Origin of the sequence: Shewanella sp. SR43-4, assembly GCF_014163845.1 — a bacterium.
GTDB lineage: Bacteria > Pseudomonadota > Gammaproteobacteria > Enterobacterales > Shewanellaceae > Shewanella > Shewanella vesiculosa.
Genome location: NZ_JACJEB010000009.1, coordinates 107278 through 222620, shown reverse-complemented (window position 1 = coordinate 222620; position 115343 = coordinate 107278). Strand labels below are relative to the sequence as shown.

88 protein-coding genes (1 of these 88 running past the window's edge) are annotated in these 115343 nt (G+C 39.5%); 65 read left to right on the top strand and 23 right to left on the bottom strand.

The genetic code is table 11. The features are described from left to right. Window positions 1-25: 25 nt before the first annotated feature. The 39 genes from H5123_RS12550 (at window position 26) to rfbD (ending at window position 46664) form a co-directional block, all read left to right on the top strand. Window positions 26-1771, top strand: coding sequence for a sugar phosphorylase (locus tag H5123_RS12550; protein WP_182698177.1), 1746 nt, complete (start codon window positions 26-28; stop codon window positions 1769-1771). A gap of 176 nt (window positions 1772-1947) precedes the next feature. Next, the gene (locus tag H5123_RS12545) at window positions 1948-2505 is read left to right on the top strand and encodes a DUF4136 domain-containing protein (protein ID WP_182698176.1); all 558 of its coding nucleotides are present in this window, start codon (window positions 1948-1950) and stop codon (window positions 2503-2505) included. Window positions 2506-3419: 914 nt separating this feature from the next. Next, window positions 3420-3932 carry a transcription/translation regulatory transformer protein RfaH gene (rfaH, locus tag H5123_RS12540; protein WP_182698175.1) on the top strand — a complete coding sequence of 171 codons (513 nt, stop codon included), beginning with the start codon at window positions 3420-3422 and terminating at the stop codon, window positions 3930-3932. Window positions 3933-4435: 503 nt separating this feature from the next. Then, the gene (locus H5123_RS12535; RefSeq protein WP_182698174.1) at window positions 4436-7183 is read left to right on the top strand and encodes an SLBB domain-containing protein; all 2748 of its coding nucleotides are present in this window, start codon (window positions 4436-4438) and stop codon (window positions 7181-7183) included. Window positions 7184-7256: 73 nt separating this feature from the next. Continuing rightward, window positions 7257-8225, top strand: a complete 969-nt coding sequence (locus tag H5123_RS12530) for a Wzz/FepE/Etk N-terminal domain-containing protein (RefSeq protein WP_182698173.1) — start codon at window positions 7257-7259, stop codon at window positions 8223-8225. A gap of 43 nt (window positions 8226-8268) precedes the next feature. Beyond that, complete coding sequence (locus tag H5123_RS12525) at window positions 8269-9207, top strand: exopolysaccharide biosynthesis polyprenyl glycosylphosphotransferase (RefSeq protein WP_182698172.1); 939 nt, start codon at window positions 8269-8271, stop codon at window positions 9205-9207. Window positions 9208-9242: 35 nt separating this feature from the next. Beyond that, on the top strand, window positions 9243-10319 hold the full coding sequence (gene rfbB, locus H5123_RS12520; protein WP_182698171.1) for a dTDP-glucose 4,6-dehydratase: 1077 nt from the start codon (window positions 9243-9245) through the stop codon (window positions 10317-10319). 88 nt (window positions 10320-10407) lie between these two features. Beyond that, complete coding sequence (gene rfbA, locus H5123_RS12515; protein WP_101086424.1) at window positions 10408-11271, top strand: glucose-1-phosphate thymidylyltransferase RfbA; 864 nt, start codon at window positions 10408-10410, stop codon at window positions 11269-11271. Window positions 11272-11290: 19 nt separating this feature from the next. Further along, window positions 11291-11848 (top strand): dTDP-4-dehydrorhamnose 3,5-epimerase, encoded by a 558-nt coding sequence (rfbC, locus tag H5123_RS12510; protein WP_182698170.1) that lies wholly within the window; start codon window positions 11291-11293, stop codon window positions 11846-11848. Then, the gene (locus H5123_RS12505) at window positions 11849-12676 is read left to right on the top strand and encodes an NAD(P)-dependent oxidoreductase (RefSeq protein ID WP_182698169.1); all 828 of its coding nucleotides are present in this window, start codon (window positions 11849-11851) and stop codon (window positions 12674-12676) included. It begins immediately after the preceding gene. Continuing rightward, window positions 12676-14151, top strand: a complete 1476-nt coding sequence (locus H5123_RS12500; RefSeq protein WP_182698168.1) for a lipopolysaccharide biosynthesis protein — start codon at window positions 12676-12678, stop codon at window positions 14149-14151. The genes H5123_RS12505 and H5123_RS12500 overlap by 1 nt, the downstream gene beginning before the upstream one ends. Further along, window positions 14129-14722, top strand: coding sequence for a CatB-related O-acetyltransferase (locus H5123_RS12495; protein ID WP_182698167.1), 594 nt, complete (start codon window positions 14129-14131; stop codon window positions 14720-14722). Before H5123_RS12500 ends, H5123_RS12495 begins: the two co-directional genes overlap by 23 nt. Further along, window positions 14715-15311 carry an acyltransferase gene (locus tag H5123_RS12490; RefSeq protein ID WP_182698166.1) on the top strand — a complete coding sequence of 199 codons (597 nt, stop codon included), beginning with the start codon at window positions 14715-14717 and terminating at the stop codon, window positions 15309-15311. The genes H5123_RS12495 and H5123_RS12490 overlap by 8 nt, the downstream gene beginning before the upstream one ends. Continuing rightward, window positions 15298-16185: a glycosyltransferase family 2 protein gene (locus H5123_RS12485; RefSeq protein WP_182698165.1), complete on the top strand. Its 888-nt coding sequence runs from the start codon at window positions 15298-15300 to the stop codon at window positions 16183-16185. The genes H5123_RS12490 and H5123_RS12485 overlap by 14 nt, the downstream gene beginning before the upstream one ends. Continuing rightward, a complete protein-coding gene (locus tag H5123_RS12480; RefSeq protein WP_182698164.1) occupies window positions 16169-17434 on the top strand; it encodes a hypothetical protein in 1266 nt (421 codons plus the stop codon). Before H5123_RS12485 ends, H5123_RS12480 begins: the two co-directional genes overlap by 17 nt. Next, entirely contained in the window at window positions 17418-18458 is a 1041-nt protein-coding gene (locus H5123_RS12475; protein WP_182698163.1) for a glycosyltransferase family 1 protein, read from the top strand. The genes H5123_RS12480 and H5123_RS12475 overlap by 17 nt, the downstream gene beginning before the upstream one ends. An 11-nt stretch (window positions 18459-18469) precedes the next feature. Further along, window positions 18470-19069: a DapH/DapD/GlmU-related protein gene (locus H5123_RS12470; protein WP_182698162.1), complete on the top strand. Its 600-nt coding sequence runs from the start codon at window positions 18470-18472 to the stop codon at window positions 19067-19069. After that, complete coding sequence (locus H5123_RS12465; RefSeq protein WP_182698161.1) at window positions 19062-20063, top strand: hypothetical protein; 1002 nt, start codon at window positions 19062-19064, stop codon at window positions 20061-20063. Before H5123_RS12470 ends, H5123_RS12465 begins: the two co-directional genes overlap by 8 nt. 13 nt (window positions 20064-20076) lie before the next feature. Further along, window positions 20077-21492, top strand: a complete 1416-nt coding sequence (locus H5123_RS12460) for a mannose-1-phosphate guanylyltransferase/mannose-6-phosphate isomerase (protein WP_182698160.1) — start codon at window positions 20077-20079, stop codon at window positions 21490-21492. Between the two features lie 3 nt (window positions 21493-21495). Then, complete coding sequence (locus tag H5123_RS12455; RefSeq protein ID WP_182698159.1) at window positions 21496-22932, top strand: phosphomannomutase; 1437 nt, start codon at window positions 21496-21498, stop codon at window positions 22930-22932. Between the two features lie 1051 nt (window positions 22933-23983). Then, window positions 23984-25096 carry a polysaccharide export protein gene (locus H5123_RS12450; RefSeq protein ID WP_182698158.1) on the top strand — a complete coding sequence of 371 codons (1113 nt, stop codon included), beginning with the start codon at window positions 23984-23986 and terminating at the stop codon, window positions 25094-25096. Between the two features lie 12 nt (window positions 25097-25108). Beyond that, a complete protein-coding gene (locus H5123_RS12445) occupies window positions 25109-25543 on the top strand; it encodes a low molecular weight protein-tyrosine-phosphatase (RefSeq protein WP_182698157.1) in 435 nt (144 codons plus the stop codon). 14 nt (window positions 25544-25557) lie between these two features. Further along, window positions 25558-27789, top strand: a complete 2232-nt coding sequence (locus H5123_RS12440) for a polysaccharide biosynthesis tyrosine autokinase (protein WP_182698156.1) — start codon at window positions 25558-25560, stop codon at window positions 27787-27789. A 367-nt stretch (window positions 27790-28156) separates the two neighbouring features. Continuing rightward, window positions 28157-29470, top strand: a complete 1314-nt coding sequence (locus H5123_RS12435; protein ID WP_182698155.1) for a hypothetical protein — start codon at window positions 28157-28159, stop codon at window positions 29468-29470. A gap of 3 nt (window positions 29471-29473) precedes the next feature. After that, complete coding sequence (locus H5123_RS12430; RefSeq protein ID WP_182698154.1) at window positions 29474-30601, top strand: polysaccharide pyruvyl transferase family protein; 1128 nt, start codon at window positions 29474-29476, stop codon at window positions 30599-30601. Beyond that, on the top strand, window positions 30598-31725 hold the full coding sequence (locus H5123_RS12425; RefSeq protein WP_182698153.1) for a hypothetical protein: 1128 nt from the start codon (window positions 30598-30600) through the stop codon (window positions 31723-31725). The genes H5123_RS12430 and H5123_RS12425 overlap by 4 nt, the downstream gene beginning before the upstream one ends. 1 nt (window position 31726) lies before the next feature. Beyond that, entirely contained in the window at window positions 31727-32701 is a 975-nt protein-coding gene (locus H5123_RS12420) for a GNAT family N-acetyltransferase (protein WP_182698152.1), read from the top strand. A 51-nt stretch (window positions 32702-32752) separates the two neighbouring features. After that, a complete protein-coding gene (locus H5123_RS12415; RefSeq protein WP_182698151.1) occupies window positions 32753-33541 on the top strand; it encodes a polysaccharide deacetylase family protein in 789 nt (262 codons plus the stop codon). A 564-nt stretch (window positions 33542-34105) separates the two neighbouring features. Beyond that, window positions 34106-35146 carry a glycosyltransferase gene (locus tag H5123_RS12410; protein WP_182698150.1) on the top strand — a complete coding sequence of 347 codons (1041 nt, stop codon included), beginning with the start codon at window positions 34106-34108 and terminating at the stop codon, window positions 35144-35146. Between the two features lie 41 nt (window positions 35147-35187). Continuing rightward, the gene (locus tag H5123_RS12405) at window positions 35188-36225 is read left to right on the top strand and encodes a polysaccharide biosynthesis protein (RefSeq protein ID WP_182698149.1); all 1038 of its coding nucleotides are present in this window, start codon (window positions 35188-35190) and stop codon (window positions 36223-36225) included. Window positions 36226-36227: 2 nt separating this feature from the next. Then, window positions 36228-37100 carry an SDR family oxidoreductase gene (locus tag H5123_RS12400; protein ID WP_182698148.1) on the top strand — a complete coding sequence of 291 codons (873 nt, stop codon included), beginning with the start codon at window positions 36228-36230 and terminating at the stop codon, window positions 37098-37100. Then, window positions 37097-38224 carry a non-hydrolyzing UDP-N-acetylglucosamine 2-epimerase gene (wecB, locus tag H5123_RS12395; protein ID WP_182698147.1) on the top strand — a complete coding sequence of 376 codons (1128 nt, stop codon included), beginning with the start codon at window positions 37097-37099 and terminating at the stop codon, window positions 38222-38224. Before H5123_RS12400 ends, wecB begins: the two co-directional genes overlap by 4 nt. Continuing rightward, window positions 38224-39438: a glycosyltransferase family 4 protein gene (locus H5123_RS12390; RefSeq protein ID WP_182698146.1), complete on the top strand. Its 1215-nt coding sequence runs from the start codon at window positions 38224-38226 to the stop codon at window positions 39436-39438. Before wecB ends, H5123_RS12390 begins: the two co-directional genes overlap by 1 nt. Beyond that, window positions 39435-40370: an SDR family oxidoreductase gene (locus H5123_RS12385; protein ID WP_182698145.1), complete on the top strand. Its 936-nt coding sequence runs from the start codon at window positions 39435-39437 to the stop codon at window positions 40368-40370. Before H5123_RS12390 ends, H5123_RS12385 begins: the two co-directional genes overlap by 4 nt. 15 nt (window positions 40371-40385) lie before the next feature. Further along, window positions 40386-40934, top strand: coding sequence for a sugar transferase (locus H5123_RS12380; RefSeq protein WP_182698144.1), 549 nt, complete (start codon window positions 40386-40388; stop codon window positions 40932-40934). A 111-nt stretch (window positions 40935-41045) separates the two neighbouring features. Then, window positions 41046-42980 (top strand): nucleoside-diphosphate sugar epimerase/dehydratase, encoded by a 1935-nt coding sequence (locus H5123_RS12375; protein ID WP_182698143.1) that lies wholly within the window; start codon window positions 41046-41048, stop codon window positions 42978-42980. Between the two features lie 142 nt (window positions 42981-43122). Beyond that, window positions 43123-44010 (top strand): UTP--glucose-1-phosphate uridylyltransferase GalU, encoded by an 888-nt coding sequence (gene galU / locus H5123_RS12370; protein WP_182698142.1) that lies wholly within the window; start codon window positions 43123-43125, stop codon window positions 44008-44010. Window positions 44011-44229: 219 nt separating this feature from the next. Beyond that, complete coding sequence (glmM, locus tag H5123_RS12365) at window positions 44230-45579, top strand: phosphoglucosamine mutase (RefSeq protein ID WP_182698141.1); 1350 nt, start codon at window positions 44230-44232, stop codon at window positions 45577-45579. A 206-nt stretch (window positions 45580-45785) separates the two neighbouring features. After that, entirely contained in the window at window positions 45786-46664 is an 879-nt protein-coding gene (rfbD, locus tag H5123_RS12360) for a dTDP-4-dehydrorhamnose reductase (protein WP_182698140.1), read from the top strand. 356 nt (window positions 46665-47020) lie between these two features. Here rfbD and H5123_RS12355 read toward each other — a convergent pair whose 3' ends face one another. Then, on the bottom strand, window positions 47021-48520 hold the full coding sequence (locus H5123_RS12355) for an MBL fold metallo-hydrolase RNA specificity domain-containing protein (RefSeq protein ID WP_182698139.1): 1500 nt from the start codon (window positions 48518-48520) through the stop codon (window positions 47021-47023). Window positions 48521-49100: 580 nt separating this feature from the next. Next, complete coding sequence (locus tag H5123_RS12350) at window positions 49101-49322, bottom strand: DUF2375 family protein (RefSeq protein ID WP_182698138.1); 222 nt, start codon at window positions 49320-49322, stop codon at window positions 49101-49103. A gap of 1067 nt (window positions 49323-50389) precedes the next feature. Between H5123_RS12350 and H5123_RS12345 the strand changes: the two genes are divergently transcribed. Then, on the top strand, window positions 50390-52870 hold the full coding sequence (locus tag H5123_RS12345) for a S9 family peptidase (RefSeq protein WP_182698137.1): 2481 nt from the start codon (window positions 50390-50392) through the stop codon (window positions 52868-52870). A 160-nt stretch (window positions 52871-53030) separates the two neighbouring features. Here H5123_RS12345 and H5123_RS12340 read toward each other — a convergent pair whose 3' ends face one another. After that, the gene (locus H5123_RS12340; RefSeq protein ID WP_182698136.1) at window positions 53031-54077 is read right to left on the bottom strand and encodes a diguanylate cyclase; all 1047 of its coding nucleotides are present in this window, start codon (window positions 54075-54077) and stop codon (window positions 53031-53033) included. Window positions 54078-54408: 331 nt separating this feature from the next. Here H5123_RS12340 and H5123_RS12335 point away from each other — a divergent pair, with 331 nt between their 5' ends. Both H5123_RS12335 and H5123_RS12330 read left to right on the top strand, forming a co-directional pair. Then, a complete protein-coding gene (locus tag H5123_RS12335; RefSeq protein ID WP_182698135.1) occupies window positions 54409-55539 on the top strand; it encodes an FIST signal transduction protein in 1131 nt (376 codons plus the stop codon). An 11-nt stretch (window positions 55540-55550) separates the two neighbouring features. Beyond that, window positions 55551-57449, top strand: coding sequence for an EAL domain-containing protein (locus H5123_RS12330; RefSeq protein WP_182698134.1), 1899 nt, complete (start codon window positions 55551-55553; stop codon window positions 57447-57449). Window positions 57450-57569: 120 nt separating this feature from the next. Here H5123_RS12330 and H5123_RS12325 read toward each other — a convergent pair whose 3' ends face one another. Continuing rightward, complete coding sequence (locus tag H5123_RS12325; RefSeq protein WP_182698133.1) at window positions 57570-58151, bottom strand: TetR/AcrR family transcriptional regulator; 582 nt, start codon at window positions 58149-58151, stop codon at window positions 57570-57572. 192 nt (window positions 58152-58343) lie between these two features. Here H5123_RS12325 and H5123_RS12320 point away from each other — a divergent pair, with 192 nt between their 5' ends. The 3 genes from H5123_RS12320 (at window position 58344) to H5123_RS12310 (ending at window position 65577) form a co-directional block, all read left to right on the top strand. Continuing rightward, entirely contained in the window at window positions 58344-59411 is a 1068-nt protein-coding gene (locus H5123_RS12320) for an L-dopachrome tautomerase-related protein (protein WP_182698132.1), read from the top strand. Between the two features lie 286 nt (window positions 59412-59697). Beyond that, window positions 59698-64620, top strand: coding sequence for a PAS domain S-box protein (locus H5123_RS12315; RefSeq protein WP_182698131.1), 4923 nt, complete (start codon window positions 59698-59700; stop codon window positions 64618-64620). Between the two features lie 3 nt (window positions 64621-64623). Further along, entirely contained in the window at window positions 64624-65577 is a 954-nt protein-coding gene (locus H5123_RS12310) for a diguanylate cyclase (RefSeq protein WP_182698130.1), read from the top strand. Between the two features lie 98 nt (window positions 65578-65675). Here the strand turns inward: H5123_RS12310 and H5123_RS12305 are convergent, their stop codons facing one another. Together H5123_RS12305 and H5123_RS12300 are read right to left on the bottom strand one after the other, a co-directional pair. Then, window positions 65676-65987 carry an EscU/YscU/HrcU family type III secretion system export apparatus switch protein gene (locus H5123_RS12305; RefSeq protein ID WP_182698129.1) on the bottom strand — a complete coding sequence of 104 codons (312 nt, stop codon included), beginning with the start codon at window positions 65985-65987 and terminating at the stop codon, window positions 65676-65678. Between the two features lie 11 nt (window positions 65988-65998). Continuing rightward, the gene (locus H5123_RS12300) at window positions 65999-68161 is read right to left on the bottom strand and encodes a hypothetical protein (RefSeq protein ID WP_182698128.1); all 2163 of its coding nucleotides are present in this window, start codon (window positions 68159-68161) and stop codon (window positions 65999-66001) included. A 390-nt stretch (window positions 68162-68551) separates the two neighbouring features. On the opposite strand from H5123_RS12300, the gene H5123_RS12295 reads away from it, so the two are divergent. Together H5123_RS12295 and H5123_RS12290 are read left to right on the top strand one after the other, a co-directional pair. After that, on the top strand, window positions 68552-69280 hold the full coding sequence (locus tag H5123_RS12295; protein WP_404948310.1) for a VacJ family lipoprotein: 729 nt from the start codon (window positions 68552-68554) through the stop codon (window positions 69278-69280). A gap of 47 nt (window positions 69281-69327) precedes the next feature. After that, window positions 69328-70449 carry a response regulator gene (locus H5123_RS12290; RefSeq protein WP_124017935.1) on the top strand — a complete coding sequence of 374 codons (1122 nt, stop codon included), beginning with the start codon at window positions 69328-69330 and terminating at the stop codon, window positions 70447-70449. Window positions 70450-70621: 172 nt separating this feature from the next. On the opposite strand, the gene H5123_RS12285 is transcribed toward H5123_RS12290, so the two are convergent. Beyond that, window positions 70622-72130: a peptide MFS transporter gene (locus H5123_RS12285; protein ID WP_124017936.1), complete on the bottom strand. Its 1509-nt coding sequence runs from the start codon at window positions 72128-72130 to the stop codon at window positions 70622-70624. A gap of 534 nt (window positions 72131-72664) precedes the next feature. Between H5123_RS12285 and H5123_RS12280 the strand changes: the two genes are divergently transcribed. The 5 genes from H5123_RS12280 to H5123_RS12260 all read left to right on the top strand — a co-directional run bounded on the left by H5123_RS12280 (window position 72665) and on the right by H5123_RS12260 (window position 76474). Continuing rightward, complete coding sequence (locus H5123_RS12280; protein WP_182698126.1) at window positions 72665-73309, top strand: OmpA family protein; 645 nt, start codon at window positions 72665-72667, stop codon at window positions 73307-73309. Window positions 73310-73334: 25 nt separating this feature from the next. Beyond that, the gene (locus H5123_RS12275) at window positions 73335-74168 is read left to right on the top strand and encodes a mechanosensitive ion channel family protein (RefSeq protein ID WP_124017938.1); all 834 of its coding nucleotides are present in this window, start codon (window positions 73335-73337) and stop codon (window positions 74166-74168) included. Window positions 74169-74234: 66 nt separating this feature from the next. After that, window positions 74235-74828: a thiol peroxidase gene (gene tpx, locus H5123_RS12270; protein WP_182698125.1), complete on the top strand. Its 594-nt coding sequence runs from the start codon at window positions 74235-74237 to the stop codon at window positions 74826-74828. Between the two features lie 30 nt (window positions 74829-74858). Next, on the top strand, window positions 74859-75869 hold the full coding sequence (gene ltaE / locus H5123_RS12265) for a low-specificity L-threonine aldolase (RefSeq protein ID WP_182698124.1): 1011 nt from the start codon (window positions 74859-74861) through the stop codon (window positions 75867-75869). A gap of 236 nt (window positions 75870-76105) precedes the next feature. Continuing rightward, on the top strand, window positions 76106-76474 hold the full coding sequence (locus H5123_RS12260) for an acyl-CoA thioesterase (protein ID WP_124017941.1): 369 nt from the start codon (window positions 76106-76108) through the stop codon (window positions 76472-76474). Between the two features lie 114 nt (window positions 76475-76588). Here H5123_RS12260 and H5123_RS12255 read toward each other — a convergent pair whose 3' ends face one another. Together H5123_RS12255 and yiaY are read right to left on the bottom strand one after the other, a co-directional pair. Beyond that, window positions 76589-76954, bottom strand: coding sequence for a cytoplasmic protein (locus H5123_RS12255; protein WP_124017942.1), 366 nt, complete (start codon window positions 76952-76954; stop codon window positions 76589-76591). Between the two features lie 291 nt (window positions 76955-77245). Further along, window positions 77246-78394 (bottom strand): L-threonine dehydrogenase, encoded by a 1149-nt coding sequence (gene yiaY, locus H5123_RS12250; protein WP_182698123.1) that lies wholly within the window; start codon window positions 78392-78394, stop codon window positions 77246-77248. Window positions 78395-78695: 301 nt separating this feature from the next. On the opposite strand from yiaY, the gene H5123_RS12245 reads away from it, so the two are divergent. The 3 genes from H5123_RS12245 (at window position 78696) to H5123_RS12235 (ending at window position 84250) form a co-directional block, all read left to right on the top strand. Continuing rightward, on the top strand, window positions 78696-81761 hold the full coding sequence (locus tag H5123_RS12245; RefSeq protein WP_182698181.1) for an EAL domain-containing protein: 3066 nt from the start codon (window positions 78696-78698) through the stop codon (window positions 81759-81761). Window positions 81762-81896: 135 nt separating this feature from the next. Then, the gene (locus H5123_RS12240) at window positions 81897-83168 is read left to right on the top strand and encodes a DEAD/DEAH box helicase (protein ID WP_182698122.1); all 1272 of its coding nucleotides are present in this window, start codon (window positions 81897-81899) and stop codon (window positions 83166-83168) included. Beyond that, window positions 83165-84250, top strand: coding sequence for a GTP-binding protein (locus H5123_RS12235; RefSeq protein WP_182698121.1), 1086 nt, complete (start codon window positions 83165-83167; stop codon window positions 84248-84250). The genes H5123_RS12240 and H5123_RS12235 overlap by 4 nt, the downstream gene beginning before the upstream one ends. 174 nt (window positions 84251-84424) lie before the next feature. Here the strand turns inward: H5123_RS12235 and H5123_RS12230 are convergent, their stop codons facing one another. The 3 genes from H5123_RS12230 to nadK all read right to left on the bottom strand — a co-directional run bounded on the left by H5123_RS12230 (window position 84425) and on the right by nadK (window position 90179). Then, window positions 84425-87229, bottom strand: a complete 2805-nt coding sequence (locus tag H5123_RS12230; protein WP_182698120.1) for an FAD-binding and (Fe-S)-binding domain-containing protein — start codon at window positions 87227-87229, stop codon at window positions 84425-84427. Between the two features lie 88 nt (window positions 87230-87317). After that, window positions 87318-88970 (bottom strand): L-lactate permease, encoded by a 1653-nt coding sequence (locus H5123_RS12225; RefSeq protein WP_124017948.1) that lies wholly within the window; start codon window positions 88968-88970, stop codon window positions 87318-87320. A 330-nt stretch (window positions 88971-89300) separates the two neighbouring features. Next, complete coding sequence (gene nadK, locus H5123_RS12220; protein ID WP_124017949.1) at window positions 89301-90179, bottom strand: NAD(+) kinase; 879 nt, start codon at window positions 90177-90179, stop codon at window positions 89301-89303. Window positions 90180-90341: 162 nt separating this feature from the next. Between nadK and grpE the strand changes: the two genes are divergently transcribed. Further along, entirely contained in the window at window positions 90342-90947 is a 606-nt protein-coding gene (gene grpE / locus H5123_RS12215) for a nucleotide exchange factor GrpE (RefSeq protein WP_124017950.1), read from the top strand. Window positions 90948-91072: 125 nt separating this feature from the next. On the opposite strand, the gene dxs is transcribed toward grpE, so the two are convergent. Genes dxs through xseB form a run of 3 tightly spaced genes read right to left on the bottom strand, consistent with a single transcriptional unit; the run spans window position 91073 to window position 94117 of the window. Then, a complete protein-coding gene (gene dxs / locus H5123_RS12210) occupies window positions 91073-92938 on the bottom strand; it encodes a 1-deoxy-D-xylulose-5-phosphate synthase (RefSeq protein WP_124018012.1) in 1866 nt (621 codons plus the stop codon). Between the two features lie 22 nt (window positions 92939-92960). Then, window positions 92961-93842: a (2E,6E)-farnesyl diphosphate synthase gene (ispA, locus tag H5123_RS12205; RefSeq protein WP_182698119.1), complete on the bottom strand. Its 882-nt coding sequence runs from the start codon at window positions 93840-93842 to the stop codon at window positions 92961-92963. A 38-nt stretch (window positions 93843-93880) separates the two neighbouring features. Beyond that, entirely contained in the window at window positions 93881-94117 is a 237-nt protein-coding gene (gene xseB / locus H5123_RS12200) for an exodeoxyribonuclease VII small subunit (RefSeq protein ID WP_124017952.1), read from the bottom strand. Window positions 94118-94454: 337 nt separating this feature from the next. Here xseB and pomA point away from each other — a divergent pair, with 337 nt between their 5' ends. The 3 genes from pomA (at window position 94455) to thiI (ending at window position 97923) form a co-directional block, all read left to right on the top strand. Further along, window positions 94455-95222, top strand: coding sequence for a flagellar motor protein PomA (gene pomA, locus H5123_RS12195; RefSeq protein WP_124017953.1), 768 nt, complete (start codon window positions 94455-94457; stop codon window positions 95220-95222). 3 nt (window positions 95223-95225) lie between these two features. Further along, the gene (locus H5123_RS12190; RefSeq protein ID WP_124017954.1) at window positions 95226-96152 is read left to right on the top strand and encodes a flagellar motor protein MotB; all 927 of its coding nucleotides are present in this window, start codon (window positions 95226-95228) and stop codon (window positions 96150-96152) included. A gap of 316 nt (window positions 96153-96468) precedes the next feature. Continuing rightward, window positions 96469-97923 (top strand): tRNA uracil 4-sulfurtransferase ThiI, encoded by a 1455-nt coding sequence (gene thiI / locus H5123_RS12185; RefSeq protein WP_124017955.1) that lies wholly within the window; start codon window positions 96469-96471, stop codon window positions 97921-97923. Window positions 97924-98091: 168 nt separating this feature from the next. Here the strand turns inward: thiI and H5123_RS12180 are convergent, their stop codons facing one another. After that, window positions 98092-98316, bottom strand: a complete 225-nt coding sequence (locus H5123_RS12180) for a hypothetical protein (protein ID WP_124017956.1) — start codon at window positions 98314-98316, stop codon at window positions 98092-98094. Between the two features lie 178 nt (window positions 98317-98494). Between H5123_RS12180 and H5123_RS12175 the strand changes: the two genes are divergently transcribed. The 4 genes from H5123_RS12175 to rlmM all read left to right on the top strand — a co-directional run bounded on the left by H5123_RS12175 (window position 98495) and on the right by rlmM (window position 101827). Then, the gene (locus tag H5123_RS12175; RefSeq protein ID WP_124017957.1) at window positions 98495-99406 is read left to right on the top strand and encodes a transcriptional regulator GcvA; all 912 of its coding nucleotides are present in this window, start codon (window positions 98495-98497) and stop codon (window positions 99404-99406) included. Next, window positions 99387-100097 carry an alpha/beta fold hydrolase gene (locus tag H5123_RS12170; protein ID WP_182698118.1) on the top strand — a complete coding sequence of 237 codons (711 nt, stop codon included), beginning with the start codon at window positions 99387-99389 and terminating at the stop codon, window positions 100095-100097. Before H5123_RS12175 ends, H5123_RS12170 begins: the two co-directional genes overlap by 20 nt. 164 nt (window positions 100098-100261) lie before the next feature. Further along, complete coding sequence (locus H5123_RS12165) at window positions 100262-100642, top strand: DUF423 domain-containing protein (protein ID WP_124017959.1); 381 nt, start codon at window positions 100262-100264, stop codon at window positions 100640-100642. A gap of 96 nt (window positions 100643-100738) precedes the next feature. Then, window positions 100739-101827, top strand: a complete 1089-nt coding sequence (gene rlmM, locus H5123_RS12160) for a 23S rRNA (cytidine(2498)-2'-O)-methyltransferase RlmM (protein WP_124017960.1) — start codon at window positions 100739-100741, stop codon at window positions 101825-101827. Between the two features lie 122 nt (window positions 101828-101949). On the opposite strand, the gene H5123_RS12155 is transcribed toward rlmM, so the two are convergent. Beyond that, the gene (locus H5123_RS12155; protein WP_124017961.1) at window positions 101950-102960 is read right to left on the bottom strand and encodes an isocitrate dehydrogenase; all 1011 of its coding nucleotides are present in this window, start codon (window positions 102958-102960) and stop codon (window positions 101950-101952) included. 451 nt (window positions 102961-103411) lie between these two features. On the opposite strand from H5123_RS12155, the gene H5123_RS12150 reads away from it, so the two are divergent. After that, window positions 103412-106246, top strand: coding sequence for a prolyl oligopeptidase family serine peptidase (locus H5123_RS12150; protein WP_182698117.1), 2835 nt, complete (start codon window positions 103412-103414; stop codon window positions 106244-106246). Window positions 106247-106331: 85 nt separating this feature from the next. On the opposite strand, the gene H5123_RS12145 is transcribed toward H5123_RS12150, so the two are convergent. From H5123_RS12145 to H5123_RS12125, 5 genes are all read right to left on the bottom strand, one after another. Further along, window positions 106332-106730, bottom strand: a complete 399-nt coding sequence (locus H5123_RS12145) for a DUF3192 domain-containing protein (RefSeq protein ID WP_124017963.1) — start codon at window positions 106728-106730, stop codon at window positions 106332-106334. Between the two features lie 61 nt (window positions 106731-106791). After that, window positions 106792-107559 (bottom strand): flap endonuclease Xni, encoded by a 768-nt coding sequence (gene xni / locus H5123_RS12140; protein ID WP_124017964.1) that lies wholly within the window; start codon window positions 107557-107559, stop codon window positions 106792-106794. After that, the gene (gene ppnN, locus H5123_RS12135) at window positions 107552-108916 is read right to left on the bottom strand and encodes a nucleotide 5'-monophosphate nucleosidase PpnN (protein WP_124017965.1); all 1365 of its coding nucleotides are present in this window, start codon (window positions 108914-108916) and stop codon (window positions 107552-107554) included. The genes xni and ppnN overlap by 8 nt, the downstream gene beginning before the upstream one ends. A 62-nt stretch (window positions 108917-108978) precedes the next feature. Continuing rightward, window positions 108979-110535 carry a GGDEF domain-containing protein gene (locus H5123_RS12130; RefSeq protein WP_182698116.1) on the bottom strand — a complete coding sequence of 519 codons (1557 nt, stop codon included), beginning with the start codon at window positions 110533-110535 and terminating at the stop codon, window positions 108979-108981. Window positions 110536-110737: 202 nt separating this feature from the next. After that, entirely contained in the window at window positions 110738-112840 is a 2103-nt protein-coding gene (locus H5123_RS12125; protein WP_182698115.1) for a lipopolysaccharide assembly protein LapB, read from the bottom strand. Window positions 112841-113094: 254 nt separating this feature from the next. On the opposite strand from H5123_RS12125, the gene H5123_RS12120 reads away from it, so the two are divergent. Beyond that, window positions 113095-114924: a M61 family metallopeptidase gene (locus H5123_RS12120; protein ID WP_182698114.1), complete on the top strand. Its 1830-nt coding sequence runs from the start codon at window positions 113095-113097 to the stop codon at window positions 114922-114924. A 78-nt stretch (window positions 114925-115002) separates the two neighbouring features. Here the strand turns inward: H5123_RS12120 and H5123_RS12115 are convergent, their stop codons facing one another. Further along, window positions 115003-115343 carry the 3' portion of a glutathione S-transferase family protein gene (locus H5123_RS12115; protein WP_182698113.1) on the bottom strand. 217 nt of this gene lie beyond the right edge of the window, so the window shows 341 of its 558 coding nt (coding positions 218-558); its start codon lies beyond the right edge, outside the window — the gene reads right to left on this strand; its stop codon occupies window positions 115003-115005.

The window sequence follows — 115343 nt, the reverse complement described above, 5'->3', positions numbered from 1 at the left end:
CGTAAACGATTAACGAGGACACTTTATGTCAGTAATGGATGGATTACAGCAAAAGCTGCAGCAACAACTGGGCTGCATTTATAATGATATTGACATTAATATCAGCTTGTCAGCATTGGCAACTCAGCTTATCGATATCATGCGTATCACAGAGTATTGCCAAGTACCTGAGCCTTTTGCAAATCATTGGTCTGAAAAAGACATCATAATGATCACTTATGGTGACAGTGTGATCCAACAAGGCGAGCGACCGCTCACCACACTGGCGCAATTTATCGACAGCTATCTAAGTTGCATCAACGCAGTGCATATTTTACCCTTTTTCCCTTACAGTTCAGACGATGGCTTTTCAGTTATTGATTATTCAAGCGTCAACGAAGGGCTAGGCTCGTGGGCAGACATTAGTGCTATTGCCAGTAAACGGAGGTTAATGTCAGATTTAGTGATCAATCATTGCTCTAGTCGGAGCTTATGGTTTGAGAATTTCTGTAAAGGTGAGGGTATAGGTCATGATTACTTTTTTACTGCCAATCCAAATGATGACTTAAGCGCTGTCGTTCGGCCAAGAACCTCAGCATTATTAAGACCAACAGAAACACCTAACGGCACGGAACATGTGTGGTGCACCTTTAGCCATGATCAAGTTGATTTTGATTTTCGCAATCCACAAGTATTAATCGAGTTTGTGCGCATCATTCGTCAATATTTAGATGCCGGTGTGAGTATTTTTCGCCTCGATGCGGTGGCATTTTTATGGAAAATAGTCGGTAACAAATCCATTAATTTATCGCAAACCCATGAGGTTGTGCGTTTATTGCGGACCCTGATCGAGCATGCGCAGCAAGATGCCATAATCATTACCGAAACCAATATCCCCAATACTCAAAACTTAACTTACTTTGGCAATGCTAACGAAGCACATTGCATATATAACTTTTCCTTGCCACCTTTGTTGATCAACAGCCTTATTACTGGCAGCTGTTTGTATTTAAAGCGTTGGCTTATGAGCATGCCGCCTGCTCAAGATGGCACCACATACTTTAATTTTATTGCCTCTCACGATGGTATTGGTTTACGTCCAGCGGAAGGCTTACTTGAAGATGATGAGATTGATACTCTGGTCGAGACAATGAAACTGTTTGGCGGCCAAATTTCATCCAGAACCACAGAAGATGGCCAGCAAAAACCGTATGAAATGAACATCGCCCTGTTTGATGCACTTCAAGGCACCACTAAAGGCAAAGACTCATGGGGGATGCAACGTTTTGTGTGCGCGCATAGCATTATGTTAGCCCTAGAAGGCATTCCAGGTATTTATATTCACAGTTTATTGGGAACTCGCAATGACTATGAAAAGCTAGCTAATACTTCGCATAATCGGGCTATCAATCGTCACCGTTGGGATCTCAATCAACTAACAGATCAACTGAGTGATACTCACAGCGACCACAGCCAAGTGTTAACGACGCTCACTCATCTAATCAATATTCGTACCCAGCAAATTGCATTTCATCCTAATGCGACTCAATTTACCTTGCACCTTGGGTTACAGCTATTTGGTTTCTGGCGTCAAAGTCGTAATCGTAAACAAAGTATCTTCTGCATCAGTAATGTATCGGACCAAATTACCGATCTGCCCATTAATGAACTTAACCTTATTATTGCAGAATACTGGGTCGACCTATTAACCGGGCAGCAAATAGAAGACATCACCCAACCCATGCAACTGCAACCATATCAAACAGTGTGGATTAGTAATGTACGTCTCTAGGTCTGATTATGTCCTACTGCAATTCTTGGGACAGCTTCGTTGTTAAGAAGTTATAGAATCTAGCCGCGAAGCGTTCTAGTGACTAGCGTTAATTTGTTATGAAATCTTGTTAACTTGACAACGCCTTTGCTCTCTATAAGCTAATAACAATTAACGTCTTGTTTTTTGGAGCCTGTATGAAAACCCTATTTATCGCTGCTGCAGTATTGGCATTGAGCGCATGTAGTACCTTAAAATCATCTTCAGACTTCGATCCGTCGGTATCATTTAATCAATATAAAACCTACTCATGGGTAGAGAAGAAGGTTGATGATGCGGGCTATCATCTCGATGGACTCATGGATCAACGTGTTCGTGCCGCAATCGAAACCCAATTGAGCCAAAAAGGTATCAGTAAAACAGACAAGCAAAATGCAGACTTGCTGGTTAACTACATCACCAAAGTAGATAAAAAGATCAATATCGACACCTTTAATAGCCACTTCGGTTATAACCCATATTATGGTCCACGTTGGGGATTAGGTGGCAGCCTGCAAACTGAGACCACAGTTCGTGAATACGATGTTGGTACCTTAATGGTCGACTTAGTCGACAACAAAACAGGTAAGCTTATTTGGCGTGGCACAGTAGCTGATACTGTTCGAGAGCAAAACACCCCTGAAGAGCGGATCCAGATTATCAATCATGCTATTGATACAGTCATGAAGGATTATCCACCTAAGCCAGCACAGTAAACGTTGATGTTAAATAAACAACGCTAGCAAAAAGCCTCGATTACCGAGGCTTTTTTGTTGTGTGAGTCCTTTTACATCAGTGTTTTAGTATTAAATAATATTATAAAGCGCATAAGGTTAACTGTTCACACTACACAATAAGATTATACTGTTAGTGGGAATAGGGTCAGTTGACCTTTGTTAGTTGAATTTTGTTCGATGTAAGGTGTTAATCGAGGTGAGTGGATGCCGCCTAGCAATTTAAGCAACTATCTCTTGGAGAAAATGCACTCAACAAAGAGTAAAACGTTTTAGCGGATCCTTCGAGCAGCGTTAGTTGGCGATTTCAAGGGGGTTATTGGCTTTTATGTGGCATCACGCCACAGCAAGGCCCAGTGTTATCATTTATTTTTTTCATAAACCACTAATGTGCAGCAACAAGCTTGGAAGACCAACAGACTCTAACTTAGTTGCATCCTTACACATCGCAATGATGATGCTGTCGATTCAAGCTATAGGCCGTAATGGTTAATATCCTAGATGACACAGGTAAATCGTTCAGTCTACAGTCTTGATTGACTTATCACTTTGTTAATACATTAGATGCAGTGACAAAAGTGGCTTTTTTGACTCTCAAGCGAATCTTTTGATGTGAATTACTGTTAATTACCACTTTTTAGAACACATAAAACAAAATTAACCGAATGCCATATGTTAAAAAGTTTTTTCAACGTCGAATGATAAATCAATTAGTTACTCAATAACGACTTGTGTTTTTGATGAAAATAAAATCAGCTGATGATTTAAACGCTGTATTTATAGGCATTAAGGCTTAAATACCCATTCAAAAGGATAGGGAAATTTGCTAGTATCCTAAGCCGTGAATGGGATGTCACTTGTTCAGACTGATGAACAAATCTAAAAAGTGAGACATAATGAAATCTTGGTATTTACTGTATTGCAAACCACGCCATGAAGTCCGTGCTCAGCAAAATTTGGCTTTGCAAGAAGTTGAAAGCTACTTACCAATGATCACCCAACAAAAAACAGTGCGTAACAAACCACAAATGGTTACCGCGCCTCTGTTTCCTAGCTATCTGTTCATCTATTTCGATCCTCAAATTACTAGTGTCAGTAAAATCCACAATACTCGTGGTGCAAACCGCATTGTGGGTTGTCGAGAAGACATGACCCCCATTGACGATAGAATTATTTCGGCGCTTAAAAGACGTGTCCAAGGCTATGTACCAGAAGAGAGCAAGTCGTTAGATAAAGGCGATAAGGTCAAATTTGTCGACGGGCCGTTTAAAGATCTTGAAGCCATCTTTGACGAGAACAATCCTGATAAGCGTTGCCATGTGTTATTTAACATTATGGGGCAGCAAAAACGAATTCTGGTTGAATTGACAAGTTTACAAGCGATATCAACAACCGATAAATCGACTTAAACAAACGGCTTGTCAGAGAATAGCGATTTTTGTTGTAGGAAATTGTCCATTTGTAAATTTAGGACTAATGTTTAAAAGGACTTTTTCACCCCTAAACGGTTAAATATTGTCCGTTTAAATAGCGTTTTTACTTTTTTTTAACATAATACAAGTGTTTAGGTATTTTTTACTTGAGCATCCGAGTCTGTTTTTGATTATAATTCCGCGCTTGATTAGTGCTTGTTTCAGTTAAAAGCTAATAAAAATTAAAGATTCGTACAGCGAAGGGCATGTTGGAAGCCGTAATCCATGGGCGGTAGCGTGCAATAAAAGCCCTGATACTAGAACGCTAGGTTCTGTAAGCTTTAGCACTGGTCCGTGGAACTTGACGTACTATTCGCGTATTAACCTAGAATCTTGGTGGTTAAATCTTAACTGTGAAGCTATCGCTCACTATCTTTTTTTAACTGCATTAATGACAAAACTTTATTTGTCTATTCACAAAATAATATTGGAGATACCTGGTGTTACATAAAACCAAAAACTTGTTAATAGCTGGCTTATCAGCCCTTATTATTTTAACAACACAAGCCAATGCTGTGACACCTACACCGCAGATGCTTGAACAGTTTAAACAATTACCTAAAGCAGAACAGGAACGAATCGCCCGTCAATATGGTATCGATCCATCAATGATTTCAGGTAGCTCCAATAAATCTGTTAACGTTACTAATCCTAACGTAGTAGAACCTCGTGAAGATAAAGACAATAAAGAAGATAAAGATCAATACAAAGAAAAAAAGAAAAAGAACGAATTTGATTTTAAAGAAGACAGTGATAAAGACGCACTAAAACGTTTCGGTTACGAAATGTTTGAAGGTGAACCAACAACGTTTGCACCAGTAACAGATGTTCCTGTACCAAGTGATTATATGGTCGGGCCCGGTGATGTTATTAAAGTTCAGTTATACGGCAAAGAAAGCAATGAATACAGTTTAACTATTAATCGTGATGGTACAGTACAAATCCCCGATTTAGGTCCTGTATCTGTGGCTGGATTAAGCTTTTCCGATTTACGTCAAGAACTGTCTAAGCGCATAAAGCAGCAAATGATTGGTATTGAATCAAATATTACTATGGGTGAATTACGTTCAATTCGTATTTTCATCGCTGGTGATGCTTACAAACCAGGCTCTTATACCGTATCAAGTTTATCAACTATCACTCAGGCGTTATTCGTAGCTGGTGGTGTCAATGAAATTGGTAGTCTTCGTAATGTGCAAGTTAAGCGTGGCGGTAAGTTAGTCGGCTCATTAGACTTATATGATTTATTGCTTCGTGGTGATGCTTCTGGGGACATTAATCTCCGTTCTGGTGACGTGGTATTCATCCCATCAATTGGCGGTTTAGTCAGTGTCGCTGGCGAAGTTCAGCGCCCAGCTATTTATGAACTGAAAAAGAATGAAACTATTGCCGACGTCATCAATATGGCTGCTGGTATCAAGCAAGGTGCTTATCCGAAAAATAGCAGTATTGAGCGTTATAATGCCAATGGATTAAAAACCATAGTAAATGTCGATTTAACTTCCGCCAAAGGTAACAACACTTTAGCGAAAGCTGGCGATTACATTCGAGTTAAAAATGCTTCTAATCAATATGAAGATGCCATTACGGTAGTTGGTGCAGTGGTTCGTCCTGGTAAATACCAATGGAAGCAACAGCGTATTAGCGATCTTATGCCATCAATATGGGGGGATTTACTCATATCTGCCGATTTAGATTATGGCTTAATCATTCGTGAAATAAATAAGCACGGCGACATCGAGACGTTACAGTTTGCTCCAGGTGAAGCAATTACTTCTCCTAATTCTGTTCAAAACCTTGCTTTACAGCCTCGTGATAAAGTGATGATATTTAACTTTAACGACGATACTCAAAATCGCTTTGAATTAAACTCGTTAGTAAAGAAACGCGTGAGTAAAGTTGAAGCATTGAAAGGTGATTCATTACTGGATGCAGATCTTTTCAAAGCAGGGTTCGAAACATTAGACAATTCAGTAGCAAAAAAATATACCAATGAGATTGCGGGCGTTGTCCTAAGTGAAAAAGAATCAGAAGAACAGTCGCTAGTCAGTAGCGAAGTTGCCAAAATGCTATCAAATCTTTTTGAAGATCGTGACTTAATCAAGCTTAGTAATGTGATGTCGCGAAAAGAGTTATTATATCCTATCGTAACCAAACTGACGCTTCAGGGTAACGCACAACAAGGTATAAAAATTGTTGCTATAGCAGGTAAAATTCGCCATCCAGGTGTTTATCCTTTAACAAATAACGCTACCGTAACCGATTTGCTTAAAGCTGCTGGTGGGCTGTTAGAAGGTGCCTACACTGAGCGAGCAGAACTAACACGTACACACACAACGTCCATAATATCGGATATTATCCATAAAACCATTAACCTTCATGCCGCGATTAATGGTAGTCAGGAAGACAATCTCGAGCTAAAAGGTCGTGATATGGTGACTATTCTGACGACTCCAGAATGGCAAGAAAGAAAAGTTATTGAAATTAAAGGTGAAGTTAAGTTTCCCGGCACATATAACATTAGACGTGGTGAAAGGCTATCTGACGTGATAGCTAGAGCTGGTGGGTTCACTGAATTCGCATATCCTTCAGCGTCAGTATTTGTGCGCGAATCAGTGCGCATGCAAGAACAACTCGAAATTAAGAAGTTAGCAGACCAATTACGTCGAGATCTTGCCACTCGTGGTGTTTCAAAAGACGGATCGACCATTAATTATTCCGAAGCTCAGCTAATGTTAACTGATTTGGAAAACATAAAAGCGGTAGGTCGTTTGGTTGTTGATTTAAATGCAATTAAATTAGGTATCCCAGAAGCAGATCTTCAACTTGAAGACAGTGACGTATTGTATGTTCCAACGACTAAGCAAACTGTTGCAGTAATGGGTGAGGTTCAGCATCCTTCGACCCATAGATTTAAAGAAGGCTTAACGTTAGAAGATTATTTACAAATGTCTGGTGGCTCGAGAGAGCGCGGAGACGAAGACCGAATTTATGTTATAAAAGCCAATGGTTCAGTGATGATGCCAACTAAGAGCATCTGGTTTAGTTCCGAATCTCAAATTTCGGCTGGCGACACGGTTATCATTCCGTTAGACACTGAGTACAAAGATAACTTAACCCTTTGGACCCAAGTGACACAGATTATTTATAACACCGCCGTCGCATTTGCAGCGATTTCAGGTTTGTAACCTCGTTCAGTCTAGTATTGAAAATAGTTTTATACTGAATCACTTGAATGAATAAAAAGATAAAGATAATAATATGAACAAACTAAACATATATGACGATGTTTATAAGCCAGAACAGCAAGCTTTTCCTGCAACAGAAAATGATGTAATTGACTTTCGCTTGCTAGTAAAATCATTATGGAAAGATAAATGGTTAATTGCAGTCACAACTTTATTATTGTCCGTTGCAGCAGTTATCTTTGCACTATATCAGCCTAACATTTATCGATCTGATGCATTGTTGGCACCAGCAGAAGCAGAGCAAGGCAGCGGTGGTTTAGCTGCTTTGGCTGGACAATTTGGTGGTTTAGCTAGCATGGCTGGTATCAATTTAGGTAATACTGGAAGTAGTGATAAGAGTAAACTGGCAATAGAGGTACTAACCTCACGTTTTTTTATTCAAAACTTTATTGAAAAGCACGATATTTTAGCCGATGTGATGGCAGCTAAATCATGGGACTATAATAGTAAAGAGTTGAACTATGATTTAGATGATTACGACGTTACCAGTAACACATGGACTCGTGATGTCTCTGAACCATTTACAGCTAAACCTTCGTTACAAGAAGCTTACAAAGAGTTTGTTGCGAAGATGATAGTTTCAACATCTAAAGACACCGGAATGACATCATTATCAATCGAACATGTTTCGCCAATAGTGGCACAAAAGTGGGTAACATGGTTAATTGCTGACATAAACGCAGACATGAAAAATCGTGATGTTAATGAAGCTGAGCGCAGTATTGCTTTCCTCAAAAAGCAAATCGAACAAACCAATGTTGCCGATATTCGCTCAATTCTATATAAATTAGTTGAAGAACAAGCAAAAACTATTATGTTTGCTGAAGTTCGTAATGAATATGTTTTTAAAACGATTGATCCAGCGCAAGTAACCCAAGAAAAGGCTAAACCTAAAAGAGGATTAATTGTATTATTAGGTGTTTTTTCTGGTATTTTTCTAGGGTTGTTTATCAGCATTATTCGTTATTTTTTCAAAAAATAAATCTTAGTGATTTAGTCCTTATTTAATTGAAGTATCCAAATTTATGCTAATAACAAATAGATTTAAATCTAGACGTCAGGCTCTAACGCAGAAGGTTATCTATGTTTACTGTCCGATCGAATTAGAGATTATGATAGGTCAAATAATCGATGATTTTTCATTTGATATAATAATCAATGATTTCTCAATTACAGACTTCAGCAAAAAAGTGATCTGTCATTATCAGGCATCCAGCTTAACCAAAGAGCAGCGAAATTTTCTGGTTGTCGCAACAGAGTTAGGTGCATGGGTTGAACCGCTTGTCAGTTACTTAGATGGACGATTAGGCTATACAGAAGTACGCCTGTTGCATAGCAGCTACTTTCTGCACCAAAAAGCTTTTTCAATTTTGTCGACAAAACGCACTCAATTAGCAAAAAGAGTGGTGGACGTTGTCGCGGCATTATTACTCTCCATTGTGGCATTGCCAATCGGACTATTAACGGCCATAGCGATAAAGTTAGAAAGTCCAGGCAATGTGTTTTATAAACAAAAACGCACCGGCCAATACAATATCGAATTTGAAGTGATCAAATTTAGATCAATGCGAAATGATGCAGAAAGCTCAGGTGCAAAATGGGCTTCTAAAAATGACGCTCGAGTGACTAAAGTCGGTCAATTTATTCGTAAAACGCGTATTGATGAACTACCGCAAATCTTAAATATTCTCAAAGGCGAAATGTCGATAGTTGGCCCGCGTCCAGAAAGAGAATTTTTCATCAATACACTCGAGAAAGAAATTCCATACTATCGTTTTCGTCATGCAGTTAAGCCAGGAGTTACTGGCTTAGCACAAGTACGCTACCCATATGGCGACTCTATTGAAGATGCAGTCTGGAAACATAAATACGATATTTTTTATATAAAACACCATAGTACCAGGTTAGATGTCAAAATTTTATTCCGAACCATAAGAGTGGTTCTCTTTGGAATGGGCAGATAGTTTTCGATTTGGTAAATAGATAAAAGAGACATATTGTGAAAATTCTTATTACAGGTGGTGCAGGGTTTATTGGTTCTGCAGTTGTTCGTCACATCATCGCTAACACTCAAGACAGTGTTATCAATGTCGATAAACTCACTTATGCAGGTAACCTCGAATCGCTAGCAACAGTTAACGACAGTTCTCGCTACCATTTTGAACAAGTGGATATTTGCGATCACGCAGAGTTAAAACGTGTTTTTGCTACTTATCAACCAGATGCAGTCATGCATCTAGCAGCAGAAAGCCATGTTGATCGTTCAATTACCGGTCCGTCTGATTTTATCCAAACCAATATTGTCGGTACATATACCTTACTTGAGGCAACCCGCGAATATTGGAATACACTTACGCCAGAAGCTAAGTTGGCTTTTCGTTTTCATCATATTTCTACTGATGAAGTGTATGGCGATCTTCCTCATCCAGATGAAGTTTCAGCAACAACTAATTTGCCTTTGTTTACTGAAACCACTGCTTATGCCCCCAGCAGCCCATACTCAGCTTCAAAAGCATCAAGCGATCATCTTGTTCGAGCTTGGTTACGCACTTATGGATTACCAACAGTGGTCACTAATTGTTCAAACAACTATGGTCCTTACCATTTTCCAGAAAAACTCATCCCATTAGTTATTTTAAATGCACTAGAAGGTAAGTCGTTGCCAATTTATGGCAAAGGCGATCAAATTCGTGATTGGTTATATGTAGAAGATCATGCGCGTGCACTTTATAAAGTGGTAACAGAAGGTAAAGTCGGTGAGACCTATAATATAGGCGGACATAACGAAAAACAAAATCTCGAAGTAGTACAAACGATCTGTACAATTTTAGATGTTTTAGTGCCTAAGAATAGCCCTTATGCAGAACAAATTACTTATGTTACCGACCGACCAGGTCACGACCGTCGTTATGCTATTGATGCCAGCAAAATGAGTAAAGAACTCAACTGGACACCAGTCGAAACATTCGAAACTGGCTTACGCAAAACCATTCAATGGTACTTAGATAATCAGTTATGGTGCCAGCACGTGCAAGATGGCAGTTACCAACGTGAGCGTCTAGGTATTAACGCATAAGTTGCAGCAATATGCAGTTAAGCTAGTGGGTAACATTATTATTTTATGATTCGGTTTAGCATATACCGTAATCCGTATTCGAGGTTTTATGAAAGGCATTATTTTAGCCGGTGGTTCAGGTACAAGACTACATCCCATAACAAAAGGCGTATCAAAGCAATTACTGCCTATTTATGACAAACCAATGATTTACTACCCATTATCGGTATTAATGCTGGCGGGAATTAACCAAATCCTCATCATTACTACTCCAGAAGAACAAGATGGATTCATTCGTTTATTAGGTGATGGCAGTCAGTTTGGTATAAACCTTACTTATGAAGTTCAACCATCACCAGATGGCCTTGCTCAAGCATTTATTATAGGTGAATCATTCATAGGTTCAGACGATGTCTGCTTAGCATTGGGTGACAACATCTTCTTTGGCCAAGCGTTTGGTAAACAATTAAAGCATGCAGTTCAAAACCTATCTGGAGCAACGGTATTTGGTTATCAAGTCATGGACCCAGAACGTTTTGGTGTCGTCGAGTTTGATGAAAACTTTAAAGCGTTATCAATAGAAGAAAAACCGACAACGCCTAAATCAAACTGGGCTGTTACAGGACTTTATTTTTACAATAATTCTGTGGTCAATATTGCTAAAAATGTTAAACCATCTGTACGTGGTGAGCTTGAAATTACCTGTGTTAATCAGGCTTATTTAGAGCAAGGTAACCTAAACGTTGAGCAATTAGGACGTGGTTTTGCATGGTTAGACACAGGTACTCATGACTCACTGTTAGAAGCGTCACAATTTGTTCAGACAGTTGAAAAAAGACAAGGTTTCAAAATTGCCTGTTTAGAAGAAATAGCCTTATTACAGGGCTGGTTAACAAAACAGCAAGTACGCGACATTGCACAAACCTTAGCTAAAACTGGTTATGGTCAATATTTATTGAACATTACAAAATAATTTCAAAAAAGAAACCAATATGAATATTATCAAAACAAAAATTAAAGATTTGTTAATTATTGAACCCAAAGTATTTGGTGACGATAGAGGTTTCTTCTATGAAACATTTCAAGCTGAACGTTACAAAGCTGCTGGAATAGATGCTGACTTTGTCCAAGATAACCGTTCACGTTCAAGCCAAGGTGTTCTAAGAGGTTTGCATTTTCAAAAAACGAAACCTCAAGGGAAGCTAGTCACGGTAACAGACGGTGAAGTCTTTGATGTTGCGGTTGATTTACGCCCAGGCTCTGAAACATTCGGACAACATGAAGCGATAATATTAACCGGACAAAATAAGTTACAGTTTTACGTGCCACCTGGGTTTGCTCATGGTTTTTGTGTTCTCAGCGACACTGCAGACTTCCAATATAAATGCACAGATTACTATGACCCATCAGACGAAAGTGGTTTATTGTGGAACGATCCAAGCCTGCAAATACAATGGCCATTAAGCAAACCACTATTATCTGATAAAGACATGATTCAACCCACATTAGACGCGATTAAAGATAAACTTATTAACGGGTGGGGGCAATAAATGGCGCTTTATACCGTATTTGGTGGCCGAGGTTTTATTGGTTCAGAAATCGTCAATCAACTTCAAGCTCAAGGCCATAGTACCTTTGTACCTGCAAGAGATGACACGAGTTTGTTCGAGCGCGATCTAGGGATTGTTTTATATTGCGCCGGCAACGGCGACTGTAAAAATACCCCATTTTCTGTATTAGAAGCCAATGTCAGTCTACTAGCCCAACTATTGCAGCATGCAAAGTTTGAACGTTTACTCTATGTATCTTCAACTCGAGTATACATGAATCAAGCATTAGCTAATGAACAAGCAAACCTAACTGTTTGTGTTGATGATAACCGTCGTCTATTCAATTTAACTAAGTTAGTCGCAGAAGAGTTATGCCTTAAAAGCGGTCGAAATGTCTGTATTGTTAGGCCAAGTAATGTTTATGGCGTTGCCTTAAATAGTCCGTTATTTTTACCCGCTATTACTCGTAATGCGATAAACCATGGCAAAGTCGATATGTATATCGCTAAAGATTATGCCAAAGATTATGTTTCAGTAAAAGATGTTGCTTCTAGCTGTATCGAAATTGCGTCAACCGATCAATGCCACAATCAGACCATTAATGTAGCAGCAGGTTATAACATCACCGCAAAACAAATTGCTGATGTGTTACAGGAATATACACAATGTGAGATTATCTGGCATGAAATAGATTTCCCTAATGAGTCTTTTCCAATAACAGACATAACTACAATAAGTCAATTGATTACAAACTTTACGCCTAATAATGTGTTAGTTGATTTAAAAGACATGATTACCGAGTTTACAAAAGTGTTAAGAACCAATTAATGAGCGGGTTTAATCGTTTATTAAAAAACTCTTTGGCTAATATAATTAATGGTTTTTCAAATGTTATCTTAGGCATTGTAATATCGCCATTTTTGATAAACATATTAAGTTTGGATGAGTTTTCAGTTTGGTCTATTTGTCTTCAAGCTGGAATTGCGGTTAGTATTTTTGGCGTAGCAGGACAAATAACCATAGGTCGCTTTACATCTCAGTTCAAGTTTAACAATGATGAGCTAGGGTTAAATCGCGTTATTAACAACTACTTCAATATTATTCTCTATATTTTTATATTTTTCTTACTCGTGCTTTCTGTTGTTCTTGTTAATTTTGAATCATTATTCTCGAGTATTCCAAATGAGATAATTTTTGAATCAAAAATAGCATTCTTACTAGTTTTTGGCTCATTTACTCTCGGTATATTTGCGACGGTTTTCATTGGTTATTTCATTGGAATTGAGAAGAACCATGTCACGGCAAATATTAACCTAATATCTAGAGTGTTTATTGGTATTGTCGTGGTATTTTTAGCCGACTATGGCTTAATTGCAATCGCGTCCGGTTACTTTGTGATTAATGTGGTTTCATATTTGTTTATGTATAAACAGTTTTGCGCTTTTGAACAACATCATTTTTCATTTGGTTTACAAGGTAAAATTGACGAGCTTATTAAGTTCTTTGGTGGGCTAACGATTTGGAATGTGGCGCAGTTTCTGATATCAGGAATTGGTATTTTTGTTGTTTCTATTTATGACTTCGATAATCTTGCTTTTTTTGTTCTTGCGATGACGATGGTTAACGCCATTGTCGGTTTGCTTGGTGCGATTGTAAATCCAATCATTCAACCTATAGTCAAGCTGAATGAGAGTGGTAACCAAAAAGGGGTTGATGAACTGGTTATGTCGTTATCGATGATTTTTGCATTGACGATATTCCTAGGCGTTAACCTTTCTAGCTATATCTCCTTACCGATACTTCAGCTTTGGGTTGGCGACAGTAATGGCACATTAGCCAATAACTACTTCAATTACTTATTGGTCGCGTTTGCTATTAGAATGGTTATTGCACCTTACGGTATGAAACTAGTTGCTAATGCTCAGCAACTAAAAATTGCCCACTTTCCTGTTTTCGAAGGCGTGTTGAATTTTTTATTATCAATGCTGCTAGTAAAGAAGTTCGGTGCCATTGGGATTGCATATTCAACAATACTGTCAGCATTAGTTATTATGTTGGTATATGCAATAAAGTACTCAAAAGAAACAGTTTTAGATAAAAGTGCTTTAGTTATATTCATGTCATTTCTGATAATACCTTCAATAGCTGTAATTTCTATTTTTTCCTTTGATTATGTAAGTGATGAGTATCTTATCTATTTGCAATTAGCACAGTTTTTTGTATTTATTGCTGCTGGTTTCTATCTGAGTAAATGTTTTACAAAAGTTAAAGGTATTGTTAATGAAACTAAAGCAATTAGTTAGAGATTACTTAGTCGTAATAAAGTCTAATTATTATAAAAGGTTAAATAAGAGTTCCGTTTTTTCGGAGAAAACAGTACTTTTTAAAAAAATAGACATATCCAATTCAACTATAGGGAAATACACTTATTTTGCCGGCAATGGAGTTGTCAGCAATACAGTAATTGGTAGTTATTGTTCTATTGCCGATGGCGTTAAAATTGGTATCGGATTACACCCGCTTGATTGGGTTTCTACGCATCCATCAACTTTCTCTAACAATACTATTTTTCCCTATAGACATTTTTCAAGATCAAAACCTTTTATTGAATCAGAAACCGTCACTATAGGTAACGATGTATGGATTGGATTAAACGCAATCATTTTGGATGGTGTCGTCGTAGGGAATGGCGCTGTTATTGCTGCGGGTTCTATCGTTACTAAGAATGTTGATGACTACGCTATAGTCGCCGGAGTACCGGCAAAGATAATTAAGTATCGAACTCAGCCAGAAGTGACTAATACTCCGTGGTGGGATCTCGATGATACTAGCTTGAATGAATATTTATCCAAGGTTGACGATTCACATGTATGAGTTTATTTATAAAGTAAATCGTCGTATTTATTTATTATTATGGAACATTCTATTTCAACGCGATTTTAAGTCATTTGGAAAAAAAACGACTATATATAAGCCTAGAAATATCCAAGGTGCAAAGTATATTGATTTAGGTTGTAGAACGTCATTTATGCCTGATGCTTGGTTACTAGCGCTTAAAATTGATGATAATGATCCGCAGTTAGTCATCTCAAATGATTGTTACATTGGTCATTATGTTCATATTGTTTCTGTTAGAAAAGTAGTAATTGAAGATTCAGTATTAGTTGCTGATAAAGTTTATATTTCAGATAATTTACACGACTTCGAATCGATTTCATTACCGATAATCCATCAACCTGTTAAATACCATCGTGATGTCCTTATTAAATCAGGGGCTTGGATCGGTGAGAATGTATGTATTATTGGTGCATGTATCGGTAAAAATTCAGTAGTCGCAGCAAACTCTGTCGTCACAAAAGATGTACCAGATTACTGTGTAGTTGCTGGTGCACCAGCCAGAATAATCAAACGTTATTGTCATGAAAGCCAGTCTTGGAAAAAAGTTAACCATGAATCAACATAAAAAACTGGGTCTAGTTACTGTTTTATTTAACTCACCAGACGTATTAGACGACTTTTTTGTTAGCTTGTCCTGCCAGAATTATAAACACTATCAGGTTTATATTATTGACAATAGTACCATTCCTGAGCCGTTAGCCAAATCGCGAGAGCTAGCTGAACGTTATCAAATTCCTGTTACCTTTATCGATAACAAAGGCGATAACGTTGGAGTCGCAGCCGGTAATAATCAGGGGATAGATGTTGCATTAGATGACAACTGCGATCTGGTATTGTTTATTAACAATGACCTGATTTTTAAAGATGAAAATGTACTGTCCAGTCTAGTCAACAGCATGAACTCAGATGCATTAAATATGTGTAGCCCTGTTATCCTCAATTATCCAGCAAAAAAAATCTGGTACGCTGGCGGATATATCGACTCAATTAAAGCCGTTGCTCCTCATCACAGTATAGATGATGAATATATTCCTAATAGTATACAACGTGCATCGTTTGACTACGCACCTACCTGTTTCTTAATGGTTACGGCGGCATTGCTTCGTAAAGTAGGGCGTATGGATGAAAAGTACTTTGCATACTACGACGACACTGATTTCTTGTTTCGTTGTAACCAAGCTGGATACAAAGTAGAACTACTGCCAAATGTGGTAATCTATCACAAAGTGGGGAGCTCAACTGGTGGTGATTTATCCTACTTTGGAGCCTATCATCTAGCTCGAAATAGAATTTACTTTATCCGTAAAAACATTAGTGGCATAAGAAAGTATATTAGTTTGCTTTACACTGTATCGACTCGTGGTATTAGACTTTTATCAGCCACCCCTGAAATTAGTCAGGCGATAAAAAAAGGGATGGCGGATGGTTTCAAAATGTAATCGTAATACACCGCAAGCATTATTGATGTTTTTTGCTTTTTCAATGATATTATTTTTCCCTTCTTTAACGATGATTTTATTAGGCCAGTCATCTTTTACACTAGGGATTGTAGCAGCCTCTTTGTGTATTTCGTTTTTCTTAGGCATTCATTTTTATTTACACAGAACGGTCAAACTTGACCAAAGCGTTATTTTTGCTTTACTCATTATAGTGTCATGTTGTTTGTTTATTTTTGTGCACCTATTTTTTGTAAACCAACAATTACCAATGCTAGTTGAAGTTGATGCAAAACGATTTATTTTCAGCTTTGCCTGTATATTTATCGTTGTGCTATCAGCTTTTTTAGCCGCTTTATATTTAAAAAATAACTCAAATACATATCATTTTTACAATGTAGTTAATATTTGTGGCATCTTATTGTTATTAAATGGGTTAATTAGTTTAACAAAAATAGATTTTTTTAGTACAGGGCTAGCTAAGCCAACATTTTTGTTTCTTGAACCGTCACATTTTGCACTAGTAGTCACCCCGTTTTTAATCTATTTTTGCCTCACTCTTTCTCGAAATAAAGCGTTATTACTCCTGCTTATTGTTGCAAGCTGGGCTGGCTATATTCAAAATTTAACCCTGTTGATGGGGGTTGTATTAGCGTTTACGATTTCTACCCGACAAAACTTAGTATTTGCAGCACTGTTATTTACGTTATTTGTTGGTGCGCTAATCACCTTGCTGGGTATCGATAGCCTAAGCTATTTTACCGATCGACTGGTTCTCTCTGGTGATAACGACAACTTATCTGTACTGGTATTATTTCAGGGTTGGCAAAATGCGATAGAGACATTAACAACTCAATCGTACCTAGGGGGCGGTTTTCAACAGTTTGGTGTAACCACTGTTTACGGTTCAGTGTCCGACAAGCTCTATGCATTGCTTGGTTTCAGCATTAATCAATTTGATGGCGGCGCAACAGCCCCTAAACTTGTCGGCGAGTTTGGTATATTCGGAATCGCATTCCTATGTGGTTACTTAATCTTTTATCTAAAAGTATTCTTAACACTAAGAAGCAATGCATCTGTTTCTAAAATGGATGTATTTTTTTATGCCATTTTTCTAGCCAGTTTTCTCGAGTTTTTCATTCGTGGTGTAGGCTATTTCAGCCCTCTAATGTATCTATTTCTAGTAAGTGTTTTTTATTTCACTGTACAAAAAGCAAAAATTAAGTTGGAAAAAAATGAAACTGATTGTTGATGGTATTATCGAAAACTTACAAGACAACGGTGGTTGTACCGTTTACTTTGCGCAAATACTTTCTTTTATGCAAAACAACAAAATCGATCTTAACTATATTAGGTTTAAAGACACACAAGGTCATATCCCACTATTTGGCGAAAACACCCAAGTAAACTTTCAAGCTCCCAAGTGGCAAGAAAGATGGCGAGACGTAAACCTCCAACAAGTCACTAACGATACTGTTTTTCACTCAACTCATTACCGTTTAGCCAAACAAAAAGTAAAAACGGTGACTACAGTACATGACTTTACCTATGAGCTGTACCGAAAAGGACCTGCTAAATGGATGCATTCTTGGCAAAAATTTAGAGCGATTCGTAATAGCCATTTAGTTATCTGTGTATCGCAAAACACCGCCGATGATTTAATGAAATTTTGCCCTATCGATCCAAGTAAAATTCGAGTGGTGTACAACGGTGTGTCATCTGATTACTACCCGCTCGATAATACAGAACAAACGAATGAAGTGGTGTTTATCGGCGCCCGAGGATGGTACAAAAACTTTACTTTAGCGGTACAAACATTAAAGCATCAACCAGACTTAACGCTATCAATTGTCGGTGGCGGTAAGCTGTCTGATGAAGAACTCCAGTTGCTTGAAGCGACAATACCTGGTCGATACGAATGGTTGGGACGCTTAACCGATGAACAGCTAAATAAATTATATAATCGCGCTCATTGCTTATTTTATCCTTCTAGCTACGAAGGATTTGGTATACCGGTTATTGAAGCCATGCGTTCAGGTTGTCCGGTAATAGCGGTTAACGTGTCTTCTATTCCAGAAGTGGCGGGCTCAGCAGCCATACTCACTCAACAAGCTGACGTGGCAAGCTTTAACCAAGCATTTTCCACATTAGATAATCAACAGGTACGCAGCGATATCATTCAAAAAGGATTTCAACAAGCGAGTCGCTTTTCATGGGAAAAATGTTACCAAGATACTCTCGCTGTTTATCAAGAACTTGATGCAATATCTTTGTAAAGGAATAGATTTTGGGTAATTTAATCAAACATTATGGCTTCTTTGGTATTTTGTCATTAGCTTATGAGAAAGTATTGACCTATTTTCTGTTCAAACAAGCCAAAATAATACGTCGTCCATTTGATTGCCGCGGCAAAAAAAATATTCAAATCGGTAAGGGGTTCTCGACTGGCCGTTATTGTCGCTTCGAAGCTCATGGTCAACATGGTGAAATTAATATTGCTATTGGTAACAATTGTCAGGTGAATGACTCTGTGCACATCGCGGCCCTGAAAAGTGTCAGTATTGCCGACAATGTGTTAATCGCCAGTCGAGTGTTTATTACCGATCTCAATCATGGTAGCTACGGCGGTGACTTGCATTCAGACCCTCTATCAATATGCAAAGACAGACCATTAACAGGTACGCCCGTCGTAATAGAGCAAAATGTATGGTTAGGTGAAGGAGTGGTTGTTTTACCAGGTGTAACCATTGGCCAAGGTACAATCATTGGCGCTAATGCTGTGGTATCTAAAAATGTGCCCGCATTTTCAATTGCGGTAGGTAACCCTGCCAAAGTAATTAAAACCTATAACTTCGAGCAAAAAAAGTGGCTAGCAATTCATGGGTAAAAACGACCACGCAGTATTAGTTTGTCCCGCATTTTTCGACTACAAAGTACTGATAGAAAATCAACTAACAAAGCGTTTTACTTCTGTACACTCTTTTTCCGACAGACCGCTATGTTCTTCTATTGGCAAAGCATTAATCAAATATAACATAGCTAATTACAATCACTTTATTTCACGGCAGTATAGTCAACAATTACTCGAAAAAATCACCCCGTTAATACACGATATAACTACTGTTATTATCGTCAAAGGCACCTGTATTTCACCGCTTTTAATAAAGGGGATTAAGAAGTTAAATCCTAATGTTCGAGTGCTTGTATATTGTTGGGATTCTATAGCTAACTCAAATGGATTTGTCCAATTAGCTGCAGTGGCAGATAAGGCGATGTCATTCGACTTTGCCGATTGTCAGCAGCACCAATTAGAGTATGTGCCATTATTCTATCCGGATGATAACACTAGCATCGCTGAATCAAACAAATCAGTTAAGTGCTTTCAATACAGTTTCATTGGCAGTTATCACGGCGACAGAGCAAAGCTGTTATATAAGTTGCTCAATAATGAACAAACCATCTCTGCTAAGTCATTTATCAAAATCTATTTTCAAAGCAAAATACAATTCTGTGTATTTTATCTACTCGATCCGTATGTAAGAAAGTGTCCTAAAGAATGGATTACATTCGATATTATTGATCGAGATACCATGAACGATATTTTCTCCGATAGTCGTTTCATTATCGATATACACCATAAAGGACAGTCTGGCTTAACCATGAGAACATGGGAAACTTTGAGCCTAGATTACAACTTGCTGACAACAAATCCTTATGTGTTATTACATCAACCAATTGCAGCCATCGACATTCTCGATCGCACTAATGGAACCGTGTGGGACAAGGATCAAAAACAACAATTTGTTACGCAAGTTGCCATTGGCAATATATCGACAACACCTCTTTCCTTGTCCCATTGGTTGGACACACTTTTAAAATAGCATTGGCGGCATTATGACAATTACACCTATTATTATGGCTGGCGGTTCAGGTACACGTTTATGGCCGCTTTCGCGCGGTAATTACCCCAAGCAATTTTTAACGTTAAGTGGTGAGCAAACAATGCTACAAAACACCATTACACGTTTAAAGGGGCTTGAACATACGCCTGCAATGCTAATCTGTAATGAAGAACATCGTTTTATTGCAGCAGAACAAATTAGGCAGCTAGGGGTTAACCATAGCGGCATCTTTTTAGAGCCAGTAGGCCGAAACACTGCACCAGCCATTGCATTAGCAGCATTCAAAGCCACAGAGCAAGGCCAAGATCCGTTATTGCTAGTTCTGGCTGCAGACCATGTTATTGATGACATAAGTGCGTTTCAACAAAGTGTCGCAAAGGCGGCAGAGTTAGCTGCACAAGACAAGTTAGTGACGTTTGGGATTGTAGGTAACAAACCTGAAACCGGCTATGGCTATATAAAACGCGGTCAGCAATTTCAAAGCGGTTTTGTTGTCGACAGTTTTGTTGAAAAACCCGATTTAGCTACAGCGCAGCAATATATTCAAAGCGGAGATTATTATTGGAACAGCGGCATGTTTTTATTTAAAGCTAGCCGTTACTTAACCGAGCTAAAAGCGTTTCGACCAGATATTTACACCGCCTGCGAAGCAGCCATGCGAGTACAAAATAATGATCTGGACTTTATTCGTGTCGACAAAGCCGCGTTTGAAGCTTGTCCAGATGAATCCATTGACTATGCAGTAATGGAGCAAACTCAAGATGCAGTCGTTGTACCAATGGACGCTGGTTGGAGCGACGTCGGTGGTTTTGCGGCATTATGGGATGTGTCTGAAAAAGACAATAATGGTAATGTGTTTAAAGGCGATGTTAAAGCTGTCGATACTAAAAATACTTTGGTCTTTGGTGAAGATAAACTAGTTGCCACCGTTGGTGTTGAAAATTTAGTCATAGTTAACACTAAAGATGCGGTATTAGTTGCACATAAAGATCATTCACAACACGTTAAAGCAATTGTTAATCAGCTTAAGTCTGAACAACGTTCTGAAGTTACATTCCACCGTGAAGTTTATCGTCCCTGGGGACAATATGACTCAATTGATAACGGTGAGCGTTTCCAAGTGAAACGCATTACCGTCAAATCTGGTGCGAAATTGTCTGTACAAATGCATCATCACCGTGCCGAACATTGGATTGTAGTTTCGGGTACTGCCAAAGTAACCAATGGTGATAAAGAAATTCTCTTAACCGAAAACCAGTCTACTTATATTCCTGTCGGCGTTATTCATGCACTAGAGAACCCTGGCAAAATGCCATTAGAACTTATCGAAGTTCAATCGGGTTCGTATTTAGGCGAAGATGACATCGTCCGTTTTGAAGACCGTTACGGCCGTGTAGAAGGGAAATAACTGATGTTAAACACTAACGTAACTTTAGCTCAAAGCGGCGTGCTTTTTGGTACCAGTGGTGCACGCGGATTGGTTGAACAATTTACCCCAGACGTATGCGCTGCATTTACCCATGCCTTTGTATCAGTTATGCAGCAAGACTTTACCTTTGATACCGTCGCCATTGCCATAGACAATCGTCCCAGTAGTTATGCTATGGCACAAGCTTGTGCGCAAGCATTAGCGCAATTAGGCCTTAAAGCTCAATATTACGGCGTAATACCAACACCTGCATTGGCTTATGTTGCCATGCAACAAAACATGCCTTCAATTATGGTTACCGGAAGTCATATTCCGTTCGACCGTAACGGACTCAAGTTTTATCGGCCAGACGGCGAAATATCTAAGCAAAATGAACAGGCGATTCTCTCGAGCCAAGTTGGATTTAGTGCATTAAGCGAGCTCGACCCATTAACGGTTAATCCAAATGCTGCACAACAATATATTCAACGTTATGTAAATGTATTCAGCAATACATTATTACAAGGTAAGCGAATAGGCATTTACCAACATTCCAGTGCTGGCCGGGATATCTATCCTGAATTGTTTAGTAAACTAGGAGCTGATGTTGTTACCTTAGAGCGTAGTGATGTGTTTGTGCCCATAGACACAGAAGCGGTGAGTGAACAAGACTGCCAGAAAGCGCTAGATTGGGTAACAACACACAAGCTAGATGCACTGTTTTCAACCGACGGTGATGGTGATCGTCCTATGCTAGCCGACGAAAACGGTCATTGGTTAAGAGGTGATATTTTAGGCCTGTTGTGCAGCAAATACCTAAATATTGAAGCGCTGGCTATTCCTGTTAGCTGCAATACAGCAATTGAGCAAACCGAATTATTTAAAACGGTTAAACGAACTAAAATTGGTTCACCTTATGTTATTGAGGCTTTTGCTCAGCTGTTAACTCAGTACGGCACAGTGGCAGGCTTTGAAGCCAATGGCGGTTTTTTACTTGGCAGTGACTTAAGCTTAAATCAGTCTCAATCAAGTTTAACTGCCTTACCAACACGTGATGCAGTGTTACCGGTTTTAGCAGTATTAGCTTTATCACAAACAACTGGTATTGCTGCTCAAGTAGCCCATTTACCGCAACGTTATACTCACAGTGACCGATTAAAAGATTTTCCAACTGACAAAAGCAAAGCCATTATTGCAACGGTGCATGTATCTCCCCAAGAGTTACTAACGACATTGGGGGGAAATGCCGATGAGCTTGTTAATCTAGACACTACTGATGGCCTGCGGCTAACCTTAGTCAGCGGATTAATTATTCATTTGCGCCCATCGGGTAATGCACCTGAGTTTCGTTGTTATGTTGAGGCCGATAATCTTCAAAGTGCAAAACAATGGGTAACAAAAGTATTAACTGTAATGACTCGTACTTTGGCGAACATGTAGCGTTTAATATTAGGGCTCAAGGCTAGTGTTTAAGGCTAGTGTTTAAAATTTGGCGATAACATGTAGCAATCATTTATTGTCACTAACAAATCCTATTAAGATAATGCAACCAAGTTATTGCAAGTTAACAATAGCAGTAGCACACACTAAAGTAGAAAAGGGTGCATCAGTTGGTTTCAGTCAAAATTTGTAATTACACTTACAAAATAAAAAGTTAACTACAGGCAGATGATTTAAAAAACACAATAAATGTGTATTTTTACCTCAAGGAAAGGATATTGCTGCTGCAATATCCTTTTTTTATGATTAAAAATAAATACAGCAAGTCAAATATCTAGTTGTACCCATTTTTGTATTTTTATCATGATGATTTATCGGGATTTAATACAGTATATTAGTTTTTCGGGCTGCAGTGTTTCCGTCATGTAATCGCAATATAATGGCAAAATTAATCACGATATTGTCATTTCTGTCTGTAAATTACAGAAATTTTAAGTATAATCAGCGCTCAAAATGCATATACGACGTGATTTAGCCGTAAATGCTTGAAAATGGAAGTTTCGTTGAGATTTTAGGCATGCTGGGAGCCGTAACCTATGGGCGGTAGCGTGTCTAAAAATCGATATCAAGCTTAGACATGGTATCAGGCAATAGTGAGCGATGACTAAAATCTAGGCCGCTACGCTTTTGCTTCTAGTGTTTAAGCTTTAAATATTTGATAGTAGCGCTCTAGTCGTTAAGCTTTTTCTTTCTAGGCCGCCACGCTGTTAATGCGCTTAACTTCTACATTCCCCGAACAAATAATGGATTATGTTCACTCAATTCTAATAAGAAACATGTAAATGCATTCGTTTCTTAACGAGTCATCTAATCCTCAAATTATAAAAACGATAATAAACGAACTAGACTCTAGACAGCTATGCCAATAGTGCGCTTCTAGGAACAGCTTCGCAGTAAAGATTTTATAGCAGCGTAACAATCTAGCAACTAGGCCTTTGCTTTCTAGCTTTTACCCTTAATGCTAAAAATTTACATAAATTGGAATCATACAATGACGTTTAGTTACAAAACACTCATAACATCATTTTTGCTTGTATCTGCGTCGGGTTGCGCCATTGTACCCGGCAGTCATTTTGAGGGGATTGATTCTGGTGATCAAACAAGAAGCCTCGAACAAGATTTAGACAAGGTCAATATTCAAATTATTGATGCATCATTAATAGCACAACAAAAACAACGTCGAAAAAGTACTAAACCGATGTCAAGTTATGCCGGTATCGATACCAGTAATTATCAATATAAGTTAGGTGTTGGTGACGTATTAACCATAGGTGTATGGGACCATCCAGAATTAACCATTCCTGCTGCGGTTCAACGTACTGCTGAGTTTGATGGTTTTAGGGTACAACAAGATGGCACTATAACGTATGCTTATGCCCCCAATATTCCTGCTGTAGGTAAAACAGTCAGACAACTGCATAAAGAATTGGTTGAACGGTTAAGTAAAGTCATAACCGACCCACAAGTGGATATTAAAGTGGTTGGCTTTAGAAGCCAAAAAACCTATATCACAGGTGAAGTGTCAAGCCCTGGTGTTGTTCCCATCACAGAAATTCCATTAACCCTTATTGATGCATTAAACCAGGCGGGCGGTTTATCAGAATCTGCCGACTGGCGCACAGTCACATTTACCCGTGGCGAAACCACTGAGGTTATTGAATTAGACAAGTTTTATGCTCAAGGTGATATATCACAAAACCGTTTGCTGCAAGACGGCGATATAGTGCATGTGAACCGTAACGATGCGCAAAAAGTGTTTGTATTAGGCGACGTCAAAAAAGCTGGCACTGTAATGCTTAATCGTTATGGCTTAAACCTAGCTGAGGCGTTAAGTGATTCAGGCGGACTAAATGAAAATACCGCCGATGCTAACGGCATATTTGTACTGCGAAAACGCGATTATCAACAAACGGGTATTTTAGCCGATGTATATCAATTACATGCTAAGAACATTGCCTCCTTGGTACTAGCAGAGCAATTTGAGTTACAACCGCACGATATTGTTTATGTCACCTCAGCACCATTAGCGCGTTGGAACCGAGTTATCAGCTTGTTACTGCCATCGGTCTCGACATTAGATAGAATTGATGGCATATCCAATTAAGGGCTTTAGATCATGTTTGATTCAGTATTAATGGTATGTGCTGGCAACATTTGCCGCAGTCCAACAGCTGAGTATGTTTTAAAAAGCAAGCTTACCGATAAAAATATCACAGTATCCTCAGCAGGATTAACCGCATTAGTCGCTAAACCTGCTGACGCCATGGCGCAAAAGATTGCCTTAAGTCATGGCGTGGTAATGGACACCCACCAAGGTCAGCAATTGTCGTCGCAGTTAATTGCAATTAATAGTGTCATTCTTGTTATGGAACAACGCCATTTAAACGATGTTCACAGCCGTTACCCTGAGGCACGTGGCAAAACGTTTTTATTAGGGAAATGGATTAATAATGCAGAAATTCCCGATCCTTATCGCCAAAGTCAAGAAGCCTTTGAGCATGTGTACGCATTAATCGATAGCGCATGTAGCGCTTGGCAAAAATATCTATAAGGAATGGCAACTTAATGAGTGCTCAGCCTACAACAAAAAAAACTGATAACCTTGCTCAACAAGCACAAGAAATCGATTTAATGGCATTGTTTGGCGCCTTGCTAGACCGGAAATATTTTATTATTGGTTTAACTGCGTTATTCATGTTTGTTGGCGTGGTGTATGCGGTGTTATCAACCCCGGTTTACCAAGCCACTGCTATGATCCAAGTCGAAGACAGCGGCTCATCCGTGCCTGGTTTAGATGATATGGCGGGGATGTTCGAAAGTACTTCAACAGCGGTGACCGAAATTGAATTATTAAAATCACGCTCGGTAATTGGTGAAGCCGTCGATACCTTAAAGCTTGATGTAATAGCTGAGCCAAACTTATTCCCATTTATTGGTTCTCGCGCATTTCGTAAATTTGCGCCTATTAATGACGGTGACCTAGCCGAACCCAGTTTTGGTGCCAGCAGTTATGCATGGGGCGGTGAAACTATCGATGTGTTTCGTTTTGATGTACCACAATCTGCCATAGGTGCAGGTTTTACCTTAGTAGCCCTAGACAATAACGGCGTTTCCTTATTAAACGCTGATGGCGAACAAATTCTCAAAGGCGAAGTGGGTCAAGAGCTTACAAATTCAAAATTTAGCCTAACCGTGCGCACCTTACATGCTCGCCCAGGTACTGAGTTTACCATTACACGCCAAGATAGATTAAACACTATTCTAGATTTGCAGGCGGCAATAGGCGCCAGTGAGAAGGGCAAAGACTCAGGCATTATTAATTTAAGCTTGCAAAGCGACAGCCCTAGCTATGCTGAAAAAGTACTCGATAAAGTAGCATCAATTTATGTCCGTCGTAATGTAGAACGTAATTCTGCTGAAGCGCAAAAGTCATTAGAGTTTTTAGAAGTACAATTACCAGAAATTAAAAAGCAACTAGAGTTTGCCGAGCAACGTTTTAACGATTATCAAATTAAGCGTCAGTCTATTAACATCACTCTAGAAACCCAAGGCGTACTTGAGCAAGTTGTTAAGCTAGAAACTAAATTACAAGAGTTACAGCTAAAACGTTTAGAGCTTGGCCGAAAGTTCAAAAAAGATCATCCAACCTACCAGGGCATAATTGAGCAAATTAGCGCCGTAAATGATCAGAAAAAACAGTTAGTCGGTGAGGTAGGGAATTTACCTGAAACTCAACAAGAGTTATTACGTTTAAAGCGCGATGTTGAAGTCAGTAACGAAATTTATACCATGTTACTGAGTAAAACCCAGGAGCTGGATATCGTTCGTGCTGGTACCGTGGGTAATGTGCGTATTATTGACACTGCTGAAGTAAATACCTCTAAACCGGTAAAGCCTAAAAAACCGTTAATTGTGGTTATGGCAACTATGCTGGGTGGCATGTTGGCGATTGCTATTGTGTTAGTTCAAAAAGCCATGCATCGTGGCGTAGAAGACCCTAGCGAGATTGAAGCTATTGGCTTACCAGTATATGCCAGTGTGCCGTATTCAGAAAACCAAAATAAGCTCATGGGTTTTACTAAATCGAGTAAAGCTAAAGCCGAGGCTAAAGCCAAATCGATTTTAGCCATAGATAACCCGGCCGATTTATCTATCGAGGCATTACGAAGCCTGCGCACCAGTTTACATTTTGCGATGATGGAAGCAAAAAATAATATTATTGCTATATCTGGCCCAAGCCCTGGAGTGGGTAAATCATTTATCTCGGTTAACTTAGCAGCAGTACTTGCCCAGAGTGGTAAAAAAGTATTGATTATCGATGCCGACATGCGCAAAGGCTATTTACAAACTCAGTTCGGTTTAAAGTGGGATGATGGTTTAAGTGATTATTTATCTGGTCGCTTAAACCTAGAACAGATCACTAAACCAAGTAAAATTGAAGGTTTAAAAGTCATTACTCGCGGACAAATACCGCCAAATCCTTCTGAATTGCTAATGCACAGTAACTTTAGCAAGCTAGTAGATGAAGTCAGTAAAGCTTATGACTTAGTCATTATTGATACCCCGCCTATTTTGGCAGTAACCGATCCCGCTATTGTCAGTGCTCATACTGGCACTACGTTATTGGTTGCCCGTTTTGGTCAGAACCACCTACGAGAAATTGAACTAACTCGCAATCGCTTCGAACAGAATGGAATTGATGTAAAAGGCGTGGTGTTTAACGGCGTAGTTAAAAAAGCCAGTAATGCATATGGTCAGTATGGTTACTATAACTATGAGTATAAGTCAGATAAGTAATAAATTTGCCTATTGGTCACTTTAAAATAAGTAATACAACTAGATATATGAAATTACTCTCTCAATATAGAAAAAGTTATTCAACACATTGTAATATAGCTGAGGCACGCCATTGATAATTTATGACTTAGTAGTGAACTATTATTCAATTATATAGTAAGCAATGGGATATATTATCGTCAAAAGTGAAATGATAAATCACCATAACAGATTCGGAAATAGGCTGAGGGTTCACTTGTGAATAAATCTGTAACTAAGTTTTACCTTGCATCTTTTTATTATTGAATTTTATTTAGAGCAAGGCTATACAATGTTTTTAAGTTTGGTTTTTTTTTGATATTTTATTTAGTGTTACTAGGAATTTGATTTGGAAATATTTAGTATTATAAGTTTAAAGGTAAGTAAAATATTCAGTCAATATAGACTTGCCAGTATGATGCTTTTAACATCTACAAATATCGCACTAAGTTTAATTAATTTTAGTCTATGCTTCAGTTTATTGTCAGGTGAAAGCTTTGGGGCTTGGATTATTGTTTACAGTATATATCAATGGATAATATCATTTGATGGTGGTGTAGGTAACCAAGCTAGAAATAAATATACTATAGCTGAAAAAAATGGTGATATTTCACTAAAAAAGATTTTGATTAAAGAAGCTTTTAAAAAATCAGGTTTATCTCTTTTAGTTATTTGGATTACTTGGTTAGTAATTTCTTTCTTTATAAATTGGAGTCAAATTCTTTCTGGGTCTATATCTATTTTTTTGTTAGAATTCATGGTCGTTTTTGGCTTGCTAAATGTTTGGTCAAAATTAGTTAATAAGTTTTTATTTGCTATCAATTTAGGTTTTGTAACAATTATAGTTCCTGTTATTAATAACTTAATAGTAACGATAGGTCTAACTTTCTTAAAGTTAAATCTTTTTTCAGACTTATTGACAGGTCATGAAGTATATTATATTGCTTCCTTGTATATAGTTTTCTCTCCCATGCTTAACCTTTTAATTCTTTATAAATTTTTTAATGTTTACTTTTGTAATATACCTAAAGCCTTGAAAGATGAACTAACTTATAAAGATGGAGCGTGGTTTTTCTTCTTTCAAGGCTTTAGTGGTATTATATTACTCGCACTACCTGCAATAGTAGGCTTTCTTGGTAATACAACACTAGCAGGTGAGGCCGGTATACTGTTGAGGTACTATTCGCTCCCTTTACTTATTTTAACTGTATTCTTGCAGTACGAGTGGAGGAATATAACTTTAAATTCAACTAAAAAAATTACATTTGAACTATCTGTTTGGAATAAACGTCTCTCATTTTCATGGGTGTTGATGATGTTTATCTTTCTTAGCATTTTTATGCTTGATGATTTTATTCTAAAATTGTGGTTAGGCGATACAGTTAAACTTCCACTTAATTGGTCATTTTTGTTTGGATTGCTCTTTGCTTTAATTGCTACTAAAAGGTTCGTAACAACTATCCTACAAGCAATAAGTTCTATAAAGCGACCAGCTGTTGTCTCACTGTTATCTTTATTAGTAATATTAGTTCATCTAAATATGGAAGATACAAACACTGAATTACTTTTATACTCGCTGATAATATCAATACTCATTGAAATACTTATTTTAGTACTAACAATGCGATATTCCAGAATTAATCATAATAAAGAAGGAGCATAATATATGGAGGTTTTAAAGTTTTCATGTGTGTCTGGCTTAAATTCAGGTGATGACCTCATTTCTTACGTTATTGAAGAGGAGTTTAAGGTTGAGCATTCAATCAAAAGTCTCGATATAATGGGGTTGAAATTTGATTTAAAAAGTCGAATAAACTCAAAAAATATCCATAAGGTTCCTAGGAATAATAAGTATCGCAATCATCTTGCTGGATTTATTAGGTGGTGTGATTATAGGTTAAATCATAGGAATAAATTTATATCGGCAATAAAAAGTAGTGAGTTGGTTATTATTGGGGGAGGACAAATAATCGATGATTCTGCTACTGGTCATATGCTGTACCGAATAATGGACATTATTAAAATTTGCCATAGTTTACATGTTCCTGTAATTATTAGCTTCGTAGGCGTAAGTCAATTGAGTTCTAAGAACTTCAACAAACTCAAGAAACTGGCACCTTACCTAGAAAAATTCTGTGTCCGAGACTCTAAATCATTGATTAGATTGAAAGAGAATAACATAAATGCCAGAGTAACTAATTTAATAGCAGATCCAGTTTTTAATATTTCAAAATGGGTTGACCTAAAAAACACCGATATTAAGTATATTGGCGTTAATATTATGAATCTTAATGCAGTTATAGGAGTTGAAGATCAAAGCCTTGAGACGTGTTCTAGAAATTTAATCAAAATTGCTTTAGAGTTAGATTTAGGAGTACGACTTATATTGACTAGCTTTGGACAAGATCTAGATATGGCAAGAATTCTAGAAAACCACTTTAAAAACGCTAATTATCCTATTGATATAAAGTTTGTAACAACTCCAGAATCTGTGACTGAAGCATATTCAGGTGTAGAAATCATGCTTTCTCATCGAATGCATTCTAGCATTATTGCTATGTCATATGGCATACCATGCTTGGCATACAATTGGCATACAAAAGTTGAAGGTCTTGAAAAGTTAGTAAATAGCGAAAGCAGTATATTAAAGATCCATCAAGATATTAACTTTGAAAGTCACTTGTTATTAGAAAATGCTAAAGCATTAATATTACAAAAGAATAATAATGAGTTTGACTTAAATAATATAAAATCTGATATAGATAATTACTTTGCTGAAATAATAAAAAGATGAAATTAGCACTGATTTTGGTTTTTCTATCACCAGCTAATATGTTTGGTTATTTCATTCAGTCACTTTTGTTGCTGTTTTTTTTGCTGAGACATTTTTTTATTAAGGGAAGAAAAGTCGATAGCTTTCAAATGAAATCAGCTTATATATGGGCTTTGTTATGTGTTATTTCGATTTTAATTGGGATGAGTATTGGTGGTGGAGTGGCTTTTACTTCATACTTACTTTTTATATTCGTCTTTTTTTCAATTATTTTATTCCCATTTGATATAAAGGTCCCTTCAATCTCGAGTCTGCTCCTGATTATTTCCTATTTAATTCTTTTTTCACAGCTTATAATTGCATTTCGTATTGAACCTTTCAGTGATATTTTACTTAATATTTACTCTAATGATGAGCAGTTGATTAAGGAATATATTCAAGCAACCGGAGTAAGTCAGTTATCCTGGAGTAGATTTGGTGGTGTTTTTATTAATCCAAATCAATGTGCTAAAGCTTATACTTTTGTTTTAGGATTATATCTTGCTGTATCTCCGCGAGGTTACAAATCAATGATACATATATCCCTTATATGTTTTATTGGTCTTCTTTTAACGGGTAGCCGGACAGGTATGGGGATTGCTATTTTAATGATGATGTTTGGTAGTGGTGTAAGCCTTATTCGTCTACTTATGCTTTCTATTCCTTTGATTATTGCATTATCAATTGCTATTATTATGAACTTAAGGTTTATAGATCTAGATTCGCTGATCATCAGCTTTACAGAAAAAAATCATGTGATAATAGAGTACATATTATATATAAATGATATTTCGATAGCTGCTTTACTGTTCGGCATTGGTGATATTAGCCGGATAGAATATGACTTTGGAATGAGGTTAAACAGTTTTGATTCTGAATTTGGCTATCTTTTGCAAGGTTTCGGCCTTATGTCTTTTTTTGTTGTTTTTGCTTTTATCTGGTCAAGTTTTAGATCCATAGATGATAATAGAAGAGTATTTTTGTTAAATCTTCTTTGGCTATTAAGTTCAACTATATTAGTTAATATTCGATTTGGATTTATTTATTTTATTTGTCTTTCAATCATACATAGTATGCAAGAACATAATAAGGGTTTAGGAAGGTAAAATGTTTAAAATTGAAATCACTTCTGGTATTGCTAATACTGACTTTTCATCATTAGCAGAAAATCGCTGCACAGCGCATAAGCATTCCTATTTAGAAAGTGATGATTGGGTCGATTGGAAGTTTAATAAAAGCCCTTTTGGAAGATCAATAGTAGCATTAGTGCGAAATGATAAAGCAGAAGTAATAGCTTGCAATGCGTACGGAATACTTGAATATAAAATAGGTAACAAAGAATTTAAAGTTGCTAAGCCTTATGAAACATTTGTTCATGCTGATTACCAAGGCAAGGGTTTGTTTAGCAAAATGTTGACAAAGATTAGAGAAGAAGCAATAAATCAAAAATTAGATGGACTACTTTTTTTTCCAAATGAGCAAAGTTTAAACTCCTTAAAAAAAAGTAAGGACTGGATGGAATTAAAGACACCAATAAGATATTTTATTAGCCCAAGGATATCTTTCTCCACACTTTTTAATCTAATAGATATAAAAAAATTATTTGTACCTCTCAGGTCCTCTGAGCAACAACAAAGATTATTTGATTTTAAAGGTAATAATCTACAAAATAGTAAGATTTTAAAATTAAATACTAGTAGTGACTATCTTAAATGGCGTTTTAATCCTCCGACTATAAATTTATATAGAAAATTTACTGGCAAGAATACAGAGATTGTTATTCGTGAAGGAAAAAGAGGACGCCTTAAAGAGGCTCAAGTTGTTTTTATTGGTTACAGTGTTGATTTTAATTCAAAATCATTAAAGAATGAGTTATTAAATTCTTTTAGAATACTGCACAAAGAATTTGATCTCGTGGGAGTACCTATATCTGTAAACAATGATTTGATTAGTATATTAGGAAAGTTAAAATTTCTCTCTTTGCCGTCTAGGACAAATGTATTTATTCAGCCAATTAGTGATATTTTTAAAGAAAACATAGAAAAATTAGCTTTATCAGGTTTGGATTTTCATACTTATTAGTATATGTATAAATTTTAATAATAGCTTTAAGTTTTTATTTATGAGGTTTTTATGGTGAGCTCAATTCGTAAGTTACTAAGAGATAACTATTTAAGTTTTGCTGGCAATCTCGCTTCACAAAACTTACCAAGTGCGCATATTTTAGCTGGGCATTATATTGCCCTTGATAACCTCAATTCTTTTGAAAGGCTAAAAATTTTAAATCGCTTTTATGATACTTTACAACATTTAGGCGAGTTGAGTGATTTTGATGATGTAGCAAAACGTATTAAAAATAGAGATTTACCAACTGACAGATCTATCATTAGTTTGTGTTTTGATGATGGTTTTAAAGAATGTGAAGATATAGCTAACTTTTTTGATAAAAAAGGTATAAAAATAGGCTTTTTCATTAATAGTGGTTCCATTGAAGCAGATCAGAGTTATTACCCAGAGCATCACGAAAGATTAGTTATTCAAAATAAATCATTTCTAGATTGGAAAACGCTTAAGGATATGCATTCTGCTGGTCATACTGTTGGTTCTCATACTTTTGATCATATGAGATTAAATATTACGGATTCGCAAACTCTCCTATCGCAGATAGTTGAAGATAAGATTTATATCGAAAGAAAGCTAGATTCTGAATGTGATTTTTTTGCTTGGCCATATGGAACTGCTGCAGACATATCCAAAGATGCATTAAATTTGGCAACTGAAACTTTTAAATATGTTTTTAGTTCATGTAATTATGAACGTTACGAAAGTAATAATAATGATGTGATAACTCGTCGGCACATAGAGCCATTCTGGAAGCATAATCATATAAAATATTTTCTTAGTCAGCATAGAAATTACTAGCTAGTTTCATTGTTTCATTTCCCTCAAAAAACAGTTTTTAAGATGGGTTCCATCAATCTGCTTCATCTACCAATACTCATGTTAATTTTTAACTTATCTTTAGTATAATTATAAAAGGAATTTATATCAGTAGCTAAGGCAGGTTGTTGTATGTTTTTTTATGATGTTAATATCATACAGCATGAAAACTAAAATGTAGTTTCAGAAGTTTTATATAGAGTTTGTGATGCTATTTTAACTCTATATTATACGATTTCAAAAATTATCTGGGATATTTCTTGAACATAAATTCGATAATGATATATCCTAAGAGGTAGAATGCTTAGGTAAAAGTTTATGACTAGAGAAATGGTTCGTTATATTAACATTACATAGTAAATATTCTTATTCGAATAAATTAATTGGTAGTTGACCTTTTATTATAATATGAAATTATTAAAAAGATGAATTTCATGCCGATATGAAATATATGATTAAGAATTTATTCGATTAACTCGGGATAAAATTATCTTTTTTCTAGGAGTAGTTAAATTCAAATATGATTTCCATCAATTGGGGGGTAAAATGAGCTATAAGTATCTGATTCAATCAAATAACATCCACTCTGGTGGTGGAGAAACCTTACTTAATTCTTTGTTGCAAGAGTTAGATGAACAATCTTGTGTGTTTATAGATGAAAGAAAGGAATTGAGTGATGCCGTTTTTCATTTTGAGAAAGTTAAACCGAGCTTGTTAAATAGGTTTTATTCTGAATATGCAATGAAAAAACTAAGCAATAAAAACACAAATAATCTTATTTTTACTAACTTACCTCCTTTTTTTAAGCTCAAAGGTAAAACTGTTTTATTTATCCAAAACGTAAAATTGCTCCATTTCGGAAATGATAAGAATTATGGGGTAAAAGTGTTGTGTAGGTTATACCTAGAGCGTCTATGGCTTAGGTTTTTCATAAGAAATGTTGATCGAATTATAGTTCAAAGTACAACAGTTAAATCGCAGGTACAATTAGTTTTTGGAAATGAATTAGATATAAAAGTTACACCATTTGCTCCTTCCCTAAGCATGTTTTTTAGGGGGAAAGTGGGGAGTTATGAAAATTTAAAATCAGGTGTACTTAAAAAGTTTTTGTATGTAGCCTCCGGGGAGCCTCATAAAAATCACAAAAGGTTAATTGAGGCTTGGATTATTCTTGCAAATAAAGGTATATATCCTCTTTTAAGTTTAACTCTTGATATAGAAAAATCAAAAAAATTAGTTGAATATTTGAACGATTGTACAGTTAAATATAAATTGAATATAAAAAATTTAGGCTGGCTGCCTCAAAGTAAAATTACAGCGACTTATTCTGAATACGATTGCTTAGTATACCCATCTAAAATGGAATCTTTCGGTATTCCTTTAATTGAAGCTAGAACTTGCAGTATTGATATAATTGCAAGTGAGCTAGATTATGTTCGGGAATTAGTTGATCCAGAGGAAACCTTTAATCCTGATTCTGCAGCCTCTATCGCAAGAGCTGTGTGCCGTTATTCAAGTTTTGATTATCAAAATACTCTACCAATTGAATCTAAGGATTTGCTTAATGAAGCTTTTTCAGGCATATAATCTCAGCTTATGTGTTTACTAGAAAATATAATGGAAATCTGATGTTTAAAAATAAAGTCTTACTTATTACAGGTGGTACAGGTTCATTTGGCAATGCAGTATTGCGTCGCTTTTTAAATACGGACATTAAAGAGATTCGTATTTTTTCACGTGACGAAAAAAAACAAGATGATATGCGAAAATACTTTAATTCAAATAAATTAAAGTTTTACATAGGTGATGTACGCGACAGTCAAAGTATTTTAAACGCTATGCGTGGTGTTGATTATGTTTATCATGCGGCTGCGTTAAAACAAGTTCCTTCTTGTGAGTTTTATCCATTAGAAGCAGTGAAGACTAACGTGTTAGGTACCGAAAATGTGCTTGAAGCTGCTATAGCAAACAATGTAGAGCGTGTAGTTTGTTTGAGTACTGATAAAGCAGTATATCCTATTAATGCAATGGGTATTTCTAAAGCAATGATGGAAAAAGTCATTGTAGCAAAAAGCCGAAATCTGGAGCACACCAATACAACAATTTGTTGTACGCGTTACGGTAACGTGATGGCATCTCGTGGCTCTGTTATTCCTTTGTTTATTCGTCAGGTAGTTAACAATGAACCAATAACTATTACTGATCCTACGATGACTCGTTTCATGATGACGTTAGATGATGCGGTTGATTTAGTATTACATGCTTTCGAAAATGGCAAAAATGGTGATATTTTTGTGCAAAAAGCACCAGCTGCAACTATTGATGTCTTAGTTAAAGCATTACTTGAAATGCTCAAAAAGCCTGATCATGTCGTAAATGTTATAGGTACAAGACACGGCGAAAAACTGTTTGAGGCACTTTGTAGTCGTGAAGAAATGTTTGTTGCACAAGAGCAAGGTGAGTACTTTAGAGTACCTGCGGATAATAGAGATTTAAATTACTCTAAGTTTTTTGAAGAGGGCGAGTCAGACTTATCTCAAGTGGAAGACTATAATTCTCACAACACTGATCGTTTAGATGTCGAAGGTATGAAACAATTGTTGCGTAAGCTTGATTTTATTCGAGAAATTGAATCTGGTAATATAATTGTTCCGGAAGGTGTTTAAGCATGAAAGTACTAATTATCGGCGCGACAGGCATGCTGGGTTACAGTTTGTTCTGTAACTTAAATGAACAAGCTAATTTATCGGTATATGGTACTGTCCGTAGCATCGAAGGTAGAGAGCATTTTTTTAAAAATTCACAACAACAATTACTTACTGGCGTTGATGCTTACGATATCAATTCATTAGAGCAGGTTGTAAAAGATATATCTCCTGATGTAGTAATGAACTGTGTAGGTTTAATAAAACAGCATGGTATTTCAAAGCAACACATTGATGCCATTAAAATCAATGCATTGCTACCACACGAGCTTGCCAATATTTGCGATCAAGTTAGTGCAAAACTTATTCATTTCTCCACCGATTGTGTATTCACCGGCGATGTTGGTTTATATCATGAAGCTTCACTTCCTGATGCTCGAGATCTTTACGGTAAGTCTAAATGTCTTGGGGAAGTGAGTTATGGAAAGCACTTAACCTTGAGAACTTCAATTATAGGGCATGAGCTTACTTCTTCGGTCAGTTTGGTTGATTGGTTTTTATCACAAGTCGAAAGCACTAAAGGCTTTTCTAAAGCCATATTCTCTGGATTACCGACTTGTTACATAGCAAAGTTGTTAGTTGAATCTATTTTACCAAATCCAGACGTTACCGGTTTATTGCATTTGTCAGTTAATCCAATTGATAAGTACACGCTATTAAACTTGATAGCAGATAAATACCAGAAAACGATTAACATAGATGAGTCTCAAGATCTTGTCATCGATCGCTCGTTAAATTCGGATAAATTTAGGCTGTTAACTCAGTTTACTCCTCCTTCATGGAGTGAGCTTGTTGAGTATATGCATACAGATTACGTAAAAAGGTATAAAGCATGAAAAAGCTAAAAGTTGTTACTGTTGTCGGTACTCGCCCAGAGATTATTAGGCTTTCATGCACTATTGCAAAGCTAGATCAGTTCTGTGAACATGTATTAGTCCATACAGGTCAAAACTATGATTACGAACTAAATCAAATATTTTTTGAAGATTTAGGCATACGTGCTCCTGATATATTTTTAGAGTGTGCAGGTTCTACCGCGGCAGAAACCATGGCTCAAGTAATAAGTAAATCAGACGCTATGTTCGCTGAAGTTAAACCTGATGCAATGCTTATTTTAGGCGATACTAATAGTGCGATGGCAGCTATTCCAGCCAAACGTAAAAAGATACCAATTTTTCATATGGAAGCAGGTAATCGTTGTTTCGATATGCGAGTTCCTGAAGAAATTAATCGTAAAATAGTGGATCATATCTCAGACGTTAATATGCCTTATACGGATATTGCCCGTGAATACTTATTAGCAGAAGGGTTAAAGCCTGACCTTATTGTTAAGACCGGTAGCCCGATGGATGAAGTACTAGAACGTTATAAAGATAAAATTGCTAATGCAAATATTTTAACCACTCTAGGTTTAAAATCTGAAAAATACTTTGTTGTTAGTGTTCATCGTGAAGAAAATGTCGATTCTGAATCTAATATTTATAGTTATGTAAATGTATTGAATTCTATTGCTGAAAAATATCAGTTGCCTATTATTATATCTACCCATCCTCGTACAAGAAAGAAAATTGATTTATTGAATTTAGAGTTTCATCCTTTAGTTAAATTGTTAAAACCACTTGGGTTTAGTGATTACGTTAAGCTACAGAAGGAAGCTAAAGTTGTATTGAGTGATAGTGGAACAATTACTGAAGAATCTTCTATATTAAATTTCCCTGCTCTTAACATCAGAGATGCCCAAGAACGTCCTGAAGGTTTTGAAGAAGGCTCCGTAATGTTTACCGGTATGAATGTTGAGCGTATTTTTCAGGCTATGGAGATTCTAGATAAACAACCAAGAGGTGAAAGTAGACTTATAAACAAAGTTCAGAACTACATTGCCCCTAATGTTTCAGATAAAGTACTAAGAACAATAATTAGTTATACTGATTACGTAAACCGAGTTGTTTGGAGAAAATAATGGCGCGCATAGCCCTCCTACCAGATGATTATTTACCAAGTAGTACATTGGTACATGCAAAAATGTTTCATGAACTTGCGCACGAGTTTATGAAACAAGGGCATGAAGTTGTTGTGATCACCCCCGGTTTACCTAATCAAGCCGAAAAACTATTAATTGACACTGTTGATGGTGTTGTCGTTTGGCGATTTCGTGCAGGGCTAAGGCGTGGTGTCGGCAAATTAAAACGGGCAATAAACGAGAGCTTACTATCGATTCAAGCATGGGATGCAATTAAAAATCAAGTAGAAACCGCACCATTTGATTTATGTGTTAATTATTCGCCAACCATATTCTTCGGTTACTTAGCTAAAAAATTTAAAAACAAATATAATACTTATATTTATTTAGTGCTCAGGGATATGTTTCCTCAGTGGATAATTGATGAAGGTTTGATTAAAGATGGTTCTTTCATTGCCAAGTATTTTCGTTTTTTCGAACATCTAAACTATAAAGCTTCTAATAAAATAGGTTTAATGTCTAAAGCTAATGTTGAGTATTTTCGCTCTATTAATCCTCAATATAATAATGTTGAAATATTGCATAATTGGGCGTCGTTAATACCGTCTTTTTTTGAGAGCTATTTCATAGACATTAGAGAAACTTATAATCTTACAGATAAAGTAATTTTCTTTTACGGTGGGAATATTGGATTTGCTCAAGATATGAATAATTTACTTCGATTAGCTAATCGTTTGAAACTCCATCCCAAAGCACATTTCTTATTTGTTGGACAAGGTGATGAGTTTGAGCTCATTAATAAATTAAAAAAAGATTATAACTTGGGGAATGTGACTATATTACCATCAGTAAACCAATCTCAATATCAAGAAATGTTAACTCAAGTGGATGTAGGACTTTTTACTCTATCTAAAACTCACAAAGCTCATAATTTCCCTGGGAAGCTTCTTGGCTATATGGTTCAGTCATTACCTATTTTGGGGAGTGTTAATGTTGGTAATGATTTGATCAAATACATAAATGATTCAGGTTCTGGTTTTGCCCACGTAAATGGAGAAGATGATGCTCTTTTTACGTCAGCAGTTAAACTTTTAGATAATAAATTAGAGTTACGTGAACAAATGGGGCTAGAATCATTCAAATTGTTACAACAAAGCTTCTCTGTTGAACAAGCTGCTCAAAAGATTTTACTAGCTATGGATAAATCACATTGAAGATTTTAGTTACTGGTTACTCTGGTTTTGTTGGCAACAATTTAATTGAGCAATTACAAGGCCACTACAAATTAAACTTATTAGGCAGAAAGTCATCCTTTTTGGGGAAGGTTTATCCTCATAATCTTGATTCAACTTCTTCTTATTTCGATTCTCTTGAAAGTGTTGATGTCGTGGTACATTGTGCGGCAAGGGTTCATATTATGGATGATGTTGCGATTTATCCTATTACTGAGTTTAGAGCGGTTAATACTCTGGGGACATTCAATTTAGCAAAGCAAGCTGCACAAGCTGGTGTTAAGCGGTTTATATTTTTAAGTTCAATTAAAGTGAATGGTGAAAGCACTAGTTGTAAAGCTCCTTATACTGCAAGTGATAAACCTGCTGCTGAAGACCCTTATGGTAAATCTAAAGCTGAGGCTGAGCAGCAGTTACTTGAACTTGGTAAACAAACAGGCATGGAGATAGTCATAATTAGACCTCCACTGGTTTACGGTCAAGGTGTTAAAGCAAATTTTGCATCATTAATGCGTGTTGTTGGAAAAGGTTTACCCCTACCTTTTAGATCTATAAAAACGAATAGACGTAGTTTAGTATCAGTTTATAATTTGGTCGATTTAATCAAGGTTTGTATTATTCATCCTAAAGCGGCTAATCAAATATTTTTAGTGTCTGATGATAATGATTTATCAACTGCTGAAATGGTTGCCTTAATGGCTAAGGTGCAGAATAAGAACAACTTTGCCCTACCAGTGCCGGTTTGGTGCTTTAAGTTGGCTGGTAAATTACTTAATAAGCGTGATGTGATTGATAGGTTAACTGGTTCATTACAGTTAGATATTACTCATACAAAAAATACTCTCAATTGGAAACCGCCATATTCAGTTGAACATGGTTTTAAACTTGCCGCTAAAAAGCACTCATTAAAATAATTAATGGACCTATAAATGATACGTTTACTCGATTTTTTGTTTTCACTTTTGGGCTTGATCTGCTTCATGCCATTTTTATTTATTTTATACATTATTGGTTTGTTCGATACTGGCTCACCTATATTTACCCAAGAACGAGTTGGTCGTAATAAAAAACCATTTATATTAGTGAAGTTTAGAACAATGACCCTCGATACGGCATCGGTTGCTAGTCACTTAGCCAGTACAACTTCGATTACTCCTTTTGGTGGTTTTTTACGAAAAACAAAGTTAGATGAACTCCCACAACTTTGGAACGTGCTAAAAGGCGAAATGAGTTTAGTTGGACCTCGTCCTGGTTTGTTTAACCAACAAGAGCTAACTCAAGCTCGTGATGCTAAAAATGTTTTTGCTGTACGCCCTGGTGTTACTGGTCTTGCCCAAGTAAACAAAATAGATATGTCGACTCCTGAACTACTTGCCAAAACAGACCGAGAAATGATCGATACTCTCACGATTGCTAATTACTTTAAGTATATATTAATGACTGTAACTGGCAGTGGTAGTGGTGATAGAATTAAATAATGATTTATTTAGATATAATATTTTTATTAATTTTTATATGAAATATTTCAAATTAGTTTCATGTGTCTTAAGTTGTAGTAAATGAATATAATCTTAGCGAAGGAGCAAAAGATGGATTTTTTGCAAGTTATTTTTTCTTTATCACGAGCCCAAAAACGCTTAGTGAGCCTTATTGTAGATTCCTTATTTTTAATGGTAGCTTTTTTTTGTGCCTTATTAGTCCGACTTGATGACATTAATGTATTAAGCAATTATGCCAATTGGGCTGTTATATTGACTGTTGTGCCTTTTAGTTTATTTGTATTTACTCGGCTAGGGCTTTATCGTGCGGTATTAAGGTACATGGGCTTACAAGCCCTTATAGCCATTTTAGGGGGCGTTGTTTTTTCAACGTTCTCACTGATATTAGTGTCGTATTATGCCAATGTTGCTATCCCTAGAACCGTACCATTAATTTATATTGCTTTTGCCCTTGTGCTTGTGGGCGGGGCGCGTGCGTTAGTGCGTTCGCTTGTGGGCACCGGGATGAAACGTATTGGTGAGCCTGTGATTATTTACGGTGCTGGTGTTAGTGGCAGACAGTTATTGACCTCATTAGTACAAAGCCATGAATATTACCCATTTGCTTTTGTTGATGATGATAAATCCTTGCATGGCTCTGTGATTCAAGGGGTACATGTTCATTCCCCGTCTATTATCCGTAAACTGATTAAGCAGAAAACAGCCACTAAAGTGTTATTGGCAATGCCCAGTGCTAGCCGATCTATGCGTCAAACGATATTGACCCGGCTTGAACCTCTAGCGGTACAGGTATTAACTATTCCTGCTATGTCTGATTTGGTTAATGGCTCCAAGCTTTATACTGATATTAAAGAAGTCGAAATTGATGATTTACTGGGCCGTGATGCTGTTGCGCCTAGACAAGATCTGTTGACTGCCAATATTAAAGATAAAGTGGTGATGGTGACTGGCGCGGGTGGCTCTATTGGCTCTGAGTTATGTAGACAGATTTTAAAACAGTCACCTAAAAAGTTAATTCTTTTTGAACTGTCCGAGTTCGCCTTGTATGCCATTGAGCGTGAGTTAAATTCCATGGCGAAAGAGCTTGGCTTAAACGTTAGAATTTTGCCTTTGCTGGGTTCTGTGCAGCGTGAGAATCGTGTGCAAGCCGTTATGGAGTCGTTTGGCGTGCAAACGGTTTACCATGCAGCTGCTTATAAACATGTGCCTTTAGTTGAGCATAATGTAGTAGAAGGTGTTCGTAATAATGTATTTGGTACTCTTTATACTGCTAGAGCGGCTATAGCGGCCAAAGTTGAAACCTTTGTATTAGTGTCTACAGATAAAGCTGTGCGGCCAACTAATGTGATGGGCACAACTAAGCGCATGGCAGAATTAGTGCTGCAAGCGTTTTCTCGTGAAAATCATCAAACTCGTTTTTGTATGGTTCGTTTTGGTAATGTGCTTGGCTCATCGGGCTCGGTTGTGCCGTTGTTTAGAACTCAAATTGCTAATGGCGGTCCTGTTACTGTAACGCACCCTGATATCACTCGCTTTTTTATGACCATACCAGAAGCATCGCAATTAGTCATACAAGCTGGCGCTATGGGCAAGGGCGGTGATGTTTTTGTGTTAGATATGGGTAACTCGGTCAAGATTGTTGATTTAGCTCAAAAGATGATCCGTCTAAGTGGCTATGAAGTGCGCAGTGATAATAATCCTGATGGTGATATTGCTATCGAGTTTAGTGGGTTGCGCCCAGGTGAAAAGTTATACGAAGAACTGCTGATTGGTGATGATGTTACCGGCACTGAACATGAGCGCATCATGACAGCTAACGAGTTATATCTGACCTGGAAAGAATATTCTGTCATCCTCGATCGCTTAGATGCCGCTTGTCATGATTTTGACCATGAATTGATTCGGGACATTTTACTTGGTACGCCAACTGGTTTTGCACCAACAGATGGTATTTGTGATTTAGTGTATCAACAAAAAGCCAAAAATAGCGCATCAGTAAAAAAAGTCGTTAACTTTGTTTCTTAGTTTTTTTATATTTTACTCTTTATTATTTATAACTGGTGATTTATCGAGTTTCAGTTAGTTGTTAGTCTCAGCTAGTTATTAATTTATGCTTATTACTTGTGAAGCATATAGTCTGTTTCGGTCTATTTGACAAGGATTTATTATGAAAGTTGTTATTCCAGTGGCTGGTCTAGGTACTCGTATGTTACCCGCAACCAAAGCTATTCCCAAAGAGATGTTGCCTTTAGTTGATAAGCCGTTAATTCAATATATTGTTAATGAGTGCGTAGCGGCTGGGGTTAAAGAGATTGTGTTAGTGACTCACGCGAGTAAAAATGCGATTGAAAACCACTTTGATAAATCCTACGAGCTTGAGTCAACTTTAGAAAAGCGAGTAAAACGTCTGTTACTTGAAGAAGTACAAGCGATTTGTCCTAAAGATGTGACCATTATGCATGTACGTCAAGGAGAGGCCAAAGGCTTAGGCCATGCGGTGTTATGTGCTTATCCGTGTATTGGTAATAGTCCGTTTGCTGTAGTGTTACCAGACGTTATTTTAGATGAGTATACTGCTAATCAAAAAACTGAAAATTTAGCGGCGATGATAGCGCGTTACAAAGCGACATTTGCTAGCCAGATTATGGTGGCTCCCGTACCTGAATGTGACGTTAACAAATACGGTATTGCCGATTGTAATGGGGTTGAAATAGCACCGGGTGATTCCGCTAAGATTAAAAGAATGGTTGAAAAGCCTGCTATTGGTGAAGCACCGTCTAATCTAGCGGTTGTAGGCCGTTATGTATTATCTGAAAAAATTTGGGCTTTATTGGCCAAAACACCCGCGGGTGCCGGAGATGAAATTCAGTTAACTGACGCGATTGATATGCTGATTGAACAAGATACCGTTGAAGCCTTTAACATGACCGGCAAGTCACATGATTGTGGCGACAAACTGGGCTACATGAATGCTTTTGTTGAGTATGGATTACGTGATGCCAAGTTAGGTGCAGATTTCAAAAAAAGCCTAGAAAAAATTATGCTTGAACAGTAAACGTTAATGTATTGTTAACACCAAAACCAACTCTTTGTAGTTGGTTTTTTGCTTTTGCTCAATGTCTGCAAGCTATGATGTTGTGTTGCTAGAACGATAAAGTCTTAGTAGTAAATCCGTACCTTGTACCTAGAAGCGATCCTTTAAGGATGCAAGTCGCACTATTCGCTTAGTGGTCTAGGCACTATTATTTTTATATGATTTTAGATTGGAGTTTTTATGTCTCGTAAGTATTTTGGTACCGATGGTGTACGTGGGAAGGTGGGGACGTTTCCTATTACGCCTGATTTTGCTATGAAGTTAGGTTGGGCTGCTGGCAAAGTATTAGCATCCACTGGCACCCAGGAAGTATTGATTGGTAAAGATACTCGTAGCAGTGGTTATATGTTGGAGTCGGCTATTGAAGCTGGTTTGTCTGCTGCTGGTGTAAACGTAGCCTTAATTGGCCCTATGCCTACGCCAGCCGTTGCATATTTAGCATCAACCTTTAGAGCTGATGCTGGAGTGGTGATCAGTGCATCCCATAATCCTTTTTATGATAATGGGATTAAGTTTTTCTCAAATTCTGGCACTAAGCTTAATGACGAGCAAGAACTTGAAATTGAAGCATTGTTAGATCAAGCCCTTAATCATAATGCGATGGAATGTGTTTCATCTGAATTGTTAGGTAAAGTCCGCCGTATTACTGATGCTGCTGGTCGTTACATTGAGTTTTGTAAAGGTGTGTTTGCTAAAGACTTAACTTTAGCAGGCCTTAAAATTGTCGTCGATAGTGCCAATGGCGCTGCTTATCATATTGCACCGAATGTGTATCGTGAGTTAGGTGCTGAAGTCATTAGTATTAATGACAAACCTAATGGCACCAATATTAACGACCATTGCGGCGCGACACATTTAGACAGCTTGCAAACTGCAGTCATGGTGCACGAAGCTGACTTAGGTATTGCGATGGATGGTGATGCTGACCGAGTGATGTTTGTTGATCATAATGGCCACGTAGTGGATGGAGACCAAATTTTATATATTCTGGCCAAAACAGCAAAACAACAAGGTACTTTAAGTGGCGGTGTTGTTGGCACATTAATGTCTAACCTTGGCCTTGAAATAGCGTTAAAAGAAATGGATATCCCGTTTAAACGTGCCAAAGTTGGTGACCGTTATGTGGTTGAGCAATTAACAGCCACTGGCTGGCGCATTGGTGGCGAAGGTTCTGGTCATATTTTGCACCTTGACCATGCCTCTACAGGTGATGCTGTTGTGGCATCGTTATTGGTATTACAAGCGGTATTACAATCTGGCCAGTCATTAGCTGAGATAGTCTCGGGTATGAAAAAGTTACCGCAAGTACTGCTTAATGTTCGTTTAACCGCTAACAATGCTGATGAAATCTTAGCGTCAGCAGCCGTAAAACAAGCTGTGATAGAAGCCGAAGCAGTACTTGCTGATAATGGCCGTGTGCTACTGAGAAAGTCGGGTACCGAGCCTCTTATCCGCGTGATGGTTGAATCTACCGATATTGAAATGTCACAAGCTCAAGCAGAACATATAGCAAAAGCGGTTCGGGCATAACGTTTAGGTAATGACCTGAAGATTAGCTTGTTCGCCACGGTCTAAACGTGGCGAACCTGAATTTATCTCATTGCTGTGTTTAACCGTAATACTTGGTTTAATTCAGATCAACTTGCTGAAAGAGCAATACTTTTACCTATAAAGAGAATGATAATGAATAATCATTATGGTCAATATTTAGATCGTTTAATTAACGAGGCTTAAGTATGAGAATATTGGTCACAGGTAAAAATGGCCAAATTGGTAGGTGCTTAGTTGAGCAACTTAGCACTATGTCAGATATCACCTTGTTGGCATTAGATCGTGACCAGCTTGATATTACAGACTCTATTAACGTCAATAAGGTTGTTGCAGAATTCATTCCGAATATCATTATCAATGCTGCTGCCTATACTGCGGTTGATAAAGCGGAACAAGAGCGCGAATTGGCTTATGCTGTAAATCGTGATGGCCCCTATAACCTTGCTATTGCAGCGAATAATATCAATGCCATTATTATCCATATTTCGACCGATTATGTTTTTGCTGGCGATAGTGTTGCAGCTTATGTTGAGACTGATGATACCGAACCTCAAAGTGAGTATGGCCGAAGTAAACTCGCTGGTGAACAAGCCGTTAAGCGAGCGTGTTCGCGGCATATTATATTAAGGACCGGGTGGGCATTTGCTGAGCAAGGCCATAATTTTGTCAACACCATGCTGCGCCTTACTAAAACCACAGACACCTTAGATGTTGTAGCTGATCAGTTTGGCAGCCCAACCTATGCGGGGGATATTGCCAACGCTATTATGATTATCACGAAACAGCTGGCTGATGGTAATCAAGCTTATGGGCTATATCATTATTCAGGTTTTCCTTATGTAAGCTGGCATGCTTTTGCTGAAAAGATATTCGAACTTGCGCTAGCCCAAGGTGTATTGAAACAGTCCATTCAAGTGAACCCAGTAACAACTCCAGATTACCCGACACCTGCAAAGCGCCCGGCAAACTCACGATTAAATTGTCTAAAAATCAATCAAGAATTTGGTATCGTTCAAAGTGATTGGCAAGCAGCGTTAGTCAGAATTGGACAGTATTCACGATAAAACTCATCGCTAAAACATTTCCTCATGCTATTTATAACAACTGCATTTGTGCTTGGTTACTCTGCTTTTTAATACCATCTTCGCTATATCCATGTGCCTCATCTCTTTGATACACAGCATAGTTCACCCTTGCTTATATACTTTTACCGATAATATTTTATGGAACAGATAAACTAAACCCCAGTATTTGCTCCAGTTAGTATTTTCGCTTTTCAATAGTTTCCTCCCTGTATCTATTCCCTGCGCTCGTTACCTCCTTTTATCGTCTGTTATCTCTCGCTATCTTACTCATCATCCGTTATCGCCACTTTCCATCGCTTTCGATCGATTTTAATCGTTATCGCCATCTATCTTTATCATTCCTTACCGATAAAGATTTCTGCCATAGGTATGAGTTTTCTATATTCCTGTGCTAGTGCCTGTTTAGCTTCTTCGTCGCCGTGGACGATTCTTATGTGGCTGGGTTTGTGATGCATACGTTTGACGAAGTTGATGAGGTTGTGTTGGTCGGCGTGAGCGGAGTAACCACTGATGGTGTGAATAGTGGCTTTAACATCAATTTTTAGTTCGTTGATATAAACGTATCCGCCTTGTGGGCCGTAGGTTTGTATGTCTCTGCCTGTGGTGCCTTTAGCTTGATAGCCGACAAACAGAACATCTGTGGTTGGTTTTGATAAAAAGCGGGCGAGGTAGTTGCTGATCCGTCCTCCTGTGCACATGCCAGATGCGGCGATGATAATGGCGGGTTTATTGACTGAATCTAAATAATTGATCACCGCAAGATGGTCTTGATGGCTGTCGATAGTCGTTAGCTGATTAAAGTCGAGTGGATGGCGTCCTTGGGCCAGTTTTCGTTTGGCTTCGTTATCCCATAGCATTTTGAATTGACGATACTTTTGAGTAAAGTTAGCCGCCATAGGTGAGTCGACGATAATGTCGATATCTTGCCATATTGGGTTGTTTTTATTGCGATAAATGATGTGTTCAAATTCGTAGAGTAACTCTTGAGTTCTGCCTATGCTAAAGGCCGGAATGAGCACTACGCCATTATCTTTTACGGCTTTTTCAATAATGTTTTTAAGTTGCTTGCTGCGATCTTTACGGCCTTGATGATTTTTATCTCCATAGGTCGATTCAATCACTAAGGTATCTGCTCTGTATGGGCTTTTGGGGCTCGCAAGTAATGGTGCATAGCTAGCGCCTAAGTCACCTGAAAACACCACTCTATGGCTGGTCTTAGCACTGTTTTTAGCATTAGATGTCGAGCTGGCCTTGGGGCCACTTAAGTCTATTTCCACATAAGCTGAGCCGAGTATATGTCCTGCTGGCTTAAATTTAAGTTTGGCTTTGGCGTACCTTAGTGGGTTTTCTAATGTATTTATCCCCGCCGTTGTTGGCGTCAATCTTGACGATGATGATTCTCCAAGGTTGATTGGCAGTGTTATCCACTGACCGTAATCTACTGCAACAAGCAGTTTGTTGAGTCTATTAATACAAGCTTGTATAAGTGTGGTATCGCGAGTGACACCGACTTTTAAAGCATCTTCTATGACTAAAGGTAATAAAGCCGCTGTTGCTGTTGTGGCATAAATCGGTTGGTTAAAGCCTGCTGCGAGTAAGTAAGGAATACGCCCGACGTGGTCGATATGGCAATGAGTAATAATCAGCGCTTTGATATTGTTGATATCAAAAGTGATTTGTAGCTGTTCTGCTGAACTTTGCCCGGCGGTTTCTGCCCCTTGAAATAAACCACAATCGATAAGATAGCTGCTGATATGCTTGCTGTGGTGATTCACATCCAGTTGGTGACATGATCCTGTTACGCCGTTTACCGCTCCGTGGTGAATGATCTGCATGTTAGTCCTTTAATTGTATTAAGTACGATTAGTTAACTTAGCAGTAGACATTGGATTTTGCGAGGTTCTGGGCTCTAGGTTCTAGGCCTCTACGCGGATAGTGCGCTGCGCTTCTGGGGACTGCTTCGCTGCTGAGAAAATAGATAACAAGCGGTAGCTAGCGAACTAGACCTTAGTGCGCGGTGCTTTATTTAGGTGCAATTGCAATGGATCAAGTTAAAGGTCATTTATTTAAGATGATTCGATAATGACTTACAACCACCATCAACCAACCGTAAGGTCGCCGACTAAGTAAAACTTAATTCAACATTTAGCGAGATTGCTGCAAAGCCTAGTACTTAGTATTCTGCTTTTTAGGCATGATTTATTTTGGTTAGATTACTAGAGGGATTAGATTAAGAGGATAATCATTCCTGACATCACGCCGGACATCATATCGCTCACCGATCTTGGTCAATTTTAAAGGCATGCTCATGCAAACAAGTCTTTTAAACCAGATAAAAGTGATTGTCTTCACGTCAAGCTTGTAAAGTTACTTCTATGCTGGTTAGGCTGTTTCTAGTCATGAATGATATTACCTTTAGGCAACGTCATTAAACTCAGATGCAACTCGGTCGCCAAGTGCATTCAACATTTCAACTTCACCTTTAAATACCGCCACGATTATTTTATCTACTTTATATTCCATTGGGATAATCACACGCCCGTTAACGCCCACTTCGAGATTGTATAACACTTCGGCTATGGGCTTAATTGCGAGTTCTGCAGGGTAGTAAAGTACTGTTATCGTCTGTGTTGTCATAGTTGTATCCATACATTGTCTGGGGGCCCAGATGATCCTTTCTTATATCAAATAGCTACAAACCTAGCGTTGTTATCATGATTTAACTCTTTCACAAATGAGAGGATTAACCGTACCGTATACTCAACACCTAATGAATCCGAATCATAGTCGTTTAGATGGATGCAGTAAAGCGCAACAAACCCTTATTCAACTGTTTAAAAAACAGTTGTTCTTGTTTTAGCCTATAGCTATTTTAGTGTGCGTAAAATATTGCAATCTTTTATCTGATGGCTTTTACAGCAGTAGGCGAGTGCCGCTAATAATTTCTCTAGGAGTACAAGTTCTCGCTGGGTTTTTTGATGTGAGCAAGTTGTTCGATAATGTCTTGTTAAAAGGAAGTTGTATTTTTGGTTGTTTCACGGCGTCATTCATTTTATCGTTAAGTATTATTGGGATGAATTGAAGCGAGTGCGGTGGAGAACGTCACTGATTAGAGGTTTTCTCTGTAAATAACGACGGCTCCTTAGATACGGTTAGGTTAGTTAATGCACCAAGTGAAAGTCAGAACCGTGGTTTTGAAGTGTTGCTGCATTACTATTGGGCGACATTAAGCTGACCGCAAGTTATTTGTAATTAGATGCCACAAAAGTTTCACCCGATGGAAAGGGGGCTGAAGGGCCATTGCATTAACTCTACGTCATTCTGGCTGTTTTGTTGCTATTGGGGAGCAGCATGGCAACTACTGATATCTGATCCGGTAACGATGGGTTTATTGCTAATGCAGGCGTAAGAGTCAAATTTGGTGATTAATCGCGTTTTACTAGTATATGTTGATCCGTCACAAAACAGATGAACCGTCAGTCTAATACTGACGGTTCCTATTTCACTCTCATTCTCATTTTACTATATCTCCTCTTGAATTTATTTATCCTTGTTAAACAATCATTCGCATATATAAAAGATGACAATTATTGATACACAAAAAATATGCATTTATCGGTCAGTTTTGTCACACTGTTTTATTAGACTACGACACATGATAAATAACTAAAAACAACTAAAAATAGCAATAACAAGGACTCTTCATGAAAGCTTTTACTCTGGTATTAACCAGTTTAGCCATTGCTCTATCTGGCATGGCTCACGGGGCAGATATAGATGCCAAATACATTCAACGCTTGGGCCCAGTTAACCAATCGTCGGCAACGCCATTATCAAAAAGTGCTCATGCAGATGCGCTACGAGCTAACCTAGTCGCTAACTTAGTTGCTAAGTCTGGACAAACCCAGGCAAAAACGGTTCAAGTATTTAATCAACAACTCACTTGGCAAGCAGCCTCTGCAAAGATTGAAGGAGAAGGTTGGTTAGCCTATAAGTTGCCGTTATCGACTCAGCGATTTACCCAAGGTACGTTAACCGTCAAAGGGCTTGAAAATCCGCAAGTGTATTTGAATGGGCAGTTGCTTAAATCTGCTGATAAAGTCGAACTTGAGCTGGCTAATGCTGACTATCAGCTGCTGGTGTTGGCTGATGGCCAAATGCAAGATGTGCCATTTAGCCTTGATTGGCAGGGCAAAAGTGAGGTTGATACCCTCGACTTTTCGGCCCAGAAATCACAGCGGGTGTCTGCGCAGCAATTGTTCGACTCAAAAGTTATCAGTGGCTTAACCTTATCCCCAAATGGTAAGTATCTACTGCAATCGACCATTGAATATCAAGCTAGCCAGGGTGACTCGGCTATTCAAGTGACCGAGTTACGTAAATTATCGGACAACAGTGTGATGTATCGCTGGCAAGATAATCGCCCAAGCAGCGCAGTGTGGTCGAACGACAGTAAACAGTTAGCCTTTGTGGCCAATAAACAAATTCAATTACTCAATGTGGCAGATTTAACCATTAATGTTGCCGCCACTGATGTTGATAATGTGTCGGGTTTGCAGTGGTACGCTGACAGCCTGTTATTTAGTTGGCAAAAACCGTTTAAGGCCGATGAGAAAGCGACCTCAAAACGCTTTCGTGCATTAGAAGACCGCTGGAGTTATTGGCGTGATAATAGCCAAATATATCAATTAGATGTGGCTTCCGGTTTTATTCGTCAGTTAACCGATAACTCAACCAGCACAGACTTAGTTGACAGTAATCTTGATAAGAATACTGTGCTACTGACGCGATCTCCGGTTGATTATTCTGAGCCTGCGCATTCATTAACCCAACTGATAGAGTTGAGCTTAAATGACTTAACAGAAACTGTGATAGGTGAATACCGAAGCTTTAACGGTGCGATATATGCCGATGATGGTATGTATATCACTGCTGGGCCGCGTTTTATGGACGGCACAGGAATACAAGACCCCAGCATTGAAGTGAATGATTATGATGGGCAATTATATTGGCGTGATGCTAACGGTAATGTCAGTGCGTTAAGTAAAGACTTTGATCCTGCGATTGGCAGTATGACTAAGCTTGAAAATGATGATCTGATATTGACGGTAACCGAAGGCGATCGCGCACCACTGTATCTATTTGATAAAAGTAACCGCCGTTTTACTAAAATAGATAGCGGCGTGGATATGGTCGACAGCTTTAGTGTCGCCATTGAGCAATCAAGCCCAACCATAGTTGTTGCAGGCACGTCTGCTACCGTGCCACAAAAAGCCTATAAAATGACCTTGAACTCAAGTCGCAAACAGATGTTGTTTGATAGTCAACAGCTAAACTATGCCAATACCCGTTTGGGCGAGATTGAAGATTTTGATTTCACTAATCAGCATGGTCACAATATTGATGGTCGAGTGTATTTACCCGCAGACTTTGATGCCAGTAAAAAATATCCTGCATTAGTGTATTACTATGGCGGGACTTCTCCGGTCGGTCGCCACTTTACTGGGCGTTGGCCATTTAATTTATGGGCGGCCGAAGGGTATGTGGTGTATGTGCTGCAACCTAATGGGGCCATCGGTTATGGTCAAGCATTCAGCGGCCGTCATGTGAATGCATGGGGCAAATACAGCGCAGATGACATTATTGAAGGCACTAAAGCGTTTTTAAAGGCGCATAGCTATGTCGACCCTAAACGCGTGGGGAATATGGGCGCATCGTACGGTGGCTTTATGACTCTGTATTTAGCCACCAAAACGGATATTTTTGCCGCGTCAATGTCGCATGCTGGGATCAGTAATTTATCATCTTATTGGGGACATGGCTGGTGGGGTTATGGCTATTCTGGTGTCGCCAGCCGTGGTAGTTTTCCGTGGAATAACCCTGAGCTCTACGTTGAGCACAGTCCGTTATATCATGCCGACAAGATCACCACGCCGCTATTGCTGATCCATGGCAATGCCGATACTAACGTGCCAGTGGGTGAAAGCCATTATATGTACACTGCACTTAAACTATTAGGCAAAGAAGTTGAATTAGTTGAGTTTAATGGCCAAGACCATCACATCAATACGCGCCAAGCACGTTTTGACTGGTGGAATACTACTATGGCCTGGTTTGACTTAAAGTTAAAAGATGAGCCTGAGTGGTGGAATAGTCTTTACCCGGAGACAAAAGAGCAGCAGTAAAAGTAAGTGTAAAATAGCCTCGCATTGCGGGGCTATTTTTATCTAATTTGTCGAGAAACGCCTCGTGATCAGAGTGAAGGGAAGTCGCGGGTAATTCACTGCGCGAGTAAGCTATTCAGATTGATACCAGTCACACCCTAGATGCTATATTGCTATCATGTTACGGATGGACTCTATTTCTTCCTAGCGTTTTCGCTTGATAGAGGCACTTATCAGCATTGTTGATCAGTTCATCGATAGTTTCATCTTCAGTGAGCTGAGATATGCCGATACTGATGGTGACCTGGATTTGATGTTTGAGAAAGTGGATGGTGTGGTTTTGCACACTGAGGCGAATTTTTTCAGCGATGATACCTGCTTGCTCTGCCGATGTTTGTGGCAATATCACCAGAAACTCTTCACCGCCCCAACGAGCAATGCAGTCCTGTTGCCTGACATTGTCCGTAAATACTTTGGCTAATTCCATTAGCACCATATCACCTGCGTTATGGCCATATTTGTCGTTGACGCTTTTAAAATGGTCGAGATCGCACAGCAATACTGAGAGCGGTTCATGATTACGATCAATACGTGCTTTTTCTTGCTGTAATACCGCAGATGCATTGCGTCTGTTAGCGAGTTTTGTCAGCGGGTCGCTCATGGCTAATTGTTGGTATTTGGCGCTTAATTCGAGCACATTGCGGTAAAACTGCATGCTTGAATATTCGTATAATGCAGATAAAAATGTCATGGTTAAAAATGACAGTATCAGGCGAAGTTTAAATTCTGGGGTATAAGCTTCATGTGCAACAAGATGCTGCGGTAAAAACATGATGATGCAGACGATGCAGAGAAATATAGCCAGGTTAATTAAGCCTAAACGAAAGCCTAAAACATAAACTGAAACGGGTGCCACAATAAAAATCCATAAAGGACCCGTTTGTGCGACTCCGCCACTAAAGACTAAGTAGAACATTAATAAATACAGTGAGTAAATGATGATAATCGCACTGACTTTAATATTGAATTTTTTTAACGAAAACAAGGCGATTAGATAGGTGGTACAGGCAACAAGGAGGATGAGGGTTAAGGTGTTGTTGTTACCCAATAAGCTAAGTAAGCACATACCGCCTGTGATCGAGGCTCCTACCAATGAAAATAACTTAATCACCCTAGCATGCAGTAGGTTACCGTTACTTTTACTTTGATCATTGATGGATGCAAGCAATTGTTAATCCTTAATCTCATTGAATTATCAGTTCAGTCGCAAACCATTTTGGGGATGCTGAAACAATACAAGGTTATGATCAATGGGTATGCATTTGGATTGCGCTAACGGGTTATTTATCTTAAGACACCTTGTAATTAAAGTGTACCTTAATTGTTAATTAAGGTGTATTTATATTGTGTGGTCATACGGATAAAAACATGATAATTAACTAGGTTTCCTCTAATATCATGCTCATTGAATATTCTCTTCAGCCATTCTTTGTCATTATTGCTTGCGGTAATATTTCAATTACAACATATGAGATAACCTTTTAGTGAGGGACAACTAAATGCACACTTTTCAAACGGTATATCAAGATAGTCACTGGGTTACTCCTTTGCCGCAACATGCTGACATCAATCTGGTGTTGGCCTTTGGTTCGCCTGAGCTCATGTTAGACAATAAGCTCAATGATGAGCTATCAAGCGCTTTCCCAAATGCACAGATAGTCGGCTGCAGCACTAGTGGTGAAATCCAAGATGATTGTCTGTACGACAACAGTATATGTGTTACTGCGATTGATTTTGAGCACACCCAAGTGCACGTCGTCAGCCATTCGATAAATCAATTTGCGCATTGTGCTGAATTGGCAAAGCAGTTGGTAAGCCAATTACCTCTTGATGGACTCAAGCATGTTTTGGTTATTTCTGATGGCCATTTAGTGAATGGTTCTGAACTGGTTGATGGTTTACAGCAATACTTGCCTCAAGGCGTCATGGCAACGGGTGGCTTAGCTGGCGATGGTGAGCGTTTTAGCCAAACCACGGTATGGCACAATAAACGCATAGAAAGTGGTCTGATTGTGCTGGTTGGACTGTATGGTGAACGGTTATCTGTTGGTTGTGGCAGTTTAGGCGGATGGCGTCCATTTGGGCCTAAGCGCCTGATCACTAAATCGACAAATAATGTACTCTATGAACTTGATGGTCGACCAGCATTAGATTTGTATAAAGAATTTTTAGGTGAGTTTGCCAGTGATTTACCTGCATCTGCTTTGTTATACCCGTTGGCGTTACAACAATACGGTGAGCAAGAACATGTAGTTCGGACCATATTATCAATTGATGAATTACAAAAAAGTATGTTGTTCGCTGGTAACATGCCCGAAGGTGCAACCTGCCAGTTAATGCATTCTAATTATGAGGACTTACTCGATGGTGCTCAACTTGCGGCAGATCAAGCTGGAGCGTGTTTTAAAGGAACGCCGCCAGAATTAGCCATATTAATCAGTTGTGTCGGTCGCAGATTAGTTTTAGGACAGCATGTTGAAGAGGAATTAGAAATTATTAAAGAAGGCTTACCAGCAAAATGCGCTATTTCAGGCTTTTACTCGTATGGTGAAATATCGCCTATTCAATCTATTGGTCGGTGTGGTTTACATAATCAGACCATGGCTGTGACGTTACTTTCTGAGAAATAGTGATATTAACCATGCATAAACTGCTAGTTCGTCAGCTTAAGCGTAACCAAAAAGATGAGTTATTTATTTCAGAAAATGACGCTCTTTTGAATTCTATATCCGATGCTTATACGCAACATGATCAAAGCGTAAAAATGTTAGAGCGTTCTTTATACCTTATTTCCAATGAGTTAAACGATCGTAACCAAACCTTAAAAGACCAGCTAGCCATGATGAAACAGGTTCAAGACAAACTTGAACATTCTATTGGTTTATTAAATGCTACCGTCAATTCCACCGGTGAAATTTTATTTGTCTATGGATTAAATGGCGAGCTGATGTCATTTAATACCATGGGGCAGGATTTTATTGACGATATCGGTTTTGAATCGGTGTCACATTGGGAGGATTTTCTTGGCATTATCAAAGATAAAAATCATATGTTGTCGATTATTGATAATCTCAACCAAGACCCATTTCAATACTTAAGTGGCACCATTGAGTTACTCGATAAACGCTTCTTTGACTTTAGGTCTCTTCCACAAATTCAAGACGATCAAATTTATGGTCGAGTGTGGTGCTTTCGCGATGTGACAACGCAAAAGCAGTATGAGGCGACAATTGAATATTATGCTTTTCATGATTCGCTTACCGGGTTGCCAAATCGTGCACTGTTATTGGACAGAATTAGTCATTCAATTGCCACCAGTAAAAGAGAACATAAAAAGCTTGCGGTGTTATTTTTAGATTTAGATGACTTTAAAAAGATTAATGATACTGAAGGTCATGACGCTGGTGATTTATTGTTGAAAGAAGTGGTAAGACGACTGCAAACACGCTTGCGTGAATTTGATACGTTATCCCGCCAAGGCGGTGATGAGTTTATTATTGTATTAGAACAAATCGAGTCTGAAATGACTATAAAACAGGTCTGCCAAGAATTGTTAGCACTGATTAAACAGCCTTTTACTATCGGTTCGCGTCAGTTCGTTGTGACATCGAGTATCGGTATATCACTGTTTCCTAATGATGATGACAATGCTAATGCGCTGATCCGCAAAGCGGATTTAGCCATGTATGAGTCAAAGTCATTAGGTAAAAATAGCTTCCATTTTTACAGTAAGGCGCTTGAGAAAGAAGCTTTAACCCAACTTGCTATTGAGCAAGAGCTGCGTAAGGCCATTGAAGATAATGCCCTGCATTTAGTGTATCAACCTAAAGTTGATTTACGCACAATGAAGATTGTCAGCGTTGAGGCACTATGTCGCTGGACGCAGCAAGATGGCACTGTTGTGCCACCCGATGTGTTTATTGCAATCGCAGAGCAAACAGGGTTAATTATTGATATTGGTTGTGTGGTGATTTCTAAAGCCTGTTTACAGTTAGCAACCTGGCGAGATGCAGGTATCACTGAGTTAGCTATTTCCATTAATTTAAGCTGTATTGAGTTTCAAAATGAAGCGCTCATTGCACACCTTATTGATTGCTTAAATCATCATCAATTAGAAGGTAAATATCTGATTATTGAATTAACGGAATCGATTTTTATGGAAGATAAATTCAATGTCAAAGACATTATGCTCAGGCTTAATCAGTATGGCATTACTTTCGCACTTGATGATTTCGGCAAAGGTTATTCATCATTCAGTTACCTACAGTTTTTACCGTTGCATTATCTGAAAATTGATAAAGCTTTTTTACAATTCGTTGAGAGCAGCAGTTCATCGGCAGCCATTGCCAAGACCATTATCGATATTGGCCATAATCTCGGTTTAAAAGTTATCGCAGAAGGGGTAGAAGACCAATTTATGCTGGATTACATTAAGACCTATGAATGCGACTTAGCCCAGGGCTTTTATCTGTACAAGCCAATGTTACCCGACGCTATCGCATCCATATATCTTGCCAATCATGCTTCTGTTGATGCTTAAAAGTGACAGTAAGCTATGACGAATTAGGTTGATTACCTACACAATCTCAACGCGCAACCACTCAGCACTTAAGCGTGGTTGCTGTTGAGTTTATTTGCGGGTCATTTTCACTGCTTATTATTAGCTATTATCGTCTTTGGATAGCGTTGCTAACCACGGCAGCAGGGCGCTAATAGTGTTGATTTGAGTTGTGGCAGATTCGGCTTGGTAACCATAAATACGAATACCAAATATTACCGTCATTAACTGGGCCGCGTAGGCTTTTGCTTGTATCTGGGGATAATATTCACTGAGGTAATCAAGGTAAATATGTTCAATTTTAGTCAGTTGGGCGCTGGCAAATTGATAAAGTTGATTCCCTTGTGATGCCAGCTCTAGCTGGGTTTTTATCAAAAAACAGCCACAATAATCACATGACTTTGATTGTTCAATTAGAGTATTTAACATCTGCTTAATTGCGTTGTTTACGCTGCTGGCATTGGCCATCGATAAGTGTATCGCTTCAATGGAAAAGGTGGCATAACGCGCTAGCGCAGCTTGGAATAAACCTTCTTTACTCTCAAATTCATAATATAAGCTGCCGGGCTTTAATCCGGTGGCTTTGGTTATTTGCTGAATACTTGTAGCGGCATAGCCATTTTGCCAAAACAAGGTAATCACCTTGTCTAATACGTCTTCTCTTGCAAAATTTTTCTTAGCCATGACATCGTTCCTCAACCATTTCTTGGTTGATAATATCACTACTTGAATGATTGTTCAAAAACTGCTTGTGTCTTCAGTGGAAAATGTCTATCTTGAATGCCTGTTCAGAAAAGAGTTTATGTAGATTATCTTGGCTAGCTTAAGTCCGTTACATGATGACGGTATCAATCTGCCCTTTAAGGAATCCTAATTATGTTAAGGCAAGTCTTTGTTGTGTCATTGTTGGCACTGCTTAGTGTTATTACATCAACTACTCGCGCAGGCGAATTTTCAGTTTTTCGTGAGTTAGATAAGCAACATCCACCCGGCAATATTGCAGTATCAGCTAATGGCCGGGTGTTTATGAGTAATCATCACTTTTACGGTGTAGATTCGAGAATAGTGGAGCTTAACAAAGACGGTTCGATAGTCGATTATCCTGATACTGAGTTTAATCAGCATCTTAATCCTGTTTTGGGTGTAGTCGTTGATGAACAGGGGATTTTATGGATGCTCGAAACGGCGTCTGCTGAAGGGGTTGGCCGACTTATTGGTTGGGATATTCAACAAAACAGCTTATACAAAATGATTACTTTAAAGGCTCCTGTATTGCCTGAAAACTCATTTTTAAATGATCTTGCGGTAGATAGAAAGCATGAAGCGGTATACATCACAGATCCCGCTGGTGGCAGTAATGCAGGATTAATCGTGGTTAACTTAACGACAGGCTCAGCAAAACGAGTGCTCGATGGCAGTATTTATACCCGCCCAGAAGATGTTGATACTGTGATTAATGGCAACACCTTGTCTATTGGCGGTCAACCGATCCGCATTGGAGTTGATGCATTAACTATAGATCCAGCTAATGAGTGGGTTTACTTTGGTGCCTTAAGTGGTGAAAAGTTATATCGGGTACACACTCAATATCTGCTTGATGCCAAATTGTGGCCTAATATGTTGCGCAGTAAAGTTGAGTTCTATGCCAACAAGCCTATTAGCGACGGGATCACCATTGATAATGGCGGCAATATTTATGTCACCGACATCAGTAACAATGCCGTGGGGTATATCGACACCGAGCGTCAATATCATATCTTGCATCAAGATGATGATAAGTTCAGTTGGTCTGATGGCTTTTCAACTACGGCCGATGGTAAGTTGTTAGTCACTGTGAATAAATTACATCAGTCTCCAGCGGTGAATAACCAGCAAGATAAAAGTGATGGTCGCTACTATATCATTCAATTTGATGCGTTAACTGATACGACAGTTGGGCGTTAAAGCTTGATAACTTGGAATTGGAACCTAGATGACTAGAGTGCTACGCTGCTAGATGCTATAAAAGCAAAGCCTAGATGACTAGATTCTAGCTGACTCGGTTCTATAACATCTTAACAGCGCAGCTGTCCCTAGCAGGACGTAGTCCGCCCTAGAAGCGCAGCGCACTATTCGCGTAGCGGTCTAGATTAGTAATCAAATTTCAAAACACGATATATTTCAATGTCTAGTTGTAAAAATCTCGTTTATCGTCCAAAGTTAAGCTCTGTGACTCTTAACTAATAATAAAATGGTCAGACTATCTAGTTATAAAAATGCGCTTAAATTGGGTGTTGGGATATTTGCTTTCGGTTTAGCCATTAGTTTTGTGACTTCTGTTAGCGTTAAGAATCAAAACAGTACTATCATTACTAAAGCACTTGATGAATTGTCAGAGCAAGTTGCTAATACGATTATTGATCGTATTGTATTGTATCAATATGGTTTGCGAGGTGCTCGAGGCGCTGTTGCGACTTCAGGCGAAGACAAAGTTTCTCGTGAAATTTTTAGAAAATACAGCTTAACCCGCGATATTGAAACTGAATTCCCCGGGGCGCGAGGCTTTGGTTATATCCGACGTGTGCCCGCAGCTGATGAGGCATTGTTTGTCGCCAGAGCGAAACTTGATGGCTGGCCCGATTACAGTGTTCGTCAGTTAACCCCTCATAATGAAGAACGTTATTTGATTGATTATATCGAACCCGTTGAACGCAATTTTGCGGCGATCGGTTTAGATATTGCCTCTGAGTCAAACCGCAAGAATGCCGCCCAGCAAGCGTATTTAACCGGTGAAGTACGCTTAACTGGGCCGATAACCTTAGTACAAGCTACAGGCCATCCGTTACAAGCCTTTCTTATTTTGATGCCAATTTACCGCACAGGTTTTACACCAGTAACTGCCGAGTTAAGGGAGCAGAATGCTTATGGTTGGAGTTATGCGCCATTAGTGGCCAATGAAGTGTTTGACCAAATTAATTTATCTCGCAAAACGACCAAGATATTGATTAATGATGTGACTGATAATCAAAAGAATGTCATGTTTTATGAAACCCATATTGATGATGCGAGTCCGTTATCGCCTTTTTCTGTTGTCGAAGATCGCGAGATATTTGGCCGTAAATGGCAAATATCTTTAGTGGCTTATCCAGAATTTATCAGTGGGTTACATTTAACCTCGCCTAAGATTATTTTTACTTATGGTGCGATTGTCAGTTTATTGTTTGGGGGGCTTATTGGCTTTTACAGCTATGCGTTAGCTCGTAAACGTCTTATTTTGGAAGACAATGAAAGACGAGCTAATATTTTAGAACATTCGCTAGATGCGATTATTAGTTTAGATTGTGATGGTATTATCACCAGTTGGAATGAGGGCGCGGTAACCATTTTTGGTTATGAAAAGCAGGAAGTCGTAGGCCTTAAAAAAACCTCATTTATTGTTCCTAGTGATGATTATGCCGCTGAAATTGAAAAATTTAATCAGGTATTGAACGGCAAATCATTGTTAAATTTTACCAGCCAACATAAACGCAAAGATAATCAGCTATTGTCTACATCGATGACCTCTTTGGCTATTTACAATGAGTTCGGCAAAATTATTGGTGTCAGTCAGACCATTAGAGACATCACGATACAACAGCATGCTGAAAAGCAAATTTTAAGCATTAATGCCAGCCTTGAACGAAAAGTAACTGAGCGAACTCACGCGTTACAACAGGCTCTGTCAGAAAATAAAACCCTACTGGATAACATTAATCAGCAGTTGCTTTATTCTGAAACCGATAAAAATGGCACTATTTTAGCGGTAAATGATTACTTTTGTTCGATATCTGGTTTGACTCGAGAGCAGATGATCGGTCACAAACATTCAATTGTAAAATCGAATCAACATGACGATGCATTTTGGAAAAAAATGTGGCAAACCATCCATGCAGGTCAGACTTGGCATGATGAAGTTTGTAATCATGATAGCCAAGGTAATACCAAATGGTTTGATACTGTTATTGCGCCAATAATGGATAATAACGGTGAGCTTGAGCGCTGTGTTGCGTTGAGAATTGATATAACTGAACGTAAAAATACTCAATTAGAAAAAGATGCCCTTAGTTCTTTACTCACAAATGTGCTTGCTGCTGCATCAGAAATTGCCATTATTTCAACGGATAATGACGGTATTATTAGCATGTTTAATCGTGGTGCAGAATTATTGTTAGGGTATCAGGCTGAAGAGGTTGTTGGTAAGCAAAGCCCTGCAATACTGCATCTTGCTGCTGAAGTTAGTCAGCGCAGTGTCGAATTAACGGAAGAGTTTGGTGAAGACATCAGTGCTTTTGATGTGTTTACTTACAAGCCTAGAGTCAAAGGGCCTGAAACGCGTACCTGGACCTATATTCGTAAAGATGGCTCTGAATGCCAAGTCTCATTGTCGGTATCGGCTATGCGTGATAATCGTGGGGAGATCATTGGTTATTTAGGCGTTGCAGTTAATATTGACACTATGCTGAAGCAACAAGAAGAGTTGTTATCTGCTAGCTATCAGTTATCCAAAGCGGCTGAAGTGGCAGAGTTAGGGATCTGGAACTTTGACATAAAAACCAACGAGCTACAGTGGAATGATCGTATGTTTAGTATTTATGATTATTCATTAGACATCAGAGGCCAAGGAGTAAATTATCAGCATTGGCGTAACAGACTTCATCCTGATGACATTGAAATGGCTGAAAAGGCCCTACAAGATTCGATTACTTTTAACATCCCTTATGCTCCCTTGTTTAGAATTATTACCAGCTCGGATCAGGTACGCTATATTCAAGCCGGAGGACAAATTAGTTTCGACAAATCAGGCGCAGCAGTGCGCATTGTTGGGATTAATCGTGACATTACCGAGCAACGCGAATTAGAGCAAACGTTACGTTTAGCCAAGGCGTCAGCAGATGCGGCTAATGCGGCTAAGTCTGCTTTCTTAGCCAATATGAGTCATGAAATACGTACCCCAATGAATGCAGTGTTAGGTATGCTTCAACTTATTCAGCATTCTGAGATGACTCGCCAACAGGCTGATTATGTTAGCAAGGCTGAGATTGCTGCCAAATCTTTATTGGGATTGTTAAATGATATTTTAGATTTTTCAAAAATTGATGCCGGTAAGTTAGATCTTGATTTGCACTCATTTGAACTTGAAACCGTCATGCGTGAATTAGCGGTTATGCTAGCCACCAACCTGCATAACCAAAATGTTGAAGTGATTTTTGATTTAGACCCAAGTATTCCCTATCTTATTGAGGGCGATGAGCTTCGTTTACGCCAAGTGCTGTTAAATCTGGCGGGTAATGCGATTAAATTTACGGCTGAAGGTCATGTCATTGTCGGTGTGCGTTGCAATACTATTGACGTAAATCAAGTCAACTTAACCATCTCTGTTACTGATACCGGTATTGGTATTAGTAAAGAGCAAGAAACTAAGATTTTCCAAGGTTTTGTGCAAGCGGAGTCATCAACGTCAAGACGATTTGGTGGTACAGGATTAGGATTAGCGATTACTAAACGTCTAGTTAATTTAATGGGCGGAGAATTATCATTAACCAGTCATCTTGGTGAGGGCAGTCGTTTTTGGTTTGATTTAAGCTTTAATATCATTGAATTAGAAAATAGTGATATTGTTATCGATTTACAGGGTAAGCATATTCTGGTTGTTGATGACAGTAAGATGAGCCGTAAGCTTGTAGAAAAAAACTTAACCGCCCACGGCGCTGATGTTAATGAAGCGCACAATAGCCATGAGGCGATTAAGCTTATTGAAAAAAGCATCTCTGCCAATAACCATTACGATGTGATTATTATGGATTGGTATATGCCAGGAGGTAACGGCTTAGAAACTGCCAATCGTATCCAAGCTATGTTTTCCCCAGCAACTGCGCCAGCCATTATTATGTTAACCGCCTATGGTGCAGAGGTGATGGAACAAACTAAGCATTATAGCCAACAGCCTTTTGTCAGTATGCTGACCAAACCTGTCACCGCCAATTTAATGCTTGAGGCTGTTTACCAAGCGATGAATGGCGAAGATAACGCGCCTCAAACGAGAAAGATTAGCAGTTTGGCCTTAAACGGCATTAAGGTATTAGTGGTTGAAGATAATGCACTTAATCGTCAAGTGATTGATGAGTTATTGCGACTTCAAGGTGCTGAAGTTACATTGGCCAAAAACGGTACAGAGGGAGTAGAGTGGGTGACTCAGTCAAATAATCAATTTGATATTGTGATTATGGACATGCAGATGCCTGTTATGGATGGACTTGAAGCCACGCGCCTTATTCGTGCAGATGGTCGGTTTAATGAGTTATCGATTTTAGCCATGACGGCTAACGCATCTGCGGCAGATAAAACATTGTGCCTGGCTGCGGGAATGGACGATCATATTGGTAAGCCAATTGACATGACGCTTTTAATACCTTGTATGCTTAAGTTGATAAATAAAGCCGATGTTACTCAATATCGTTTAACTGCAAATAATCTTGATGCGAGCTTGCTTGACGTGGTTAACGATAGCGATGATGATTTGATTATAGAAAACCCTGAGTCTATTTTACGTCGTTTTGGTGGTGAACTGGCATTTTTTATTGATGTGAAACATCATTTTGCCACTGAAATGAAACAACAATCATTGTTACTGACTCAAGCATTTGCTCAGCAAGATAGCGAGATTATTTGTCGTATTGCCCATACAATCAAAGGTACAGCGAGTAATATGGGCGCTAAGCGACTGGCTGCTTTTGCTGCCACGCTAGAAAAAAATATAAACAATGCGACTGCTGATTCAAATAGCGACTTCAATAAAAAAGTAGTCATTGATTCAGAAACTTGTTTAACAGAAATGCAAGATCATATAGACGATAGTATTCGTATGCTGGATTCGTATTTTCCTGATGAAAGCGCAGAATCAACCGTTGCTATTGTTGATAAAGTGGGCTTTTTCCCCACAGCAATCGTAAATTTGGATAAGATAGATCGTTTGATGGCGTTGTTAGTAGAGCAAAATCTAGATGCCATAGACTATCTTGAGCAGCTGCTTAGCAGTGGTGTGCCTAATGAACAGTGGTTAAGGTTGAAAACTCAAGTCAGTCAACTTGAGTTTTTGGATGCAGTCGATACATTAAAATCGATATTGAAGGAGTGATACTTGTTCATAGATAAGTATATTTCTGGCGCAGAGCCAGTTAGAGGTAAAATACTGTTAGTTGATGATCAGGTTGTCAATATCAAGATATTGCATCAACTCTTACAAGATGATTACGACATTTATATGGCTCGTGATGGTAATCAAGCCATTGAGATGTGTAAAAAAGTCAACCCGGACCTTGTGTTGTTAGATATTGAAATGCCAATATTAAATGGCTTCGATGTGTGTGCGCATTTAAAAAATGATCCCGACACACAAGAGGTGGCGGTTATTTTTGTCTCTGGTCATTTTGATGAAGATAAAGAAGTTAGGGGCTTTCAGTTAGGGGCGGTTGATTTTATTCATAAACCCATTAACCCCGTTATTACCAAAGCACGAATTAAAAATCAGATTAGCTTGAAATTAAACACCGATTTATTGCGCACTATAGCGTTAATCGATGGATTAACTGGGGTGGCCAATCGACGTCAGTTTGAGCAAGTTTTACCGGTAAGCTGGTCGCAATGTGCGCGTGAAAAACAGCCATTAACCGTTATTTTATTGGATATCGATTTCTTTAAGCACTTTAATGATACCTATGGTCATACCGAGGGAGATGTGTGTTTACGTTTAGTCGCGCAGAAGATACACGACACAGTAAATCGCCCTTATGATCTCGTGGCACGTTTTGGTGGTGAAGAGTTTATCTGTATTTTACCTAATACCGATTTAATTGGCGGGACTTATGTGGCTCAGCAAATTGTCGACAGTATTGTGTCTTTGAAAATCCCCCATATAAACTCATCCATATCTGCTTTTGTGACCATTAGCGCTGGCGTTTCAAGTGTGGTGCCTGAGTATGATATGTCGAGTACAACCCTGATTGAAGAAGCTGATAAACAATTGTATATAGCCAAGGACCGTGGCAGAAACAGAGTATTAGGTAGCCAAATACAAGCGACTCTGAATGAGTAGGACTTTTTAGATACTAAGCGGTTAAATATAAGCTGTTAGAGGTGACAGCGTGTGGCTTAGTACTGAGCAGTATTGCGGCTTAGTAGCGAGAAAATACTTTATACTTGAGCGACAATTTTTTGATGCAGATTATTCCATTGCTCAGGAAATTTTCCATCTAGCATATAAACAAATGCGATTAACTCTGCAATTAATAGGTACAGTTCTTTAGGCACTTCGTCGCCTAGTTCCAGAAGTTGTAAGAATTCACTCAAATGTGGGTCCTGGTGGATATGGATCCCTGCTTCTTTAGCAATCAAAATTATCTCTTCGGCAACTAAATCCTTACCCGTAGCGGTAATTTTGGGTGCGCTTTTACCATCAAAACTGAGTGCAACGGCCTGTTGTATTTTTTTCGGTTCTTGTGTCATTGTGCCCTCTGTTATGCCCTTGTTTTAACTAAATAGTGATCGCCTGGCAATAAGGTCGCCGGAATTGGGGCTAGCTGTGTCGTCAGCTTACCTGGGGTAAAGCCTATTTGAGTGATTTTATCTGATAGTGCTTGGTTAAAGCGCTCTACTTTTGTGAGCAGCATTTGGTTGTTGCCTTTGAATTGAATATCCAGCACATCGCCTTGTTTATTTGCACAAATTAATAATGAACCTTGTGCTAAGTTAAATTTGAGTTGTAACCTCCAGCCTGCTTTTTTGTCTTTATCTTGATCATTTTCTTGTTCGAATTTGCCCTCAAATTGCTCATCACGTTGATTAATAGAATAGGGCAAAGCAAAGTACCATGTCATGGCTTGATTAGGATCAGTACTTGCGTGTTGGTACAGCGCAATACTGCTGGCTAATTGTGCTAAAGAGTCTGCACCGCCTAATTTATCCAGCGCTGCTAATAAACCTGAATTGGCGCTGAGTTTACTTAAGGTTCGTTGTTGTAATTGTGCCAGATGGGCTTGAAGTTTGTCGCTGATCGCAGCCCCGGTGGATTTTGTTTTGACCCCGAGTAATAGCTGGAATAGGGTGGTAATTGCACTGCCTGAAAACAGCGCTGAGGGCTGTGAAGCGCCTGAGTGACTTATCTGAGGGTTCGCTAGGTTAAGTGCTGCTAAACTGTATAGCTCGCTGCTCAGTAAGGCAGGGTCGCTTAATGCACTTAATGGGTGTGGACTGATTTGGGGTAAATGTTTAAACAGTTCACTGGCGAGATTATTAGCCACTTGTTGTGTTAGCTGCTGCTTTATCGGCATTGCCCCTGCTTTTGATAAGGCTTTATTCAGCACTTCTATTGGAGCTGGGTCGCTGGTTAACTTATTGGTGGCCTCGTGATTGGCACTAACCGTCGTAGGGTTTGCTTTAAGTATACTTTGTTCCGTTGTGTTGCTTAGCTGAGCTTGTTGGTTTGTCTGTGACGACAGGGGTTGCTGTGTTAGCGCTGCCGTCGTTTTTACTGTATTGCTATCTTGAGCTGCTTTTAGGCTAAGGTTGCTAGAACTGGCATTGATGTTTAGTTGATTAGCGTCAGTTTTTGCAGGAGCGACATTGGGTTGACTAGCATCTGTTTTTGCCGGATTGATATTAGGTTGATTAGCTTCAGTTTTTGCAGGAGTGATATTGAGCTGACTACCTTCAGTTTTTGTAGGAGCGGCATTGGGTTGACTAGAATCTGTTTTCGCCGCAGTGATATTAGTCGGTAACGAAGTCGATTCGAGTTTTTTTAGAAACTGGCTAAGAATTTGCCCTGGTTCATTTTTGGTTATGATGATGTTGGCCGTTTGCAGTGGCTCGGTAATTTGAGGCGCGGTCAGTTTGGTTAAATTAACGCTGAGTTCTGCTATTACAGGCGTTAGTGCAAGTTGTAGTTGCTGATTTTGTAGCACGACTTTGGCTAAATATTGCCCTGAACTTAACGCGGAATTTGGCGCTAATGTAATGCTTGTGCCACTGGCAAACGTCAGTTGTCCTTGGTCTATTACTGCTGTAGGCAGAGGATAGCCCTGAGGCCTTGTCGCCAATGTTGCCAACTGTTGTGTTGATACGCCATTTTGTTTTGCCAGTGCTTCAAGGGCTTGCGGTAGTGCCAGCTGAATGGCTTGCGCCAACAGTATTAGCTGGGTGGAGACTGTTTGTGTTGGTAATGGGGGCGCTGAAACTGTAGACCCAGGAACAAGGGTTACTGGTGCAACGGAATTATTGATGAGTTCGGCTTGAACTTGTGGTTGATTAACGCTGGCTACGGCACGAGTTACAAGTTTGGCTTGGTCGCTCGCGATGACCACTTGTGCAGTTTGTTGTAATAATTTTTGCAGTTCAGCTGTCTTACTCAGTTGATACTGCTGATTTTCAATGGTGACATCGAGTTGTGCACTTGTTGGTGGTTGCGACACTTTTACAGGCAGTAATACCGAAGATAAATCTGATTTTGAAGGTGCTGAAGTCGACGAAGATGAAACCGATTTATCATTTGATGTTTTTGTGGGTACAGCATCACTATTACTTTGAGTTGGCTTGCGTTCTGCCACCGATGACTGACTTGCATCAGCAGGTTTAAATGTGACGTTATTGACCGCTTTTGGAGTCAGCGTTGTTGGCACAGCCATAGAAATCCTATCAAACAATCATGTTTATCTATCGAAATCAATCAATCTGTTAGTGAACAATATCAGCTTCATTTACAATTTTTTGATTGATATTGTAAAAAGGCGCAGTATCCTTAGCCCTCTGTTACCTTTATTGGGCAACTCATTATGGTTTTATGGCCATTTGCTGATCGATTGCGGCTAACAAACACGTACAAGCAAGGCCTAGTTATTGAATATTGTAAAATATTAGCCTAATACTAGCTTGCTAAATTATATCGACTTGAACAAAAATTGCTTTAATAAAAAGACAGAGTTAGCAGTTTATTGAGCAGGACCTTTTGTCATTTTAAAGAGAATTATATGAAGTATAAATGGATATTACTTCAGGTGCTTGTGATTAGCATACCTATGTATGCCCAAGCCGAAGCACCTCAAGTTGTCGCTGCGCCAGTACCTGCGGTTGAAATTAAATATAATGATCCTCTTGATCCATTTGAGGAGGTTAACCGCACTATGTGGGATTTTAATTATCTGTTTTTAGACAGATATATTATTCGCCCAGTCGCTCATGGCTATAAAGATTATGTGCCTAATCCGCTAAGAACTGGGGTTAATAATTTTGTTTATAACTTAGAAGAGCCCAGCTCCCTAGTCAATAATACTCTGCAAGGAAAGTGGAAATGGGCTGCTAATGCTGGTGGGCGTTTTACCGTTAACACCACCATTGGTTTATTGGGCTTGGTAGATGTAGCCGACATGATGGGGATGCACCGTAAACAGGACGACTTTAACGAAGTTTTAGGTTATTACGGTACGCCCAATGGTCCTTACTTTATGGCGCCATTTTATGGTCCAATTGTGACAAGAGAATTAGCCTCTGATTGGGTGGATGGTCTATACTTTCCCTTATCGGAGTTAACTTTTTGGCAATCAGTATTAAAATGGGGCTTAAAAGGCTTAGATGCTCGTTCTAAGGCCATTGATCAAGAACGATTATTAGACAATGCTCTCGATCCATATGCTTTTGTAAAAGATGCCTATTTACAGCATATGGATTACAAAGTGTTTGATGGTGATGTGCCATCAAGTCAAGCAGACGATGAGTTACTTGATGAGTATTTAGATGAGCTAGAATAGTCGAGGCATACAGGCACCTCGACAGTGAATGTCTGTGAGGTTGTTGTATGGCGCTAACTGATGTCGAGATCCTCTTTGTTGAAGATGACCCGATATTTCGCCATGTCGTTGCTAGTTTTTTGCAAGGACAAGGTGCTCGGGTTACTCAAGCTTGTAATGGCTATGAAGGTATAGCCCTTTTTTCTGATTCTATTTTTGACATTGTTATTGCAGATTTAAGCATGCCAGGCCTTGATGGCTTATCTATGCTTAAGCAAATGCAAGATATTAATCCTGCTATACCTGCTATTGTTATTTCTGGTAACGATGTGATGTCAGATGTTGTAGAGGCATTGCGCATCGGTGCCAGTGATTATCTGACTAAGCCGATTGCAGATTTACTTATTATTGAACAAGCTATCATTCAAGCTATGATGTCAGCTGCGACGCCTATGAACGTGTCTGGGCAATTTCATTTACAAGAAATGAATGAGCTTTCATATCAAGAACTCACTGATAATTTATCGCTGCTTGAGCAAAATGCTCAAGCAGCCAAAAGTGTTCAGCAGCAATTATTTCCGGCTTCACATATCTATTATCCTAAAGCGGATATCAATTATAGCCTGTTTAAAAATAATGATATAAGTGCCTATTTTATTGACTCTACTATGGTGGGCGATCATCATTTAGTTATGTATATGGCCCACTTTTCGCCAGAGGACAATAGTGCTGCTTTTGGCTGTGTATTACTCCGCAGTTTTATTAATCAAAAACTTAAGCTGTTTAGAAATGGCCTAAGTAATACCTTAATTGAACCCAAGAATATGCTGACGTATCTTAATGAACGTATGGTTAAGTCAGGATTACATATTCATACCGATATTATTTATGTGTGTATCGATTTGAGCCAGTATTTGTTATCAATAGGCCAATCAGGTAAGGGCCTGCGGTGTTATTTACGCAATGGCAATATACTCACGCCCTTAGCTTTGCCTGAATCAGCGCCGCTTGGTAGCGCGATGTGGGATAAGCCCAGTATGCAAGTTAGAACTTTACTAAGAGATGAACAAATTTGTATTGGTACACATTTCTATGAGCATAAACAACAATTGCTTGATAATCGATTTACAGGCTTAGTGTATCAGTCAGATATTAAAGCGGGTGGCTTTATGCAGTTAGCGTGTCGCTGATCATTGTTAGAGGCTATCTAGACACTAGAAATCTAGAGCGCTGCGCTGCTAGGACGCTTCGCGGCTAGAGGCTATAAAAGCAAACAGCATAGCGAAGCGATTTATAAAAAAATCCCCTCACAAGAAAACTTGGAGGGGATGTTATTAAGAGTAACAATTACGTCAACACGAATTAACGTTGAATACCTTCGTGTTCAGCTGTGACTGCAATCTCTTCTTCTAACACTTCTTCTTCAGTGTCATTTTTACTTTCAGCACCGTGCATCCAGTCAACCAATTTGTTTGACATGAAGTACAAAATAATCCCTGAAATAACCGCAGTAATACCGATACCAGCAAAAATAGCCATCGCGTTTGCTAGCTGCTCTTCTACTTCACCGCCATGACCAATCAATGAACCAACTAGGCCACCAATTTTATTGGCTGCAGCGATAAATAGGAACCATGCACCCATCATTAACGAAGCGATGCGCAGTGGAGCCAGTTTGGTTACCATTGATAAACCAATAGGTGATAAACATAATTCACCCATGGTGTGGAAGAAGTAAGCTCCAACTAACCACCACATGCTTGATTTAACCGAAGCGTCGCCACCCATTTCGAATACAGCGCCCATCATAAATAGGAAACCAATCGCCAATAAGAATAAGCCTATAGCAAACTTAATTGGTGAGTTGGGTTCACTTTTACCAAGACGAATCCAAATTGAGGCAATCACGGGAGCAAAAACAACAATGAAAATAGCATTGAGTGATTGGAAATAAGTGGTAGGCACTTCCCATGAGCCAATCATACGGTCGGTGAAATTGTTGGTGAACAAGTTCATTAAGCCGCCAGCTTGCTCGAATCCCGCCCAGAAGATGATGGTAAATAAACCCATTACCATAATCACTTTAATGCGGTCACGTTCAATCTTGGTCAGTGGCTCACTTCTGATTTCACCTTTGGCTTCATTTTTTCTTTGTTCTACTCTTGCAGCCGGTTCAGTACCGATATCGCCAAGTAATTTTTGAGCAAAGAAAAATTGAATAATTAAGGATAAAATCATACCAACACCAGCGCAGAAGAAACCTGCTTGCCAGTTGTTGATGAACACGTCTTTACCATCGATAACAACGTCATGACCAAATGAAGTGTAAGCCCAGGCAACAATAAAGCCTGATAAGGCCGCACCTAGGTTGATCCCCATGTAAAATATCGTAAATGCACCGTCACGACGGTGATCACCAGCAGGATATAAATCACCTACCATGGTAGAGATATTGGGTTTAAATAGACCGTTACCTAAAATTAGCGTTCCTAAACCAATATAAAACACAGTGGTTTCTAGGCCTGGCATCCAGCTATGCGGTGCTGCAAGTGTAAATTGACCTGCTGCCATTAAGAAGCCACCAATATAAATGGCTTTACGTTGACCTAATACGTTATCAGCTAACCAGCCACCAATTAATGGTGTCAAGTAAACTAAACCAGTAAAAGTACCATATAGTGATAGTGCGTCTGCTTGGGTCCAGCCTAAACCGCCACCTGCTTGATCGCTTTGCACTTTATCGACGAGATAAAGTACTAAAATTGCACGCATGGCGTAATAACTAAAACGTTCCCATAGTTCTGTTGTAAAAAGTAAGAACAACCCCTTAGGGTGCCCAAACAATGTACCTTGAGGTTTTGCGTCACTCATTAAGTCTTCCACCTTAAGCTTGTGATTGCCTGTGAGAAAAATATCGTCACAGAAATAATTGTTTGCAAGAGTTGTCTATGACTGACTTTTCCACGAACACCTGAAATAACGGGTATTTGAATGTGATAAAGCAATACTGAGCAACTTTATTGTCTATTTTTTATAATAAATAATGTCATTTTGATGCTAAAAGCTGACCAAACATCAAAAAGCTAACCTTATATACCCTTTAAGAGGCGACAAAGTCAATGTTAATGCGGGGAACAGAGAGGTTAAGCTTGTTATCAATTGTGTCCAAGTAGACTGTTAACGTGCTTGAATGTTAAGGGATTGTTTTTAAGCTTGCGCGATAATAGCACCTAGGCTGATAAGGTTTTCTAAGCTGGCGCCGATATCCTTATCATGCTTAAGTGACATTAGCGTGAAGCCTATCTAGCAAGGTATTGATTATAAAGTGTTGTCTTTTAATTTAACTTATAAACAGGTAAAATACGTCTCATTAACATATTTCGATGTCATGTCGAAGGGGTATTTATGGCTATCATTCGTACGTTGACATTGATCTTAATGGGGTGTTTTATCTTCACAGCCCATGCTTGGGTTGATACTGATTTTGACGGGGTACCAGACAAAAAAGATGCATGTAATGACACTCCTGCTAATAGTGTTGTTATGGCAAATGGCTGTATTGATACTGAGTTGTTGATTGTCGATGAAGATGCCGAAGATGATAGCGCTTTTGATGCGGAGCTAGGCGCAACAGTTACTAATAATGCTGCTCTTATCGCTGAACAATGTCGTCAACAGCGAGATCTCTCTGTGGCTGTTGATTGTTTTGGGTCTATTCTTCAACCAGTATATTTTGATTTCGATAAATCAAAGGTATTGTTAACTCAACGACCAACCTTAGTGAGAGTGCAACAATATATTGAGCAGCACCCTGAGGTTGTCATCCGTTTAGAAGGGCATACCGATAGTATTGGTAGTGATGCTGTCAACCAGGCGCTATCACTTAAACGTGCTGCCACGATTAAAAATTTGCTGGTTAATGAATACCAATTTCAGCCAACGTCGATTGGGATTGTTGGAATGAGTAACAAAAATCCGGTCGCTGATAACGCCACTGTAGAAGGGCGGCAGCGTAATCGACGTGTAGAGTTTATTATATCGGCAGAATAATACTGCTATTTAAAGGGAGAAGGGAATGGAAAACATAGAAGGTTTAGATGCTTTAGTGGAGCAGGCACCTGAGTTTTTGATGACTTATGGTCTTAAAGCGCTAGCTGCTATTGTTATTTTTGTCATCGGTAAGTATTTTTCCGGTGTAGCAAAACGCATAACAACCAAATTACTGACAAGCCGCAAAGTGGATGCAACAGTTGTTTCGTTTGTGGCAAACTTAGCGTGGATGTTGGTCTTTGTATTTACAATTGTCGCTACACTTGGTCAGGTTGGCGTGCAAACCGCTTCACTCGTTGCAGTTATCGGTGCTGCGGGTTTAGCGGTTGGTTTAGCATTACAAGGTTCTCTTTCAAACTTTGCATCAGGCGTATTAATGGTGCTTTTCCGCCCATGTCGTGTTGGTGACTTTATTGAAGCGGCTGGTGTTGCTGGCGTAGTTGATGAGATAACGATTTTCTCTACCCGTTTACGTACCGGTGATAACAAAGTTATCATCGCGCCTAACTCTTCGATTATGAACGGCACGATTACCAATTACTCGGCATTAGAAAAGCGTCGTATCGATTTAATTATCGGTGTTTCGTATACTGCTGATATCGCTAAAACTAAGAAAGTATTAGCAGATATTCTTGATAACAATCCACTGGTATTAAAAGATCCAGCTTATACCATCGGCCTAGCAGAACTCGCTGACAGTTCAATTAACTTTGTGGTTCGTCCATGGGTTAAAACATCAGACTATTGGCCTGTACGTTTTGAATTGCTTGAGCAAATCAAGAATGCACTAGATGCAGCTGAAATTGAAATTCCATTTCCACAAATGGATTTACATGTCAAAGAAGTTCCAGCAAAATAAAATTGCAGGCAATTTAATATTTTAAAAACCAGCATTTGCTGGTTTTTTTATACAAGGAGTTTTTCCATGAAGCTATTTTCAACCTTTGCGGCGATCACACTATTATCCTCATCTGTTATAAGCGCTCACAGTTTTGCTGGCGAAAAAACCATGATTACCATGGGCGGTAACCCGGTTGCATTAGAGGGTAAGATGCCGAGCTTAAATAAGACTGCACCATCATTTACAGTGGTTGATGATAAGTTTAACCCAGTAAGCTTAAGTGATTTTAAAGGCAAAACAGTACTGATTAGTGCTGTACCAAGCTTAGACACTGGCGTATGTGCGTTGCAGACCAAGCGGTTTAACAAAGAGTTTTCTCAATATGATGCTGATGTTGTCATGCTAACCATTAGTGAAGACTTACCATTTGCCCAAAAGCGTTTTTGCCGAACTGAAAATGTAGATAAAATTAAAGTGTTATCAGATTCAGTATGGCGTGACTTTGGTGATAAATATGGTTTGTTAATTAAAGACCATGGTTTATTGGCTCGTTCTATTTTTATTATTGATCCTCAGGGTATTTTAAAGTACCAAGAGCTAGTAACTGAAGTCAGCGAGCACCCAAACTATGATGCAGCTTTAGCGGCATTAACAGAAATATCGTCACTCGCTAAGTAATGGCTGAGTGAATGAGGATAGAGACGCAGTATGATTGATTTTCGAAGTGATACAGTGACTAAACCGACACAAGCAATGCGCTTAGCCATGTCGAATGCTGAAGTTGGTGACGATGTTTATGGTGATGATCCGACCGTGAATAGTTTACAAGACATGGCAGCCGAGATGTTTGGTTTTGATGGTGCCTTGTTTGTGAGTTCTGGTACCCAAGCTAATTTATTAGCTTTAATGTCCCATTGTGAACGTGGCGATGAGTATCTTTGCGGTCAACAAGCTCATAACTATAAGTTTGAAGGTGGAGGAGCTGCAGTATTAGGCAGTATTCAACCTCAGCCGCTGAATAATCAAGCCGATGGCAGCATTTTATTGCAAGATATTGAAGCCGCAATTAAGCCTGATGATGTTCATTTTGCTCAAACTCGATTATTGAGTTTAGAAAACACCATTGGCGGTAAGATATTAAGCCAAGACTATTTAGCCAAAGCACAAAGCTTGGCGTTTAATCGCGGTCTGAAAGTTCATTTAGATGGTGCCCGTGTGGCCAATGCTGCGGTTGCACAAGGCATTGGTATTGCCGATATTACTCAATACTTTGACTCTGTATCGATTTGTTTATCAAAAGGCTTGTGTGCACCGATAGGCTCGATTCTGTTGGGTGATGAGCGCTTAATCAGTAAAGCGACACGCTGGCGTAAAATGCTCGGTGGCGGAATGCGACAAGCAGGTATTATTGCGGCAGCGGCTAAGCTAGCGTTAACTGAGCAGGTTGACCGTTTAGCGGATGATCATCACAACGCGAGTACTTTAGCTTTATTGTTGGCAGACATGGATGAATTTACTGTTGATGTGAGCGCAGTGCAGACCAATATTGTCTTTGCTACATTGGCTGAACATATCGATCCTAAAGCCCTTGCGCTAAAACTGGCTAACAAAGGTATTATCATTAGCCCGAACAGGCAGTTACGCCTAGTGACTCATAAAGACATCAGCGCGAATGACATTAGTGTTTTTGTGAACACGGTAAAGCAAATTATTCGTTAATCATTAGTCGTTAATCATCTGCGGTTCATTATCAGGTAAAGGCCACACTCAGTGTGGCCTTTACCTTTTTTGGTGCGTGGTTGCATTTATTTTGGGCATTTTAATCATATATTTATTAAGGTTATATTTTATCTATATGATTTTTATATAATAATATACTTGGCTTAATCATTGCTAATTGTTTAAGTGTATGCGCCTAACGACGCAATATTAATCGGTTAGATAATGAGGTCACTATGAAATATTTCTCACGTCATATCATCATGCCTGTCCATCTCAATAGCACTAAAAGCTTATGCTGTGGTCAATTGTTAAGTTGGGTCAACGAGGAAGCGACTATTTTTGCCAGTTGCCAAATGCGCAGTCAATTCCACATCGCTAAAGTTATCTCGGAAATTAGTTTTATGGCGCCAGCACAAACTGGTGACATCATTGAGTTTGGTTTTGAGTTAGTGAGTTTAGGTCAAAGTTCAGTAACTGTGCGTTGTAAAATACGCAATAAAGTGAATCATGCACCGATTGCCTTTATTGATAAAATGGTATTTGTTAACGTAAATGAAAATGGTTTACCTATTCCACACGGTATGCGAGCCAATGCGGCTTAGTTGTTCTATTACTCACAGTAGGGTTGCGTTTATGTTGATTGAGCTGAAGATAAACAGCAAAAAATAAGGAGCTATGATAGCTCCTTAATATTGATGGTAAATAGACTTGATGTATTACTCGACTTTAGCGATACGCTGTTGATAATCATTGATTAAATGCTCCATTATTTGATTTGGAGAAGCATCTTGGCAGCAGTTGTCTAAATAGATTTTAAATGTGACAAGGGCATGGCCATCATGCTTAAGGCGGCTACTTTGCATGGCAAAATAGGCTTCTTCATTATCGGCTTTTCGAACCACAAAATCGTCTAGTTCAAATGATTTGGTGCCTGAGAGGTTGTGCCATTTAGTGATACGGTCTAGAGCAATTTCACAAGATTGGTTTACTTCGATATGGTTGAGCCATGTTGCCGTTTGTTCGTTTTCTTTATAGTGCGGGCATCGAACGGTGTAATTATATATATGAGTAATCGCTGTCATTGTTTACCTACCTATTCGCTATCTAAGTGTTTTCATCATAGACCTTATTTTTTGTATTGGTCAATCCTTATTTCAAGAACTTAGATCTAAGCATCACTTTTTACTAAATTAAAAATAAGCTGTTGTCATTGTTGGTTTTTTACATTAAACACCAGCTAAAAAAGCCCGTAAATAAATACGGGCTTGGGGCTGCTTAACTAAACGAATTAACCTTAATTCGACCTCAGAGATAAGTTAGCTAAAGTTGACATACTCATCCCTTTATATCGGTTTATGTTCTGTTATTGAATTTTATAGCGCGTTAGTGAAAATTTGGCAAATTTCTGCGTGTGTAGCCTGTTTTGGATTTGTAAAACCACAAGCATCCTTAAGGGCATTATCTGCTAGGGTAGGAATGTCTTCAGCTTTAACACCTAATTCAGTTAAATTTGCAGGGATGTTTACTGCTGTAGACAGTTGCTTAATGGCATCGATTGCTGCTTTAGCGCCTTGATCGTCTGTCATTGCTGTGATGTCGATGCCCATTGCTTTGGCTACGTCAGCTAAGCGTGCGGGTACGACTTGAGCGTTATATGTTTGAACATGCGGCAGAAGCAATGCGTTACATACGCCGTGTGGTAAATCATAAAAACCACCCAGTTGATGTGCCATCGCATGCACATAACCTAGGCTGGCATTATTAAATGCCATACCCGCGAGAAATTGGGCATAAGCCATATTTTCACGAGCTTGGATGTCATCGCCGTGTTTTACAGCATTGATTAAGTTAGCTTGAATAAGCTCAATGGCTTTTATTGCACATGCATCTGTGATCGGATTGGCAGCAATAGAAACATAGGCTTCAATGGCATGCGTTAATGCATCCATACCTGTGGCTGCTGTCAGTGATGCTGGCTTTTCAAGCATCAGTTCTGGATCATTTACAGAAAGTATTGGGGTGGTATTTTTATCGACAATGGCCATTTTAATGTGCCTTGCTTCATCGGTAATAATACAAAAACGGGTCATTTCGCTTGCCGTGCCGGCAGTGGTATTAATGGCCACTAATGGCATTTGTGCCTTAATTGAGACATCTACACCTTCATAATCTTTAATGTTGCCGCCATTAGTAGCAACAAGCGCTATGCCTTTAGCGCAATCATGAGGCGAACCACCGCCTAATGAAATAATAAAATCACACTTATGACTTGTTAATAGCTCAAGGCCAGCGGCAACATTACCTGTAGTAGGGTTGGGTTGAACACCATCAAAAATAACCACTTCAATCCCATTAGCATTGAGCTTTTTAGTCACCTTAGCCACTAAACCAATACTCACTAGTGGTTTGTCGGTAACAATTAGTGCTTTGGTAAATCCAAATGCGTTGATGTCTCTAATGGCTTCATCTACGCTACCTTGACCCAGAATGTTGACGCTTGGAATAAAAAATTTAGTCGCCATATTGATTGTCCTTTATATAAGATTGAATATTCTCTGTGGTAAACGTAGCAATAACACCAACAATATTATGTGATCTGAATCTGATTAACGGCGATTAAAAACAATTATTGATCTGATTTTTCTTACTGTTTATATCAAGAGTTGCAGAAAATTTTAGATGAATATTATCTTGTTTATATATAGAATGATTCACGGTAAAACATGAAGGGACCATGGTTTTAGATTGTTTTTACATGACTAGATCGAGATAGCTTGGATGCTAATGTGCTTATTAAGGATAGATAAGGGAAATATATAGATGTTGAATCTAAATGTTTTTTTCTCAATTTTAGAAAATTCAGCGCTACTTCTGGCGCTAGTTTATGTTTGCTCACTCTCTCCTTTGTATCAACGTAAAGTGGATCCTGCCCTGTGGCCATTTTATATTGGTGCACTTGTCGGTGTTATTGGCATCATTATCATGATGTTTCCACTGGTTGAACAACAGCCAATATTGTTTAATGCAAGCTCAGTAGCGATCAGTTTAAGCGGATTATTCTTTGGTGCTATTCCTACTGCTATCGCCATCATTATTATGGCGCTATACCGCTATTTCTTGGGCGGTGAAGCGGTCGCGGTGGGCATATTTATCTTGATTAGCAGCGCTATGATAGGACTAATTTGGCGCCGATTTCGGGTGGATAAATTAGATCAAATTAGCTATGTTGAGTTTTACCTTTTCGGTGTAGCAGTGCATGCGGTATTACTGAATTGTTTATTTTTATTACCTTCCGAACAAGCGTTAGCCATTTTCACTCTTATGTCACTGCCTATCATGACGGTATTACCGTTACTGACGCTGATCATTGGTCATTTTCTTAGCCAAATAGTATCCAGTAAAAACGATATACAAGTTAAACTTCAAGACGATTTTCTATTTAAAAATCAATTTGATATTGGAAATATTGGTATTTCCATTAGTACAAAAAATAAATATTGGCTGCGAGTTAATCCTTATTTATGTCGTATGTTTGGTTACAGCGAAAAAGAATTAACATCGCTAACCTGGCAAGCATTAACTCATCCAGATGATTTGAATAAAGATTTATTACTCTATGAGGAAATGCTTAAAGGCCAACTCAACGAATACGAAATTGATAAACGTTTTATCGCCAAAGATGGTTCGGTTGTTTATACCCATATGACCATTACATGTCGTCGTCATATTCAAGACGATACTTTTTTGGTGATTGCAGCTTTTCTAGACATCACCGAACGAAAGCAAGCGGAGCAAGCTTTATTACACAGTAAAGAACAACTCGCTTTGGTACTCGATAGTAGTGAATTAGGCGTCTGGGACTGGGATGTCGTTAGTCATCGTATTAGCACTAATCGATACAGTGCTGAGATTTTGGGCTGTACCATGGACGAGCTTAATTTGCAGCCAGAGCGATGGATAGATGCAATACATGCAAAAGATAAATTTAAGTTTTTGCGCAGTATTAATGAAATTATAACAGGCCGCAGCATTAGTCAGCGTGTGGAATATCAATTAATTGATTCTCAAGGTGTGTGGCGCTGGATTTTACAAACCGGCAGCGTTGTTGATGTTGATGCTAAAGGTAAACCTCTGAGAGTGTTTGGCACTCATAGTGATATTACTGATATTAAACAGGTTGAAGATTCGTTAAGTATTGCCTCATCTGTGTATCAAAACTCCAGTGAAGCCATGAGTGTGTTTACTGCTAATGGCATTATTATTGATTCAAATCCGGCATTTTCTTTTATCACAGGATTTACTCAGGAAGATATACAAAATCAGCATTTGAGTATGTTTGAAACAGATCTGCAGCCTAAACACTTTTATCAGCAGTTAACACAGCAGCTTAGCCAACAGGGGCATTGGCATGGTGAAGTGTGGATGCGGCGTAAAAATGGTGAAAGTTACCTTATCTTGTTAACGATTAATTCAATCGTGAGCAAGAAGTCGCAGGCAGATCGATTTGTTGCGTTATTTTCTGATGTTACTGAGAAAAAACAAACGGAAGAGTTGATATGGCGCCAGGCCAATTATGATGCACTCACCGGATTACCTAATCGGAGGATGTTACTAACATTTTTGAATCAAGAGGTTTTATTAAGTGACCGTAAGCATAATCATTTTGCATTGATGTTTTTAGATTTAGATTACTTTAAAGAGATTAACGACACATTGGGCCATGATATGGGCGATGTATTGTTGCTTGAAACGGCGGCTCGTCTAAAGCAATGCATTCGAGAGACTGATGTTGTTGCTCGTCTTGGTGGCGATGAATTTACCATAGTACTGGCCAATCTTGAAGATACTCATGGTGTCGATCGCGTCGCGCAGCAAATACTCAAACAACTGTCAAAACCTTATTTATTAGGTGAGCAAACGGCTTATATTAGCGCCAGTATTGGTATCACTCTATTTCCTGACGACGCAAAAACAACGGAAGGATTGTTAAAGAATGCTGATCAAGCTATGTATTCAGCTAAAAAGCTTGGGCGTAATCGATTTAATTATTTTACCTCGGCAATGCAAGATAGTGCCCAAAAGCGGATGCTACTGATCCGGGATCTCAAAGTTGCTATCACTCAACAGCAATTTGAACTGTATTACCAACCCATTGTTGATTTAAGTTGTCAGCAGGTGATCAAAGCTGAAGCGTTAATTCGTTGGCATCATCCTACCGTTGGCGTTATTCCGCCGGCAGACTTTATCTCTATTGCCGAAGAGACAGGCATGGTAGTCGATATTGGTAATTGGGTCTTTTATCAGGCTTGTGAGCAAGCAAAGAAATGGAAAGCACAGTTTAATGCAGACGTTCAAATCAGTATTAATATGTCTTCTGTGCAGTTTAAAGATGAGTCGACTCAGGTTGAAGACTGGCTCAACTACATGCATTCGCTCGCATTACCGACCAATAGTATCTGCATTGAAATCATTGAAAGCTTATTGCTTGAAATTGAACCTAATGTTGAGGCTAAATTATTAGCTTATGCTGATGCTGGTATACAAATCTCGCTTGATGATTTCGGCTCAGGTTATTCATCTTTGGCCTATTTAAAGAAATTTAACATTAATTACCTTAAAATTGACAAAGGTTTAGTCAATAGTTTGTATGCAGAAAGTAATGAAAAGTATTTGTGCGAAGCGATTATTGCCATGGCCCATAAGCTTGGCATTGAAGTGATTGCCGAAGGTATTGAAACTGAAAATCAACGACAGTTAATGGAGCTTGCTGGTTGTGATTATGCCCAAGGATATATTTTCTCGCATGCCTTGTGTCGACACGATTTTGAGCAAAAGTATTTAGTTAATAAAGTAACACAACTAAAATTGACTAAGGTCATGTCACGTTAATGTCATCGCGACACCCTCAACACCTGCATCATCCAGCGTGATAAATGGTTGCTAACACCATTAATGTAATAGTTAATGGTGTTTAGATTAGTATACAATAGCGACCTATTTTTATTTGTTTTTACTGAGTCTGTTATGTCATTTACGTCGCTAGGATTATCGCCACTATTATTAGATGCGGTGAGTCAATCTGGGTATCAAACTGCTACTCCTGTCCAACAAGCTGTGATCCCACTAGCGCTAGATGGCCGAGATGTGTTGGCCAGTGCCGAAACCGGTACCGGAAAAACAGCCGCTTTTGCTTTACCGTTACTCAGCCATTTAATGGCCCAAGATGATGCGGATTTACCATCATCACATCGTTTACGTGCATTAATCATGACACCGACCCGTGAGTTAGCGATTCAGATTGAACAAAATTTAGTTAAATACAGCCAATTTATTAATCTGATTAGCTTAGCTGTGTATGGCGGCGCGAGTATAAACCCTCAGCGCAAAGCATTAGAGCAAGGTGTCGACATATTGGTCGCTACCCCAGGGCGTTTGTTTGACATTATTGGTCAACATGAATTGGATTTATCTTTTGTCACTCATTTAGTGATTGATGAAGCAGACCGTATGCTCGATCTTGGCTTTGTGAAAGATATTGAAAAAGTGAAGCGCTTAATTGCCAGACAACATCAAACCATGATGTTTTCTGCTACTTTTTCTGAAGAAGTTAAAACCCTAGCAGCTAAAATGCTAAACAATCCTGAATATGTTCATGTTGAAACCCAAACCACAGCGGCTAATGTTGTCCAGCAGGTGTATCAAGTCGACACCCGTCGTAAAGCCGAGTTGTTATCTGAATTGATTGGCAAGCATAACTGGCAGCAAGTGATGGTGTTTACCAGCCGCAAAGAAACCGCCGATCATTTATATCGCGAGTTAAGCCTAGACGGTATTAAGTCATCGGTATTTCACGGTGATAAAAGTCAAGGCGCACGCAACCGCGCCCTAGAAGAGTTTAAAACTGGTCAATTACGCGTGTTAATCGCTACCGACTTGGCCGCTCGAGGGCTTGATATTCAAGCGTTACCAAGAGTGATTAACTTTGAATTGCCTGAAGAATGTGAAGATTATGTTCATCGTATAGGGCGCACTGGCCGTGCGGGATTAGGCGGTGAAGCGATTTCGCTGGTCAGCCCGCAAGAGCTTGAGTTACTTGCCGCAATTGAACTACTTATTGGACAGTCTTTACCGTTACAGGTGCCAGTCGGATATGAAGAAGGGGCGCCACTACCAGCTAGATACCGGGATGTGGCGATTGAGAAACCTAAAAAAGTACTTAAGTATAAACGGGGCAAGCCATCGCAAACTGATGCTAAGCCGACTCGTAAAGGTAAATATTCTAAAGCGAAAAAATGATCACTAAACCGATTAATACCAATATCATTACCGGTTTTCTGGGCGTGGGTAAAACCACACTCATTAGCCAGTTATTAGCGCATAAACCCAAAGATGAAGTGTGGGCTGTGCTGGTTAATGAGTTTGGCGAAATAGGCATAGATGGTGGATTGTTAAATGCCACAGTCGGTGATAATCACGCATCTGAATCATCAAAAAAACAGCCTGCTGTGGTGATAAAAGAAGTACCCGGTGGTTGTCTTTGTTGCGTGTCTGGCTTGCCAACACAAGTGGCGATAAATCAGCTTATCCAACAAACAAAACCGGATCGATTACTCATAGAACCCACAGGGTTAGGTCATCCAGCCGAAATTGCTAAGTTGTTAACATCTGAATATTATCAGCATGTTATTAAGCTACAAACCAGTATCTGCCTAGTGGATGCCCGCAAAGTTGGCGATCCACGCTATCAAAACCATGATACGTTTACACAGCAATTACAGCTGGCTGATGTGCTACTTGCTAACAAAGCACAGCTTTACACCGCAAACGATCATCTGCAACTGCAGCAATTCCTCAGCAAGTTATACTTACAACACACGCCACTTATCACAGTCGCTAATCACTTCACTGATATTGACTTGATCCAGCAGATTTTGGCGTACTTAAATGTCCCGACAAAGTATCGTTGTCCAACAACGGCACAACGCTTATTGGGCCGAAAATCGCTTGCAGATAATTGGTTTTCGAGCGAGCCACCACTGAGTGATATTGATGCCGCTGAGGTTTCTGCTAGTGGTTTTATTCACAAAACCAATCAAGGTGAGGGTTGCTACAGCAGTGGGTGGATATTCTCCGCGGTGCATTGTTTTCAGTTTGAGCGCTTTATGGCCTGGATTGACACGGTTAAAATAGATAATGTATTGAGGTTAAAAGCGATAGTGATCACTAGCGACGGAGTATTAGGGGTCAATATGGTTGATGGCTCGTTAGCGCTAAATGAGCTTGATGATACTCTAGACTCACGGGTAGAAATTATTAGTGATATACCACTTGAGCATCAAAAGTTGCAGCAACAGTTACTGGCGTGTTTATTGAACTAATTTTATTAAATTAGCGTTAATAGGACAACTTGATTGGGGGGAATAATTCGTTTCATGACGCCAATTAACCTTGAGTTCGGAAATTAGCGTTAAGTATGGTAACAAAAAATAAGGGCATTGATATCATATCAATGCCCTTATTATTTTCGCTATTTACTCTGATGGCCGGTTAATTTAACGGGTACATTCTTCTAGTAAATATGCTAAATGGCGGTATGAAATACCACTGTGTTGGGTTAAGCCTACCTCACACATTCTGTTGGCGTAGTAACCTTCTTTAGTTTCAGCAGGGATAAGCTTTTTAATGTTACGCAATGCGCTGGCATTAATTTCAGGCTTATAAAGCCCTTTCTCACCAGCATAACCACAACAAGTAATGTCTGCTGGTAACACGACGTGGTTAGCACACGCATCAGCAATTGCCTGTTGTTTAGGTTCTAATTTCATCTTACGGGCACTACAGCCTTGGTGTAAAGTGACATTAGATTTCTTGGTTATGGTCATCTTAGGTAGCATCTCGTCGTGCATAAACTCGACTAAATCGGTTATTTTGACCTTAGGATTACCGGTTAAGGTACGATAAGTACAAGACAAGGCATCAACAATAATAGGCACCTTGCCATTATCAGACTGTTTACTCAGTGCATCAATCAGTTCATCACGCTTAGCATCGGCGTTTTTAAAATCACCTTTTGATTCCCACATCTGACCGCAACATAAATGGCGGGTGTTTTCTGGGATGATCACATTGTAACCAGCCCGTTCGAGCAAAGTGATAACGACTTCAGGTAAGGTGAGGTTATCAGGATCTTTTGGTGTTGGACCAAAGGTTCTGCCACCGCATGCTGGGAAGTATAAAACTGTTTTCTGACCCGGTTTGTGAGCCGATGGTTTTGTAACTTTACCGCCTTTAGGGAAGTCAGGGTTCCAATATGGCACTTCTTTGGAAATAAAGCGTCCTGCTTTCATCAAGGAGTTAGTAATGCTATCGCCGGTTATTTTGTGCACAATGCCTAAAATATCGAAACCTGTACTGATCACTTGGTTTACTGCGCCAAAATGTTTGGCTTGGAAGTCGAGTACTTTTTGCTCTGTGGTAGTGATGTAGGGGGTACGCAGTTTACGTACTAACTGACCCATACTGTTATCAACTGGGCAGGCAATAGTACATAACTGACATGCTGCACACGTATCAACAACATCATATTTAGCACTGGCACGCATTTCGGCTGCGGCTTTTTTATCACCAGATTGCTCTAAACGTTCAATTTCACGTAGTACCGCAATTCGTTGTCGTGGAGAGAAGTTGAGTGCCGAAGTCGGACATGTTTTCTCGCAAAAACCACACTCAATACATTTGTCGACGAAATCATCAACAATAGGGCAAGGTTTGATGTTTTTAACATGTACCAAGCTATCATCGTTAAGGATAACTCCTGGATTTAACAGTTTACTTGGGTCGAATATTTGTTTGATTTGCTTCATTAACGTGTAAGCGTCAGTACCCCATTCCATTTCAACAAACGGGGCTACAGCGCGACCGGTACCATGTTCTGCTTTCATCGAACCGTCGTACTTATTGATCACCATGTCAGCGACATCTTTCATAAAGCCTTGGAAGCGATTGATGTCATCTTGTGAGGCAAATGTAGGCGTGATAATAAAATGGAAGTTACCGGCTAAGGCATGACCATAAATTACCCCTTCAGGGTAACCGTGCTTATGGAACAAGGCGGTTAAGTCTGACGCTGCACTGGCTAAATGCTGTAATTCGAATGCTACATCTTCAATAATGACGGATGTACCTTTTGGTCTTGCACCACCAATAATAGGGAATAAACCTGAGCGCATTGCCCAATACTGGCCAAATACCACTGGATCATTACTAAATTCTGTTGGGCGCTCGGTGTCAATATGGGCAATTTTTTGAATAACATCTTCAGTGTATTTCACTAATGTTTGTGGATCATTAGCGCGACACTCAATCAATAAAATAGCCGAACCTTCAGGTAAATCACTTAACCACTTCGGCATACCGGTTTTTCCGGTAACCGACTTAATTGATGCCCAGTCAAGCAATTCTGCTGCGGCAACACTATCGCCTTTAATAGGGGGAACCGCTCTGGCGGCATCTTCCATATTAAAAAATACTGCCATGGCAGAAGCCTTAAATTGCGCTTCTTCAACTGTGTGATAAGTCACTTCATTGACAAACGCGAGTGTACCTTCAGAGCCAACAATTAAATGATTAATTAAATCGAATGGGTCACTAAAATCCACCAGTGCGTTAATGCTGTAACCCGTGGTATTTTTAATTGAGAACTTCTTACGGATTCTGGCTGATAAGGTTGGATTATTCTGTGTTAGTTGTGCTAAATCGGTTAATGCTGCAAGTAACATTGAATGCGATTGACTAAATGCTGCTTTAGAATCTGGGCAACCCGTATCGAGTTCAGTTCCATCGGCGAACATTAACTTAGCAGACTTAATTGTTTGATAACTGTTTTGAGCCGTACCACAACACATGCCAGATGCGTTGTTTGCTACCATACCCGCAATTTGAGCCGAGGCTAATGTTGCTGGATCTGGGCCAATTTTTTTATTGAAGGGTTTTAATGCCATGTTGGCATCAGAACCAATGACTGCAGCACCTAGAGTGATCGATGTTTTATCTTCACTAATGTCTATGTTTCTAAAACCATCATGACCCAAAATAAGTAAAATGCCTTCACCAATAGCTTGGCCAGACAAACTGGTGCCCGCGGCGCGGAAGGTCACTGGGACATTATGTGCATTGGCAATATTGAGGGTTATTTTAACTTGTTCTGGAGTATCAGCATGTACCACAATTTCAGGCACAATCCGAAAATAACTGGCATCTGTAGACCAAGCAAAACGACGCACTGGATCGTTAGATACGGCCTGGCTTCCCAGTTGTGACGTTAACGTGTCCATCACTACTTGATAATTAATCGTCATAATATGCTCTCTTAATATTTGAATATACAGCAGGAATAGTGTGCCTGCTGTATTGTTATCGTTAGAATAGAAGCCACTTTACAGTGAATTAAAATCCACCCCAGAGAACGGCAATGGTACCTGCGACTAAGGCATATCCAATTGCGATAGGCATTGTTTTACGAATAATTTCAGATTCACGGCCAGCCATACCCACAACTGTAGCAGCAGCAACAACGTTCATGACACACATCATGTTACCCGCATTTGCCCCAATACCTTGAAGTGCGAGTGCGATGGCGTGATTCATACCAATGTTGTCGGCAACAGAATACTGTAGGCCTGAAAACATCATGTTTGAGAAGGTTGCAGAACCAGACAAAAAGGCACCAAAAATACCGACGATAGGCGAAACCCAAGCCCACACTGAGCCCATGCTATTCGCCAATAAGTCTGCTAAGGCCACAGGCATTGAAGCCAGACCAGCACCATTTTCACCTGAGTTAAGGAATATTTTCACCATAGGTACAGATGCACCGAGTGAAATAATAGTAGGCAACATCGATTTGCACGATACGGTAATTGATTGCTTCATCGTGGCAGGTTTCATTTTAAATAACATAAAACCGAATAAACAGACGACGACAAAGAAAATACCAGGCGCATACAAGGTTGCAAAACCAGCTTTAAGCTCAGTACCTAATAAACCCGTCCAACTGATATTAAAGCCGAGTAACCAGGTTTTAAATGGAACAACCACGCGAGATAAAACTAACAACGCGGCCATAATGATGTATGGAGACCAAGCGGCAATTTGTGAAAATTTAACCGGTGTTTGGTTTAGGGCTATTTCTTCATCTGATTTATGATCGTTTTCGCTGAAGTCACACCAAGGTTTTGCCGGCAGTAACCAGCCTTTTCTGGCGACAGGGATAACTAACGCCATGCCCACAAGAGCACCAATAACGGATGGGAATTCAGGGCCTGCAAAATAGTTAATTAACCATGCTGGTATCGTAAAGGCGAAACCTGCAAATATGGCGAATTTCCAAACTTGTAAGCCTTCTTTGATTGATTTGTTTCGACCAAAAAAGCCAGTTAACACACATACCATCACTAACGGAATTAATGTACCCGTAAATAAGTCAATGGTGATCATATGTTTAGCTATAAACTGTGCGTAACCTGCAAAAGTGCCGCCATGTTCAGCAATTTGCGTTGCTGCCATGTTAACGCCGCCTTCCGTTAGACCTTGTTCCATCCCAAATAGAACTGGTAAGCCAATTGCGCCAAATGATACCGATGTTGAATCCGCAATCAAGGCTACTACTGCTGCTGCAATAGGGGGAATACCGAGTAACACTAGCAGCGGTGCACCGATTGCTGCAGGTGTGCCAAAGCCAGCGGAACCTTCAATAAACGAACCAAACAACCAACAAATAATAATGACCTGAACACGTGCATCGGCACTAATGTTAGTAAAGCCTGAACGAATAGTGTCCATGGCGCCAGAATATTTAAGGGTATTTAATAAAAACACCGCGCCAAAAATAATGGTTAGCGGTGTTAGTGCAGCAAGAAGACCTTCAACAACCGAAGCGGCAAGAAGTTGTGTATCCATTTGCCATATAAACATTGCTACAAGGCCTGTAGCAACCATTGATATGGGCATTGCTTTGGACGCTGGTAAGCGCATAAGCACCAAAAATACCATTACGCTAATAATGGGGGTTAAGCTTGCTAGTATCTGTAATATTGTCATGCATACCTCGAATCACTATAAGTGGGTATTGAATTGTTATTATTTGTTAGTATTTGGCTAACTAGGGCGTAATAGACGTTATTTAAGTGTTAAGGATGTTGATCGAGATCATCTAATACACGAGAAAGTGTAATCGTCGACAGAACTGTGAGGCGAGTCAGTATGAGGTTATTAAGTGCGTGTTTGAGATCACGCTTTTTAAGGATGCAACAGGTCATATAGAGTAAACCAAACGAGTTTTCGATTGGCTTTACAATATAATTAATTAGTATTTGGTAATGTGAAGAAGCTCACTGGAAAGGGAGGTTGGCTGTGACTTAGATCAAACTGTTAGAAAAGTTTACTGCCCCAGCCTAATTTATTGCGCAATACATGAAAATAATTATGTCCTTTGGGATGAATAAGTCTTAGGCGTTCATTTGAACGGCGAATTAAGATTTCATCACCAGGTAATACCGCTAAATGGACGTGGCCATCACAACTGACCTCAAGGTTTTCACCGTTATCAGGTGACACGACTAATTTAATCGTGCTGCATGCATCGACGACTATGGGGCGGCAAGACAAGGTGTGCGGGAACATGGGCACTAAAATCAGGGCTTGTAGATTAGGGGTTAAAATTGACCCACCTGCTGATAATGAATATGCCGTAGAACCTGTTGGTGTCGAGACAATCATGCCATCTGCGCGTTGGCTATACATAAATTGGTCGTCAATATACACTTCAAACTGGATCATATGAGCAATTTTGCCCGGATGGAGCACAGCTTCGTTCACCGCGGTATTACTTGCGGTTATTTTTCCGTGGCGATGAACTTCAGCCTCGAGTAAAAAACGGTTTTCGGTTTCAAATTCGCCGCCAAGTACTTTGGATAAAGCTTCTTCGAAATTATCAGGAGGTAAATCGGTTAAAAAGCCTAAATTACCTCGGTTTACCCCAATAACCGCCACGTTGAAACGTGCTAATACCCTTGCAGCACCCAGCATATTACCATCACCGCCAACGACGATTGCTAGATCACAATGCTCACCCATTTCAAGTAGGTCCATTGAACAAACATCAGGCCCCAGCTCTGAAGATACTCGTCCTTCAACGATAACTTTAAAGCCCTGCATGCTCAACCAATGATGCAATCGGGTTAACGTGAGGTTAGTCCCTTGATGATGTGGTTTGCCGATGAGTCCGATAGTCTGGAACAATTTAGTCATATTCGCGTTTGTTATGCCTTTAGGCCTTGAAACATAAGAATTGATCCCCATAATATACTCAAACTTATTAGAAGTGTGAGATTTGCTGTTAATTTTCAGCAAATGGCCACTTTATTTATTGTCGTAGAATACGAAATAACGCATTTATGAGCTGGAGCGAACATGAGCAACGAATCGAACAATACATCGCAAGATCAAGTAGAAGATCAAATTACTTCTGAAGTCGCGGCTGATGAAGTTAGTTTGATGGATGAATTAACCCAAGCAAATTTTCGTATTGAAGAATTAGAGCAACTACTGGCTGAATCTGAAGCTGCGTTAGCTGAGCGTAAAGATGTTGAAATGCGCGCAGCAGCAGAAACACAGAACATCCGTACTCGCGCGGCAAAAGATGTCGAGCAAGCGCGTAAGTTTGCCTTAGAGAAGTTTGCTAACGAACTGTTACCTGTCATCGATAATATGGAACGTGCCTTACAGGGAACCAATCCTGAAGATGAAGCGACCAAGGCGATTTATGAAGGTGTTGACCTGACAATGAAAGGCTTTTTAACGTCAGTGGCTAAGTTTGGCGTAACCCAAGTTAATCCTCAGGGTCAAGCATTTAACCCAGAACATCATCAAGCTATCGGTATGCAGCCTAGTGCTGAGTTTCCAGCTAACACTGTGATGATGGTCATGCAGAAAGGGTATTTACTGAACGACCGTTTATTGCGACCTGCTATGGTAATGGTATCTCAAGGCGGTGCAAGTGTGGATGTTGAAGCTTAACGTTTAAGCCGATACCAGGTCGAAAGACTGAATCAATAGACACAAAAAAGGACTGAATTTTCAGTCCTTTTTTATTAGCATCATCAGCGAGTCATGCTCATAGCACACTTAACCGCCGTTAAACCTTAGGCCATAAAGGCTTGGATTTGGGCTAAAATACCTGCTGCATCGAGTTGCAGATCTGCGATTATCTCATCTGGCGCACCGTGCTCAATAAACTCATCAGGTAAGCCAATTTGTAACACGGGTTTCACAATCCGCATTTTATGTAATGCTTCAATCACTCCTGAGCCTGCACCACCCATAATCGCATTTTCTTCTACCGTCACAATAACATCATGGCTGTTAGCGAGTTGTTCAAGCAAGCTTAGATCCAGTGGTTTAACAAAGCGCATATCAGCAACCGTGGCATCCAGCTTTTCTGCCGCATCAGTCGCTGCTTCAAGTGTGGTACCAAAGTTAACAATCGCAATTTTTTGACCTTGGCGGGTTAATACCCCTTTACCGATAGGCAATGCCATCATACTTTCTACTTGTTCAGCGCCTGTGGCAAAACCGCGTGGATATCGCACCGCCGTAGGACCATCTTGGTAACAATACCCGGTATAAAGCATTTGGCGACATTCATTTTCATCTGATGGCGCCATAATGATCATATTCGGAATACAGCGCATAAAGCTTAAATCGAATGCTCCTTGATGGGTAGGGCCATCGGCTCCCACAATACCGCCGCGATCAATAGCAAATAATACCGGTAAACGTTGCAAAGCTACGTCGTGAATAAGTTGATCATATCCGCGCTGCAGGAAGGTCGAATATATGGCGACCACAGGCTTTAGTCCTGCACAGGCAAATCCTGCGGATAAGGTGACCGCATGTTGCTCGGCAATCGCAGCATCAAAATATTGGCTTGGGAAGCGTTGTGAAAACTCAACCATGCCAGAACCTTCGCGCATAGCAGGAGTGATAGCCACTAACTTCTCGTCTGTGGCAGCCATGTCGCATAACCATTTACCAAACACTTGTGAAAACGTAGGTAAACCAGGTTTAGTGGTCGGTTTCTTAAACAGGCTTGGATCAAATTTAGGCACTGCGTGCCAGCCGATAGGATCTTTTTCAGCAGGTTCATAACCACGACCTTTTTTAGTCATGATATGCAGTATCTGTGGACCTTTGAGGTTACGCATATTACGCATGGTTTCAACGAGCGAATCGACATCGTGACCATCTATAGGGCCAATATAATTAAACCCTAGTTCTTCAAATAGCGTTGCAGGCACAACCATGCCTTTAAGGTGTTCTTCAGTACGCTTAGCCATTTCTTTAATGACTGGCATCCCTTTAAGGACCTTTTTACTGTTCTCTCTAATGGTGGTATAAAAGCGTCCTGACATCAGTTGTGCTAAGTGGTTATTCAGTGCACCAACGTTTTCAGAAATCGACATTTCGTTGTCATTAAGTACCACCAGCATGTCATTGTGCAAGTCGCCCGCATGATTAAGTGCTTCAAACACCATACCACCTGTCATGGCGCCATCACCAATGACGGCAACCACTTTACGACCCACAGCTTCTTTTTCAGCAGCGATCGCCATACCTAATGCTGCACTCACAGAAGTGCCTGAGTGGCCTACGCTAAAGGTATCGTATGGGCTTTCTTCACGCCATGGGAAAGGATGTAAGCCATTTTTTTGGCGAATGGTGTGCATCTGTTCGCGACGATCAGTGAGTATTTTGTGTGGATAAGCTTGATGGCCTACGTCCCAAATTAATCGATCGAATGGGGTATTGTAGACGTAATGAAGTGCCACAGTTAATTCAACTGTGCCTAAGCCAGAAGCGAAATGTCCGCTAGAAATACCAACAGACTGAAGTAAGAACTGTCTGAGTTCATCAGACACTTGTGGAAGTAAACCTTGAGGTAACTTCCTCAATTCTTCTGGTGTATTAGCTTTTGCTAGTACTGGGAATTTAGAAATATCGAAGCTCATAGCGAGATTGTCTGACTCTTTATTATAATCTTCGCTCAATAATGTAGTGGGCGAAGTCTGCAATTAACTGGCTATTGTATGGTAATTTAGTCAGCGCTGATAGTGCATCTTGTATTAGTTGTTCTGCACAGGCTTTGGCACCATCGAGACCAAGTAGTTTCGGAAAAGTGCTTTTATTCGATTGCTGATCGCTGCCTTGGGGTTTTCCTAGCTCTTCAGTGCTTGCGGTGATATCTAAAATATCATCCTGAACTTGAAAAGCTAATCCAAGCGTGTGAGCGTATTTCATCATGAGTTGATAGTGCTCATCGGGTATATCTGCAGCAATCAACGCGAGCTCTACGGCACAAGTAATCAACGCACCGGTTTTTTTATTATGTAATTCGGTTAATCTTTCTATATTGATACTGTGATCGGTAGCACTAAGATCAATTGCTTGTCCACCACACATGCCCTGGTACCCAGAGGCTTTGGCAAGTGCTCTCACCATGGCGATTTGCTGCTTTGGGTGTAAGTCATTGCTCGGAGCGGTGATAATTTCAAACGCTAATGTTTGAAGTGCGTCTCCAGCAAGAATTGCAGTGGCTTCATTAAAGGCAACATGTACCGTGGGTTGACCACGACGAAGTGCGTCGTTGTCCATAGCCGGTAAGTCATCATGTATTAAAGAATATGCATGAATACATTCAATGGCTGCGGCAGCTTTATCCAGCGCATTGATATTGACACCCAGCATATCACCGACACTGTAGACCAAAAATGGTCTAATGCGTTTACCGCCTAATAATGCCCCATGCAGCATGGCTGCTTTTAAATCTGGGGCGGCATCATCAAGCAAAGTTAAATGCTCGTTAAGAGTAACATTAACGCGCTTTTGGTATGTTGTTATCGCTTCAGCTAACACGTATCAAGACCTATTATTTAATACACACTCTGTGACGATTATTCACTTTCAACAGTGAATGGCACAAATTCAGCATCATCTTCATTTAGTAATATAGAGACTTTTTGCTGTGCTTGTTCAAGTTTTGCTTGGCTTTGTCTGACTAACTTAATACCACGCTCAAATTGTTTAAGCGCGTCATCCAGAGACACTTCGCCTTGCTCTAAATGAGCAACAATGGTTTCAAGTTCAGTTAATGATTGTTCAAAACTGAGGTTTTCTGGTTTTTTTGCCACAATTAATATTCCTTTCATTACGCGAGTGACAAGGTATATCAGCCCAGCGTATCGGTCAAATACAGTCGCTGGATATTTGCTCAACAGCACGCTTTGTTATTGAATTTTGTTTAGAATGTGCAAAAACAAGCTAAACTTGAGCCGAGTTTGTCCGATAACAAGTCATAATTTAAAATTGATAGCATAAAATAGTATTGAAACTGTTGCTGTAATACATAACGATGGGCAATATAGTTAAGCAACAATATGCCCCGTTGTTCAGGTTATACAGTATGTGCTCACAGCACGATAAAGCGGCACAAATAGGCAGCGCAATGACTGCGATTGAGGAGAGGTTGTGGATTTAGCTACCCTAATAGGTATTATTGGTGCTTTTGCATTTATTATTGGTGCGATGGTGACTAGTGGTGGTATCGGATTATTTATCGATGTACCGTCAATTTTGATTGTTGTTGCTGGCTCATTATTTGTTGTGATGATGAAATTTAACCTAAAACAATTTTTAGGTTCGATAAAGATTGGCATGAAAGCCTTCATGTTCAAATTAGACAAACCTGAAGATTTAATCGAACAAGCTGTCACCATGGCTGATGCAGCCCGTAAAGGGGGCTTCTTAGCATTAGAAGAGGCGGTTATAACTAACAGCTTTATGCAGAAAGCTGTCGATATGTTGGTTGATGGCCATGATGGCGATGTCGTGCGTAATGCGCTAGAAAAAGACATTACCTTGACAGAAGAGCGGCATAAAACCGGTATTGGCATTTTTAAAGCTATGGGTGATGTAGCCCCTGCAATGGGAATGATTGGTACACTTGTCGGCTTGGTGGCGATGTTATCTAACATGGATGATCCTAAATCCATTGGGCCATCAATGGCGGTCGCTTTGCTAACGACACTTTATGGCGCAGTGATCGCCAACATGATCGCTATCCCAATGGCGGATAAATTATCATTACGTATGAACGAAGAATTGCTTAATCGTAATCTTATTATGGATGCGGTATTAGCTATTCAAGATGGACAAAATCCACGGGTGATCGAAGGCTTCCTGAAGAATTATTTGGCTGAAAAATTAAGAAAAATTGATACAACGGACGGAGAGTAACTCATGGCTAAGGCCAAGTGTGATTGTCCACCAGCAGGCGCCCCCATGTGGCTTGCCACCTTTGCAGACTTAATGTCATTGCTTATGTGCTTCTTCGTGTTGTTATTAGCGTTCTCTGAAATGGACGTGATGAAATTTAAGCAAATTGCCGGTTCAATGAAGTATGCATTTGGGGTGCAAAACAAAGTTGAAGTAAAAGATATCCCCAAAGGCACCTCTGTTATTGCATTGGAATTTCGCCCTGGTCGACCCGATCCCACGCCTATTGAGATCATTAATCAACAGACTAATGAAATGACTCAACCAACCATAGAATATCAGGCTGGTGAAGATGACAATGCTGGTGGAACCCAAAAACAAAGCGGTGAACAGCGTGGCGGTAATGCCGCAGCAACAGCGCAGCAAGAAGCTGAAGCGGTTAAAAAAGATGCTGCATCTTCACAAGAAAATATTAACGAGCAAGTTAAGAAAATGGCTGAAAAGCTTAATGAAGAAATCGTCGATGGTGCGATTGAAATTGAGTCTTTAGGTCAGCAAATTATTATCCGTATTCGTGAAAAAGGCTCGTTTGCATCTGGTTCTGGCTTTTTACAACCTAAGTTCAAACCCATAGTGCGATCGATTGGTGAATTATTAAAAGATGTTCCCGGGGTGATTACGGTATCCGGTCACACTGACGGGGCCGACATTAGTAATGAGCTGTACAGTTCAAACTGGGAGCTATCAAGTCAACGTGCTGTTTCCGTAGCTCATGAGTTAAGAAAAGTCCCCGGCTTTGATGAGACACGAATGAAAGTGGTTGGAGAGGCATCTAATCGGCCATTAGTGGCTAATGATTCTAATGAGAATAGAGCAAGAAATCGTCGCGTTGAAATTTCTATCGAGCAAGGTAAGCCTAAAGAGTCGAATGAAATTGTAGTCTCGCAATAGTAACAACTCATCAGTTTACATCATTATTAGCGCAGTCTATGAAGGTTAAATAGATTGCGCTTTTTTGTGTCAAAAATGTGCTTTAACAGCCGTTTCATTTACAAAAAACAGATAAAAAAGTGAATATGTTTGGTTAATAGACATCATTTGGTATAATTGGCAGATTATTGCATAAGTTATGCTATTTACTGGATTATCTACACATCTAGCAAATAGATCTGTGTTGTTTTTTAATTTATTATCAAGGCATTACTGTCCTTTTTACTTAGCAAAACCGAGTGTGGTGCTATTTGATGGTGATACCTGTGGAACCCTGATGAAGTTTATTGTAAAGCTGTACCCTGAAATCATGATGAAGAGCAAGTCTGTAAGAGTGCGCTTTACTAAGATGCTCGAAACCAATATCCGTAATGTACTAAAAAACGTCGATGAAGGTGCCAAAGTTCTGCGTCAATACGATCGTATTGTAGTCAAGGTACCAATTGATAAACCGGAATTGTGTGATGCATTTGCAGACCGATTATCTTGCATTCCAGGTATTGCTCATATCGTACAGGTCAGTGAATACAGCTTTGATTCTATTGATCATATTTACCAGCAAACATTACCAATATACCGTGACGAAATTGCCGGTAAAACATTTTGTGTTCGCGTAAAACGTTCTGGTAAGCATGATTTTAATTCAATTGATGTTGAGCGATATGTGGGTGGCGGATTAAATCAGCATACGGATGCACTAGGGGTAAAACTTAAAAATCCAGATGTGACGGTTAATCTTGAAATCGATCAAGATAAGCTTTACATGGTCGAGCGCCGTATAGAAGGTTTGGGTGGTTTCCCAATGGCAACCCAAGAAGATGTGTTGTCGCTTATTTCGGGTGGTTTCGATTCTGGTGTATCAAGTTTTCAGTTTATTAAGAAAGGTGCGCGTACCCATTATTGTTTCTTTAATCTAGGTGGCGCTCAGCACGAGATAGGTGTTAAGCAGGTGGCTTATCATTTATGGAAAAAATATGGTGAGTCGCATAAAGTACGTTTTATCTCTGTGCCATTTGAGCCTGTTGTTGAAGAGATTCTTGAGCGCATTGATAATGGTCAAATGGGCGTAGTACTTAAGCGTGTAATGATGCGAGCAGCTACTCGAATCGCTGACAAATTTGGTATTCAAGCCTTAGTTACCGGAGAAAGCTTAGGACAAGTTTCTAGCCAAACACTGACTAACTTAAATGTGATTGATCGGAGTACTGAGTTACTGATTTTACGCCCGCTGATCACAATGGATAAACAAGATATTATTAATCAGAGCCGTATTATTGGCACTGAAGATTTTGCGAAGTCGATTCCTGAGTATTGTGGGGTTATTTCACAAAAGCCTACGGTTAAAGCGATATTGTCTAAGGTTGAAGCCGAAGAGATGAAATTCTCCGAAGACTTAATCGAACGGGTGGTTGCATCTGCTGTCGTGATGGATATTCGTGATATAGAGGCTGAAATGAATCAACAAGTTACCGAGACCGAAACGGTTAACAATGTGGCATCAGGTGAGATCATCATTGATGTTCGCGCTCCAGAAGAAGAAGAGCGAAGCCCATTATTGATCGATAATGTGATGATTAAAGCGATTCCATTCTTTAAATTAGCGACACAATTTGCTGACTTAGATAAGTCTAAAACGTATTTATTGTATTGTGACCGTGGGGTTATGAGTAAATTGCAGGCTTTATATCTTGTTGAGCAAGGCTATACGAACGTTAAAGTGTATCGCCCTTAACCACAGGAGCGGTTTGCGCGTGTGTTGGCCGCTTTTATCTGCATGAGTATTTAGGTCATAGCAAGTTGAATCTGCATACTTTTTAAGTTTGCATGAAACAGACGTAAAAAAACCGCATTGAATGCGGTTTTTTTTATTGTTTGGATAACAGGCTAAATCACAATCGTATTAGTTTGCTTGGACCACTTGTGAAGTTTTTTGTTGTTGTTCATTGTCAGCAACAAGAATGCTGTTAACATCGTTATTAATATCGATTTGCATGGCTTCAATACTTTGCGATAGTTCAGCATGTAAATCGGCCATATCGATAGGTTCTAGTTCAGTTGCTTGGGCTGTTGATAATCCGATGATGGATGTCAGCGCAACTGCAAACAGAGTATTTAGGTTGAACATAGGGGTGAGCCTCCAGGCTAATGAATCACATTTGGCGGACCATCCCAGTTACGTCGTAGAGAGTGTCCAACGGTATTTTTGATGCTGCTAATTTAACCAAACACAGTGTTCTTTACAAACGACAAAAAATAACCATAATCATTAGAAAAACTAATTATAAACCGAGAGATTGATCACTATGTCTAGACGATTACCTCCTTTGAATGCAGTTAAAGCATTTGAAGCTGCAGCAAGACATTTGAGCTTTACCCGCGCTGCAGAAGAGTTGTTTGTCACTCAAGCTGCTGTGAGTCATCAAATTAAGGCGTTAGAAGATTTTTTAGGGCTAAAGCTGTTTAGACGAAAAAATAGATCATTATTGTTAACAGAAGAGGGCCAAAGCTATTTTCTGGACATTAAAGATATTTTTATTGAGCTAGGAGAAGCGACTAATCGCTTGCTTGCTCGTAGTGCCGTCGGTTCGTTAACTGTGAGTATGTCACCGAGTTTTGCGATCCAATGGTTAGTGCCGCGTTTAGCTAAATTTAGTGAAAAAAATCCTGATATTGATGTGCGTATTAAAGCGGTAGACAGTGATGCAAGTTCGTTAACTGATGACGTAGATGTCGCTATTTATTATGGTCAAGGAAATTGGCCGGGTTTACGTGCAGACAAATTGCGTAATGAAGTGCTTATTCCGGTATGTTCGCCACTCTTACTCAATGGTCCTAAGCCACTAACGCTACCGAGCGATTTGAAGTTTCATACCCTACTGCACGACTCTAACCGTCAGGATTGGCAGGCATGGTTTAGGCAATGTGGCGTGACAGATATTAATGTCAATCAAGGGCCGATATTTAGCCATTCTTCATTGGTATTGCAAGCTGCAGCGCATGGCCAGGGAGTTGCTTTAGGTTATAGCGTACTTGCTCGGCCAGACATTAAAGCGGGGCGCTTAGTGTGTCCGTTTTCTGAAGTATTGGTTAGCAAAGATGCCTATTACTTAGTCTGCCAACAAAACCATTCTGAAATAGGCAAAATTTCAGCCTTTAGAGAGTGGATGGTGGACATGTTTGCAGAGGAGTCTCGAAGTGAGCTGCTTACCGGATAACACCAGGGGGTTGGCCCACGACTCCCTATTACAAGGCCCTAAAAGTGATACTCTGATTGTTTTTGCTCATGGTGCGGGTGCCAATATGCATCATGAGTATATGGCGACGATGACGGATAAGTTAATCGCGCAAGGCTATCAAGTGTATCGATTTAATTTTTTGTATATGCAAGCCAATATGCAAGATGGAAAACGACGTCCGCCTGATAGAGCGCCTAAACTCCTCGCGCACTATGAACAAGTGCTACAGGATATTAAGCAAAAAATCGCCCTTGGTCAGATCAACTGTCAGCGAATCATCCTGGTGGGTAAGTCTATGGGCGGGCGGATGTCAGCGACATTGACCAGTACCGATTATCAACGACAACAGCCCGGACTTGATGATGTCATGAGTAAAGTGGCAGCCATAGTCTGTTTAGGTTACCCGTTTATTCCCCTCAAAGGTGGCGAACCGCGTCTTGATCCTATTGTGCATAATGCTCTACCGATGTTAATTGTGCAGGGTGAGCGAGATAAGTTTGGCGATGTTCAGCAAGTGCCTACATGGACGTTAGGCGAGCATACTCAAGTGTGTTGGATTGGTGATGGTGATCATAGTTTGCAACCGCGAAAATCGTCAGGTTTTACCCTCGAGGGCAATCTTAATCATGCTATTGAGTACATTCGGCAGTTTATTTCGCAATTAGGCTAAGGCTTAAGTGCTATATGCTGTGTCTATTATGCTGATATCGGTATCAACGCCAGTAGCAACTTAATTACAGCTCTGATACTCATGGTGATGGCTTAAGTCTCGAAAATGAGCTTGCTTCGGTAGTATGATGGATGATTAGTTTATGTTGTATGAGGTTAAGTAAGATGAATAAAGGTCTATTACTCTTTGCCACTTTTAGTGGTTTTCTGGCCGTAGCACTGGGGGCTTTTGCTGCTCACGGACTTAAAACTATCGCCCCACCAGAGCTGGTGAACATTTTTAAACTCGGGGTCGACTATCAGTTTTATCATACCTTCGGATTGATTGCATTGGCTTTTTCTGCCCATTGGATCCCATCTAAGTTGATCAATTGGGCTGCTTATAGTTTTATTGCTGGGATAATATTTTTTTCAGGTTCGTTATACCTTTATGCTTTTACGGGCGCTAAATGGATTGGTCCAATTACGCCAATCGGAGGATTATGCTTCTTAGTCGGTTGGTTGTTATTTGCCGCGGCAATTTGGCATACAAAATCGCCTGAATAATGGCTTGGGTAAATTCTCCCACCTCGAGTATTTTTGGGTATAATGGCGGGATTATTATCTCGCGGTTATGCGAATATCCTTACGCTAAGGCTCCAAATGAAAAACCTATTCCTATTTTGTCGCTCAGGCTATGAAAAAGATTGTGCGGCAGAAATTCAACAACGTGCTGCAGAGTTAAACGTCGGTGGCTTTGTAAAAACAAATCTCAACGATGCTTATGTTATCTATCAATGTTTTGATGATAATGGTGCCGATACGTTAGCCAAGGATTTAGCGCTTAGTTCATTAGTGTTTGCGCGACAAATGTTTGCTGCCGGTGAGTTGTTGACTGATTTACCTGAACAAGATCGCGTTGGGCCGATTGTGGCTTCACTTGCCCAATTGTCAAAGTGTGGCGAGCTGCGTGTTGAAACACCTGATACAAATGAAGCTAAAGAATTATCGGCATTTTGTCGTAAATTGACCGTACCGCTTCGCCAAGGGCTAAAAAAGAGTGGCGCATTGCTCAATGCTGAAAATGACCGTCGTCCAATTATTCATGTGTGTTTCATTGGACCTGGTAAAGCGTATGCGGGTTATTCCTTAAGCCATAATAGTTCACCACATTTTATGGGGATCCCGCGCTTAAGAATGGCTACGGATGCGCCGAGTCGCTCAAGCCTTAAGTTAGATGAAGCCTTCGGTGCTTTTTTAACTAAAGAAGAACAAGAAACTCGCTGTCGCAGTGGCCTAAATGCAGTTGACTTAGGGGCTTGCCCTGGTGGTTGGACCTACCAATTAGTTCGCCGTGGCATGATGGTTGCTGCCATTGACAATGGTCCTATGGATCCAAAATTGATGGAAACCGGCCAAGTGAAGCATTACCGTGCCGATGGCTTTCGTTTTGAGCCTCCACGTAAAAATATTTATTGGTTAGTGTGTGACATGGTTGAAAAGCCTGCTCGTGTTGCTGAGTTAATGGAAGCATGGGCAATTAATGGCTGGTTTAAAGAAGCTATTTTTAATCTTAAATTACCAATGAAGAGCCGCTATAAAGAAGTGAGCACTATCTTAGAAACCATGGCCACCATTTTAACTGAAAATGAAATCGATTTTAAAATGCAGTGTAAACACCTTTACCATGATCGTGATGAAGTGACGGTACATTTATGGATTTTCCCAGAAAAGGGTGTGAGCTACGCATAAGCATGCAATAGTATCGCTAACAAAAAGCCCCTTATGCACTACTGCATAAGGGGCTTTTTGGTGAATGGCTGAGCAGGTTAATCGCTGATGAGCTGAATAAACCGTCAGCCTTACGCTTAGTTCTAGACTAAACGATCCAGTACAGCTTGAGTAAAATCGGTCGTGCCGTGAGTACCGCCTAAATCGCGAGTCGTACGATCGCCTTCTTCTATCACTGCCGATACTGCACTGCGGATCATTTCAGCTTTATCAGACATGCCTAAGTATTCTAGCATTTGAATCGAGGCTAAAATAACGGATGTAGGATTGGCTAAGTTTTTGCCTGCAATATCAGGAGCACTGCCGTGTACCGCTTCAAAAATCGCAGCATCGCGACCAATATTTGCGCCCGGTGCCATGCCTAAACCGCCCACAAGACCTGCACATAGGTCTGACAAGATGTCACCAAATAGGTTTGTCGTCACGATAACATCAAAGTTTTCAGGATTCATAACCAGTTTCATGCAAGTAGCATCAACAATCATTTCTTCAGTGGTAATGTCTGGGTAACGTAAGCTCACTTCACGTGCCACTTTCAAGAATAAACCTGAGGTTGATTTCATGATGTTAGCTTTGTGAACGATAGTCACTTTTTTACGATTTTCTTTACGTGCAAGCTCGTAAGCAAAGGTGGTGATTTGTTCTGCGCCTTGACGGGTAATAATACTCGTCGCTTCTGCAGTTTGACCATCATCAGAGATTTTTTGTCCTAAACCTGAGTACATACCTTCAGTGTTTTCACGCACGGTAATAATATCAATGTTTTCATAACGCGCTTGAGTGCCTTTAAATGAAATCACTGGGCGCACGTTGGCATAAAGGGCAAACTTCTTACGTAAGCTCACATTAATAGAGGTAAAACCTTCTCCCACAGGAGTGGTTAATGGACCTTTAAGAGTAATCCGGTTTTTCTCGATAAGATCTAAAGTACGTTGTGGTACTAATTCACCGTGCTTTTCTAACGCCGTTAACCCTGCATCTGCAAATTCATATTCAAAGTTACATCCTGCTTTGTCGAGGATTTTTAATGCTGAATCGATAATGCTTGGGCCAATCCCATCACCTGGGATCACGGTTATTGTACGTTTTGACATGAATAGTCCTTCCACGGTTGTGGTTACTGCAATTGATAGACCGTATACATGACACGGCTAGGTGACGATAAAAAGCGTCGTTTTTCTGCGGCGTATTTTAACGACTTTTAATGTTTATTTACAGAAAATAGTGAGTATTATCACATTAATTCCGTTATTTTTAAGTCAATTCTAATTTGATTGTTTTACTATGAACCTTTATTACAAATTGTTTACGTGTAAAGCATCTCAAGGCTGAATGATGTTGGTCGGTTTATGTTTTATTGTCGTGCATTAGCTTATTCGGTGAGCTTTTTTTATATAGACGACCTTGGTCGAATGCAATGCGTTAAATCGATTACAGACTGCTTAAGTCAACTGTTGACTCGTTAAGATTAAAGATGATCTATTTACGAGCCCATTACGATAATCTGTTCCAGTTATGGACTATGGGAACTATTAGAGGAAAACTGTGAAATTATTTAATTTAATTCCATTGGCAGTCTGTCTGTCATTGAGCGCCCATGCGGCGCCCCAACGTGCATTGTCTCTCGATGACATTATGCATTTTGAAACCCTTCAGCAGCCGGTTATTTCTGATAATGGCGCAGTGATTGCTGTACAGGCTACTCCTGATAGAGGCGATAGTCGTGCATTAATTCGTTTTAGTGATAATCGTAAACAATATGAAATTGCCAATGGCACCAATGTCCAAGTCAGTGCTGATGGTAAATTTGTTGTAGCGACAATTGAAGCGAGCTTATTTGACCGAGAAACGAAAAAGAAAGACGACTTGCCTCATCAAGTGGTGTTACTGAACACCGAAAATGGCAAGCAGCAGCAATTTGATAAGGTCGACTCCGCAGTATTTAGCGATGACGGTCATTTTCTGGTGTTAAAGTTTGACGTGGCTAAAGCTGAATCAACAGAGACTAAAACAACATCTCCAGCAGCTCAGTCCGGTTCATCAGCGCTTGAAGCGAGTATTGTTGAACATAGCGCCAAGACTGATTCTGCTCAGCCTCAAACTGAAAAAGCCGATAAAGGCGCTGATATTCAGCTGATTAATTTAGCCACTGACCAACAAACATTATTATCGAATGTGACTCAATTTGCCTTTGATAAAGTTGCACAACATTTGGTTGCGGTAGTCAACCAAGATGATAGTCAACTACACCAAGTCGTGTTAGTCACGCTCGATAATCAACAACAGCGTCCGCTTTACAGCAGTAAAAATGAACATATTGAAGCATTAGCTATCAGCGACAATGGCCAATATGTTGCGGTAACTAAAGGCATGGCAAGTGCTTTACGTTATGGTCGAGAGCATAATTTGTTGTTACTCGATGTACAAAATAATCAACAACAGCAGTTTGCTCCGACCAAGAAGTGGACATATAACCAATATTCAAGCTTACAGTTTTCAAAAGATGGTCAGCGTTTATTTGTTGGCCGAGTGCCAACAGTAGGGCAGCAAGCTGAATTAGCTGATTATCAAAATCCAAATGATGTCTTTAATCCTGAGATTATTACCGCCAAAAAACAGCTACGTATTTGGCATGGTGATGATGCCAAAATTAAGCCTCAAGAAGTTAAAGAATATGAGCAAGAATTAAAACGCACTTATCTAGCGGTTTTACACCTGGACTCAAATAAGGTTGTCCAATTAGCAGACCAAGTTGTGCCTGATGTGACCTATGGCGAACAAGCACGTTTCTTGTTAGCCAGCTCAGATGTGCCATATCAGAAGATGGTGACTTGGGCAGGCTTTTATCGCGATGTCTATTTAGTGGACGTTAACAACGGTAACAAAACGCTAGTGTTAACTCAGCAACCCAGTGATGCGATGCCGACGTTATCACCCAATGCCAAGTTCTTAGCTTATTACCAACAAGGTAACGTATTTTTATTTGATGTTGCCTCTCAGCGTCGGGTTAATTTAAGCGCAACTATTGCGACTCCTTTTGCTGATGAAGACCATGATTATCCCAGCGCAGCTCCCGGTTACGGCTTTGGTCCTTGGTTGGCCGACGATAGTGCGATAACGGTATATGACAAATATGATGTCTGGCAGTTTAATACTGCATCAAAACAAGGCTTTATGTTGACCAATGGGGAAGGGCGTAAACAGAAAACTCAATTTAGGCTAGTCGGCCTAGTCAAAAAAGATGAATTATTACCTGCGGTCGTTAACAATGCTGAGACTGTGTTGTTGCAAGGCTATAATCATCTATCAAAAGCGGATGGTTTTTTTAGCGCTAAAATCGGCGTGGCTGGTGTGAGTCGTTTAACTGAAAGTAATAGCAAATTAACCTTACTGGCTAGAGCGAATAAAGCCGCTGCAGTGGTATTTACAAAGCAGCGCTATGACTTATATCCAGACTTGTATGTTGCCGATAATACCTCACCACAGAAAGCCGTTCAGTTAACCACGCTTGATAAACAACGAGAACCATTTAACTGGGGCAATGCAGAATTAGTCCATTGGCGAGATGGCGATGGTGTCAAAATGGACGGGGTATTAATTAAACCAGCAAATTATCAAGCAGGCAAACAGTATCCCACGCTGGTGTATTTTTACCGCTTTATGAGTGACAGGTTATATGCTTTTCCTGATATGAAGCTCAACCACCGACCAAATTTTGCATGGTATGCAGACAATGGTTACGCTATTTTCTTACCCGATATCCGTTTTGAAATTGGTTATCCAGGCATTTCGTCAGTAAAAGCATTGACTGCAGGAGTACAAAAGCTAATTGAAATGGGCGTGACTGATCCAGATGCCGTGGGTATTCAGGGGCATTCATGGGGTGGGTATCAAAGCGCTTTTGCGGTAACACAAACCAATATCTTTAAAGCGGTTGTTACTGGTGCACCAGTGTCGAATATGACCAGTGCTTATAGTGGTATTCGTCATGGGTCAGGCTTAGCAAGACAGTTTCAATACGAAACTGGCCAGAGCCGAATCGGAGAAAGTTTATTTGCTGCGCCGCAAAAATACATAGAAAACTCGCCTATTTTTTATGTAGACCGTATTCAAACTCCAATGATGATCATGTTTGGTGATAAAGATGATGCTGTGCCTTGGGAACAAGGCGTTGAGTTATATCTGGCTATGCGCCGCGCAGGGAAGGATGTGGTGTTTTTACAATATCAAGATGAGCCACACCATTTGAAAAAGTATCCTAATAAGCTTGATTACAGTATTAAGATGAAGCAGTACTTTGATCATTATTTGAAAGGCACACCTGCTCCAGATTGGCTGCGCCAAGGCGAATCTTATCAGGAGTACAAAAAAGCAGATTAATGTTATAAGCTATTGCGGATGAACAAAAAGGCCCTAACTGTTTCGGTTAGGGCCTTTTTGCTGAATTTATTGATTGTCGAAAGTATTATTGCGGGGCTTTACCTGCGATAGGCAGATCAAAATATTGTTGCTGAGTATCTTGTCCCCATGCCACTAAAAGATTATCTCTGAACAACAATGGCGTACATTCTTCTTTAGTGGTTTCGCCATCTGACTTTACATGATGGGTGCGGTAATACATCACTTGATATTGACCATCAACACCCGTTTTAGCTTCGACAAAATCTGCGCTGCCTAATAAGGTTCGGATCTCATCAAGACTTTGGCCAAAGTGAATGTCACTCATTTTTTGTAAATTAAATGCTTGGCGATCGTCCCAAGCTCGGTCTTCTGGTTGAGGTTCATAAACAAAAATGACGACAGCGACAAACAACAAATAGGCTGTGAAAATGCCACCTATGATATAGCTTACTTTTGAGTTCATAATGCGTTTAATCCGTTATGCTATGAAGATCGTTTTTATTATTGGATGATTTATTATTACACTAGTTTGATATTGGTTTAGTTCTAAATTGTTTCAAATTAATATTCAACGGGATATTGCATTGTAACTGCGCTAATTTGTAGCTAATGCGGGCGATTTCTTTTCCTTCCGCTAACTTAAGTGCTTGTTTAGCGCCAAGGTTGTCTAGCGAACGATATAAATTAGCTAAGGTTCTGAACTTGTTGAGCAAGTCGGCTGCTGATTTTGGACCTATCCCCATAATGCCGGGAATTTTATTACCACTGTCTCCGGCCAATGCAATAAAGTCGAGCATTTGATATTGCTCTATTCCGAGTTTTTTCCCGTATTCTGTAACATCAAAAAACTGTTGATTAAAGTGATCCCATAAGGTGAGATTTTTGCTGGGTAATTGACTAAAGCCTTTGTCGGTTGACACTATGATAACCTCACCACTGTTACTGATCATCTTCATCGCGAGAGTTGCGATGACATCGTCAGCTTCTGATGGCGCATCGAAAGAGTTAATGTCTTGCTCGGCTAAAGTCGCTTTGATATTTACCAGGCCATCACTTAATGCTGTTGGCATTGGTTTGCGACCTTTTTTATAATCGTTATACAGTGTTTTGCGCCAAGAGGGCTCATTGCCGTCCCAGACAACAATACAATGAGTGGGTTGATGCTGTAGCAACATTTTTTTAGATGCGGCCAGCACACGTTCTTGTACGCTGGCTATATCGTTTTCATCTGGCAACACCGCATGAATACGGCGCACCAGATTAAGTCCATCGATAATGAGTAATTTATTCATTGGTTTTTATTATGTTGTAGCAGGGCACGTAAGCACTTCCTGGCAGTTTCATTCGCTGTTGTTTAACAAAAGCGTTTAATAGCTTATCCATCATCAGCATGAGTTTAGGATCACCTTTAATCTTAAAGGGGCCGAACTGTTGGATCAACTTGATTGTGTCACCTTTTACGTTACCGGCAACAATTCCTGAAAATGCTTTACGCAAGTTGGCGGCAAGTTCTGCTTTGTTATCTTGAAAGTAGAGATTTAAATTTGCCATAACCTCATGGGTTGGTGCAAAGGGTAATTGAAATTCGGGTTCAATTTTTAATGACCATTGATATTGGTACGCATCACATTTTTGTTTGCGATAGGCTTTGACTTGCTCCATACCCTGTTTCATTACTTGAGCCACTTTGACGGGATCATCAATAATAATTTGATATTTGCTTTGTGCTTCAATGCCTAACGTGGCACCAATAAATTCATCAATAACAGTAAAGTAGTCAGCACTTTCAGCCGGTCCCGTTAGCACCAGTGGAAAACATGAATCGCTATTGTCTTTATTTAATAAGATACCCAGAAAATAGAGTAATTCTTCTGCCGTTCCGGCTCCGCCAGGAAAAATAACAATCCCATGGCCTAAACGAACAAAGGCTTCGAGGCGTTTTTCGATGTCGGGTAAAATGACCAATTCATTGACGATTTGATTGGGTGGTTCAGCGGCAATAATACTTGGCTCGGTTAAACCGATATAGCGGGCGTTGTGTACTCTTTGTTTGGCATGTGCAATAGCGGCACCTTTCATTGGGCCTTCCATTGCGCCTGGTCCGCAACCAGTACAAATATCTAATCGGCGTAGCCCCAGTTGGTAACCCACATCACGTGTATATTGATGCTCAACTGCGTTGATACTGTGTCCTCCCCAACAGACCACCACATTAGGATCTTTCATTGGTGAGATTGCCTGAGCATTGCGTAAAATATCAAACACCACATTAGTAATGTGAGTCGCATTGCTTAAATCTATGTGTTTTAAATTCTCGTATTTATTACTGATATAAATAATATCGCGCAGCACAGCAAATAAGTGCTCTTGAATACCAGTGATAATTTCACCGTCGACGAAGGCTTTCATCGGCGGATCAATGAGCTCAATCTGTATGCCTCTTTCGCGTTGTAATATATTGATGCTGAAGGATTCGTAACGATGAAATAGTGCTTCAGAGCTATCGCTGATCAGGCCTGAAGCTAATACTGCTAGTGAGCAGTTTCGGTATAATTGATAAAGGTCGCTTTTTGCACCTTGTTTTAGTCGCTCTACTTCTAATTGAGAAAGCTGATCTAGGCTACCATTTGGACTAATCTTTACTATCATAAGCAACTCCTTTGGACTCGAGTAATTGATGCCGAGTCCAAAGAGAACTGTCTTAGGATGGGCTAGATATCAATAACGACTCGGTCCCTGCCGTTGTTTTTTGCTTGGTATAATGCAGCATCTGCTCTTTCGAAAGCTTCTTCAAGCGTTTCGTTTTCCATGACTTGTGCTGCACCTATAGATAATGTAACTGTAATTCTCTGATTTTTAAACTTAAATGGAATATTTTTGATTTTATCTTTTACGCGATTCAATAATTGAGAGATATTTTCATCAGTAATATCAGGTAATAGTAATACAAATTCTTCGCCACCATAACGGGCAACAAACTCACTATCTCGTAATGAGTTTTTTAAGGCCATAGCAATAACTTGTAGGGTTTTATCTCCGGTGCTGTGACCAAAGGTGTCGTTAATCACTTTAAAATGGTCTATATCAGTAATGGCTATCCATAATGGCGTTTTAAAGCGGACATGGTTGCGATAGTCTTGCTCCATTCTATCTTCTAATGCTGTCCTGTTTGCCAGTTGAGTCAGCGGATCGAGTAGGTTGAGCTTTTGATGTTCAAACAGTTTTTCTTTGTAATTGTTGGCTTCTTGACTCATCGAGTTGAGTTCTTTACGCATAGATTCAATCGACTTACGTAACAGTGTTTGTTCACGCTGCTCTAGGGCTTCTTTACGAGTAAGAGCATCACGAAGAGAGGATAACTGTATCGTTAGTTGGGTCTTTAATTCGTTAAGACTATCAGCATCAGCGACTAACTCGTCAGCGTTGTTAACGCGTAAATTAATCTCTTTATTTAATTGACCTTTAAGCTGCTCACTACGTTGGTTATTGTTATAGCTGTTATTGACGACATCGCGGACTATGGACAAGGCATCGTTAAGTGCAAATAAAAAGTCTTGTGATGCGCTTTTTTCACGTGCAATATTTTCTAACAGTAAACTCAATATTGATTGGTAAGAGTCGAGCAAACTGCTCAAGCTAATATCACCAAGTAATATTTCTTTTATGACTAGAATTTGGTCGCGTTGATCTTTTCTAAACTCAATTTCGGCAATCTTAGCAGCAAGCTCTTTGGCAAGTTGAACGTGCTGAGGCAAAATCTGGTAATCGTCTGCATCGGCAAATTCGTTTTTTAAAATTTCTTCATAGAAAAATATCAGCTTTTCGACTTTTGGGATGTATTCCCATACTGTATGAAATGGCTTGCCGAGTTCTTGTTTAAAATAAGTCAGTTCTTTTTTGAGTTTTTCTGGCGCTGAATCAATGCGTTGGATCTGACGGATAACTCGATTAAGGCCGTTACGGCTGTCTTCTAAACGCGTCATTGTTTGGTTGTATTGAGATTTTAACAAGCGTTCAATGTCGACTAATTCTGGCAGTGCTTCATCAATTTGTTCAAAATTGTGCATATGATGGCGCAATTTTGCCAGTTTATTGTCGAGTTCAATACATTGTCCTTTGCAGGCAAGACTGAGATGGGAGATAAATTGAATCAGTGTTTTCAATTTACCATTGCGATCGACGTTTATCTCTTCGAGAGCAAGTTTGGCTGCGTGGAGCTTTTGCTTCATCAACGAAATTTGTGTTATCGCTGTATTTGACTCTTTCATGTTGCAGTGCCTACTCTCATTTTTCATCTAAAGGCATAGGTTGCCGTGATTGTTGCCATATTGAAGACATAATTTCGTTTTTTCACTAACTAATCTCTGATCAGTTAACACTATAGTAATATTATCTCAATAATGTTGTGCAGCAAATCCAATTACCGTACAAAACAGTATAAATAACTATAATTGCCAGTTTATTACGCGATTAATTATTTGGCCAATTTATACTTTGGGCATGACGATTACTTTCTGCACGAATGATGCCGCGGTTAAGTGCTTGAGTCAGATTTAAATAAAGTGGCCGCATAAAAATAGCTGCTGGTGCAAAATTAAGTGGCCTCAATGAGACATAAGCTGGTTGCTCGGCAATATCCATTGCCGCGGCAAGCGCATATTGTAATGTCTCAAATTGTAATTCTGCACTAATACTGACATCAGGGTTGGCGAGCAAGGGTAAACTAATGTGGCCAATGCTGGCATAGTGTTCGGCCGATTTTTGCGCAAAATTTGGAATCGTAAACTGCGTTGTTTTTAATTGCTTAAGACTCTCAATGACGGCATTTAATATAACATCAGCATCATACTGTTGATTAAAATAGCATCCAATCAGTCCTGAGCGTATGGTAAATACTTGAGTATCTAAGTGCTTACTGAATTGAATATTAAATTGTTGCATCAATGCCGTTGATTCTGTGAGTCCAAGTTGAATATCAATATTATTTAATTCGTTGATATTTACCAAAGCTAATGTTTTAGGTTCGGTATTTTTCAGCGTGCTGATCAGTTGAATAAATGCTCGGTAACCTTGTGCTTGTGTTATGGGATCGATTGTATTTAAACGTTGTGCGTTAAGGTACTGAGTATTTCGCTGTTGAAATTTTCTGTAGATAAAAATCAATAAGATAATCGCAATACTAAAAATAAGTACTAATACTAAAATGATAAATTGGTTGTATTTATTTTTAGTCGTTTGCAGTTCCAGTTTATTGCGCATTAAACCCAGTTCAAATTTTAATTTCTGTTCTGTTAGCTCTGAAAAGTCACTAGGTTGTTCGGTTTTACTCTGTGAATTATTGACTAATTCGACTATCTCATCGACAGTTTTAAGCGCTGCATTAATGTTGTTAGTTTTGCGATATGCGGTAGATAAATACCCTAAAGCCTCGGTTTGCACCTCGGTTAAATGTTTCTTTTTAGCCAGCTTAATCGCTTTATTTGCATGCTCAATCGCGTTTGTCCACATGCCTTCGCTGGTTGTTATTTGAGCAAATAGGAGTTCGTTATGGACTAAGTAATGTTCTACTTTTCGAGCTCTAAATATTTCATTTGCTCGTTGCATTACATCCAATGACGCCTGAATATTATGCAATTTAAAATAAGCCTCACCTAAATTATGATATGTGAGCCCAATTGCAATTTGGTTCCCCATCCGCTCATTTACTTGCTGGACATTTAAATAATAATCGATGGCTTTATTCCATTCCCCTTTGCCTGCGAAAATCATCGCCATAACAGTTAATGATTCTGACAAGTAGACATCTTGGCCGATTACTTGAAATATTTCCGCCGCATTGTGGGCATATTTGAGTGCATCATCCCATTGTTCTAAATCACGGTAGGTCCGCGCGAGATTGAGCTGTGTTTGGGCTTTAATGCCAGGGTAATCTAAGATGTTGGCTAAACGAAATGCTTCACTGTAATGCTGCAGTGACTTTGCTTGATCGCCATTCAGATTGTAATAACGGCCTAATTGCGATTCGGCATCGGCGATAAAATAATTATTGTGTAACTGATAAGCCATTTCACGATAACGATTTAAATGAGATAAGGCTGGAGTAGGTTGAAGTAACAATGAATGTAACATGTTCAATTGTTCATGCAGTGTTAACTTGAACAGGGTGCTTTCTAAGCTGATATCGGCGTTAACCATATTCAACGCATCATTGAATTCAACGATCACTTGATTATATTCTTGGTTTTTACGTCCCTTAATCCGTGCTTTAAGCATAATCACCATGGCTTTTTCAAGCGTTGTTGATGCAATGCTGTCTAACTGCGATATGAGTAATTCTGCATCTTGGTACTTAGTTGGCGATGTGAGTTTTGCTTGTAAATTAAGGCGAGCTAATAGCTCTAAATCACGATGGAGTTCATTTGGTTGAAAACCTAAATTTTCAGCGACTTGGTCGAATTCTGCTTTGTTTGAAAAGTGCAAAGGAAACTCGGTCGTTCTCAATAACTTGGTATAAATTTTTTGAGGATTTTCTTTGAACAATATTTCTTGCTGTTCAATATCTCTTGCGCACACTGCTGAACTTAATAGTATTGAACATAATATGATCAGAGGAAAACATCGCAGCATAGTAAAAGATACCTTTTTAGGATTAAAAAATGTGGACGTCATTATCAGCTGGTATCGATGAATAAATTAACATTGGTTTGTCATTGATACTAAGTATTCTCACTCAGTTACAAATTGCCACTGTGTTAATGAGTCTAGATCGTTATAATTGTTCGGAATTTAAAATAAAAACAATAGAATCATACCAGAAGGAACCTAGAGTGAAACCTACTTCTCTTGCAATTTTAGCTAGCAGTGCCATTTTTTTGATGACTGGGGCCATGCCAGCCCTTGCTGATGTTGATTACCATATTGATATTAACCAACCCGCACACCATTTAGCTCAGGTGAGAGTGTCATTTCCTCAAACGGATTCGCAGGTGCTAACGGTTAATTTACCAGTATGGCGAACCGGCCGTTATCAAGTATTGCCTATTGCTGATGGGGTTAGATTGTTTAATGCGACCGACAGCAAGGGTCAGTCGCTACCTTGGAAACGCACTGCCAGTGGTGAATGGCAAATAACCTTAACTCAACCTACATCGGTTAAGGTGACATATCAGTTGCATGCTAATGAGCTTGGTGACCGATTACGTCACATTGATAGTAGCCATGCTTTCTTAGATGCCAGTGGTGTGTTTATGTATAGCCCTGCGTTTCGCCAGCAACCTATTACGGTCAATATGCAAGTGCCAAAAGGCTGGAAAAGTTATTCTGGAATGGAGAGCGACGGCAAGTCACATTCATTTAAAGCAGCTAATTATGACGTCTTAGTTGACTCACCGATTGAGACGGGAATAAGCCAGCACTTTAGTTTCGATGCCGATAATCGCCAATATGAGGTGGTTTTTTGGGGGGAGGGAAACTACGACACTACGCAAATTATTGCTGATTTAGGTAAAATAAGCGCTCAAGCGTCAGCTATTTGGAATGGTTACCCGTTTAAACGTTATGTGTATATGGTGCATGCTACTAGCGGTGCTCGCGGAGCCACAGAGCACCTGAACTCAACCGTTATTCAATTACCGCGATTTAACTTTCGTGAGCGAGAAGATTATTTACGCTTTATTAGTACCGCATCGCATGAGTTCATCCATACTTGGAATGTAAAATCGTATCGTCCTCAAGGATTGGTGCCTTACGATTATCAGTCTGAGAATATGACTGATTTATTGTGGGTCGCAGAAGGTTCAACCAGCTATTTTCAAAATCAGTTGTTGTTACGTGCTGGGGTTATGACGGCAAAAGAATTCTTTGATGATTTAAGCTTACGGATAGTACTTAATCAGCATAATCCTGGGCGTGAAACTCAATCGGTTGCAGAAGCCAGTTTAGGTCAATGGAGTAGCACTTGGGGCGATTATGCGGTTAACCACAGTGTGAATATTTATTCTGAGGGATATTTAGCTTCACTGGCATTAGATTTCAGTGTGTTAACTGACAGTAAGCTAGCGCATTCTTATCGTGATGTGCACAAGGAGTTATATGAAAACTTTAAAATTCCAATGGGCTACACTGTGGCAGATGTGCAAAACATATTAACTACTCTCACCGGCAAAGATTATCAACCTTGGTGGCAGAAATTTGTGAATCAGCCAGTTAGTTTAGAGTTTAATGATCTATTAGCTCAAGCCGGTTTGGTAACCACTTATGGTGATAAACCCAAAATACAAGTTGATACAGGCATGGGCTTATCCGGCTTATATGCTGATTTAGTATTAGTAACTGTGGCTAAAAATAGCCCAGCTTGGAAAGCCGGTTTAACGGCTGGTGATGAGTTAGTGGCGGTCAATGGTTTGAAAGTCACCGCAGACGGTTTTGCTAAACGCTTTAACGATTTTAGCCCTGGTGACACTGTTAAGGTGACGGTATTTAGTAATGATCAACTAAAAGATGTGAACATAGTGTTGGCAGAACAACCGAAAGATAAGTTAGCGATTACTGCGGTTGATAATGTGACTGCTGAGCAAAAAGCTTTCTTTAAAGCATGGTTAGGTATTGATTGGCCTTTTGATACCGAAGGTAAATGGATTAACGCCGACGGCGAATAAGCTCTTACGTATGACTGAGTTATTTTGTTGTAGATAAAAAAATGCCCTGAAATTCAGGGCATTTTTTATCGTGTTAACTTATGCCTGCGGGGCGGTTTCAATAAAAAATGGCTCTTTTTCAACTGCCGCTAAAAACAGTTTTAGCTTAGGGTAGTTAGCGATATGTATACGTTGGCGGAATATCGCCCAACTGAGGTAACAGGCTAGTCTTAGCTGCACATCATTAAAAGGGCCATGCAAAGGCAATTCAAATGTTTCAAGCTGCACTAATGTCGACTCAATTCGCTGCGCCTGTCTGATGGTGTAATCAAAGCGCTCAATATCGACCCCATCACGAGACAAGAAGAATAAATTGATTGTGCTGTCCAATGCTGTATTGATCATACAATATTGATCAAGCTCGACAGTGCTTTCAAGGA

Coding starts and splice junctions, on each gene's coding strand:
- H5123_RS12485 (WP_182698165.1), top strand. CDS start 15,298: ATGAATCAACATAAAAAACTGGGTCTAGTTACTGTTTTATTTAACTCA.
- H5123_RS12495 (WP_182698167.1), top strand. CDS start 14,129: ATGAAACTAAAGCAATTAGTTAGAGATTACTTAGTCGTAATAAAGTCT.
- H5123_RS12405 (WP_182698149.1), top strand. CDS start 35,188: ATGTTTAAAAATAAAGTCTTACTTATTACAGGTGGTACAGGTTCATTT.
- H5123_RS12290 (WP_124017935.1), top strand. CDS start 69,328: ATGGCGCTAACTGATGTCGAGATCCTCTTTGTTGAAGATGACCCGATA.
- H5123_RS12525 (WP_182698172.1), top strand. CDS start 8,269: ATGCTAATAACAAATAGATTTAAATCTAGACGTCAGGCTCTAACGCAG.
- H5123_RS12430 (WP_182698154.1), top strand. CDS start 29,474: ATGGAGGTTTTAAAGTTTTCATGTGTGTCTGGCTTAAATTCAGGTGAT.
- H5123_RS12165 (WP_124017959.1), top strand. CDS start 100,262: ATGAATAAAGGTCTATTACTCTTTGCCACTTTTAGTGGTTTTCTGGCC.
- H5123_RS12465 (WP_182698161.1), top strand. CDS start 19,062: ATGGGTAAAAACGACCACGCAGTATTAGTTTGTCCCGCATTTTTCGAC.
- grpE (WP_124017950.1), top strand. CDS start 90,342: ATGAGCAACGAATCGAACAATACATCGCAAGATCAAGTAGAAGATCAA.
- H5123_RS12155 (WP_124017961.1), bottom strand. CDS start 102,960: ATGTCAAAACGTACAATAACCGTGATCCCAGGTGATGGGATTGGCCCA.
- H5123_RS12355 (WP_182698139.1), bottom strand. CDS start 48,520: ATGCAGATCATTCACCACGGAGCGGTAAACGGCGTAACAGGATCATGT.
- H5123_RS12325 (WP_182698133.1), bottom strand. CDS start 58,151: ATGGCTAAGAAAAATTTTGCAAGAGAAGACGTATTAGACAAGGTGATT.
- H5123_RS12295 (WP_404948310.1), top strand. CDS start 68,552: ATGTATGCCCAAGCCGAAGCACCTCAAGTTGTCGCTGCGCCAGTACCT.
- H5123_RS12305 (WP_182698129.1), bottom strand. CDS start 65,987: ATGACACAAGAACCGAAAAAAATACAACAGGCCGTTGCACTCAGTTTT.
- glmM (WP_182698141.1), top strand. CDS start 44,230: ATGTCTCGTAAGTATTTTGGTACCGATGGTGTACGTGGGAAGGTGGGG.
- H5123_RS12450 (WP_182698158.1), top strand. CDS start 23,984: ATGACGTTTAGTTACAAAACACTCATAACATCATTTTTGCTTGTATCT.
- H5123_RS12445 (WP_182698157.1), top strand. CDS start 25,109: ATGTTTGATTCAGTATTAATGGTATGTGCTGGCAACATTTGCCGCAGT.
- H5123_RS12455 (WP_182698159.1), top strand. CDS start 21,496: ATGTTAAACACTAACGTAACTTTAGCTCAAAGCGGCGTGCTTTTTGGT.
- H5123_RS12480 (WP_182698164.1), top strand. CDS start 16,169: ATGGTTTCAAAATGTAATCGTAATACACCGCAAGCATTATTGATGTTT.
- H5123_RS12380 (WP_182698144.1), top strand. CDS start 40,386: ATGATACGTTTACTCGATTTTTTGTTTTCACTTTTGGGCTTGATCTGC.
- H5123_RS12225 (WP_124017948.1), bottom strand. CDS start 88,970: ATGACAATATTACAGATACTAGCAAGCTTAACCCCCATTATTAGCGTA.
- ltaE (WP_182698124.1), top strand. CDS start 74,859: ATGATTGATTTTCGAAGTGATACAGTGACTAAACCGACACAAGCAATG.
- H5123_RS12505 (WP_182698169.1), top strand. CDS start 11,849: ATGGCGCTTTATACCGTATTTGGTGGCCGAGGTTTTATTGGTTCAGAA.
- H5123_RS12415 (WP_182698151.1), top strand. CDS start 32,753: ATGGTGAGCTCAATTCGTAAGTTACTAAGAGATAACTATTTAAGTTTT.
- ppnN (WP_124017965.1), bottom strand. CDS start 108,916: ATGATAGTAAAGATTAGTCCAAATGGTAGCCTAGATCAGCTTTCTCAA.
- H5123_RS12475 (WP_182698163.1), top strand. CDS start 17,418: ATGAAACTGATTGTTGATGGTATTATCGAAAACTTACAAGACAACGGT.
- H5123_RS12180 (WP_124017956.1), bottom strand. CDS start 98,316: ATGTTCAACCTAAATACTCTGTTTGCAGTTGCGCTGACATCCATCATC.
- H5123_RS12330 (WP_182698134.1), top strand. CDS start 55,551: ATGCATAAACTGCTAGTTCGTCAGCTTAAGCGTAACCAAAAAGATGAG.
- thiI (WP_124017955.1), top strand. CDS start 96,469: ATGAAGTTTATTGTAAAGCTGTACCCTGAAATCATGATGAAGAGCAAG.
- H5123_RS12420 (WP_182698152.1), top strand. CDS start 31,727: ATGTTTAAAATTGAAATCACTTCTGGTATTGCTAATACTGACTTTTCA.
- galU (WP_182698142.1), top strand. CDS start 43,123: ATGAAAGTTGTTATTCCAGTGGCTGGTCTAGGTACTCGTATGTTACCC.
- H5123_RS12130 (WP_182698116.1), bottom strand. CDS start 110,535: ATGAAAGAGTCAAATACAGCGATAACACAAATTTCGTTGATGAAGCAA.
- H5123_RS12375 (WP_182698143.1), top strand. CDS start 41,046: ATGGATTTTTTGCAAGTTATTTTTTCTTTATCACGAGCCCAAAAACGC.
- H5123_RS12235 (WP_182698121.1), top strand. CDS start 83,165: ATGATCACTAAACCGATTAATACCAATATCATTACCGGTTTTCTGGGC.
- H5123_RS12490 (WP_182698166.1), top strand. CDS start 14,715: ATGTATGAGTTTATTTATAAAGTAAATCGTCGTATTTATTTATTATTA.
- H5123_RS12240 (WP_182698122.1), top strand. CDS start 81,897: ATGTCATTTACGTCGCTAGGATTATCGCCACTATTATTAGATGCGGTG.
- dxs (WP_124018012.1), bottom strand. CDS start 92,938: ATGAGCTTCGATATTTCTAAATTCCCAGTACTAGCAAAAGCTAATACA.
- H5123_RS12230 (WP_182698120.1), bottom strand. CDS start 87,229: ATGACGATTAATTATCAAGTAGTGATGGACACGTTAACGTCACAACTG.
- H5123_RS12545 (WP_182698176.1), top strand. CDS start 1,948: ATGAAAACCCTATTTATCGCTGCTGCAGTATTGGCATTGAGCGCATGT.
- tpx (WP_182698125.1), top strand. CDS start 74,235: ATGAAGCTATTTTCAACCTTTGCGGCGATCACACTATTATCCTCATCT.
- wecB (WP_182698147.1), top strand. CDS start 37,097: ATGAAAAAGCTAAAAGTTGTTACTGTTGTCGGTACTCGCCCAGAGATT.
- rfbD (WP_182698140.1), top strand. CDS start 45,786: ATGAGAATATTGGTCACAGGTAAAAATGGCCAAATTGGTAGGTGCTTA.
- H5123_RS12530 (WP_182698173.1), top strand. CDS start 7,257: ATGAACAAACTAAACATATATGACGATGTTTATAAGCCAGAACAGCAA.
- H5123_RS12320 (WP_182698132.1), top strand. CDS start 58,344: ATGTTAAGGCAAGTCTTTGTTGTGTCATTGTTGGCACTGCTTAGTGTT.
- H5123_RS12275 (WP_124017938.1), top strand. CDS start 73,335: ATGGAAAACATAGAAGGTTTAGATGCTTTAGTGGAGCAGGCACCTGAG.
- H5123_RS12145 (WP_124017963.1), bottom strand. CDS start 106,730: ATGAACTCAAAAGTAAGCTATATCATAGGTGGCATTTTCACAGCCTAT.
- H5123_RS12350 (WP_182698138.1), bottom strand. CDS start 49,322: ATGACAACACAGACGATAACAGTACTTTACTACCCTGCAGAACTCGCA.
- H5123_RS12460 (WP_182698160.1), top strand. CDS start 20,077: ATGACAATTACACCTATTATTATGGCTGGCGGTTCAGGTACACGTTTA.
- H5123_RS12400 (WP_182698148.1), top strand. CDS start 36,228: ATGAAAGTACTAATTATCGGCGCGACAGGCATGCTGGGTTACAGTTTG.
- rlmM (WP_124017960.1), top strand. CDS start 100,739: ATGAAAAACCTATTCCTATTTTGTCGCTCAGGCTATGAAAAAGATTGT.
- H5123_RS12300 (WP_182698128.1), bottom strand. CDS start 68,161: ATGGCTGTGCCAACAACGCTGACTCCAAAAGCGGTCAATAACGTCACA.
- H5123_RS12190 (WP_124017954.1), top strand. CDS start 95,226: ATGGCTAAGGCCAAGTGTGATTGTCCACCAGCAGGCGCCCCCATGTGG.
- rfbC (WP_182698170.1), top strand. CDS start 11,291: ATGAATATTATCAAAACAAAAATTAAAGATTTGTTAATTATTGAACCC.
- H5123_RS12335 (WP_182698135.1), top strand. CDS start 54,409: ATGCACACTTTTCAAACGGTATATCAAGATAGTCACTGGGTTACTCCT.
- xni (WP_124017964.1), bottom strand. CDS start 107,559: ATGAATAAATTACTCATTATCGATGGACTTAATCTGGTGCGCCGTATT.
- H5123_RS12280 (WP_182698126.1), top strand. CDS start 72,665: ATGGCTATCATTCGTACGTTGACATTGATCTTAATGGGGTGTTTTATC.
- H5123_RS12260 (WP_124017941.1), top strand. CDS start 76,106: ATGAAATATTTCTCACGTCATATCATCATGCCTGTCCATCTCAATAGC.
- nadK (WP_124017949.1), bottom strand. CDS start 90,179: ATGACTAAATTGTTCCAGACTATCGGACTCATCGGCAAACCACATCAT.
- H5123_RS12550 (WP_182698177.1), top strand. CDS start 26: ATGTCAGTAATGGATGGATTACAGCAAAAGCTGCAGCAACAACTGGGC.
- H5123_RS12425 (WP_182698153.1), top strand. CDS start 30,598: ATGAAATTAGCACTGATTTTGGTTTTTCTATCACCAGCTAATATGTTT.
- H5123_RS12175 (WP_124017957.1), top strand. CDS start 98,495: ATGTCTAGACGATTACCTCCTTTGAATGCAGTTAAAGCATTTGAAGCT.
- H5123_RS12285 (WP_124017936.1), bottom strand. CDS start 72,130: ATGAGTGACGCAAAACCTCAAGGTACATTGTTTGGGCACCCTAAGGGG.
- H5123_RS12500 (WP_182698168.1), top strand. CDS start 12,676: ATGAGCGGGTTTAATCGTTTATTAAAAAACTCTTTGGCTAATATAATT.
- yiaY (WP_182698123.1), bottom strand. CDS start 78,394: ATGGCGACTAAATTTTTTATTCCAAGCGTCAACATTCTGGGTCAAGGT.
- H5123_RS12410 (WP_182698150.1), top strand. CDS start 34,106: ATGAGCTATAAGTATCTGATTCAATCAAATAACATCCACTCTGGTGGT.
- H5123_RS12345 (WP_182698137.1), top strand. CDS start 50,390: ATGAAAGCTTTTACTCTGGTATTAACCAGTTTAGCCATTGCTCTATCT.
- rfaH (WP_182698175.1), top strand. CDS start 3,420: ATGAAATCTTGGTATTTACTGTATTGCAAACCACGCCATGAAGTCCGT.
- H5123_RS12255 (WP_124017942.1), bottom strand. CDS start 76,954: ATGACAGCGATTACTCATATATATAATTACACCGTTCGATGCCCGCAC.
- H5123_RS12440 (WP_182698156.1), top strand. CDS start 25,558: ATGAGTGCTCAGCCTACAACAAAAAAAACTGATAACCTTGCTCAACAA.
- H5123_RS12315 (WP_182698131.1), top strand. CDS start 59,698: ATGGTCAGACTATCTAGTTATAAAAATGCGCTTAAATTGGGTGTTGGG.
- rfbA (WP_101086424.1), top strand. CDS start 10,408: ATGAAAGGCATTATTTTAGCCGGTGGTTCAGGTACAAGACTACATCCC.
- H5123_RS12390 (WP_182698146.1), top strand. CDS start 38,224: ATGGCGCGCATAGCCCTCCTACCAGATGATTATTTACCAAGTAGTACA.